Below are 115,343 nucleotides of genomic sequence, written 5' to 3' on the forward strand. Positions count from 1 at the left end.
CCCGGCGACGTGCTCGTGGCGCGGCCGGCACCGCCGTGGCGTGGGGACCGTGGGCCGGTGGCGGCATGGCGGAAGGCGGCGAGGCGCGGGAGCACCTGGCCCGACGCGGCCTGCCCGCGCTCGACCCGGACCTGGCGGTGACCGCCCTTCAGGCCGCGCTCGACCGGGACGACAGCGCGGTGGTCGTCGCCGACGTCGACTGGGAGCGGTTCGCCGCCGCGTTCACCGCGCTGCGCCCCAGCCCGCTGCTCGACGAACTCCCCGAGGCCCGGCCCGCCCAGGCCACCCCCGGCGAGGGCCCGTCCCCGCTCGCCCGCCGGCTCGCCACGCTCACCCCCGCCGAACGCGCCGGCCACCTGCTCGACCTGGTCCGGACCCAGGCCGCGGCGGTGCTCGGCCATCCGGCCGCCGACGCGGTGGCCGCGGACCGGGCGTTCCAGCAGCAGGGCTTCGACTCGCTCACCGCCGTCGAGCTGCGGAACCGGCTCACCGCCGAGACCGGCCTGACGCTGCCGAGCACGCTCGTCTTCGACCAGCCGACCCCGGCCGCCCTGGCCGCGTACCTGGCCGCCACGCTGACCGGGGAGCCGGCGGACACCGAGACGCCCGGCGCCACCGTCGCGGTCGACGGTGACCCGATCGTCGTCGTCGGCATGGCGTGCCGCCTCCCCGGCGGCGTGACCGGCCCGGACGAACTGTGGGAGCTGCTCGCCGCCGGACGGGACGGCATCGCCGACTTCCCGCTCGACCGGGGCTGGGACCGGTTCCTCGCCGGCCGCCTCTCCGACACCTCGTTCCCCCGGCAGGGCGGGTTCGTCTACGACGCGGCGGCGTTCGACGCCGACTTCTTCGGCATCTCCCCCCGCGAGGCCCTCGCGATGGACCCCCAGCAGCGGCTGCTGCTGGAGACGTCGTGGGAGGCGGTCGAGTCGGCCGGCATCGACCCGGCCCGGCTGCGCGGGGAACGCGTCGGCGTCTTCGCCGGCGCCAGCTTCCAGGGGTACGCCTCGACCGCGATGGGCCGCGACCAGGACGTCGGCGGGCACCTGCTCACCGGCACCGCCACCAGCGTGCTGTCCGGCCGGGTGGCGTACGCGCTCGGCCTCGAAGGCCCGGCGGTGACCGTGGACTCGGCCTGCTCGTCGTCGCTTGTCGCGCTGCACCTGGCCGCCCAGTCGCTGCGCAGCGGGGAGTGCACGCTGGCGCTGGCCGGCGGCGTGACCGTGATGGCCTCGCCGGCCACCTTCGTCGAGTTCTCCCGGCAGGGCGGGCTCGCCGCTGACGGGCGGTGCCGGTCGTTCGCCGAGGGCGCCGACGGCACCGGCTGGGGTGAGGGCGTCGGCGTGCTGCTGGTGCAACGACTCTCCGACGCCCAGCGCGACGGCCGGCGGATCCTCGCCGTGTTGCGTGGCTCGGCGGTCAACTCCGACGGCGCCTCGAACGGGCTCACCGCGCCGAACGGGCCCGCCCAGCAGCGCGTCATCCGGGCCGCGCTCGCCTCGGCGCGCCTCACCACCGCCGACGTGGACGTGGTGGAGGCGCACGGCACCGGCACCACGTTGGGTGACCCGATCGAGGCGCAGGCGTTGCTGGCCACGTACGGGCAGGACCGCACCGAACCGCTGCTGTTGGGCTCGATCAAGTCCAACATCGGGCACATCCAGGCGGCGGCCGGCGCGGCAAGCGTCATCAAGGCGGTCCTCGCCCTGCGGCACGGCGTGGTGCCGGCCACGCTGCACGTCGACCGACCGTCGTCGAAGGTGGACTGGTCGGCCGGTGCGGTGGACCTCGTCACGTCGGCGCGTCCCTGGCCGGCGGTGGACCGGCCGCGCCGCGCGGCGGTGTCCTCGTTCGGCATCTCCGGCACCAACGCCCACGTGATCCTTGAGGAGCCACCGTCGGTCGAGGCCGAGCAGGCTCGTGCCGCCGTCGCGGTGCCGGTCGTGCCGTGGCTGGTGTCGGGCCGGTCGGCGGAGGCCCTGGCGGGCCAGGCGGTTCGATTGCGCGACCACCTGCGGCGGCACCCCGAGGTGTCGCCGGTCGAGGTCGGCTTCTCGTTGGCGACCGCACGGGCCGGGTTGACGCACCGGGCGGCGGTGGTCGGTGCGGACCGGGACGCGCTGCTGGCCGGCCTGTCGGCCGTCGCGGAGGATGCGTCCGCGCCCGGCGTGGCGACCGGCGAGGCGTCGTCCGGGCGTCGGGCGGTGTTGTTCACCGGTCAGGGTGCGCAGCGGGCCGGTATGGGTCGGGAGTTGTACGGGGCGTTTCCGGTGTTCGCGGATGCGTTCGATCGGGTGTGTGCCGGGTTCGAGGGTCGCCTGGATCGGCCGGTGCGGGAGATTGTGTTCGACGGCGGTGAGCTGTTGCACCAGACGGTCTACACGCAGGCCGGGTTGTTCGCGGTGGAGGTGGCGTTGTGGGAGCTGCTGTCGTCGTGGGGGGTGGCCGCCGACTACGTGGCGGGGCATTCGATCGGTGAGGTGACGGCCGCTCATGTGGCGGGTGTGTTGTCGTTGGCGGATGCGTGTGTGTTGGTGGCGGCGCGTGGGTCGTTGATGCAGGGATTGCCGGCCGGTGGCGGGATGTTGGCGGTGGGCGCGTCGGAGTCCCAGATCCGGAAGCTGCTGGCGTCCGGCGGCGGCGGTGCGGAGTCGGGAGTCGGCCTGGGGGCGGTTCCTGGTTTCGGGGTGGATGTGGCGGCGGTGAACGGGCCGTCGTCGGTGGTGCTCTCCGGCGCGGTCGAGGATCTGGACCGGGTCGCGGGGGAGTGCGCCGCCAGGGGTTGGCGGGTGAAGCGGCTCACGGTCAGTCACGCGTTCCATTCGCGGTTGATGGAGCCGATGCTGGACGGGTTCCGGGCCGCGATCAGTGGTGTGGACTGGCAGGCCCCGCGTCTGCCGATCGTGTCGAACCTGACCGGGCGGCTCGCCGACCCCGCCGAGATCGCGGCACCGGACTACTGGGTGCGGCACGTGCGGGAGGCGGTGCGGTTCGCCGACGGGGTGGCCACGTTGCACGAGTTGGGTGTGTCCACGTTCCTGGAGGTGGGCCCGGACGCGACGTTGACGGCGATGGCCGCGGACACCCCGGTCGACCGGCCGGTGCACCACATTCCCGCGTTGCGGCGGGACCAGGACGAGGTCACCGCGCTGACCACGGCGGTGGCTCGGTTGCACGTGACCGGCACATCGGTGGACTGGGCGGCCTGGTTCACCCGCGACGGGCGACGTCCGGCCATCGTCGACCTGCCCACCTACGCCTTCCAGCGCACCCGGTACTGGCTCTCCGAGGAGGACACCCCGCAACCGTCGCCGGGCGGAAGCGGCGAGACGGACGCCGAGTTCTGGGCCGCCGTCGAACAGGCCGACCTCACCGCCCTCGACCCGGAGTTCCGCACCGAGCGGCCGGTCGCCGAACTGCTGCCGGCACTCGCCCGTTGGCGGACCGCCGGCCGCCGACGCGCCACCGCCGACTCGTGGCGCTACCGGGTCGACTGGTCGGGCGTACCCGAGCCGACCGCGACGCTGACCGGGACGTGGCTGCTGCTGATGCCGTACGCCGGCATCGACGACGCGCTGGTCGCGGCCCTGACCGACGGGATGACCTCGGCCGGCGCGAGCGTACGGCCGGTCCGGCTGGACGGGCCGGACGACGACCGGGAACTGCTCGCCAAGGCGCTGCGCGACACCGACCCGGCCGCCGGGATGGTGTCGCTGCTCGCGCTCGGCGGCGCCGGTGCCGGCGCGGCACTGGCCACCGTGCAGGCCGCCACGGAAGCCGGCCTCTCCGGTCCGGTGTGGTGGGTGACGCGGGGTGCGGTGGCGGTGGGTGCCACGGACGGGCCGGTTGATCCGATCGCGGCCGGGACCTGGGGGCTCGGCCGGGTGGCGGGGTTGGAGGAGCCGGGCCGTTGGGGTGGTCTGGTGGATTTGCCGGCTGTGCTGGATGACCGGGCGGTGCGTCGGGTGTGTGGCGTGTTGGCCGGTGGTGGTGAGGATCAGGTGGCGGTGCGGTCGTCGGGAGTCTTCGCCCGGCGGTTGGTGCGGGCTTCTGGTGATGCGGTGCGGCGGGAGTTCCGCCTTTCCGGGACGGTGTTGGTGACCGGTGGTACGGGTGCGTTGGGTGCGCGGGTCGCGCAGTGGGCGGCCGGCAGCGGTGCCGAGCATGTGGTGTTGACGAGCCGGCGTGGGCCGGACGCGCCGGGTGCGGCGGAGTTGGTCGAGCGTCTGGGTGCCGGTGGGGTGCGGGTGACGGTGGTGGCGTGTGACGTGGCCGACCGGGCCGGGCTGGCCGGACTGCTCGACGGGCTGGCCGCCGAACCGGTCCGCGCCGTCGTGCACGCCGCCGGCGCCGCCCAGGCCACCCCGCTCGCCGCGATGACCGGCGCGGAACTCGCCGACGTGCTGCGCGCCAAGGTCGACGGCGCGGCGAACCTGGACGCGCTGCTGCCGGACGTGGACGCGTTCGTGGTGTTCTCCTCCATCGCCGGCGTGTGGGGCTCCGCCGGGCAGGCCGGCTACGCCGCCGCGAACGCGTACCTCGACGGGCTCGTCGCCCGGCGACGTGCCCGCGGCGCGGCCGGCACCGCCGTGGCCTGGGGACCGTGGGCCGGCGCCGGCATGGCCCAGGGCGAACAGCGGGACCAGCTCGCCCGACGCGGCCTGCCCGCGCTCGACCCGGACCTCGCGGTGACCGCCCTCCAGGGCGCGCTCGACCGGGACGACACCGCCGTGGTCGTCGCCGACGTCGACTGGGAGCGGTTCGCCGCCTCGTTCACCGCCCGCCGGCCCAGCCCGCTGCTCACCGGCATTCCGGAGGCCACCGCCGACCGCGCCGGCACCCCGGCGACCGACGCGGACGCCCCGGCGGCGCTGCGCGACCGCCTCGCCGCCGCCGGCCCGACCGAACGGGACCGGATCCTGCTCGACCTGGTACGCGCCGAAGCCGCCACCGTGCTCGGACACCGCACCCCGGCCACGGTCCGGGCCGGACGCGGTTTCCTGGACCTCGGCTTCGACTCGCTCACCGCGGTCGAGCTGCGCAACCGGCTCACCGCCGCAACCGGCCTGGCGCTGCCCACCACGCTGGTCTTCGACCACCCCACCCCGGCCGCGCTCGCCGAGCACCTGGGCCGGGAACTGCGGCCCGGGGCGGACGGCGTCACCGCCGAGATCGACCGCCTGGCACGGCTGCTCGACGCGGTGCCGGACGAGCGGCGTGACGCGCAGGTCACCCAGCGGCTGGAGGAGCTGCTGTCCCGCTGGCGGGGTGACGCCGCGCCGCCGGCCGCCGCCCCGGTCGCCGACGACCTGGCCGACGCCGGTGAGGACGACATCTTCGCCATCATCCAGCGAGAGTTCGGCAAGTCGTGACCGGTGCCGGAGCTAGGGGTGCGGACAGGGCTAGGGGTGGCCGGCTGCTCGCCATCAGCGACCTGCACGTCGGGTACGCCGAGAACCGTGAGCTGGTCGAGCGGCTGCGCCCCGACGGCGACGACGACTGGCTGATCGTCGCCGGGGACGTCGGCGAGTACCTGCACGACGTCGAATGGGCGCTCGGCCTGCTCGCCCGGCGCTTCGCCCGGGTGGTGTGGGCGCCCGGCAACCACGAGCTGTGGACGCCCCGCGACGACCCGGTGCAGTTGCGCGGCGAGGCCCGCTACCGGCACCTGGTGGCGCTGTGCCGGCGGCTCGGCGTGCTCACGCCCGAGGATCCCTACCCGGTGTGGGACGCCGACGGCGACCCGGTGCTGGTGGTGCCGCTGTTCGTCGGGTACGACCACTCGTGGCGGCCACCGGGCACCTACAACCGGGCCCAGGCGCTGGCGTTGGCGTACGAGACCGGGGTGGTGTGCACGGACGAGATCCTGCTGCACCCGGACCCGTACCCGAGCCGGGACGCGTGGTGCCGGGCCCGGGTCATCCGCACCGAACGGCGGCTGGACGCCGAGCGCAACGGCCTGCCCACCGTGCTGGTCAACCACTACCCGCTGGTCCGCGAGCCGACCCGGATCCTGCGCCACCCCGAGTTCGCCCAGTGGTGCGGCACCGACCTCACCGCCGACTGGCACCTGCACTACGACGCCCGCGTCGCCGTCTACGGGCACCTGCACATTCCGCGCAGCACCCGCTACGACGGCGTCCGCTTCGAGGAGGTGTCCGTCGGCTATCCCCGCGAGTGGCGTCGCCGCGCCACCCCGGCGGGCCGGCCCCGGGCCATCCTCCCGGCGCTCGCCGGGCAGCTCCGCTGACGGTCCGTCGGCCCGGCTCGGACACCTGCCGGGGACGGTGAATGAGGGGTCCGTAGGGGTTGGGTCGCAGGTCAGCGCTCAGTAGCGTCCACTCACGGTGACGGGCCGGGTGCCGGCGTACCCCCGTGTGCCGCACCGGCGGCTACCTCGGTGTTCGACGGAATCGATCGGCAGCAACTGCGGGCGGGTGGATCATGGCGGACGAAGAGAAGCTTCTCGAACACCTCAAGTGGGTGACCACCGAGCTCCGTCAGGCGCACCGGCGCCTGCGGGAGCTGGAGGAGCCCGAGCCGATCGCCGTGGTGGCCATGGCCTGCCGGTTCCCCGGCGGCGTGAGCTCCCCGGAGCAGCTCTGGGACCTGGTCGCCGCCGGCACCGACGCGACCGGGCCGTTCCCCACCGACCGCGGCTGGGACCTGGCGGGCCTGTACGACCCGGACCCGGACCACCAGGGCACCTCGTACAGCGACCGGGGCGGTTTCCTCACCGAGGCCGGGCACTTCGACCCCACCCCGTTCGGCATCAGCCCGCGCGAGGCGCTCGCCATGGACCCGCAGCAGCGACTGCTGCTGGAGACCACCTGGGAGGTGTTCGAACGGGCCGGCATCGACGCCGGCACGCTGCGCGGCAGCCGCACCGGCGTGTTCGTGGGCACCGCCGGGCAGGACTACGCGTCCGTGCTGCGCCGGCTGCCCGCCGGCGTCGAGGGGTACGTGCTGACCGGCACCGCCGCCAGCGTCATCTCCGGCCGCCTCGCCTACACGTTCGGCCTGGAAGGGCCGGCCGTCACCATCGACACCGCCTGCTCGTCGTCGCTCGTCGCGCTGCACCTGGCCGCGCAGGCGCTGCGCGACGGCGAGTGCACCCTGGCCGTTGCCGGTGGGGCCAGCGTGATGGCCACCCCGGGCGGCTTCGTCGAGTTCTCCCGCCAGCGCGGCCTGGCCGCCGACGGCCGGTGCAAGGCGTTCTCCGCCGCCGCCGACGGCACCGGCTGGGCCGAGGGCGCCGGCCTGGTGCTCGTCGAACGGCTCAGCGACGCCCGCCGGCTCGGTCACCCGGTGCTGGCCGTGATCCGCGGCAGCGCGGTCAACTCCGACGGCGCCAGCAGCGGGCTCACCGCCCCCAACGGCCCCGCCCAGCAACGCGTCATCCGGGAGGCCCTGGACAACGCCGGGCTCACCCCGGCCGACGTCGACGTGGTCGAGGCGCACGGCACCGGCACCACGCTCGGCGACCCGATCGAGGCGCAGGCGCTGCTCGCCACGTACGGCCGGGACCGGCCCGCCGACCGGCCGCTGCGGCTCGGCTCGCTGAAGTCGAACCTCGGCCACACCCAGGCCGCCGCCGGCGTCGCCGGCGTGATGAAGATGGTGCTGGCGCTGCGCCACGGCCTGCTCCCCGCCACGCTGCACGCCGACGAGCCCACCCCGCACGTCGACTGGTCGGCCGGCGCGGTCGCGCTGCTCACCGAGCCCCGACCCTGGCCGGCCGACCCGGACCGGGTCCGCCGGGCCGCCGTCTCCTCGTTCGGCATGAGCGGCACCAACGCCCACCTGGTCATCGAGGAGGCCCCGGCGGTCGAGCCGGCACCCGAGCCGACCGCCACCGTGGACCGGCCGGTCGTGCCGGTGCTGCTCTCCGCCGCCGACCCGGCCGCGCTCGCCGCGCAGGCCGGCCGCTGGGCGTCCCGGCTGGACGCCGACCCCGCGCCCCGGCCGGTGGACGTCGCGTACGCGTCGGTCACCACCCGGACCACGCTGGACCGGCGGGCCGTGCTCGCCGCCGCCGACCCGGACGGCCTGCGGGCCGCGCTGCGGGCACTGGCCGCCGGTGAACCGGCCGGCGCGTTGGTCACCGGCGAGGCGACCGACCGCGGCCCCACCGCGGTGCTCTTCTCCGGGCAGGGCGCGCAACGCGCCGGCATGGGCCGCGAGCTGTACGCGCAGTTCCCGGTGTTCGCCGCCGCGCTGGACGCGGTGTGCGCGCACCTGGACCGGGCGTTGCCCCGGCCGCTGAAAGAGGTGCTGTTCGCCGCCGAGGGCACGCCCGAGGCGACGCTGCTGGACGAGACCGCGTTCACCCAGGCCGGTCTGTTCGCGGTCGAGGTGGCGCTGTTCCGCCTCGTCGAGTCGTTCGGCGTCACCCCGGACCTGCTGGCCGGCCACTCGATCGGCGAGGTCACCGCCGCATACCTGGCCGGGGTGCTGTCGCTGAGGGACGCCTGCCTGCTGGTGGCGGCCCGGGGCGCGCTGATGCAGGCGCTGCCCGCCGGCGGCGGCATGCTCGCCGTCGCCGCCACCGAGGAACAGGTCCGCGCCGACCTGGCCGGACACGCCGACCGGGTCGGGATCGCCGCGGTCAACGGCCCGTCGTCGGTGGTGGTCTCCGGCGCGGTCGACGCGCTTGACGAGCTGGCCGCGCGCTGGACCGGGCAGGGCGTCCGGGTGCGGCGGCTCGCCGTGTCGCACGCGTTCCACAGCCCGCTGATGACGCCGATGCTGGACCGCTTCCGCGCGGTGCTGGCGCGGCTGGACTTCGCCGCCCCGACCGTGCCGGTGGTGTCCAACCTGACCGGTGCGCTCGCCGAGGGCGACGACCTGTGCACCCCCGACTACTGGGTGCGGCACGTCCGCGAGGCGGTCCGCTACGCCGACGGCGTGGCCGCGCTGCGCGCCGCCGGCGCGGACACCTTCCTGGAGATCGGCCCGCGCAGCGTGCTCACCGCGCTGACCGCCGAGGCGCTGCCCGACGCGGACGGCGTACTCGCCGTCGCCGCCCAGCGACGCGACCGGCCGGAGACCGAGGCGCTGCTCGCGGCGCTCGCCGAACTGCACGTGCACGGCGTGCCCGTCGACTGGACGCCCTGGTTCGCCGACACCGGCGCCCGCCCGGCCGACCTGCCCACGTACGCGTTCCAACGGGAGCGGTTCTGGCCGGACGCGCCGGCCTGGCAGGCCGGGGACGTGTCCGGGGCCGGGCTCGGCGTGGCCGGGCACCCGCTGCTCGGCGCCGCCGTCCGGCTCGCCGGCGACGACGAGGTGGTGCTCACCGGGCGGCTGTCCGTGTCCACCCACCCGTGGCTGGCCGACCACGTGGTCGCCGGCGCGGTGGTCGTGCCCGGCACCGCGCTGCTGGAGCTGGTGGTGCGTGCCGGCGACGAGGCCGACGCCGGCCGGATCCGCGAGCTGACCGTGGCCACCCCGCTCACCCTGCCGGCCGCCGGCGCGGTCCGGGTGCAGGTGCGGGTCGGCGCCGCCGACGACACCGGCGGTCGACCGGTGACCGTGCACGCCCAGCCCGACGACGACCCGGACGCCGAGTGGGTGCGGCACGCCGAGGGACTGCTGGAACCGGCCGCCGCCGGGGAACCCACGGTCGGCGCGTGGCCGCCCGCCGGGGCGTCCGAGGTGGACGTCACCGACTGGTACGACGCGTTCGCCGCGCACGGCCTGGCGTACGGGCCGGTGTTCCGGGGCGTCCGTCGGGTCTTCTCCGGCCCGGACGAGGCGTACGCCGAGGTGACGCTCCCCGACGGGGCCGACCCGACCGGCTTCGGCGTGCACCCGGCGCTGCTCGACGCGGCGCTGCACCCGATCGGCCTGCTCGACGCCGGCTCCGGCGACGGTCCCCGGGTCCCGTTCGCGTTCGAGGGCGTGCAGGTGCATGCCGCCGGCGCCCGGGTGCTGCGGGTGCGGCTGACCCGCGCCGGCTCGTCGGTGCGGCTGGTCGCGGTGGACGCCACCGGCGCGCCGGTGGTCTCGGTGGACGCGCTCACCCTGCGGGAGCTGGGCGGGTCCGCGCCGGCCACCGCCGCCGACCGGTCCCTGTACGCGCTGACCTGGCCGGTCGAGCCGGTCACCGCGCCGGCCACCGCGCCGGTATGGGCGGCGCTGCGGACGACCGACGGGGACACGGCCGGCCCTGCCGGGTCCGGCTCGTCCGCGTCCGACAACGGTGACGTGGCGGAGTATCCGGACGTGGCGGCGCTCGTCGCCGCCGTGACGGCCGGTGGCCCGGCCCCGGAGGCGGTGCTGCTGCGACTGCCCGCCGGCCCGGCCGACAGTCGGCCCACCGATGACTGGCCCGCCGCCGGCCCGACCGGCGACGCGGGCACGACGGCAGCCGCGGCCGGTGCCGGCACCGGCCTGCCGGACGGGGTCCGGTCCGTGACCACCGCCGTGCTGGCGACGCTCCAGGACTGGCTGGCCGCGGACACGCTCGCCGACTCGCGCCTGGTGGTGCTCACCCGGGGCGCGGTCGCGGCCACCGACGACGACCGGATCACCGACCTGGCCGGCGCGGCGGTGTGGGGGCTGCTGCGCTCGGCGCAGTCGGAACACCCGGGCCGCATCGTGCTGGCAGACCTGGACCGGGAGCCGGACGCCGAGGCGCTGTCGGCGCTGGCCGGAGTGGTCGCCGACCCGACGGCGACCGGCGGTCAGGTGGCGCTGCGCGGTGACGCGGTGCGCGTACCCCGGTTGGCGCGCCCGGCCGACGACGAGCTGAACCCGCCGGACGGCCGGTGGCATCTCGCGGCGGTCGCGCCCGGCACGCTGGACGGCGTCGCGCCGGTGTCGGCGTCGATCGCCGAGCCGGGCCCCGGCCAGGTCCGCATCGCGGTGCGGGCCACCGGCGTGAACTTCCGCGACGTGCTCATCGCGCTCGGCATGTACCCGGATCCGGCCGCCCGGATGGGCAGCGAGGGCGCCGGCGTGGTCCTGGCCGTCGGCCCGGACGTCACCGACCTGACCCCCGGCGACCGGGTGCTGGGCATGTTCGAGCCCGGCTTCGGGCCGGAGGCGCTCGCCGCCCGCGAGCGGGTGGCCCGCATCCCGGCCGGCTGGACGTTCACCGAGGCGGCGTCCGTGCCGCTGGTGTTCCTGACCGCCTGGTACGCGCTGCGGGACCTGGCGGACCTGCGGTCCGGCGAGTCGGTGCTGATCCACTCCGGTGCCGGCGGCGTGGGCATGGCGGCGATCCAGATCGCCCACCACCTCGGCGCGACGGTGTACGCGACGGCCAGCCCGGCCAAGTGGGACACGGTGCGGGGACTGGGTGTCGCCCCGGAGCGGATCGCCTCGTCGCGGACCACCGACTTCGAGGGCGCGTTCGCCGCCGCGAGCGACGGCGCCGGTGTCGACGTGGTGCTGGACGCGTTGGCCGGTGAGTTCGTGGATGCGTCGTTGCGGTTGCTGCCGCGCGGCGGCCGGTTCGTGGAGATGGGCAAGACGGACCTGCGGGATCCGGCGGTGGTGGCGCGGGAACATCCGGGCGTCGGCTACCGGTCGTTCGACCTCAACGACGCGGGCGGGGCGCGGATCGGGGAGATGCTTGCCGAGCTGCTGGCGCTGTTCGAGCGCGGTGTGCTGTCGCCGCTGCCGGTGCGGGCCTGGGACGTGCGGCAGGCGCGGACCGCGTTGCGGCACCTGAGTCAGGCCCGGCACGTCGGCAAGGTGGTGCTCACCGTGCCGGCGCCGGTCGACCCGGACCGGGTCACGCTGGTGACCGGCGCGTCCGGCACCCTCGCGGGGATCGTCGCCCGGCACCTCGTCGCTTCCGGCCAGTCACGCAATCTGCTGCTGGCCGCCCGTCGCGCGCCGGCCGACGACCCGGCCTACGCGGCGCTCGTCGACGAGTTGACCGAGGCCGGTGCGACCGTCCGGGCCGTCGCGGTGGACCTCGGCGACCCGGCGCAGGTGACCGCGCTGCTGGCCGGTGTGGACCTGACCGCCGTCCACCACTGCGCGGGTCTGGTCGCCGACGCGACGATCGCGTCGCTGGACGCCGACGCCGTCGACCGGGTGCTGCGGCCCAAGGTGGACGCCGCCTGGGCGCTGCACCGGGCCACCGCCGGTCACGACCTGGCGGAGTTCGTGCTGTTCTCCTCGTTCGCGGCGACGCTCGGCTCACCCGGGCAGGGCAACTACTCCGCCGCGAACGCGTTCCTCGACGCGCTCGCCGCCCACCGCCACGCGACCGGACTGCCCGCCACCAGCATTGGCTGGGGCATGTGGGCCACCAGCAGCGCCATGACCGCCCACCTCGACCGGGACGACGCGCGTCGGCTGCGCCGCCTCGGCATGACCCCGCTCACCGCCACCGAGGGCGCCGCCCTGCTCGACGCCGCCACCCGCCGCGCCCGGCCCGTCGTCGCGGCGGCCCGGCTGCGGCTCACCGGCGACGCCGACCGCTACCCGGCGATCCTGCGCGGGCTGGCCCGCACCGGCACCCGCCGCGCCGCCGCGCAGGCCACCGGCGGCGGCGAGAGCGGCTGGGCCGAGCGGCTCGCCGGCCTGGCCCCGGACGAGGCGACCGCGTTGCTCGTCGAGTTGGTCCGGGCGCAGGCCGCGGCGGTGCTCGGGCACGCGTCCGCGCAGGCGGTGCCCGGCACGCGGGCGTTCAAGGACCTCGGGTTCGACTCGCTGACCTCGGTGGAGCTGCGTAACCGGCTCGCGTCGGCCACCGGGCTGCGGCTGCCCGCCACGCTGGTCTTCGACCACCCCACCCCGGAACGCGTCGCCGGCCTGCTGCGTGGGCAGCTCGCCGCCGCCGCGCCCGCCGCGCCGGCCACCCGTGCCGCCGGGCCCGCCCGCGCCGACGAACCGCTCGCCATCATCGGCATGGCCTGCCGCTACCCGGGCGGCATCGCCACCCCCGAGCAGCTCTGGGACCTGGTCGCCGCCGGCGGGGACGCGATCGGCGGGTTCCCCGCCGACCGGGGCTGGGACCTCGACGCGCTCTACGACCCGGACGCCGACCGGGCCGGCACGTCCACCACCCGGCACGGCGGGTTCCTCGCCGACGCCGGCGACTTCGACCCGGCGTTCTTCGGCATCAGCCCGCGTGAGGCCCTGGCCATGGACCCGCAGCAGCGGCTGCTGCTGGAAACCGCGTGGGAGGCGTTCGAGTCCGCCGGCCTCGACCCGGCCACCCGCGCCGGCACCGCCACCGGCGTCTTCGTCGGCGCCGCCTCCTCCGGGTACGCCGCCGACGGTGCCGAAGGGCTCGAAGGCCACCTGCTCACCGGCACCGCCGGCAGCGTCGCCTCCGGCCGGCTCGCCTACACGTTCGGCCTGGAAGGGCCGGCCGTCACCGTCGACACCGCCTGCTCGTCGTCGCTTGTCGCCCTGCACCTGGCCGCGCAGGCGCTGCGCTCCGGCGAGTGCGACCTGGCGCTCGCCGGCGGTGTGGCGCTGATGGCCACGCCCGGCATGTTCTCCGAGTTCTCCCGGCAGGGCGGCCTGGCCCCGGACGGCCGGTGCAAGGCGTTCGCCGCCGGCGCGGACGGCACCGGCTGGGGCGAGGGCGTCGGCATCCTGCTGGTGCAGCGCCTCGCCGACGCGCGCCGCGACGGACGCCACGTCCTCGCCGTGGTACGCGGCACCGCCGTCAACTCCGACGGCGCGTCCAACGGCCTGACCGCGCCGAACGGCCCGTCGCAGCAACGCGTCATCCGCGCCGCGCTGGCCAACGCCCGGCTGTCCCCGGCCGACGTGGACGTGGTCGAGGCGCACGGCACCGGCACCACGCTCGGCGACCCGATCGAGGCGCAGGCGCTGCTCGCCACGTACGGGCAGGAGCGGGAGACGCCGCTGCTGCTCGGGTCGATCAAGTCGAACATCGGCCACACCCAGGCCGCCGCCGGCGTCGCCGGCATCATCAAGATGGTCCTCGCCATGCGGCACGGCGTGGTGCCGCCGACGCTGCACGTGGACGCGCCCTCGTCGCACATCGACTGGACCGCCGGCGCGGTCACCCTGGTCACGGACGCCGCGCCCTGGCCGGCCGTCGACCGGCCCCGCCGCGCCGCCGTCTCCTCGTTCGGCATCTCCGGCACCAACGCGCACGCCGTCATCGAGGCGGCCCCCGCCGCGCCGCCGGCCGGCCCCGCGCCCGCCGCCGGCCCCGGCCTGGTCGCCGCCGACGCCGTGCCGCTGCTGCTGTCCGCGCGCAGCGCCCGCGCGCTGCCCGCCCAGGCCGCCCGGCTGCGCGACCACCTCGACGCCCACCCCGACCTGGACCTCGCCGACGTCGGCTGGTCCCTGGCCACCGGCCGCGCCCACCACCCGTACCGGCAGGTCACCGTCGCCGCCGGCCGGGACGACGCGCTCGCCGCGCTCACCGCCGCCGCGCCGCCGACCGCCCCCGCAGACGGTCCGCCGAAGGTCGTCTTCGTCTTCCCCGGGCAGGGCTCCCAGTGGCCCGGCATGGCACTCGACCTGCTCGACAGCTCCCCGGCCTTCCGGGACCGGATGCGCGAGTGCGCCGCCGAGCTGGCCGGGCTCGTCGACTGGACGCCCGAGGACGTGCTGCGCGGCGCACCCGACGCCCCGCCGCTGGACCGGGTCGACGTGGTCCAGCCGCTGCTGTTCGCCGTGATGGTGTCCCTCGCGGAGGTGTGGCGCTCCTGCGGCGTACGCCCCGACGCGGTGATCGGCCACTCGCAAGGCGAGATCGCCGCCGCCTGCGTGGCCGGCGCGCTCACCCTGCCCGACGCGATGCGGCTCGTGGTGGCCCGCAGCCGGGCGCTGCTCGCCCTCTCCGGCCGCGGCGGCATGGTCTCCGTGCCGCTCTCCGCCGCCGACACCGCCGACCTCGTCGCGCCCTGGGGCGACCGGCTCGGCGTCGCCGCGCTCAACGGCGCTACCGTCACCGTCGTCTCCGGCGACGCCGACGCCGTCGACGAGCTGCTCGCCGTCGCCGCCGACCGTGACCTGCGGGCCCGGCGGATCGCCGTCGACTACGCCTCGCACTGCGCGCACGTCGACGCGGTCCGCGACGACCTGGCCGCCGCGCTCGGCACGCTCACGCCGCGCCCGAGCCGGGTGGTGTTCCACTCCACCGTCACCGGTGAGCCGATCGACACCACCGAACTGGACGCCGACTACTGGTTCCGCAACCTGCGCGAACCGGTCCGCCTCGCGCCGGTCGTGGACGCGCTGATCGACACCGGACACCGGGCGTTCGTCGAGATCAGCCCGCACCCGGTGCTCAAGGTCGTGGTGCAGGACGCGCTCGACCGGACGCCCGCCGGGACGCCCGGCGTCGTCGTCGGCTCGCTGCGCCGCGACGAGCACGGCCCCCGCCAGCTCCTCACCGCGCTCGGCGGCCTGCACACCGCCGGCGTACCGGTCGACTGGGCGGCCGTCTTCGCCGGCTCCGGAGCCACCCGGGTCGACCTGCCCCCGTACGCGTTCCAGCGGGAACGGTTCTGGCCCGAACCGGGCGCGACGCACGGCGGCGACGTCACCGGCGCCGGCCTCGGCGCCGCCGGGCACCCGCTGCTCGGCGCCGCGGTCCGGCTGGCCGACGCGGACGAGGTGGTGCTGACCGGACGGCTCTCGCTCGCGGCGCAGCCGTGGCTGGCCGACCACGCGGTCGCCGGCACCGTGCTGCTGCCCGGCACCGCGCTCGTCGAGCTGGCGGTCCGGGCCGGCGACGAGGTCGGCGCCGCCCGGGTCCGTGAACTGACGCTCGTCGCCCCGCTTGCCCTGCCGGACACCGGCGGCGTCCGGGTGCAGGTACGCGTCGGCGCGCCCGACGACGCCGGCACCCGCCCGGTGACCGTGCACGCCCAACCCGACGGGACCACCGACGACGGGTGGACCCGGCACGCCGAGGGTGTGCTGGAGCCGGCCACCGGCGACGAGTCGACGCTCGACGCCTGGCCCCCCGCCGGTGCCGCCGAGGTGGACCTCACCGGCTGGTACGACACGCTCGCCGGGCACGGCCTGGCGTACGGGCCGGCGTTCCGGGGCCTGCGCCGGGCCTGGACCGTCGACGGCACGGTCTGCGCCGAGGTCGCCCTGCCGGACGGGCCGGCCGACCGCGCCGGCCGGTTCGAGGTGCACCCGGCGCTGCTCGACGCCGCGCTGCACGCGATCGGCCTGCTGCCCGGCGGGGACGCGACGCCCGGACCGCGGGTGCCGTTCACGTTCGGTGGCGTGCAGGTGCACGCGGCCGGCGCGGCGGTGCTGCGGGTGCGGCTGTCCCGTGCCGGCGACGCGGTGCGGCTGGTCGCCGCCGACGAGACCGGCGCGCCGGTGGTGTCGGTGGACGAGCTGCTCCTCAAGGAGCTGGGCGCGTCCGTCGTACCGGCCGCCGCCGACCGGTCCGTCCTCGAGGTGACCTGGACGGCGCGGGACGTCACGCCGGCGGACCGGCCGACGGCCTGGGCGACGCTGGCCGGCGTTGGCGGCGCGGAGTACCCCGACATGGACGCGCTGGTGGCCGCCGTCGCGGCCGGCGCGACGGCCCCCGAGGCGGTGCTGCTGCCGGTCGGGGGCGGTCAGGAGACCGTCGACGGCGCGGCCGGCGACGGCCGGACCGGCACGGCCGGTGGGAACCTGCCGGACCGGGTGCGGTCGGTGACGCTGGCGGTGCTGGCGGCGGTGCGGAGCTGGCTGGCCGCCGACGACCTGGCCGACTCGCGACTGGTGGTGACCACCCGGGGCGCGGTGGCGGCGCGGGACGGCGACCGGATCGCCGACCTGGCCGGCGCGGCGGCGTGGGGGCTGCTGCGGTCCGCGCAGTCCGAGCACCCGGGCCGGATCGTGCTGGCCGACCTGGACCGGACGCCCGACGCCGACGTGCTGGCGCTGCTCGCCGCCGCGCCGGCCGGCGGGCAGGTCGCGCTGCGCGACGGCGACGTGCTCGTCCCGCGCGTGGTGCGCCCGGCCGGCGACCGGCTCGTCCCGTCGACCGAACGCTGGCACGTGGCGGCCGTCGAGCCCGGCACCATCGACGGTGTCGCCCTGCGGCCGACCGACACGCCGCCGCTCGTGGCCGGTGAGGTGCGGGTGGCGGTGCGGGCGGCCGGGGTGAACTTCCGGGACGTGTTGATCGCGTTGGGGATGTATCCGGACTCGTCGGCGGTGATGGGTAGCGAGGGTGCGGGCGTGGTCCTGGAGGTTGGTCCGGGGGTGTCCGGGTTGGCCGTGGGTGATCGGGTGTTCGGGTTGTTCGAGCCGGGTTTCGGTCCGGTGGTGGTGGCGCGGCGGGATCGGATCGCGCGGGTGCCGGTGGGGTGGTCGTTCGTCGAGGCGGCGTCGGTGCCGGTGGTGTTCCTGACGGCGTGGTATGCGTTGCGGGACCTGGCGAACCTGCGTTCCGGTGAGTCGGTGCTGATCCACTCCGGGACCGGTGGGGTCGGCATGGCCGCGATCCAGATCGCCCGGCATCTCGGTGCGACGGTCTACGCCACTGCCAGCCCTCCGAAGTGGGGCACGTTGCGGGGCCTGGGGGTGGCGGCCGAGCGGATCGCGTCGTCGCGGACCACGGAGTTCGAGGCCGCGTTCCTGACCGCCAGTGGTGGTGCCGGTGTGGACGTGGTGTTGGACGCCCTCGCGGGTGAGTTCGTGGACGCGTCGTTGCGGTTGCTGCCGCGCGGCGGCCGGTTCGTCGAGATGGGCAAGACCGACCTCCGCGACCCGGACCAGGTCGCCGCCCAGCACCCCGGCGTCACGTACCGGGCGTTCGAACTCAACGGGGCCGGCGGCGAACGCCTCGGCCAGATGCTCACCGAACTGCTCGACCTGTTCGAGACGGGCGCGCTGACACCGCTGCCCACCCGGACCTGGGACGTCCGGCAGGCCCGCACCGCGCTGCGGCACCTCAGCCAGGCCCGGCACGTCGGCAAGGTCGTGCTCACCGTGCCCGCGCCCGCCGAACCGGACCGCGTCACGCTCGTCACCGGCGCGTCCGGCACCCTCGCCGGCCTGGTCGCCCGCCACCTCGTCGCCACCGGCCAGACCCGCAACCTGCTCCTCGCAGCCCGCCGGTCCCCGGCCGACGACCCGGCGTACGCGGCGCTCGTCGACGCGCTGACCGACGCCGGGGCCACGGTCCGCGCCGTCCCGGTCGACCTGACCGAACCCGGCCGGGCCGCCGAGCTGGTGGCCGGCGTGGACCTGACCGCCGTGTACCACTGCGCCGGCGCCATCGCCGACGCCACCGTCACCTCCCTGGACGCCGACGCCGTCGACCGGGTGCTGCGGCCCAAGGTGGACGCCGCCTGGGCGCTGCACGAGGCCACCGCCGGCCGGGACCTGACCGCGTTCGTGCTGTTCTCGTCGGTCGCCGCCACGCTCGGCTCGCCCGGGCAGGGCAACTACGCCGCCGCGAACGCGTTCCTCGACGCGCTCGCCGCCCACCGCCGGGCGAACGGACTGCCGGCGGCCAGCCTCGCCTGGGGACTCTGGGCCACCACCAGCACCATGACCGCCCACCTCGACGACGGCGAGCACCGGCGCGCCATCCGCGCCGGCAGCGCGCCGCTCACCGACGCCGAAGGGCTCGCGCTGCTCGACGCCGCCCAGCGGCACGGCGGCGCGCACACCGTGCTCATGAACGTGCCGACCAGCCCCGACCCGGCCCGCGTGCCGGAGCTGCTGCGCGAGCTGATCCGGCCGGCCCGGCGGCGGGCCGCCGCGCGTACCGGAGGAGAGCTGTCGCTGGCCGACCGGCTCGCGGCGCTCCACCCCACCGCCCGGCACAACCAGCTCCTCGACCTGGTCGCCGGCAGCGTCGCCGCGGTGCTCGGCCACCGGTCCGCCGACGGCGTCGACCCGCAACGCCCGTTCAAGGAACTCGGCTTCGACTCGCTGACCTCGGTGGAGCTGCGTAACCGGCTCGCCGCCGCCACCGGGCTGCGACTGCCCGCCACCGTGGCGTTCGACCATCCCACCCCGGTCGTGCTCGCCGCGCACCTCGACCGGGAGATCGGCGGCCGGGCCGCGCCGGCCGCCGCGCCGGCCGGCACCGCGACCACCGCCGTCGACGAGCCGATCGCCGTCGTCGGCATGGCCTGCCGTTTCCCCGGCGACGTCCGCAGCCCCGAGGACCTGTGGAACCTGGTCACCGCCGGCGCGGACGTGATCGCGCCGTTCCCCACCGACCGGGGCTGGGACCTGGCCGGCCTGCTGAACGACGGCGACGACCGGCCCGCGCCCCGGCACGGTGGCTTCCTCTACGACGCCGCCGACTTCGACGCCGCGTTCTTCGGCATCAACCCGCGCGAGGCGCTCGCCATGGACCCACAGCAGCGGCTGCTGCTGGAGACGTCGTGGGAGGCGCTGGAACGTGCCGGCGTCGACCCGTCCACCGTGCGCGGCAGCAGCACCGGCGTCTACGTCGGCCTGATCTACCACGACTACGCCGGCACCGCCGTCGGCGCCGACGACGAACTCGACGGGTACGTGGGCAACGGCAGCGCCGGCAGCGTCGCCTCCGGCCGCATCTCCTACCTGCTCGGCCTGGAAGGCCCGGCGGTCACCGTCGACACCGCCTGCTCGTCGTCGCTTGTCGCGCTGCACCTGGCCGCCCAGGCGCTGCGTCAACAGGAGTGCGGCCTGGCCCTGGCCGGCGGCGTCACGGTCATGTCCAGCCCCGGCATGCTCGCCGAGTTCTCCCGCCAGCGCGGCCTGTCCCCGGACGGGCGGTGCAAGGCGTTCGGCGCCGACGCCGACGGCACCGGCTTCGCCGAGGGCGTCGGCATGCTGCTGCTGGAACGCCTCTCCGACGCCCGCCGCAACAACCGCCGGATCCTCGCCGTGCTGCGCGGCAGCGCGGTCAACCAGGACGGCGCCAGCAGCGGCCTCACCGCCCCCAACGGCCCCTCCCAGCAGCGGGTCATCCGGCAGGCGCTCGCCAACGCGCGGCTGTCCCCGGCCGACGTGGACGTGGTCGAGGCGCACGGCACCGGCACCGCGCTCGGTGACCCGATCGAGGCGCAGGCGCTGCTCGCCACGTACGGGCAGGACCGGTCCACGCCGCTGCTGCTCGGCTCCGTCAAGTCGAACATCGGCCACACCCAGGCCGCCGCCGGCGTCGCCGGCATCATCAAGATGGTCCTCGCCATGCGGCACGGCGTGGTGCCGCCGACGCTGCACGCCGACGAGCCGTCCCCGCACGTCGACTGGACCGCCGGCGCGGTCACGCTCGCCACCGAGGCGACGCCCTGGCCGGCCGTCGACCGGCCCCGCCGCGCCGCCGTCTCCTCGTTCGGCATCTCCGGCACCAACGTGCACGCCATCCTGGAACAGGCCCCCGAACCGGCAGCCGCCCCCACCACGCCCCCGACCGTCACCGGCGACCTCGGCACCCCGTGCGTGCTCTCCGCCCGCACCCCGGACGCGCTGCGCGCCCAGGCCGACCGGCTGGCCGCCTGGATCGAGGCGAACCCGGCGGTGCCGCTGACCGACCTCGCACACGCGCTCGCCACCGGACGGTCCGCGTTCGAACACCGGGCCGTGCTGCTGCCCCGCGACCGGTCCGGCCTGCTCGCCGGCCTGGCCGCCGTCGCCGCCGACGAACCGTCGTCCACAGTGGTACGCGGCACCGCCGGCACCGGCCGGCTCGCCGTCCTCTTCTCCGGTCAGGGCGCCCAACGCCCCGGCATGGGCCGCGAGGCGTACCGGGCGTTCCCGGTCTTCGCCGCCGCGCTGGACGAGGTGTGCCGGCACCTCGACCCGTTGCTGCCGCAGCCGCTGCGCCCGGTGCTCTTCGCGCCCGAAGGGGCTCCGGAAGCGGCGCTGCTGGACCGCACCGAGTTCACCCAGCCGGCGCTGTTCGCCGTCGAGGTGGCGCTGTTCCGCCTGGTCGAGTCGTTCGGCATCACCCCCGACGTGGTCGGCGGGCACTCCGTCGGCGAGATCACCGCCGCGTACGTGGCCGGGGTGCTCTCCCTGCCCGACGCCGCCACGCTTGTCGCCGCGCGCGGCCGGCTCATGCAGGCGCTGCCCGACGGCGGCGGCATGCTCGCCGTCGCCGCGCCCGAGGACGAGGTGACCGCCGCGCTCGCCGGGTACGCCGACCGGGTCGGTGTCGCCGCCGTCAACGGCCCGTCGGCCGTGGTCGTCTCCGGCGCCCTCGACGCCCTCGACGAACTGGAACGCGCCTGGCGGGAGCGCGGGCTGCGGACCCGCCGGCTGCGCGTCAGCCACGCGTTCCACAGCCCGCTGATGACGCCGATGCTGGACGAGTTCCGGGCCGTCGTCGACGGGCTCACCCTCGACCCGCCGCGCCTGCCGGTGCTGTCGAACCTGACCGGCGGCGTCGCCGAGCCGGACGCGCTGCGCGATCCCGACTACTGGGTGCGGCACGTCCGCGACGCGGTCCGCTTCGCCGACGGCATCGCCGACCTGCGGCAGCGCCACGTCGGCACGTACCTGGAGGTCGGGCCGGACGGGGTGCTCGCCGGCATGATCCGCGACTGCCTCGGCGACGACGCGACGCCGGTGGTGGTGGTGCCGACGCTGCGCGCCGGGCGTACCGAAGGGCCCGCGCTGCTCACCGCGCTCGCCGAGGCGTACGCCGGTGGCGTGCCGGTGGACTGGACGCCGCTGACCGGCGGCGGGGCGCCGCTCGACCTGCCCACGTACCCGTTCCAGCGGCGGCGCTTCTGGCCCGACGCCACCGGCTGGCGGGCCGGTGACCTGACCGGCGCCGGGCTGGCCGCGCCCGGCCACCCGCTGCTCGGCGCCGCGGTGCGGCTGGCCGGCGCGGACGAGACGGTGCTGACCGGCCGGCTCGCGGTGTCCGCGCAGCCCTGGCTGGCCGAGCACGTCGTGGCCGGCGCGGTGCTGCTGCCCGGCACCGCGCTGGTGGAGCTGGTGGTGCGCGCCGGCGACGAGGTCGGCGCGCCCCGGGTACGCGACCTCACCGTCACCGCGCCGCTGGTGCTGCCCGCCACCGGCGGTGTCCGGGTGCAGGTGCGCGTCGGCGCCGCCGACGACACCGGCGGCCGGGACGCCGCCGTGTACGCCCAGCCGGACGACGACCCGGACGCGGAGTGGACCCGGCACGCCGAGGCGGTGCTGGAGCCGGCCGCCGCCGCCGAACCCGGCCTCGCCGCCTGGCCGCCGTCGGGCGTCACCGAGACGGACCTGACCGGCTGGTACGAGACGCTCGTCGGCCACGGCCTGACCTACGGGCCGACGTTCCAGGGCCTGCGCCGGGCCTGGACCGGCCGCGACGAGGTGTACGCCGAGGTGGCGCTCCCGGACACCACGGTGGCCGGGTTCGCGGTGCACCCGGCGCTGCTGGACGCCGCGCTGCACCCGATCGGCCTGCTGCCGGGCGGGACCGGGACGACCGGGCCGCGCGTGCCGTTCGCGTTCGAGGGCGTCCAGGTGCACGCCGCCGGCGCCCGGCTGCTGCGGGTCCGGCTGACCCGCGCCGGTGCCGGGGTACGCCTGGTGGCGGCCGACGAGACCGGCGCGCCGGTGGTGTCGGTCGACTCGCTGGTGCTGCGCGAACTGGCCGGCGCCCCGGCCCCCGGCGCGGGCTCCCGCTCGCTGTACGCGGTGACCTGGCCCGTCGAGGAGATCCGGCCGGCCGAGGCGGACCTGACCTGGGCCGCGCTCGCCCCGGCCCGGCCGGCCGACGCCAGCACGTCCCCGGACCGGCCGGCCCGGGGCCGGAAGGCGGCCGGGCGCGGCGCGGCGCGGAAGAACGGCCGGATCGCTGCCGGCTCCCCGGACACCGGCTGGTTCGACGCGATCGAGGCGCCGGCGGAGTTCCCGGACGTCGCGGCGCTCGCGGCGGCCGTGGCGGCCGGCACGCCCGCCCCGGAGGCGATCCTGCTGCCGGTCGGCCTCGCGCCTGGCGCGGTCGGGGCCGGGATCGGCGCGGCGGACGCCAGGGACGCGGTGACCGGCGGCACGGCGCTCGCGTCGGCCGGAGGGCCCGGCGTCGACGGTGACCTGCCGGGCCGGGCGCGGTCGCTGACGGCGGCGGTGCTGGCGGCCGTGCAGGCGTGGCTGGCCGCGGACGTGCTCGCGGACTCGCGGCTGGTGGCGGTGACCCGGAACGCGGTGACCACCGGCGACGACCGGGCCGTCGACCCGGCCGCCGCGGCGGTGTGGGGACTGCTGCGCTCGGCGCAGTCCGAACACCCGGACCGGATCGTGCTCGTGGACGCCGACGCCGCCCTCGACCGCCACGCGCTCGGCGTGCTGGCCGCCGTGGTGGCGGACCCCGCCGCCGTGGGCGGTCAGCTCGCGTTGCGCGGCGACCGGGTGCGCGTACCCCGGTTGACGCGGCCGGTGGGTGCGGAGTTGGCGCCGCCGGCGGCGGGTGGCTGGCACGTCGCCGCCGCCCGGCCCGGCACGCTCGACGGCGTCGAGATCGTGCCGGCCACGCCGGCCCCGCTCGCGGCCGGTGAGGTGCGGGTGGCGGTGCGGGCGGCCGGGGTGAACTTCCGGGACGTGTTGATCGCGTTGGGGATGTATCCGGACTCGTCGGCGGTGATGGGTAGCGAGGGTGCGGGCGTGGTCCTGGAGGTTGGTCCGGGGGTGTCCGGGTTGGCCGTGGGTGATCGGGTGTTCGGGTTGTTCGAGCCGGGTTTCGGTCCGGTGGTGGTGGCGCGGCGGGATCGGATCGCGCGGGTGCCGGTGGGGTGGTCGTTTGTCGAGGCGGCGTCGGTGCCGGTGGTGTTCCTGACGGCGTGGTATGCGTTGCGGGACCTGGCCGGGCTGCGTTCGGGTGAGTCGGTGTTGATCCACTCCGGTGCTGGTGGGGTGGGGATGGCGGCGATCCAGATCGCCCGGCATCTCGGTGCGACGGTGTACGCGACGGCGAGTCCCGGTAAGTGGGGCACGTTGCGAGGTCTCGGGGTGGCGGACGAGCGGATCGCGTCGTCGCGGACCACGGAGTTCGAGGCCGCGTTCCTGACCGCCAGTGGTGGTGCCGGGGTGGACGTGGTGTTGGACGCCCTCGCGGGTGAGTTCGTGGACGCGTCGTTGCGGTTGCTGCCGCGCGGCGGCCGGTTCGTCGAGATGGGCAAGACCGACCTCCGCGACCCGGCGGTGGTGGCGCGGGAACATCCGGGCGTCGCGTACCGGTCGTTCGACCTGAACGAGGCCGGCGGCGAGCGCATCGGCCAGATGTTGGGCGAGCTGCTCGCGCTCTTCACCAGCGGCGCGTTGCGGCCCCTGCCGGTCCGGACCTGGGACGTGCGGCAGGCGCGGACCGCGCTGCGGCACCTGAGTCAGGCCCGGCACGTCGGCAAGGTGGTGCTCACCGTGCCGGCGCCGGTCGACCCGGACCGGGTCACGCTGGTGACCGGCGCGTCCGGCGCCCTCGCGGGGATCGTCGCCCGGCACCTCGTCGCCAGTGGCCGGTCCCGGAACCTGCTCCTCGCGGCCCGCCGCGCGCCGGCCGACGACCCGACCTACGCTGCCCTTGTCGACGAGCTGGAGACGGCCGGCGCGACCGTCCGGGTCGCCACCGTCGACGTGGCGGACGACACTCAGGTCACCGCGCTGCTGGCCGGTGTGGACCTGACCGCCGTCCACCACTGCGCCGGCGTCATCGCCGACGCCACGATCGCGTCGCTGGACGCCGACGCCGTCGACCGGGTGCTGCGGCCCAAGGTGGACGCCGCCTGGGCGCTGCACCGGGCCACCGCCGGTCACGACCTGGCGGAGTTCGTGCTGTTCTCGTCCATCGCGGCGACGCTCGGCTCACCCGGGCAGGGCAACTACTCCGCCGCGAACGCGTTCCTCGACGCGCTCGCCACCCACCGCCACGCGACCGGACTGCCCGCCACCAGCATCGGCTGGGGCGCGTGGGCCACCGGCGGCATGGCCGGGCGGCTCGACGCCGGCGACCGGCAGCGACTCGGCCGGATCGGCATGACCGGGCTCAGCGCCGCCGAGGGGGCGAGCCTGCTCGCCGCCGCCGCCGCGCAACCGCTGCCCGCCGTGGTCGCCGCCCGGCTGCGCATCACCGGCGACCGGACGCAGCTCCCGCCGCTGCTGCGGCTGCTGGCCCCCACCGGCGTACGCCGACAGGCCCGCACCGTGGATACGCACACCACCGGCTGGGCCGAGCGGCTCGCCGGCCTGGCCCCGGACGAGGCGACCGCGTCACTCGTCGAGTTGGTCCGGGCGCAGGCCGCGGCGGTGCTCGGGCACGCGTCCGCGCAGGCGGTGCCCGGCACGCGGGCGTTCAAGGACCTCGGGTTCGACTCGCTGACCTCGGTGGAGCTGCGCAACCGGCTCGCGTCGGCCACCGGGCTGCGGCTGCCCGCCACGCTGGTCTTCGACCACCCCACCCCGGAACGCCTCGCCGAACACCTGCACGAACGACTCGGCCACCGGCCGGCCGCCGTCGCCGCCGCGACCCGGGCCACCGCCGCCGAGGACGACGACCCCATCGCCATCATCGGCATGGCGTGCCGGCTCCCCGGCGGCGTCACCAACCCGGACCAACTGTGGGACCTGGTCTCCACCGGCGGCGACGGGATCGCCGAGTTCCCCGCCGACCGGGGCTGGGACCTCGACGCGCTCTACGACCCGGACGCCGACCGCGCCGGCACGTCCACCACCCGGTACGGCGGGTTCCTCGCCGACGCGGCCGACTTCGACCCGGCGTTCTTCGGCATCAGCCCCCGCGAGGCCCTCGCCATGGACCCGCAGCAGCGGCTGCTGCTGGAAACCTCGTGGGAGGCGTTCGAATCCGCCGGCCTCGACCCGCACGACCGCACCACGACCACCGGCGTCTTCGCCGGACTGATCCACCACGACTACGCCGGCCGGCTCGACGCCTCCGCGGAACTGGAGGGCTACCTCGTCAACGGCACCGCCGGCAGCGTCGCCTCCGGCCGCGTCGCGTACGTCTTCGGGCTGGAAGGGCCGGCCGTCACGGTGGACACCGCGTGTTCGTCGTCGCTTGTCGCGCTGCACCTGGCCGCCCAGGCGCTGCGGGCCGGGGAATGCGACCTGGCCCTCGCGGGCGGCGTGACCGTGATGGCCACGCCCAGCGCGTTCGTCGGCTTCTCCCGCCAGCGTGGACTGGCCCCCGACGGGCGGTGCAAGTCGTTCGCCGCCGGCGCCGACGGCACGAGTTGGGGCGAGGGCGTCGGCATGCTGCTCGTCGAGCGGCTCAGCGACGCCCGCCGTCGCGGCCACCGGGTCCTCGCGGTGGTGCGGGGCACGGCCGTGAACCAGGACGGCGCGTCGAACGGCCTGACCGCGCCGAACGGTCCGTCGCAGCAGCGGGTGATCCGGCAGGCCCTCGCCAACGCGCGGCTGGGCACCGCCGACGTGGACGCGGTCGAGGCGCACGGCACCGGCACCACGCTCGGCGATCCGATCGAGGCGCAGGCGGTGTTGGCGACGTACGGGCAGGAGCGGGAGACGCCGCTGCTGCTCGGGTCGGTGAAGTCGAACATCGGCCACACCCAGGCCGCCGCCGGCGTCGCCGGGATCATCAAGATGGTCCTCGCCATGCGGCACGGGATCATGCCGCCGACGCTGCACGTGGACGAGCCGTCGCCGCACATCGACTGGACGGCCGGGGCGGTGACGCTGGCGACGGCGCCGACGCCGTGGCCGGCGGTGGACCGGCCGCGTCGGGCGGCGGTGTCGTCGTTCGGGATCTCCGGCACCAACGCCCACGTCATCCTGGAACAACCACCTGCCGGCGAACCGGCCGGTCCGACGGCCGACGGTGACGTGACCGGAGCCGGCGACGCCCGGCCCGAAGGCGCGGACCGGACCGGCGAGGCGCTTCCTGGCCGGACCGGCGACGTGACCGCGGGCGGGTCGGTGCCGGTGCTGCTGTCGGCGCGTACCGACGCGGCGCTCGCCGCGCAGGCCGACCGTTGGGCGCGCTGGCTCGCCGCCGACGAGACGCTCCGCCCGGTCGACGTCGGATGGTCGGCGCTCACCACCCGGCCGACGCTGGAGCAGCGGGCCGTACTCGGCGTCACCGACCGGGACGAGCTGCTGGCCGCGCTGCGCGCGCTGGCCGGTGGCACGTCCTCCGGCGCGGTGACCACCGGCCCGGCCGGCCCGCGTGGGCGACTGGCGGTGCTGTTCTCCGGGCAGGGCGCGCAGCGTGCCGGCATGGGTCGGGAGTTGTCCGAGGCGTTCGGAGTGTTCGCGTCCGCGTTGGACGAGGTCTGTACGCGGCTCGACCCGTTGCTGCCGCAGCCGCTGAAGCCGGTGTTGTTCGGCGACGCCGATCTGTTGGATCAGACGCGGTTCACGCAGGCGGGCCTGTTCGCGGTCGAGGTGGCGTTGTTCCGCCTGGTCGAGTCGTTCGGGGTGACGCCGGACTTCGTGGGTGGGCACTCGATCGGTGAGGTGACCGCGGCCCACGTGGCGGGTGTTCTGTCGCTGGCCGACGCGTGTGCCCTGGTCGCCGCGCGGGGTCGCCTGATGCAGGCGCTGCCGGCCGGTGGCGGGATGTTGGCGGTCGCGGCGCCGGAGGCCGAGGTGGCCGCGTCGGTCGCGGACCGCGCGGAGTTGGGGATCGCGGCGGTGAACGGGCCGTCGTCGACCGTGGTGTCCGGTCCGGTCGACGCGCTGGACGAGATCGAGCGCGTTTGGCGGGACCGAGGAACCCGGGTCCGCCGGTTGGCGGTGTCGCACGCGTTCCACAGTCCGTTGATGGAGCCGATGCTTGCCGAGTTCCGCTCGGTGCTGGACGGGTTGACGTTTGCCGCGCCGCTGCTGCCGGTCGTGTCCAACGTGACCGGCGCGCTCGCGGGAGATGAGATCGCCACTGCCGACTACTGGGTGCGGCACGTGCGGGAGGCGGTGCGTTACGCCGACGGGGTCGCCGCGTTGCGTGATGCCGGGGTGGACACGTTCCTGGAGGTCGGTCCGCAGAGTGTGCTCACCGCGCTGACCGCCGAGATCCTGCCGGACGAGGAGACCGTGGTCGCGGTGGCGGTGCAGCGCCGGGACCGGGACGAGACCGGGGCGTTGCTGGCCGGCCTGGCGGAGCTGCACGTGCACGGCGTGCGCGTCGACTGGGCGCCGTGGTTCGCCGGCGCCGGCGCGACCCGCGTCGACCTGCCCACCTACGCGTTCCAGCACGAGCGGTTCTGGCCGGACACGCCGACCCGGACCGACGCCTCCGACGCCGAGTTCTGGGCCGCCGTGGAGAGCGGCGACCTCACCGCGCTCGCCGGTCACCTCGCCGACGACGCCCTCGACACGCTCGCCCCGGCGCTGCCCGCGCTCACCACGTGGCGGCGGGCCCGCACCCGGCGTACCCCGGCCGACCGGTGGTCGTACCAGGTCATCTGGAAGCGGCTCGACCTCGACGAGCGGCCCGCCACCGGCGGCGCCTGGCTGGTCGTCGCCCCGGCCGGCGAACCCGCCACCGCCGACCTCGCCGCCGCGCTGGCCGGCGCGGAGCTGCGCCCGGTCACCGTCGACCCGACCAGCACCACCCGGGCCGACCTCGCCGCCGCGCTCGGCAAGGCGCTCGCGGACGGGCCGGTCGACGGCGTGGTCTCGCTGCTCGGCCTGCACGACGCGCCGCACCCGGACCATCTGGCGCTGCCCGCCGGCACCGCCGCCACGCTGCTGCTGATCCAGGCGCTGCACGACACCGGCGACACGCCGCCGCTGTGGTGCCTCACCCGGGACGCGGTCGCCACCGACGGCGGCGACCCGGTGCACGGCGTCGCCCAGGGCGGCCTGTGGGGCCTGGCCCGGGTCGCCGGGCTGGAGCTGCCCCGGCTGCGCGTCAACCTGCTCGACCTGCCCGCCGGCGACACCGACCCGGCCCGGCTCGCCGCCGCGCTCACCAGCGACGGCGACGAGGACCAGTTCGCGCTGCGCGGCGGCGGCCTCTACGCGCGCCGCCTGGTCCGCGCCACCCCGGCCGCGCCGGCCGCCGCCGACCGGTGGCAGCCCACCGGCACGGTGCTGGTCACCGGCGGCACCGGCGCGCTCGGCGCGCACGTCGCCCGCTGGGCGGCCGGCGCCGGCGCGGACCACCTGGTGCTCACCAGCCGACGCGGCGACGCCGCCCCCGGCGCGGCCGAGCTGCGCGACGAGCTGACCGCAACCGGCGTACGCGTCACGATCGCCGCCTGCGACGTGGCCGACCGGGACGCGGTCGCCGCGCTGCTGACCCGCCTCGACGCCGACCCGGCGCCGCTGACCGCCGTGGTGCACGCCGCCGGGCTCAACGACGTGGCGCCGCTGCTCGACACCGACCCGGACCGGCTGGCCGGGGTGCTGACCGGCAAGACCGCCGGCGCGGTGCACCTCGACGAGCTGCTCGGCGACCGGCCGCTCGACGCGTTCGTGCTGTTCGCGTCCATCGCCGGGGTGTGGGGCAGCGGCGGGCAGGCCGGTTACGCGGCCGGCAACGCCCACCTCGACGCGCTGGCCGCCCGGCGGCACGCCCGCGGCCTCGCCGCCACCTCGGTGGCCTGGGGACCGTGGGCCGACGGCGGCATGGCCACCGACGACGCGCAGCGGGAACTGGCCCGACGCGGACTGCGGGCGATGGCCCCGGCCGACGCGGTGCACGCCATGCGCGTCGCGGTCGGGCGCGGCGACGCCACCCTCACCGTGGTCGACGTGGACTGGGCGACGTTCGCCCCCGCGTACGCGTCGAGCCGTCCCCGGCCGTTCCTGGCCGACCTGCCGGAGGCCCGGCAGGCGATCCGCGCCGCCGCGGAGGTCCCCGCCGACGGTGGCGCTGCGCTGCGCGACCAGCTCCGCGACCTGTCCGTCGAGGACCGGGACCGGCGTCTCGTCGAACTGGTCCGCGCCGAGGCGGCGGCCGTGCTCGGCCACGGCGGCCCGGAGCGGGTCAAGCCCCGGCGGGCGTTCAAGGACCTCGGCTTCGACTCGCTGACCGCGGTCGAGCTGCGTAACCGGCTCAACCGGGCCACCGGCCTGTCACTGCCCACCACGCTGGTCTTCGACCACCCCGACCCGGCCGCGCTCGCCGACCACCTGCGCGCCACGCTGCTGCCCGACGCGTCGACCACGCCGACGGCGGACCCGGCCGAGACCGCGGTACGCGAGGCGCTGGCCACCGTCCCGCTCGCCCGCATCCGCGAGGCCGGGCTGCTGGAGCTGTTGCTCGGCCTCGCCGACGGCGAGGGCCCCGCGCCCGAGCCGGACGGCGCGGAGGTCGACCTCGACGACCTCGACACCGACACCCTGATCCGGCTGGCCCTCGACGGCTCCGAGTCCTGACGCCCACGTACGGAGTAGATGATGTCCACGTCCGCAGACAAGGTCGTCGAGGCGCTTCGGGCCTCCCTCAAGGAGACCGGCCGGCTCAAGCAGCTCAACCAGCAGCTCACCGCCGCCGCCCGGGAGCCGATCGCGATCGTCGCGATGTCCTGCCGCTACCCGGGCGGGGTGTCCACCCCGGAGCAGTTGTGGGAGCTGGTGGACGCCGGCGGCGACGCGATCGCCGGCTTCCCCACCGACCGGGGCTGGGACCTGGCCAACCTCTACGACCCGTCCGCCGACCGGGTCGGCCGCTCCACCACCCAGCAGGGCGGCTTCCTCTACGACGCGGCCGGCTTCGACGCCGAGTTCTTCGGCATCAGCCCGCGTGAGGCGCTCGCCATGGACCCCCAGCAGCGGCTGCTGCTGGAAACCTCGTGGGAGGCGTTCGAGACCGCCGGCATCGCCCCCTCGTCGGTACGCGGGCAGAAGGTCGGCGTGTTCGTCGGCACCGCCGCCAACGGCTACGGCGTCGCCGCCGACGGCGGCGCGACCGACGCCGACGAGGGCTACCTGCTCACCGGCACCGTCACCAGCGTCGTCTCCGGGCGGATCGCGTACGCGCTGGGCCTGGAAGGGCCCGCCGTCACCGTGGACACCGCCTGCTCGTCGTCGCTTGTCGCGCTGCACCTGGCCGCGCAGGCGCTGCGGGCCGGCGAGTTCGACCTGGCGCTCGCCGGCGGCGTGACGGTGATGGCGAGCCCCAGCGCGTTCGTCGGCTTCTCCCGCCAGCGGGGTCTCGCCTCCGACGGGCGGTGCAAGTCGTTCGCCGCCGCCGCCGACGGCACCGGCTGGGCCGAGGGCGTCGGCCTGCTGCTCGTCGAACGGCTCGCCGACGCCCGCCGCAACGGCCACCCGGTGCTGGCGGTGCTGCGCGGCAGCGCCGTCAACCAGGACGGCGCGTCCAACGGGCTCACCGCCCCCAACGGCCCCTCCCAGCAGCGGGTCATCCGGCAGGCGCTCAGCAACGCCCGGCTGGACACCGGCGACGTGGACGCGGTCGAGGCGCACGGCACCGGCACCACGCTCGGCGACCCGATCGAGGCGCAGGCGCTGCTGGCCACGTACGGGCAGGACCGCGACGGCCGGGACCCGCTCTGGCTGGGCTCGATCAAGTCGAACCTGGGCCACAGCCAGTCCGCCGCCGGCGTCGCCGGCGTGATCAAGATGGTGCAGGCCATCCGGCACGGCCGGCTGCCCGCCACGCTGCACGTCGACACGCCGTCGCCGCACATCGACTGGTCCGCCGGCGCGGTGGAGCTGCTCACCGAGGCCCGGAGCTGGCCGGCGGTGGACCGGCCGCGCCGCGCCGCGATCTCCTCGTTCGGCATCAGCGGCACCAACGCCCACGTCATCCTGGAACAGGTCGACCCGACGCCCGCGCCGGCGCCCGACACCGACCGGCCGCCCCTGGTCGCCGGCGCCGCCACCGTGTGGCCGCTCTCCGCCCGGTCCGCCGACGCGCTGCGCGAGCAGGCCGCCCGACTGGCCCGCCACGTCCGCGCGCACGCCGACCTCGACCCGGCGCGGCTGGCCTGGTCGCTGGTCACCACCCGGTCGGTGTTCGAGCACCGGGCCGCCGTGGTGGCCGCCGACCCCGAGCAGCTCCTCGCCGGCCTGGACGCGGTCGCCGCCGGCACCCCCGCCGCCACGGTCGTCACCGGCCAGGCCGGCGAGCCGGGGGAGGGACCGGTCTGGGTGTTCCCCGGCCAGGGCGCGCAGCACGCCGCCATGGCCGCCGAGCTGATCGGCGCCGCGCCGGTCTTCGACGAGGCGCTCGCCGAGTGCCAGGCCGAACTGGACCGCTGGCTCGACGTCGACGTGGTCGCCGTGCTCACCGGCGGCGACGACTCGTGGCTGACCCGCTCCGAGATCGCCCAGCCGGCGCTGTTCGCGGTCGGCGTGGCGCTGGCCCGGCTGTGGCGGCACGCCGGGATGAGCCCGCGCGCCGTGATCGGCCACTCCCAGGGCGAGATCGTCGCCGCCCACGTGGCCGGCGCGCTCACCCTCGCCGACGCGGCCCGGGTGCTGGCGCTGCGCCTGCGGGCGCTGGCCGACGTCGCCGGCACCGGCACCATGGCCGCCGTCGACCTGCCCGCCGCCGAACTCGCCGCCCGCCTGCCCGAGGGCGTCACCGTCTCGGTGGTCAACGGCCCCGCCACCACCGCCGTCGCCGGACCGCCGCAGGCCGTCGCCGACCTGATCGCCACGCTTGTCGCCGACGGCGTACGGGCCCGGCCGGTGGCCGTCGACTACGCCTCGCACTCGCCGGCCGTGGCGCCGGTCGCCGACCGGCTCCGTACCGAACTGGCCGGCCTGACGCCGCGCCCCGGCGACGTGCCGATCATCTCCACGGTCACCGGCGACCGGCTCGACGGCACCCGCTTCGACGCCGACCACTGGGCCGACAACCTGCGCCTGCCGGTGCTGTTCGACACCGCCGTGCGGACCGCGATCGACGCCGGGCACACCGACTTCGTCGAGGTGTCCCCGCATCCGGTGCTCACCATGTCGGTCGCGGCCATCCTGGACGACACCGGCACCACCGGCCGCGCGCTGTCCACGCTGCGTCGCGGCGACGACGCCCGGCTGCGGCTGCTGACCAGCATCGCCCACGCCCACGCGCACGGCCTGCCGGTGGACCTGGCCCGGGTCCTCGCTCCCGCGCCGGTGCTCACCGGCCTGCCCACGTACGCGTTCCAGCGGCGGCGCTACTGGCCGGAGCGGATGGCGGCGACCGCCGCCGGTCCGGTCGGCCCGGACGTCGTCGACGTGGAGTTCTGGTCGGCCGTGGAACGCGCCGACGTCGCCGCGCTCACCGCCGGCGACGCCGACCCGGAGGTGCTCGCCCCGGCGCTGCCGCTGCTGTCGTCCTGGCGTCGCGCCCGGCTCCAGCGGGCCGTGCTGGACGGCTGGTCGTACCGGGTGGTGTGGCAGCCGGCCACCGCCGTCGCCACCCCGGCCGCCGCCGACCTGCTGGTGGTGTCGCCGGCCGGCGACGACCGGGCGGACACCTGGCTGGCCGCGCTCGCCGCCGCGCTGCCCGACGGGTCGACGCTGCGTACGCTGCCCGTCGACCCGGTCCACGCCACCCGCGCCGAGCTGGCCGCGTCGCTCACCGACGAACCGACCGCGATCGTGTCGCTGCTCGGGCTCGCCGACGCCGACCACCCGGGCCACCCCGGCATCTCCACCGGCCTGGTCGCCACCACCCGGCTGGTGCAGGCCGCCCAGGACGCCGACCGCACCGCCCCACTGTGGTGCGTCACCCAGGGCGGCGTGGGCACCGGCCCGGCCGAGCCGGTCACCAGCGCCGCCCAGGCCGCGCTCTGGGGCCTGGCCCGGGTGATCGGCCTGGAACACCCCCGGCAGTGGGGCGGCGTGCTCGACCTGCCCGCCGCGCCCGACGCCGCGACCTGGGCCGAGGTGGCCCGCGTCCTCACCGGCGGCGGTGACGAGGACCAGTACGCGGTCCGCCCGTACGGCACGTTCGTCCGCCGGCTGGCCCGCACCACCGCCCGCACCGCCGGGCAGCTCGCCGACTGGCAGCCGCGCGGCACCGTGCTGATCACCGGCGGCACCGGCGCGATCGGCGCCCAGGCCGCCCGCTGGCTGGCCGCCAACGGCGCCGAGCACCTGGTGCTCACCAGCCGCCGGGGGCTCGACGCCGCCGGGGCCCGCGAGCTGGCCGACGAGCTGACCGCCGACGGGGTACGGGTCAGCGTGGTCGCCTGCGACCTGGCCGACCGGGAGCAGGTCGCCGCGCTGGTCACCGGCCTGGACGACGTCGCGCCGCTGACCGCCGTGCTGCACGCCGCCGGCATCACCCGGCTCACCGCGCTCGTCGACACCGACCTGGACGTGTTCGACCACGTGATGGCCGGCAAGGTCGCCGGCGCCGCGTACCTCGACGAGCTGCTCGGCGACCGGCCGCTCGACGCGTTCGTGCTGTTCGCGTCCATCTCCGGCGTGTGGGGCAGCGGCGGCCAGGGCGCGTACGCGGCGGCGAACGCCTACCTGGACGCGCTCGCCGAGCAGCGCCGCGCCCGGGGACTGACCGCCACCTCGATCTCCTGGGGCGCCTGGGCCGAGGGCGGCATGGCCACCACCGAGGAGGCGCAGCGGCTGCTCAGCCGGCGCGGCCTCAACCCGATGCAGCCGGCAGCCGCGCTGCTGGCCCTGCGCCGGGCCGTCGAGCACGGCGAGACCACGCTGGTCGTGGCCGACGTCGACTGGGCCCAGTTCGCGCCCGCGTACGCGTCCGCCCGGCCCCGGCCGCTGCTCGCCGACATCCCGGAGGCCCGGGACGCGCTGACCGAGCGGCCCGCCACCGCCGACGTCGACGACCGGGCCGGCGGACTGCGCCGGCAACTGCTCGACCTGCCCCGCGCCGACCGGGAACGCCGCCTCACCGACCTGGTCCGTGACCACGCCGCCGCGGTGCTCGGCCACGCCGGCAGCGACGCGGTACGCCCCCGGCGCGCGTTCCGCGACCTCGGCTTCGACTCGCTGACCGCGGTGGAGCTGCGTAACCAGCTCACCGCCGCCACCGGCCTGTCGCTGCCCACCACCGTCATCTTCGACTACCCCAGCCCGGCCGTGCTGGCCGGTCAGCTCGCCACGCTGCTGCGGCTGCCCGAAGCCGGCGACGCCCCCGCCGACGCCCCCGCCGGCCCGGCGACCGCCGACGAGCCGATCGCGATCGTCGGCATGAGCTGCCGCTACCCGGGCGGCGTCGCCGACCCGGACGGGCTGTGGGAGCTGGTCGCCGAGGGTCGCGACGGCATCACCGAGTTCCGCACCGACCGGGACTGGGACCTCGACCGGCTCTACGCCGACGACCCGGACGCCCCGGGCCGCTCGTTCACCCGCCACGGCGGGTTCATCGACCGGGCCACCGAGTTCGACCCGGACTTCTTCGGCATCAGCCCGCGCGAGGCGCTCGCCATGGACCCGCAGCAGCGGCTGCTGCTGGAAGCCACCTGGGCGGCGTTCGAGCAGGCGGCGCTCAACCCGGACACGCTGCACGGCACCGCCACCGGCGTGTTCGTCGGCGCGTCCCCGTCCGGCTACGGCGCCGGCGACGAGACCCGCGACCTGGACGGCTACCGGCTCACCGGTGGCGCGCACAGCGTCATCTCCGGCCGGGTCGCCTACACGTTCGGCCTCGAAGGCCCGGCGGTCACCGTGGACACCGCCTGCTCGTCGTCGCTCGTCGCGCTGCACCTGGCCGTGCAGTCGCTGCGCCAGGGCGAATGCGACCTGGCCCTGGCCGGCGGCGTGAACGTGCTGGTGACCCCCGGCGCGTTCGTCGAGTTCACCCGCCAGGGCGGGCTGGCCGCCGACGGCCGCTGCCGGTCGTTCGCCGCCGCCGCCGACGGCACCGGCTGGTCCGAGGGCGTGGGCGTGCTGGTGGTGGAGCGGCTCTCCGACGCCCGCCGCAACGGCCACCGGGTGCTCGCCGTGGTCCGGGGCTCCGCCGTCAACCAGGACGGCGCTTCGAACGGCCTCACCGCCCCGAACGGGCCGTCCCAGCAGCGCGTCATCCGGGCCGCGCTCACCGCCGCCGGGCTGACCACCGCCGACGTGGACGCCGTCGAGGCGCACGGCACCGCCACCACGCTCGGCGACCCGATCGAGGCGCAGGCGCTGCTGGCCACGTACGGGCAGGAGCGGGCCGGCGAGCCGCTGTGGCTGGGCTCGATCAAGTCGAACATCGGGCACAGCCAGGCCGCGGCCGGCGTCGCCGGGGTGATCAAGATGGTGCAGGCGTTGCGCCACGGCGTGCTGCCCCGCACGCTGCACGTGGACGCGCCGACCCCGCACGTCGACTGGTCGGCCGGCGCGGTCGAGCTGCTCACCGAGGCCCGGCCGTGGCCGGCGGTGGACCGGCCCCGCCGGGCCGCGGTCTCCTCGTTCGGCGTCAGCGGCACCAACGCCCACGTCATCATCGAGCAACCGCCGGCCGTCGAGCCCGAGGTGACCGAACGGCCCGCGCCGCCGCCGCTGGTGCCGGTGCTGGTGTCGGCGCGCGGCGACGGCGGGCTGGCCCGGCAGGCCGCCCGCTGGGCCGACGCGTTCGCCGCGCCGGACCGCCCCGACCTGGCCGACGTGGGCCGCACGTCGCTGACCGCGCGGACCGCGCTGGAGCACCGGGCGGTGCTGGTCGCCGCCGACCACGACGAGCTGACCGCCGGGCTGCGCGCGCTCGCCGCCGGCACGGCGGCCGACAACCTGGTCACCGGCCGCGCCACCGACCGGGGCCCGGTCGCGGTGCTGTTCTCCGGGCAGGGCGCGCAGCGTGCCGGCATGGGTCGGGAGTTGTCCGAGGCGTTCCCGGTCTTCGCCGCCGCGTTGGACGAGGTGTGCGCGGCACTCGATCCGCTGCTGCCGCAGCCGCTGAAGCCGGTGCTGTTCGGCGACGGTGATCTGCTGGACCAGACCCAGTTCACCCAGGCCGGGCTGTTCGCGGTCGAGGTGGCGTTGTTCCGGCTCGTCGAGTCGTTCGGGGTCACCCCGGACTTCGTGGGCGGGCACTCGATCGGTGAGGTGACCGCCGCGTACGTGGCGGGTGTGTTGTCGCTGCCGGACGCGTGCGCGCTGGTGGCGGCGCGGGGTCGGCTGATGCAGGCGCTGCCGGCCGGCGGCGGGATGCTGGCGGTCGCGGCGCCGGAGGCCGAGGTGGCCGCGTCGATCGAGGCGCACCCCGCGCTGGGGATCGCCGCGGTGAACGGGCCGTCGGCAACGGTGGTGTCCGGTGACCTCGGCGCGCTGGACGAGCTGGAACACGCCTGGCGGGAACGGGGTGTGCGGGTCCGCCGGTTGACGGTGTCGCACGCGTTCCACAGCCCACTCATGGAGCCGATGCTCGCCGAGTTCCGCACGGTCCTCGACGGGTTGACGTTCGCCGCGCCGCTGCTTCCGGTCGTGTCGAACCTGACCGGCGCGTTGGCCGACCCGACCGAGATCACCACCGCCGACTACTGGGTGCGGCACGTGCGGGAGGCGGTCCGGTTCGCCGACGGCGTGAGCGCGCTGCGCGCCGCCGGGGTGGACACCTTCCTGGAGATCGGCCCGCGCGGCGTCCTCACCGCGCTGATCCGCGACACCGCCGACGACCCGACCGGGCTGGCCGTCGCCACCCAGCGCGCCGACCGGCCCGAGCCCCGCGCGCTGCTCACCGCGCTGGCGGAACTCTTCGCCGGCGGCGCGCACGTCGACTGGACCCCGCTGTTCGCCGGTGGCCCGGCCACCGCCGCCGACCTGCCCACCTACGCGTTCGGCGGCGACCGCTACTGGCTGCGCCCGGCCGGGCCCGCCGCCGACGTCACCGGCGCCGGCCTCGGCGCCGCCGGCCACCCGCTGCTCACCGCCGCCGTCCGGCTGGCCGGCGAGGACGCCGCCGTGCTCACCGGCCGGCTGTCCCTGTCGACCCAGCCGTGGCTCGCCGACCACGAGGTCGCCGGCGCGGTCCTCGTCCCCGGCACCGCGCTCGTCGAACTCGTGCTGCGCGCCGGCGAGGAGTTCGGCCCCTGCCGGGTCCGGGAGCTGACCGTCGCCGCGCCGCTGGTGCTCCCCGCCCGGGGCGGGGTGCGGGTGCAGGTCCGGGTCGGCCCCCGCGACCACGCCGGCTGGCGCACCGTCGCGGTGCACTCGCAGCCCGACGACGACCCCGACGGCGACTGGATCCGGCACGCCGAGGGCCTGCTCACCGCCGCCGCCCCCACCGACGGGGCCGGGCTCGGCGCGTGGCCCCCGCCGCACGCGGTCGAGACCGACCTCACCGGCTGGTACGACGCGCTCGCCGGCCACGGCATGACCTACGGGCCGGTGTTCCAGGGCCTGCGGCGGGCCTGGACGACCGACGACGACACCGTCTACGCCGAGGTGACGCTGCCGTCCGCCGGCCCCGACCAGGTCGGCGGCTTCGGCGTGCACCCCGCGCTGCTCGACGCCGCGCTGCACCCCACCGCGCTGCTGCCCGGCGACGGCACCACCGGCCCGAAGGCGCCGTTCGCGTTCACCGGCGTCCAGGTGCACGCCGTCGGCGCCCAGACGCTGCGGGTCCGGCTCACCCGGGCCGGCACGGCGGTGCGGCTGCTCGCCGTCGACCCCACCGACCGGCCCGTCGTCACCGTCGACGCGCTGGTGCTGCGCGAGCTGACCGGCGTCACGCCGCCAGCCGCCACCCGCGCCGCCCGGTCGCTGTTCCGGGTCGCCTGGGCGGCCGAGGCGCTCACCCCGGCCACCCCGCCCGCCACGGCGGTGCTCGGCGCGCCGCTGCCCGCCCTGCCCGACGCCGCCGCCCACCCGGACGTGGCCGCGCTGGTCGCCGCCGGCGGCGTACCCCCGCTGGTGGTGCTGCCGGTGCCGCCGGCCGGGCCGACGCCGGACGCGGTCCGCGCCGCCACCACCGGCGTGCTCGCCGCGCTGCGCGCCTGGCTGACCGCCGACGCGACCGCCGACGCGCGGCTCGTCGTGACCACCCGCGACGCGATGCCGGCCACGCCCGACGACAGCGCCGCCGACCTGGCCGGCGCCGCCGTCTGGGGCCTGGTCCGCTCCGCCCAGTCCGAGCACCCCGGCCGGATCGTCCTGGCCGACCTGGACCGCGACCTCGACGCCGGCGTGCTGGCGCTGCTCGCGGCCGCCGCCGGTGACCCGGCCGCGGCGCAGCTCGCGGTCCGCGGCGACACCACCCACACCCCCCGACTGGTACGCGCCGACGCCCCACCCGCGACCACCCCGGCCACCTACGACGGCACCGTCCTGGTCACCGGCGGCACCGGCGCGCTCGGCGCGCTGCTCGCCCGGCACCTGGTCAGCGACCGGGGCGTCGACTCGCTGGCCCTGGTCAGCCGGCGCGGACCCGACGCCGACGGCGCGGCCGACCTGGTCGACGAGCTGACCGCGCTGGGCGCCCACGTCCGGGTGCTGGCCTGCGACCTCACCGACCGCGACGCGGTCGACCGGCTGGTCGCCGACCTCACCGGCGCGGGCCGGCTCGCCGGGGTGGTGCACACCGCCGGCGTGCTCGACGACGCCGTGATCACCGGCACCGACCCCGACCGGCTGGCCCGGGTGCTCGCTCCCAAGGTGGACGCCGCCTGGCACCTGCACGAGGCCACCGCCGACCTCGACCTCGACCTGTTCGTCACCTACTCGTCGATCGCCGGCGTGCTCGGTTCCCCCGGCCAGGGCGCGTACGCCGCCGCGAACGCCTACCTCGACGCGCTCGCGGTCCACCGCCGTGCCCAGGGCCGGGCCGGGCACGCGCTGGCCTGGGGCATGTGGGACACCGACGGGATGGCCGCCGGCCTCGACGGCGCCGACCGTTCCCGGGTGGCCCGTGCCGGGCTCGGCGTGATCACCGAGGCGGTCGGCGTCGCGCTCTTCGACACCGCCGTCGCGTCCGACACCGCCGCGCTCGTGCCGGCCGTGCTGGACCTGCCGGCGCTGCGCGCCGCCGCAGGCGTACCCCCGATGTTGCGTGCCCTGGCCGGCGCGCCCGCCCGGCGGCAGGCCGGCGCGGCGGCCGACGGCTGGGCCGACCGGCTCGCCCGACTCACCGACGACGAGGCCCGCGCCGAGGTGGGCCTGCTGGTCCGGGGTCTGGTCGCGCAGGTGCTCGGCCACGGCGGCGCGGACGCGGTGCCGGCCGACCGGGCGTTCCAGGAACTGGGCTTCGACTCGCTGACCGCGGTGGACCTGCGCAACCGGGTCAACGCCGCCACCGGGCTGCGGCTGGCGTCCACGCTGGTGTTCGACTACCCGACCCCGGCCGCGCTCGCCGCGCACGTGCACGAGCAGCTCACCGGCGCCACCGCCGTGACCCGCGCCGACGCGGCGGCGGTCACCGGCGTGGACGAGCCGATCGCGATCGTCGGCATGGCCTGCCGCTATCCGGGCGGCATCGACAGCCCCGAGGCGCTGTGGGAGCTGCTGGCCGCCGACGGCGACGGCATCGGCGCGTTCCCCACCGACCGGGGCTGGGACCTGGACACGCTGTTCCACGACGATCCCGACCACCCGGGCACCTCGTACGCCCGGGAGGGCGGCTTCCTCGCCGGCGCGGCCGACTTCGACCCGGGCTTCTTCGGCATCAGCCCGCGTGAGGCGCTCGCCATGGACCCGCAGCAGCGGCTGCTGCTGGAGGCGTCCTGGGAGACGTTCGAGTCCGCCGGGGTCGACCCGGCCCGGCTGCGTGGCTCCCGCACCGGCGTGTTCGCCGGCCTGATGTACCACGACTACGCCGCCGGGTTGGGGGAGCTGCCGGAGGGCGTGGAGGGCTACCTCGGCACCGGCAACTCCGGCAGCGTCGTCTCCGGGCGGGTCGCCTACACGTTCGGGCTGGAGGGCCCGGCGGTCACCGTGGACACCGCCTGCTCGTCGTCGCTGGTCGCGCTGCACCTGGCGGTGCAGGCGCTGCGCTCCGGCGAGTGCGACCTGGCCCTGGCCGGCGGCGTGACGGTGATGGCCAACCCGGGCACGTTCATCGAGTTCTCCCGGCAGCGCGGTCTCGCCGCCGACGGCCGCTGCAAGTCGTTCGCCGCGGCGGCGGACGGCACCGGCTGGTCCGAGGGCGTCGGCGTGCTGCTGGTGCAGCGTCTGGCCGACGCCCGCCGCGACGGGCGGCGCATCCTCGCCGTGGTGGCCGGCACCGCCGTGAACCAGGACGGCGCGTCCAACGGCCTGACCGCGCCGAACGGCCCGTCGCAGCAACGCGTCATCCGGCAGGCCCTCGCGAACGCGCGGCTGACCACCGCCGACGTGGACGCGGTCGAGGCGCACGGCACCGGCACCACGCTCGGCGACCCGATCGAGGCGCAGGCGCTGCTCGCCACCTACGGGCAGGACCGGGCCGGCGAGCCGCTCTGGCTGGGCTCGGTCAAGTCGAACCTGGGCCACACCCAGGCCGCGGCCGGCGCGGCCGGCATCATCAAGATGATCATGTCGATGCGGCACGGCGTGCTGCCCCGCACGCTGCACGTGGACGCGCCCTCCCCGCACATCGACTGGGACGCCGGCAACGTCTCCCTGCTCACCGAGGCCCGGCCCTGGCCGCGGTCGCACCGGCCCCGCCGCGCCGCGGTCTCCTCATTCGGGGTGAGCGGCACCAACGCGCACGTCATCATCGAGGCGCCGCCCGCCGAGCCGGCCCCCGTCGCCGCCGAGCCGCCGCGCGGACCCGCGCCGGTGCTGCTCTCCGCCCGTGACCCGGAGGCGCTCGCCGCGCAGGCCGACCGCTGGGCCCGCCGGCTGGCCGCCGACACCGCCGTCCGGCCGGTCGACGTCGGCTGGTCGTCGGTCACCGGCCGGGCCGCCCTGGACCACCGCGCCGTCGTCGTCGCCACCGACCGCGACGAGCTGCTCGCCGGGCTGCACGCGCTCGCCACCGGCACGCCCGCCGGCACCGTGCACACCGGCACGGCGACCACCCGGGGCCGGCTCGCGGTCCTCTTCTCCGGGCAGGGCGCGCAGCGCGCCGGCATGGGCCGGGAGCTGTCCGACGCGTTCGGTGTGTTCGCCGCCGCGCTGGACGAGGTGTGCGCGCAGCTCGACCCGCTGCTGCCGCAGCCGCTGAAGCCGGTGCTGTTCGACGCCGGGGATCTGCTGGACCAGACCCAGTTCACCCAGGCCGGGCTGTTCGCGGTCGAGGTGGCGTTGTTCCGGCTCGTCGAGTCGTTCGGCGTCACCCCGGACTTCGTCGGTGGCCACTCGATCGGCGAGGTCACCGCCGCGTACGTGGCCGGCGTGCTGTCGCTGCCGGACGCGTGCGCGCTTGTCGCCGCGCGGGGCCGGCTCATGCAGGCGCTGCCTGCCGGCGGCGGGATGCTGGCCGTCGCCGCGCCGGAGCGGGACGTCCTGGCGTCCCTCGACGGCACCCCCGAGCTGGGCGTCGCCGCCGTCAACGGGCCGTCGTCGGTGGTGGTGTCCGGGCCGCTCGACGCGCTGGACGAGGTCGAGCGTGGTTGGCGGGAGCGGGGCGTCCGTACCCACCGGCTGACGGTGTCGCACGCGTTCCACAGTCCGCTGATGGAACCGATGCTCGCCGAGTTCCGGGCCGTGCTCGACCGGTTGAGCTTCTCCGCGCCGCTGCTGCCGGTGGTGTCCAACCTGACCGGCGCGCTCGCCGACCCGGCCGACCTGACCCGCGCCGACTACTGGGTGCGGCACGTCCGCGAGGCGGTCCGCTACGCCGACGGGATCACCGCGCTGCGCGACGCCGGCGCGGACACGTTCCTGGAGATCGGCCCGCAGAGCGTGCTCACGGCGCTGACCGGCGACATCCTGCCCGACGCGCTCGCGGTCGCCGGCCAACGACGGGACCGCGACGAGACCGCCGCCCTGCTGGCCGCGCTGGCCGACCTGCACGTGCACGGCGTCCCGGTGTCCTTCCCGCAGTGGTTCGCCGGCACCGGCGCGACCCGCGTCGACCTGCCCACGTACGCGTTCCGGCACCAGCGCTACTGGCTGCCCACCGGCCGCCCCCGCGGCGGCGACGTCAGCGGCGCCGGGCTCGGCGACGCCGCCCACCCGCTGCTCGGCGCCGCCGTCACCGTGGCCGGCGCGGACCTGGTGGTGCTGACCGGCCGGCTGTCGCCGGCCACCCACCCGTGGCTCGCCGACCACGTGGTGGACGGCGCCGTCCTGGTGCCCGGCACCGCGCTCACCGAACTGGCCGTCCGAGCCGGCGACGAGGCCGGCACCCCCCGGGTACGCGACCTCACGCTCACCGCGCCGCTGGTGCTGCCGGCGACCGGCGGCGTGCGGGTGCAGGTGAGCGTCGGCGCCCCCGACACCACCGGCGGCCGACCGGTCGCCATCCACTCCCAGCCCGACGGCGACGTCGAGTGGACCGCGCACGCCGACGGCGTGCTGGAACCCGCGTCCACCGTCGAACCCACCGTCGACGCCTGGCCGCCCGCCGGGCTGACCGAGGTGGACCTCACCGACTGGTACCCGGCGCTGGCCGGACACGGCCTCACCTACGGGCCGGTGTTCCAGGGCCTGCGCCGGCTCTGGACCGGCGACGGCGAGGCGTACGCCGAGGTCTCGCTCGGCGACGACGCGGCCGGTGAGGCGTCCCGGTTCGGCGTCCACCCGGCGCTGCTGGACGCCGCGCTGCACCCGGTCGGGCTGCTGCTCGCCGGCGACGGCCCGCGCGTGCCGTTCACCGTCGAGGGCCTCCAGGTGCACGCCACCGGAGCCCGCGCCCTGCGGGTGCGGCTCACCCGCACCGGCGCCACCGTCCGCCTGGTCGCCGTGGACACCGCCGGCGCGCCCGTGGTGTCGATCGACACGCTGGCGCTGCGGGAGCTGACCGGCCCGGTCGTGCCGAACGTCGCGGCCCGGTCCCTGTACGCGCTCCACTGGCAGCCCGAGGACGTCGCGCCGGCCGACGCGCCGTCCGGCTGGGCCGTGCTCAGCGCCGGTGCCGACCCGGCCGGGTCCGACATCGGGTTGCCGGCATACCCGAACGTCGCCGCGGCGGTCGAGGCGGACTCGCCGCCCTCGGCCCTGGTCCTGCCGCTGGCCGCCGCTGACCTGCCGACTCCGGACGCGGTGCGCGCGGTCACCACCGACGTGCTCGGCACCGTACGGTCCTGGCTGGCCGCCGACGCGCTCGCCGGCACCCCGCTCGTGGTCCTCACCCGGGGCGCGGTCTCCGTCGGCGACGACGACCCGGTGACCGATCTGGCCGGTGCCGCCGTGTGGGGTCTGCTGCGCTCCGCGCAGTCCGAACACCCCGGCCGGCTCGTGCTGGCCGACCTCGACGCCGACCCGGACGGCCGGACGCTCGCCGTGCTCGCGCACGCGGTCACCGACCCGACCGGCGGTCAACTCGCGGTACGGGACGGCCGGGTGTTCGTGCCCCGCCTGGTCCGCGCCGCCTCGACGCCGAGCGTTCCGGCCCTGGCCGACCCGGCGTCGGACGGTGGCGAGCGGGTGGTGCGGGACGGCACGGTGCTGGTGACCGGTGGCACCGGAGCGTTGGGCGCGTTGGTGGCGGAGCGCCTCGTCACCGGGCACGGGGCGCGGTCGCTGGTGCTGGTGTCGCGGCAGGGGCCGGCCGCGCCGGGCGCGGACGCGCTTGTCGAGCGGTTGACCGGGTGGGGCGCGTCGGTGTCGGTGGTGGCGTGTGACGTGACCGATCGGGATCAGGTGATCCGGTTGGTGGCGGGGGTGCCGGGCCGGTTGGCCGGGGTGGTGCACACCGCCGGTGTGTTGGACGACGGGGTGGTGTCGTCGATCAGCGCGGAGCGGCTGGCGGCGGTGTTGGCGCCGAAGGCCACGGCGGCGTGGTGGCTGCACGAGGCGACCCGCGACCGTGAGCTGGACCTGTTCGTGTTGTTCTCGTCCGTTGCCGGGGTGCTCGGCTCGCCGGGGCAGGCGGCCTACGCGGCGGGCAACGCGTTCCTGGACGCGCTGGCGGCGCGACGCCGGCAGGACGGACTGCCCGGAATCAGCCTGGCGTGGGGAATGTGGGACACCGCCGGGATGGCGGCGTCGTTGTCGGAGGGGGAACGGCAGCGGTCGGCGCGGGCCGGGTTGACGCCGATGAGCGTGGAGACCGGTCTGGACCTGTTCGACGCCGCGCTCGCCGAAGGCCGTCCGGTGCTCGTGCCGGCCGTCGTCGACGTACCGGCGCTGCGGTCCGCGCTCGGCGCCGGCCCGGTGCCGGCGGTGCTGCGTACCCTGGTCGGTCCGACCGCCACCCGACGGCAGGCCGGCGCGGGCGGCGACTGGGCCGACCGGCTCGCCGGCCTCGACCCGCAGGACGCCCGCGCCGAGGTGGACCTGCTGGTCCGGGGCCTGGTCGCGCAGGTTCTCGGCCACGCCGGGGCCGGCGCGGTGCCGGCCGACCGGGCGTTCCGGGAACTCGGGTTCGACTCGCTGACCGCGGTGGACCTGCGCAACCGGGTCAACGCGGCCACCGGGCTGCGGCTGCCGTCCACGCTGGTCTTCGACCACCCCAGCCCGGCGGCGCTCGCCGAGCACCTCTACGAGCAGGTCTCCGGCCGGATCAGCGCCCGCCGCGCGGCGGTGCGGGCGGTCGACACCGACGAGCCGATCGCCATCGTCGGCATGGCCTGCCGCTATCCCGGTGGTGTCGACAACCCGGAGCAGCTCTGGCAGCTCCTGTCGTCGGGGCGGGACGGCATCGTCGAGTTCCCCGCCGACCGGGGCTGGGACCTCGACACGCTCTACGACCCGGACCCCGACCACGCCGGCACCTCGTACGCCCGGCACGGCGGCTTCCTCGCCGGCGCCGCCGACTTCGACCCCGACTTCTTCGGCATCTCGCCCCGCGAGGCGGTCGCCATGGACCCGCAGCAGCGGCTGCTGCTGGAGGCGTCCTGGGAGAGCTTCGAGTCCGCCGGGGTGGACCCGGCCGGGTTGCGCGGCTCGCGGACCGGTGTGTTCGCCGGGGTCATGTACCACGACTACGCCTCCCGCCTGGCCGACCTGCCGCCGGACGCCGAGGGCTACGTCGGCACCGGCACCTCCGGCAGCGTGCTGTCCGGCCGGGTCGCGTACACGTTCGGGCTGGAGGGCCCGGCCGTCACCGTGGACACCGCGTGCTCGTCGTCGCTCGTCGCGCTGCACCTGGCCGGACAGGCGCTGCGCTCGGGCGAGTGCGACCTGGCGCTCGCCGGTGGCGTGACGGTGATGGCGACGCCGGGCACGTTCATCGAGTTCTCCCGGCAGCGGGGCCTGTCCCCGGACGGTCGCTGCCGCTCGTTCGCCGCGTCCGCCGACGGCACCGGCTGGTCCGAGGGCGTCGGCGTGTTGCTGGTGCAGCGGCTCTCCGACGCGCGCCGTGCGGGTCGGCGGATTCTGGCGGTGGTGCGGGGTACGGCGGTGAACCAGGACGGCGCGTCGAACGGCCTGACCGCGCCGAACGGGCCGTCGCAGCAGCGGGTGATCCGGCAGGCCCTGGCGAACGCGCGGTTGACCACGTCGGACGTGGACGCGGTGGAGGCGCACGGCACCGGCACCACGTTGGGTGACCCGATCGAGGCGCAGGCGTTGCTGGCCACGTACGGGCAGGACCGGGAGACGCCGCTGCTGCTCGGCTCGGTGAAGTCGAACCTGGGTCACACCCAGGCGGCGGCCGGGGTCGCCGGGATCATCAAGATGGTCCTGGCCATGCGGCACGGGGTGGTGCCGCCGACGCTGCACGTGGACGAGCCGTCGCCGCACGTCGACTGGACGGCCGGGGCGGTGAGCCTGGCGACGGAGACGACGCCGTGGCCGGTGGTGGACCGGCCGCGTCGGGCAGCGGTGTCGTCGTTCGGGATCTCCGGCACCAACGCGCACGTCATCCTGGAGCAGCCCACCGACGTCGTCGAGCCGGCGGGCGTCGGGGCGTCGACCGGTGGGCCGGTGCCGGTGCTGCTGTCGGCGCGTACCGACGCGGCGCTCGCCGCGCAGGCCGGCCGTTGGGCGGCCTGGTTGGCCGGCGACGAGACGCTCCGTCCGGTCGACGTCGGATGGTCGTCCGCCACCACCCGTACCCCGCTGGAGCAGCGCGCCGTGCTCGCCGTCACCGACCGGGACGGCCTGCTGGCCGGGCTGCGGGCGTTGGCGGCCGGGGAGTCGTCCGGCGCGGTGGTCGTCGGTGGTCGGGAGCGGCGGGAGCGGCTGGCGGTGCTGTTCTCCGGGCAGGGCGCGCAGCGCGCCGGGATGGGTCGGGAGTTGTCCGAGGCGTTCCCGGTGTTCGCGTCCGCGTTGGACGAGGTGTGCGCGCAGCTCGATCCGTTGCTGCCGCAGCCGCTGAAGCCGGTGCTGTTCGGTGACGCCGATCTGTTGGATCAGACGCGGTTCACGCAGGCGGGTCTGTTCGCGGTCGAGGTGGCGTTGTTCCGCCTGGTGGAGTCGTTCGGGGTGATCCCGGACTTCGTGGGTGGGCACTCGGTCGGTGAGGTGACCGCCGCGTACGTGGCGGGTGTGTTGTCGCTGCCGGACGCGTGTGCGCTGGTGGCGGCGCGGGGTCGGCTGATGCAGGCGTTGCCGGCCGGCGGTGGGATGTTGGCGGTCGCGGCGCCGGAGGCCGAGGTGGCCGCGTCGATCGGGGCGCACCCCGCGCTGGGGATCGCCGCGGTGAACGGGCCGTCGGCAACAGTGGTGTCCGGTGACCTCGGCGCGCTGGACGAGCTGGAACACGCCTGGCGGGAACGGGGTGTGCGGGTCCGCCGGTTGACGGTGTCGCACGCGTTCCACAGCCCGCTGATGGAGCCGATGCTGGCCGAGTTCCGCACGGTCCTCGACGGGTTGACGTTCGCCGCGCCGCTGCTGCCGGTGGTGTCCAACGTGACCGGCGCGCTGGCGGCGGGCGACGACCTGCGCACGCCCGACTACTGGGTGCGGCACGTGCGGGAGGCGGTGCGGTTCGCCGACGGCGTGACCGCGCTGCGGGCGGCCGGGGTGGACACGTTCCTGGAGATCGGCCCGCAGAGCGTGCTCACCGCGATGACCGCCGAGATCCTGCCCGACGACGAGACCGTGGTCGCGACCGCGGTGCAGCGTCGGGACCGGGACGAGGCGGACGCGTTGCTGGCCGGGCTGGCCGAGTTGCACGTGCACGGCGTCCGCGTCGACTGGACGCCCTGGTTCGCCGGCACCGGCGCGACCCGCGTCGACCTGCCCACCTACGCGTTCGCGCACCGGCGCTACTGGCCGACGATCGGCCGCCGCCGGGGCGACGTGTCCGGGGCCGGGCTGAGCGACGCCGCGCACCCGCTGCTCGGCGCCACCGTCGACCTGGCCGGCGACGGCGAGGTGGTCCTCACCGGCCAGCTCTCCCTCGCCACCCACCCCTGGCTGGCCGACCACGCGGTGGCCGGCACCACGCTGCTGCCCGGCGCGGCGCTCGTCGAGCTCGCCGTCCGGGCCGGCGACGAGGCCGGCGTGCCCCGGCTCCGCGAACTCACCGTCGCCACGCCGCTGGTCCTGCCGGACACCGGCCGCCTGCGCATCCAGGTACGCGTCGACGGCGTCGGCACCCGCCGCGCCGTCACCGTCCACTCCCGCCCCGACGACGACCCCGAGGCGGGCTGGACCCGGCACGCCGACGGCATCCTCGAACCGCCCACCGCCGACGAACCGGCCGTCGGGGCCTGGCCGCCGGTCGACGCGACCGAGGTCGACCTGACCGGCTGGTACGACACGCTCGCCGCGCACGGCCTGGCGTACGGGCCGGCGTTCCGGGGCCTGCGTCGCGCCTGGACCAGCGACGGCGAGGCGTACGCCGAGATCGCCCTGCCGGACGACATGACCGGCGACGCGGCCCGGTTCGGGCTCCACCCCGCGCTGCTGGACGCCGCCCTGCACCCGATCGGGCTGCTGCCGGACGGCGGGACCGGCGGCCCCCGGGTGCCGTTCGCGTTCGAGGGCGTCCAGGTGCACGCCACCGGCGCCACCCTGCTGCGGGTCCGACTGTCCCGCACCGGAGACGCGGTCCGGCTGGTCGCCGCCGACGAGAGCGGCGCACCTGTCGTGTCGGTGGACTCCCTGGTCCTGCGCGAGATGACCGGCCTGCCCACGTCCGGCACGGCGGCCCGGTCCCTGTACGAGGTGCGCTGGCAGTCCGCGGAGACGCCCACCGGACAGGCGGACGGCTGGGCGGTGCTCGGCGCGTCCGTCGACGGGCTGCCGTCGTTCCCGGACGTGTCGGCCGTGGTCGACGCGGGGGAGGGTGTGTCGCGCACACTGGTGCTGCCGGTGGTCGTGCGGTCCGGGTTGGACGTGCCCGACGCGGTGCGGGTGATCACCTCGGACGTGCTGGCGGTGGTGCAGGCGTGGCTGGCGGCCGAGTCTCTGGCCGAGTCGCGGTTGGTGGTGACGACCCGGGGTGCGGTGGCGGCGGCGGACGCGGATCGGGTGACCGATCTGGCGGGCGCGGCGGTGTGGGGATTGTTGCGGTCGGCGCAGTCGGAGCATCCGGAGCGGATCGTGTTGGCCGATCTGGATCGGGACGTCGATGCCGGGGTGGTGTCGGTGCTGGCCGGGGTGGTGGCGGACCTGCCGGGCACGGGCGGCCAGGTGGCGGTGCGCGGCGACGTCGTGTTGACGCCGCGCCTGGTCCGCGCCGCGCCCGCCACCTCGGGTGCCGGGTCAGCACCGGCGGCCGGTGGCCGGGCCGCCACCGACGAAGCGTCGGTGCCGGACCACGTCGGGCGCAAGATCGGTGCCGGCACGGTGCTGGTCACCGGTGGCACCGGCGCGTTGGGCGCGTTGGTGGCGGAGCGCCTGGTCACCGGGCACGGGGTGCGGTCGCTGGTGTTGGTGTCGCGGCAGGGTCCGGCTGCGCCGGGTGCGGACGCGCTTGTCGAGCGGTTGTCGGGCCTGGGTGCGTCGGTGTCGGTGGTGGCGTGTGACGTGACCGATCGGGATCAGGTGTTCCGGTTGGTGTCGGGTGTGCCGGGCCGGTTGGCCGGGGTGGTGCACACCGCGGGGGTGTTGGACGACGGGGTGGTGTCGTCGATCAGCGGGGAGCGGTTGGCGAACGTGCTGGCGCCGAAGGCCACGGCGGCGTGGTGGCTGCACGAGGCCACCCGGCATCTCGACCTGGACCTGTTCGTGTTGTTCTCGTCCGTCGCCGGGGTGCTCGGCTCGCCGGGTCAGGCCGCCTACGCGGCGGGCAACGCGTTCCTGGACGGGTTGGCGGTGTGGCGTCGGCACGAGGGTCTGCCGTCGGTGTCGTTGGCGTGGGGAATGTGGGACACCGCCGGGATGGCGGCGTCGTTGTCGGAGGGGGAACGGCAGCGGTCGGCGCGGGCCGGGTTGACGCCGATGAGCGTGGAGACCGGTCTGGGCCTGTTCGACGCCGCGCTCGCCACCGGTCGACCGCAACTCGTGCCCACCGTGATCGACGTGCCGGCGCTGCGCGCGGCGATCGCCGGCGCACCCGTACCCGCGATGCTGGCCACGCTCGTCGGCCGCCCCGCCGGCCGGCGCCTCGCCGGCACCGGTGGCTGGGCCGACCGGCTCGCCCGACTCACCGACGACGAGGCCCGCGCCGAGGTGGACCTGCTGGTCCGGGGCCTGGTCGCGCAGGTGCTCGGCCACGCCGGGGCCGGCGCGGTGCCGTCCGACCGGGCGTTCCAGGAACTCGGGTTCGACTCGCTGACCGCGGTGGACCTGCGCAACCGGGTCAACGCGGCCACCGGGCTGCGGTTGCCGTCCACGCTGGTCTTCGACTACCCGACGCCGGCCGCGCTCGCCGGACAGGTGTGGTCCGAGCTGGCCGGAAGCCGGCCGGACCCGGCAACCGCGCGGGCCGCCGTCCCGACCGGCCTGGACGAGCCGGTGGCGATCGTCGGCATGGCGTGCCGCTATCCCGGCGGGGTGGAGAACCCGGAGCAGCTCTGGGAGTTGCTGGCCGCCGGCGGCGACGGCATCTCCGAGTTCCCCGCTGATCGCGGCTGGGACCTCGGGTCGCTGTTCGACAGCGACCCGGACCGCAGCGGCACGTCGTACGCGACGCAGGGCGGCTTCCTCTACGACGCCGCCGACTTCGACCCCGGCTTCTTCGGCATCAGCCCGCGTGAGGCCCTCGCCATGGACCCGCAGCAGCGGCTGCTGCTGGAGACGTCGTGGGAGGCGTTCGAGTCGGCCGGGGTGGACCCGGCGGCGTTGCGCGGCTCGCGGACCGGCGTGTTCGCCGGGGTCATGTACCACGACTACGCCACGCGGCTGGTGGCACTGCCGGCCGAGGTCGAGGGCTACGTGGGCGTCGGCACGTCGGGCAGCGTGCTGTCCGGTCGGGTGGCGTACTCGTTCGGGCTGGAGGGTCCGGCGGTGACCGTGGACACCGCGTGTTCGTCTTCGCTGGTGGCGTTGCACCTGGCGGTGCAGGCGCTGCGGTCCGGGGAGTGTGACCTGGCCCTGGCCGGCGGCGTGACGGTGATGGCGACGCCGGGCACGTTCATCGAGTTCTCCCGGCAGCGTGGTCTGTCCCCGGACGGCCGCTGCAAGTCGTTCGCGGCCGCTGCCGACGGCACCGGCTGGGGCGAAGGTTCCGGCGTGTTGCTGGTGCAGCGGCTCTCCGACGCGCGCCGTGAGGGTCGGCGGATTCTGGCGGTGGTGCGGGGTACGGCGGTGAACCAGGACGGCGCGTCGAACGGGTTGACCGCGCCGAACGGTCCGTCGCAGCAGCGGGTGATCCGGCAGGCTCTGGCGAACGCGCGGTTGACCACGTCGGACGTGGACGCGGTGGAGGCGCACGGCACCGGCACCACGCTCGGGGACCCGATCGAGGCGCAGGCGCTGCTGGCCACGTACGGGCAGGACCGCGACCAGCCGTTGCTGCTCGGCTCGGTGAAGTCGAACATCGGGCACACCCAGGCCGCCGCCGGGGTCGCCGGGATCATCAAGATGGTCCTCGCCATGCGGCACGGCATCGTGCCGCCGACGTTGCACGTGGACGAGCCGTCCCCGCACGTCGACTGGACCGCCGGCGCGATCACCCTCGCCACCGCCCCGACGCCGTGGCCCGACCGGGACCGGCCCCGCCGCGCGGCGGTGTCGTCGTTCGGGATCTCCGGCACCAACGCCCACGTCATCCTGGAACAGCCCACCGACGTCGTCGAGCCGGCGGGCGTCGGGGCGTCGACCGGTGGGCCGGTGCCGGTGCTGCTGTCGGCGCGTACCGACGCGGCGCTCGCCGCGCAGGCCGGCCGTTGGGCGGCCTGGTTGGCCGGCGACGAGACGCTCCGTCCGGTCGACGTCGGATGGTCGTCCGCCACCACCCGTACCCCGCTGGAGCAGCGCGCCGTGCTCGCCGCCGCCGACCGGGACGGCCTGCTGGCCGGGCTGCGGGCGTTGGCGGCCGGTGAGCCGTCCGGCGCGGTGGTCGTCGGTGGTCGGGAGCGGCGGGAGCGGCTGGCGGTGCTGTTCTCCGGGCAGGGCGCGCAGCGCGCCGGCATGGGCCGGGAGTTGTCCGAGGCGTTCGGTGTGTTCGCCGCCGCGTTGGACGAGGTCTGTACGCAGCTTGATCCGTTGCTGCCGCAGCCGCTGAAGCCGGTGCTGTTCGGCGACGCCGATCTGTTGGACCAGACCCAGTTCACCCAGGCCGGGCTGTTCGCGGTCGAGGTGGCGTTGTTCCGCCTGATCGAGTCGTTCGGGGTCACCCCGGACTTCGTGGGTGGGCACTCGATCGGTGAGGTGACCGCCGCGTACGTGGCGGGTGTGTTGTCGCTGCCGGACGCGTGCGCGCTGGTCGCGGCGCGGGGTCGGCTGATGCAGGCGCTGCCGGCCGGCGGTGGGATGCTGGCGGTCGCCGCGCCGGAGGCCGAGGTGGCCGCGTCGATCGAGGCGCACACGCAGGTCGGGATCGCGGCGGTCAACGGGCCGACGGCGGTCGTGGTGTCCGGACCGCTCGACGCGCTCGACGCGCTCACGCGCCACTGGCAGGAGCGCGGCGTGCGCACCCGGCGGCTGACCGTCAGCCACGCGTTCCACAGCCCGCTGATGGAACCCATGCTGGCCGAGTTCAGCTCAGTGCTGGACGGGCTGACGTTCGCCGCGCCGCTGCTGCCGATCGTGTCCAACGTGACCGGCGCGCTGGCGGCGGGCGACGACCTGCGCACGCCCGACTACTGGGTGCGGCACGTGCGGGAGGCGGTGCGGTTCGCCGACGGCGTGACCGCGCTGCGCGCCGCCGGAACGGACACGTTCCTGGAGATCGGCCCGCGCAGTGTGCTCACCGCGCTGATCCCCGACCAGGCCGACGGCGTACGGGCGGTCGCCACCCAGCGCCACGACCGCGACGAGCGCCAGGCGCTGCTGGCCGCGCTGGCCGAACTGCACGTGCACGGGGTGCCCGTCGACTGGACGCCCTGGTTCGCCGGCGCCGGCGCGACCCGCGTCGACCTGCCCACGTACGCGTTCCAACGGCAACGGTTCTGGCCCGACACGCCCGCCCGGACCGACGGGCCGGACGCCGAGTTCTGGGCCGCCGTCGAGCACGGCGACCCGGCCGCGCTCGCCGCGCACCTCGGCGACGACACCGCCGCCGACGCGCTCAGCGCCGCGCTGCCGGTCCTGGCCGACTGGCGCCGGGCGCGGACCCGGGGCGCCGGCTCGGCGTACCGGATCGGGTGGGAGCCGGTGCGCCCCGCCGCCGCGTCCGGACTGACCGGCCGGTGGCTGGTCACCACCGTCGGCGGCGGCGCCGACGCGGGCGTCGCGAAGACGCTCGCCGCGGCCGGCGCCCAGGTGGACTCGCTCACCCTCCCCGCCGGCATCGACCGGTCCGAGCTGGGCGAGCGGCTGCGGCGGCTCGGCGACCAGGGCTGGACCGGCGTGCTCTGCGTCCTGCCCCGCCAGGACCGGCCGACCCCCGACGAGCCGGCCGTCCCGGCCGGCACCGCCGCGCTGCTCACGCTCGTCCAGGCGCTCACCGACACCGGCCTGCCCGGCCGGGTGTGGGCGCTCAGCCGGGCCGCGCTGCCCGTGACCTCCGGTGACCGGGGCGGCGACGTCCGCGCCGCAGCCGTGTGGGGCCTCGGCCGGGTCGTGGCGCTGGAACGGCCCGACCGGTGGGGTGGCCTGATCGACCTGCCCGGCCGCGCCGACCGCACCACCCGCGCCGCGCTCGTCGCGGTGCTCGCCGACGGCGACCACGACCAGGTGGCCGTACGCCGCACCGGCGTCCTCGCCCGACGCCTCCTCCCGGCGGCGCCACCGGCCGGCGGCGGCTGGCAGCCGCGCGGCACCGTGCTGGTCACCGGCGGCACCGGCGCGCTCGGCCGGCACGTGGCCCGATGGCTGCTGGCCAACGGCGCCGACGAGGTGGTGCTGGCCTCCCGGCGGGGCCCGGACGCCCCGGGCGCCGCCGACCTGGCCGCCACGCTCGGCGCGGTACGGGTGGTCGCCTGCGACGTCAGCGACCCGGTCGCCGTCACCGACCTGGTCGACGACCTGCCGGCGTTGACCGCCGTCGTGCACACCGCCGGCGTGGCCGGCGACCCCGCCGCCGTGACCGACCTGACCACCGACGCCCTGGCCGGCACGCTGTCCGGCAAGGCGCTCGGCGCGATCCACCTGGACGCCGCCTGCCAGGGCCGCGACCTGGACGCGTTCGTGGTGTTCTCCTCCGTCGCCGGCGTGTGGGGCGGCGGCGGGCAGGCCGGCTACGCCGCCGGCAACGCCCTGCTCGACGCGCTGGTCGCGGCCCGCCGCGCCGCCGGCCGGCCGGCCACCGCGCTCGCCTACGGGCCGTGGGCCGCCGACGGCATGGCCGCCGGCGAGACCGCGGACGGGCTGCGCCGGCGCGGCCTCGACCCGCTGCCGCCCGCCGCCGCCGTCGCCGCGCTGGGCCGCTGGGTCAACGCCCCCGAGCCGGCCCCGGTGATCGCCGGCGTGGACTGGTCCCGGTTCGTGGCCGCGTACACCGCGGCGCGGCCCAGCCACCTGTTCGACCGGGTCGCCCCGGCCGTCGCCGTCGACCGGACGCAGCCGGAAACCGCCGACGGTGGCCTCCGCGCCCGGCTGGCCACGCTGCCCGCCGCCGGGCAGGAGACACTCCTGCTCGACCTGGTACGCGCCGAGGCCGCCGCGGTGCTCGGGCACACCTCCACCGACCAGGTGCCCGCCGGCCGGGCGTTCCGCGAACTCGGCTTCGACTCACTGGCCGCCGTGCAACTGCGCGACCGGCTGGGCCGGGCCACCGGCGCCACGCTGCCCTCGACAGTGGTCTTCGACCACCCGTCGGCGGCCGAGCTGGCGCGCTTCCTGCGTACCGAGATGGTGGCCGGCGCGGACGCCCCGGCCGAGGCCGCCCGGGTGATCCGGCCGGCCGCCGACGAACCCATCGCCATCGTCTCGATGGCCTGCCGCTTCCCCGGCGGGGTGTCCTCCCCGCAGGAACTGTGGCGGCTGCTCGCCGAGGGCGGGGACGCGGTCACGCCGATGCCCACCGACCGGGGCTGGGACCTCGACGGCCTGTTCGACAGCGACCCGGAACGCGTCGGCACCAGCTACACCCGCAGCGGCGGCTTCCTGGCCGACGTGGCCGGCTTCGACGCCGCGTTCTTCGGCATCAACCCGCGCGAGGCGCTCGCCATGGACCCGCAGCAGCGGCTGCTGCTGCACACCACCTGGGAGGCGTTCGAGCACGCCGGCCTGGACCCGCAGCGGGTACGCGGCTCCGCCACCGGCGTGTTCATGGGCACCAACGGGCAGGACTACGCCACGTTGCTGCTCGGCGCCCGGTCCGAGGTGGAGGGCTACCAGGCCACCGGCAACGGCGCGTCCGTGGTCTCCGGCCGGCTGGCGTACGCGTTCGGCCTGCACGGTCCCGCCGTCACCGTCGACACGGCCTGCTCGTCGTCGCTGGTGGCGCTGCACCTGGCCGCGCAGGCGCTGCGCTCCGGCGAGTGCGACATGGCCCTCGCCGGCGGCGTCACCGTGATGTCCACGCCCGGCGCGTTCCTGGAGTTCTCCCGGCAGCGTGGGCTCGCCGAGGACGGCCGGGTCAAGGCGTTCGCCGCCGCCGCGGACGGCACCGGCTGGGGCGAGGGCGTCGGCGTGCTGCTGCTGCAACGCCTGTCCGACGCGGAACGCGACGGCCGGCGGATCCTCGCCGTGGTCCGCGGCAGCGCGGTCAACCAGGACGGCGCGTCCAACGGGCTGACCGCCCCGAACGGGCCGGCCCAGCAGCGCGTCATCCGGGCCGCCCTGGCCAACGCCGGCCTGGCCCCGGCCGACATCGACGCGATCGAGGCGCACGGCACCGGCACCACGCTCGGCGACCCGATCGAGGCGCAGGCGCTCGCCGCCGCGTACGGGCCGGACCGGCCGGCCGACCGGCCGCTCTGGCTCGGCTCGGTCAAGTCGAACCTGGGCCACACCCAGGCCGCCGCCGGCGCGGCCAGCCTGATCAAGATGGTGCTGGCGCTGCGCCACGCGACGCTCCCGGCCACGCTGCACGTCGACGCGCCCACCCCGCACGTGGACTGGGCGTCCGGCCCGCTGGCGCTGCTCACCGAGGCCCGCCCGTGGACGCCCGGTGACGCGCCGCGCCGGGCCGGCGTCTCGTCGTTCGGCATCAGCGGCACCAACGCCCACGTGATCCTCGAGGAGGCGCCGACCACCGGTGCCGCCGACGACCGCCCCGCCACCGGGGCGACGGGGCACACCCCGGACGTGAGCGACACCGGGCAGGGACGGGCGAACACGGACCCGACCGAAGCGCCGCGCGCCGACGTAACGCTGCCGTGGCCGGTCAGCGCCGCGACGGCGGTCGGCCTGCGGGACCAGGCCGACCGGCTGGCCCGGCGGCTCGCCGACCCGGCCGCCGCCGACCCGGCGGAACCGGCCGGTCCGCTGGCTGCTGTCGACCCCGGCGCGGTCGCGTGGGCGCTGGTGGAGGGCCGGGCGCACCTGGCCCACCGGGCCGTCGTGGTCGCCGCCGACCCGGCGACCCGGCTGGCCGCGCTGACCGCGCTCGCCGCCGGCGACACCCACCCGGCGCTCGTCCCGGCCGCGCCCGCACGGACCGGCCGGACCGCGATCCTCTTCTCCGGGCAGGGCGCGCAACGCGCCGGCACGGGCCGCGACCTGTACGACGCGTTCCCGGTGTTCGCCGCCGCGCTGGACGAGGTGTGCGGGCAGCTCGACCCGCTGCTGCCGCAACCGCTCAAGCCGGTGCTGTTCGACGCCGGCGACCTGCTGGACCAGACCCGGTTCACGCAGGCCGGACTGTTCGCGGTCGAGGTGGCGCTGTTCCGCCTCGTCGAGTCGTTCGGGATCGTGCCGGACGCCGTCGGCGGCCACTCGGTCGGCGAGATCGTCGCCGCCCACGTGGCGGGCGTGCTGTCCCTGACCGACGCGTGCACGCTCGTCGCCGCGCGCGGCCGGCTCATGCAGGCGCTGCCGGCCGGCGGCGGGATGCTGGCGGTCGCCGCCCCCGAGGCCGAGGTGGCCGCGTCGGTCGCCGGGCACCCGGAGGTCGGGATCGCGGCGGTCAACGGCCCGTCGTCGGTGGTGGTGTCCGGCCCGACCGACGCGCTGGACGGGATCGAGCGCGCCTGGCGCGAGCGGGGTGCCCGCACCCGCCGGCTCACCGTGAGCCACGCGTTCCACAGCCCGCTGATGGCGCCCATGCTGGCCGAGTTCCGGGCCGTGCTCGACGGGTTGAGCTTCGCCGCGCCGCTGCTGCCGGTGGTGTCCAACCTGACCGGTGCGCTCGCGTCCGGCGACGACCTGCGGACGCCTGACTACTGGGTGCGGCACGTGCGCGAGGCGGTCCGGTACGCCGACGGGATCGCCGCGCTGCGGGACACCGGCGTGGACACGTTCCTGGAACTCGGGCCCGCCGCGGTGCTGACCCCGATGAACGCCGACCTGCTGCCCGACGACACCACCGCGGTCGCCGCGCTGCGTGCCGGCGTACCGGAGGTCACCAGCCTGCTCGCCGCGGTCGCCGCCGGCTACGCGGCCGGGCGGGACCCGCACTGGCCGGCGCTGCTGACCCCGCTCGCCGGCCCCCGCCCCGCCGCCCGGGATCTGCCCGAGCTGCCCCCGTACGCGTTCCAGCCGCAGCGGTACTGGCCCACGCTGACCACCCCGGTCGGCGGCGCGGCGGCGGACGACGGCGAGTTCTGGCGGGCGGTCGGCGACGGCGACCTCGACCGGCTCGGCATCGACACCGGGCAGCCGCTGCGCGACGTGCTGCCACAGCTCGACGCGTGGCGACGCCGACGCCGCCAGGACGGCGTGCTGGCCGGCTGGCGCTACCGGGTCACCTGGCACCGGCGCCCGTTGACCGGCGGCGAGCCGGGCCGCTGGCTGCTGGTCGCGCCGCCACGCGAGACCGCCGACACGGTCGCCGACGCGCTGCGGGCCGGCGGCGCCGACGTACGGCTGCTCACCGTCGACCCGGCCACCGTGGACCGGGACGGCCTCGCCGACGCACTGGCCCGGGCCGAGGCCGACCACCGGCCCACCGCGCTGCTGTCGCTGCTCGCGCTCGACGAGGCCCCGCACCCCGGGCAGGACGCCCTGCCGGCCGGGCTCGCGGCCAACCTGCTGCTGCTCCAGGCGCACGTCGCCCGCGACGGCGGCGCACCGCTGTGGCTCGCCACCGCCGGGGCCGCCGCCACCGACGACGAACCCGCCCCCCGGCCGTGGCAGGCCACCAGCTGGGGTCTCGGCCTGGCCGCCGCGCTGGAACACCCCCGGCACGTCGGCGGGCTCGTCGACCTGCCCGGCACGGTGACCGCCGAGGCCCTCGCCGGGCTGCTGGCGGCGCTGACCAACCGGGAGGGGGAGGACCAGGTCGCGGTGCGCGGGTCCGGTCCGCTCGTCCGCCGGCTGGTCCGGGCCACCGGCCCGGCCGGGGGTACGGGCGGTGGCTGGACGCCGCAGGGCAGCGTCCTGCTCACCGGCGGCGCCGGACCGGTCGCCCGGCACACCACCGCCTGGCTCGACCGGGCCGGCGCGTCGGTGGTGCCGCTGGACGAGACGGCCGGCGGCAAGCTGGCCGACCGGATGGCGCAGCTCGCCGCCGACGGGCGGCCGGTGACCGGGCTGGTGCACGTGCCGGCCGACACCGGCACCGCGCCCCTGGTCGACCTCACCCTGGCCGACCTCGCCGCCGACCTGACCGCCACCGTCGGTGACCTGCCCCGGTACGCCGACGAGGTGGAACAGCGCGCGCTCGGCGCGCTGGTGGTCTGCTCGTCCACCTCCGGCGTGTGGGGCTCCGGCGGGCGCTACGGGCAGGCGGCCGGCGACGCGCTGCTGCACGTCCTCGCCGCCGGTTGGCAGCACGCCGGGCTGCCGGTGACGTCGGTGGCGTTCGGGCCCTGGGCAGACGGCCTCACCGACACCGACCTGGCCCACCTGGGCCGCAGCGGCCTGCCCGGCATGGACCCGGAGCTGGCCGTCGCCGCGCTCCGTCAGGCGGTAGTCGACGGCGACCGGCTGGTCGTCGCCGACGTGCGGTGGGACCGGTTCGTGCCGGCCGTCGCGGCGGTCCGGGACCGGCCGCTCTTCGCCGACCTGCCCGAGGCCGCCGAGGCGCTGCACGGCCTGCACGCCGAGCAGCCCGCGGACGACGCCGCCGCGGCGGCGCTGCGGGACCGGCTCCGCCCGCTCGGCGACGCGGAGCGGGACGCGATCCTGGTCGACCTCGTCGCCGGCCAGGCCGCGGCGGTGCTCGGTCTCCCGGACGTCGCCGACCTCGGCCCCGGCCGGGCGTTCCGCGAGGTCGGATTCGACTCGATGACCGCGGTCGAGCTGCGGAACCGGCTGCGCACCGCGACCGGAGCCACGCTGCCGGGCAGTGTGGTCTTCGACTACCCGACCCCGCTGGCGCTCGCCCGGCACCTGCGGACGCTGCTGGCGCCCGACGGCGCCGCCGCCACCACCGGCCTGCTCGCCGAACTGGAGAAGGTGGACGACCTGTTCACCGCCGGCACGCCGGACCCGCTGACCCGGCAGAAGCTGCTGGTGCAGATGCAGGCGTTCATCGCCCGCTGGGGTGACGAGCGCGCGCCAGCGCCGGAGGCGCCGGTGACCGACACGCTCGACGCGGCCAGCGACGCCGAACTGTTCGATTTCATCCACCGCGAGCTGGGCGGGCCGGGCGGCGAATTCTGAACGAATTCGCGCGCCATTGTGGCGCCCCGCGCACCGCCGGTCGCGAGGGCTTTGCGGGCGCCGCCGCGACCGGTCCGGCCGGGTCGGTCGCGGCGGCGTACCGGCCCAGCCTGCGCACCTCGCGGCGGCGTCCCTGCTAGGGGCGGCCCTAGGGGCGGGCTAGGGGTTGTGACGTGTCTGGCCAGGCAATTACCTTCCTCACCGTAAGTGAGACCTGGTGGGCGCTGGTCAACGCAATTCGTGATCGCGCCGAACGGTATTGGGTCGCCTGTTGTTCCGGCCCGAAAAGGTGGCGCTGATGGCGACTGAGGACACCCTCCGGGAATATCTGAAATGGATGACCGCCGACCTGCACCAGACCCGGCGGAAGCTCGGCGAGCTGGAGGCCGCGAACCGCGAGCCCATCGCCGTCGTCGGCATCGGCTGCCGGTTCCCCGGCGGGGTGCGCTCCCCGGAGGACCTGTGGCGGCTGGTCGACAGCGGCACCGACGCGGTCTCGGCGTTCCCCACCGACCGTGGCTGGGACCTGGAGCGGCTCATCCACCCGGACCCCGACCACCCCGGCACCTCCTACGTCGGTGAGGGCGGCTTCCTGGACTCGGCCACCGAGTTCGACGCCGGCTTCTTCGGCATCTCACCCCGCGAGGCGCTGGGCATGGACCCGCAGCAGCGGCTGCTGCTGGAGACGTCGTGGGAGGCGTTCGAGCACGCCGGCATCGACCCGGCGACGCTGCGCGGCCACCAGGTCGGCGTGTTCGCCAGCACCACCGGTCAGGACTACGCGGCGCTGCTCCAGACGCCCCCGCCCGGCGTCGAGGGGTACGTGCTCACCGGCACCGCCGCCAGCGTCGTCTCCGGCCGCATCTCGTACGTGCTGGGCATCGAGGGACCGGCCGTCTCCGTCGACACCGCGTGTTCGTCGTCGCTCGTCGCGATGCACCTCGCCGGCCAGGCGCTGCGGCAGGGCGAGTGCACGCTCGCGCTCGCCGGCGGCGCCACCGTCATGTCCACCCCGGCCGCGTTCGTCGGGTTCAGCCGCCAGCGCGGGCTGGCCGCCGACGGCCGGGTCAAGGCGTTCGCCGCCGCCGCCGACGGGACCGCCTGGGGCGAGGGCGTCGGCGTGCTGCTGCTGGAGCGGCTCTCCGACGCCCGCCGCAACGGCCACCCCGTCCTCGCCGTGATCCGGGGCAGCGCGGTCAACCAGGACGGCGCGTCCAACGGGCTCACCGCCCCCAACGGCCCCTCCCAGCAGCGGGTGGTGCTCCAGGCGCTGGCCAGCGCCCGGCTCGCCCCGGAGCAGGTCGACGCCGTGGAGGCGCACGGCACCGGCACCAACCTCGGCGACCCGATCGAGGCCACCGCGCTGCTCGCCACGTACGGGCAGGGCCGGCCGGCCGACCGGCCGCTGCGGCTCGGGTCGGTGAAGTCGAACATCGGCCACACCCAGGCCGCCGCCGGCGTCGCCGGTGTGATCAAGATGGTCATGGCGCTGCGGCACGACCGGCTGCCCGCCACGCTGCACGTGGACGCGCCCACCCCGCACGTCGACTGGTCCGCCGGCGCGGTGTCGCTGCTCAGCGAGCCGCTGCCCTGGCCGCCGGGGGAGCAGCCCCGCCGGGCCGGTGTCTCCTCGTTCGGGATGAGCGGCACCAACGCCCACGTGATCGTCGAGGAGGCCCCACCGCCGCCGGAGCCGGCCACCGCCACCCCGGCGACCCCGGACGCCGGCGCCGCCGCCACGTCGGGCGCCGCCACCTCGCCGACTGCCGCCACGCCGCACGCCGCCGTCGCGTCGACGCACGCCGCGTCGGTGGCCGGTCCGGCGCCGGTGGTGGCCGCCGGCCTGGTGCCGGTGCTGCTCTCCGCGCGCGACGCCGCCGGGCTGGCCGCCCAGGCCGCCCGCTGGGCCGACTGGCTCGCCACCGACGACGCCCCCGTCACCGACATCGGCTGGTCGTCGGTCACCACCCGGGGCGCGCTCGACCACCGGGCCGTGGTCCTCGCGCCGGACCGCGACGCGCTGCGCGACTCCCTGCGTGCCCTGGCCGCCGGTGACACCGCGTCCGGCCTGGTCACCGGTGCCGGCCCACGCGGCGGGCAGGTGGCGTTCCTGTTCAGCGGGCAGGGCGCGCAGCGCGCCGGGATGGGCCGGGAACTGGCCGCCGCGTTCCCCGCCTACGCCGACGCGCTCACCGAGGTCTGCCGCGAACTCGACAGGCACCTGCCCCGCCCGCTCGGGCCGATCCTCGCCGCCGAACCCGGCACCGCCGACGCCGCGCTGCTCGACCGGACCGAGTACACCCAGGCCGCGCTCTTCGCCGTCGAGGTGGCGCTGTGCCGGCTGCTGGACTCGTGGGGCGTACTGCCGGACCTGCTCGCCGGCCACTCCATCGGCGAGGTGGTCGCCGCGCACGTGGCCGGCGTGTTCAGCCTCGCCGACGCCGCCACGCTGGTCGCCGCGCGCGGCCGGCTCATGCAGGAGCTGCCGGCCGGCGGCGCGATGCTCTCCGTGGCCGCCGCGCCCGCCGACGTCGAGGCGCTCCTCACCGACGTCGACGGGCCGATCGGCGTCGCCGCCGTCAACGGACCGGCCGCCGTCGTGGTATCCGGCGCCGCCGACGCGATCACCGACGTCGAGCGCCGCGCCGCCACCCAGGGGGTACGCACCAAGCGCCTCACCGTCAGCCACGCGTTCCACAGCCCGCTGATGGAGCCGATGCTCGCCGCGTTCGCCGCCGTGGTCGAACGGCTGGAGCGGCACGCGCCGACGCTGCCGATCGTGTCCAACCTGACCGGCGAGCCTGTCGACCCGGACGAGATCCGCACCCCCGCGTACTGGGTGCGGCACGTCCGGGAGACGGTCCGCTTCGCCGACGGCGTGACCCGGCTGCGCGCGCTCGGCGCCGGCACGTTCCTGGAGGTCGGGCCGAGCGGCGTGCTGACCGCGCTGACCCGGGAGCTGACCGGCCCGGACGCCACCGCCGTGGCGCTGCTGCGCCGGGACCGCCCGGAACCGGAGGCGCTGCTCACCGCGCTCGCCGAACTGCACGTCGCCGGCGTCCCGGTCGGCTGGCGGGAGCTGTTCGCCGGCACCGACCCGCACCGGGTCCGGCTGCCCGGGTACGCGTTCCACCGTCAGCGGTTCTGGCCCGAGCCGCCGGCCGCCGCCCCCGCCGTCGAGGCGAGCGGCGCGGACGCCGAGTTCTGGGCCGCCGTGGAACGCGCCGACATCGACGCGCTGCGCGACCAGCTCGGCGCCGCCGCCGGCGGTGACCCGGTGGAGACGCTGCGCCCCGCGTTGCCGGTGCTCTCCGCCTGGCGTCGCGGCCGGCACGACCGATCCGTGGTGGACGGCTGGTCGTACCAGGTGCGGTGGCAACCGGTAGCGGTCGCCGAGGGTGACCGGCCGACGGGCCGCTGGCTGGTGCTGCTGCCCGCGGACGCCCCTCCCGGCTGGGCCGACGACCTGCCCGCGCTCGTCGACGACGCGACAGTGCTGCGCCTCGGCGCCGACGACCTGGACCGTACGGCGCTCGCCGACCGGCTGCGCGCCGCGCTCGGTGACGCGCCGGTGGCCGGCGTGCTGCACCTGGTCGCCGGCCAGGACCGGCTGCTGCCCGAGCACCCCGGCGTCAGCGTCGCCGCCGCCACCACGCTGGTGCTGCTCCAGGCGCTGACCGACCTCGACCTTCCCGCGCCCGTCTGGTGCCTGACCAGCGGCGCGGTCAAGGCCGGACCCGCCGACCGGCTCACCGACCCGGTGCAGAACCTGGTCTGGGGCCTCGGCCGGGCCGCCGCCGTGGAACAGCCGCACCGGTGGGGCGGCCTGATCGACCTGCCGGCCACGCCCGACGACGCGGTCCGCCGCCGCCTCGCCGCCGTGCTCGCCGGCGGCAGCGGCGAGGACCAGGTCGCGGTCCGCGCCGGCGGCGTCTGGGGCCGGCGGCTCGTCCCCGCCCCCGCGCCGGAGCAGCCGACCGGCGACCGCTGGACCGACGCGACCGTCCTGGTCACCGGCGGCACCGGCGCGCTCGGCGGACACGTCACCCGCTGGCTGCTGGAGCGCGGCGCCCGGCGGGTCGTGCTGGCCGGCCGGCGCGGCGCCGACACCCCCGGCCTGGCCCCGCTGCTCGCCGAGCACGGCGCGGACGGCCGGGTCACCGCCGCCGCCTGCGACATGACCGACCGTACGGCGGTCGCCGCGCTGCTCGACTCGCTGCCCGACCTGACCGCGGTGGTGCACGCCGCCGGCACCGACCAGCTCACCCCGCTGACCGGCACCACGCTCGACGAGTTCGCGCACGTCGTCGCCGGCAAGGTGCTCGGCGCGCTGCACCTCGACGAGTGCCTCGCCGACCGGCCGTTGGCCGCGTTCCTGCTCTTCTCCTCCGTCTCCGGCACCTGGGGCAGCGCCGGCCAGTGCGCGTACGGCGCGGGCAACTCGCTGCTCGACGCGCTCGCGGTGCACCGCCGCGACCGAGGGCTCACCGCCACCGCCGTCGCCTGGACCGCGTGGGGCGGCGCCGACGGCATGGCCGCGAAGAACACCGCCACCGAACAACTGCACCGGATGGGTCTGCCCACCATCGACCCGGCGCGGGCCCTGGTGGCGCTGGACCGGGCGCTGGACCGGCCCACCGCCGGCGTCACGGTCGCCGACGTCGACTGGAGCCGCTTCCACCCGGCGTTCACGCTCACCCGGCCCAGCCCGCTGCTGTCCGACCTGCCGCAGGTCCGCGCGTTGACCGAGGCCGAGGCGGCCCGGGACGCCGCCGCGCCGGCCGGCGTCACCGAGGCGCTGCGCCACCTCGCCGGCCGGCCCGAGGCCGAGCAGGAGCGGGAGCTGCTGCGGCTGGTCGACGAGCAGACCGCCCGGGTCCTCGGCCACGCCACCGCCGACGACCTGCGCGGCCGACCGTTCAAGGACCTCGGCTTCGACTCGCTCACCGCGGTGGACCTGCGGACCCGGCTGAACGAGGCCACCGGCCTGCGCCTGCCGTCCACCCTGGTCTTCGACCACCCCACCCCGGCCGAGTTGGCCCGGCACCTGCGGGTCACCGCGTTCGGCGCGGACGCCGCCGCGCCGGCCGTGCCGACCGTCACCGCCGGCGCGGACGAGCCGATCGCGGTGGTCGGCATGGCCTGCCGTTACCCGGGCGGCGTGGACGGCCCGGAGGAGCTGTGGCGCCTCGTCGCCGACGGCGTCGACGCGATCGGCGGCTTCCCCACCGACCGGGGCTGGGCCGTGCCGGCGCCGGACAGCGGCTACACGCCGGCCGGCGGGTTCCTGCCCGAGGCGACCGGCTTCGACCCGGCGTTCTTCGGCATCTCGCCGCGCGAGGCGCTCGCCATGGACCCGCAGCAGCGGCTCACCCTGGAGGCCGCCTGGGAGGTGCTGGAACGGGCCGGCGTGGACCCGACCGGCCTGTCCGGCAGCCGTACCGGGGTGTTCGTCGGCGCGTCCACCTCCGGCTACGGCACCGGGCTGACCGAGGTGCCGGAGGGCACCGAGGGCTACCTGATGACCGGTGGGGCGCACAGCGTCATCTCCGGGCGGGTCGCGTACACGCTCGGCCTCGAAGGGCCGGCCGTCACCGTGGACACCGCCTGCTCGTCGTCGCTTGTCGCGCTGCACCTGGCCGGGGAGTCGCTGCGCCGGGGCGAGTGCGACCTGGCGCTGGCCGGCGGGGTCGCGGTGATGGCCACGCCGGACACGTTCGCCGAGTTCTCCCGCCAGGGCGGGCTGGCCGGCGACGGGCGGTGCAAGTCGTTCGCCGCCGCCGCCGACGGCACCGGCTGGTCCGAGGGCGTCGGCATGCTGCTTGTGGAACGGCTCTCCGACGCCCGCCGGCACGGCCACCGGGTGCTCGCGCTGGTCCGCGGCTCGGCCGTCAACTCCGACGGCGCGTCGAACGGGCTGACCGCGCCGAACGGCCCGTCGCAGCAGCGGGTGATCCGGGCCGCGTTGGCGGACGCGGGGCTGTCCACGTCGGACGTGGACGTGGTGGAGGCGCACGGCACCGGCACCACGCTGGGTGACCCGATCGAGGCGCAGGCGTTGCTGGCCACGTACGGGCAGGATCGGGAGACGCCGCTGCTGCTCGGCTCGATCAAGTCCAACATGGGCCACGCGCAGGCCGCCGCCGGCGTCGCCGGCGTGATCAAGATGATTCTCGCGATGCGCCACGCGACCGTGCCGGCCACGCTGCACGTGGACGAGCCGTCGCCGCACATCGACTGGTCGGCCGGCGCCGTGGACCTCGTCACGTCGGCGCGTCCCTGGCCGGTCGTGGACCGGCCGCGTCGGGCGGCGGTGTCGTCGTTCGGCATCTCCGGCACCAACGCCCACGTGGTCATCGAGGCGCCCGACGCGCACGTGGTCACCGGGCAACCCGACGCGCCCGCGCCCGCGCTGGTCCGGACCGACGCGGTGCTCTGGCCGCTGTCCGCCCGCTCGACCGCCGCACTGACCAGCCAGGCGGAACGCCTCGCCCGGCACGTCCGCGCACACCCGGACCAGCCGCCCGCGGCGGTGGCCTGGTCCCTCGCGACCACCCGCGCCGCGCTCGACCAGCGCGCCGCGGTCGTGGGCACCGACCGCGACGACCTGCTGGCCGGCCTGGACGCCCTCGCCTCCGGTGCGCCGGCGGCGAATGTCGTGACCGGCACCAGCGTCGAGCACGATCCGGGTCCGGTGTTCGTGTTTCCGGGTCAGGGTGGTCAGTCGGTGCGGATGGCGGCTGGTCTGGTGGGTCGGTGTGCGCCGTTCGATGCGCGTCTTGCGGAGTGTCAGCGGGCGTTCGCGCCGTTGCTGGATGTGGATCTCGTGTCGGTGTTGACCGGTGACGACGACGCCTGGTTGGACCGGGTGGAGATCTTGCAGCCGGTGTTGTTCGCGGTCGGTGTGTGTCTGGCCGAGGTGTGGCGGGCTGCCGGGGTGGAGCCGTCGTTGGTGATCGGTCATTCGCAGGGGGAGATGGCCGCCGCGTGCGTGGCCGGGGTGCTGTCACTCGATGACGCGGCGAAGGCCGTCATTTTGCGGGCCCGGTCGCTGGCCACTCTGGCGGGTTCCGGCGGGATGTTGGCGGTGGATCTGCCTGTGGACGAGGTGCAGGCGCGGATCGAGGGTGTGCCCGGCACGGTGGTGGCGGTGCTCAACGGTCCCGGGCAGGTGGTGGTGTCCGGTCCGCCGGACACCCTGGCGGAGTTGCGTCAGCGGTGGGAGGGCGAGGGGGTGCGGGCGAAGCCGGTGCCGTTCAACTACGCCTCGCACAACCCGGGTGTGGAGCGGGTCCGCGAGCGGATGCTCACCGACCTGGCGGGGCTGGTTCCGCAGCCGGGTCAGGTCCGGATGGTGTCGACGGTGACGGGGGACTGGGCCGACCCCGAGAGCATGGACGGGGGGTACTGGTTCACGAATCTGCGGCAGCCGGTGCGTTTCGAGCAGGCGGTGCGGACCGCGCTCGGGGCCGGGCACCGCACGTTCGTGGAGGTGTCGGCGCATCCGGTGCTCACGATGCCGGTGACGGCGATCCTCGACGACACCGACACGGCGGGGCACACGCTGTCCACGCTGCGCCGCGGTGACGACGACGCGACCCGGCTGCTGACCAGCCTCGCGGTCGCGCACACCCTCGGCCTGCCCGTCGACCTGACCCGCGTCCTCACCCCCGCGACCACCGTCGACCTGCCCACCTACCCGTTCGCGCGGGACCGGTACTGGCTGGCGCGCGGCGGCTCCGGCCCGGTCGGGCTGCCCGCCGCCGGCCTCGACGCGGTCGACCACCCGCTGCTGCACGCCGTGGCCGACCTGCCCGGCGACGAGGGCCTGCTGTTCACCGGCCGGCTCACCCTGGCCACCCACCCCTGGCTGGCCGACCACGCCGTGCTCGGCACCGTCCTGCTCCCCGGCACCGCCCTGGTGGAGCTGGCGTCCTGGAGCGGACGCGCCGTCGACACCGCCCACGTCACCGAACTGGTCCTGGAAGCGCCGCTCGTCGTCCCGCCCACCGGCGGCGTCGACCTGCGGGTCCGCGTCGGCGCCGTCGACGACGACGGCTGCCGGCCGGTCACCGTCCACTCCCACCTCGACGACGACGGCGACACCCCGGGCGCCGGCCGCACCTGGCAGCGGCACGCCACCGGCCTGCTCGCCCCCACCCGCCCGGTCACCGTGGCCGCCGGCGGGGCGTGGCCACCCGCCGACGCCGAGCCGATCCCCCTGGACGCGCTCTACCCGCACCTCACCACGCAGGGCTACGGCTACGGCCCGACGTTCCAGGCGCTGCGCGCCGCCTGGCGCAGCGGCGACGACCTCCTCGCCGAGGTGGCGCTCGACACCGACGCCCCCGCCGACCCGTTCACGCTGCACCCGGCGCTGCTCGACGCCGCGCTGCACACCATCGGCGCCGACGCGCTGCACCGCGCCACCACGACCGCGCCGGCCGGAGACGCCGCGACCACGCCGACCGCGGCCCCCGGGCTGCCGTTCTCCTGGACCGGGCTCGCGATCCAGCCCACCCGGGCCCGGGAACTGCGGGTCCGGCTCACCCCCACCGACGGCGCGGTCGCCGCCACCGTCACCGACACCGGTGGCGTGCCGGTCGCCTCCCTCGACGCGCTCGTGCTGCGCCCGATCAGCGCCGACCAGCTCGACACCGCCCGCCGCGCCGCCGCCCGGTCCCTGCACCGCCTCGACTGGATCAGCCCCGAACCGGGCGACCGCCGCCCGTCCCGCCTCGCCGTGCTCGGCGACGCCGACGAGTGGCCCGGCGTCGAGGCGTACCCGGACCTGGACGGGCTGGTCGCGGCCGTGACCGGCGGCGCGGCCCGGCCCGACGCGGTCGTCGCCACCGTCACCGGGCAGCGCGCCGACGAACCCGACCCGGCCCGTGCCGCGCACCTACTCACCCACGAGACGCTGGCGCTGGCGCAGGACTGGCTCACCCGCGAACCGCTCACCGACATCCCGCTGGTCGTGGTCACCCGCAACGCGGTCCGCGCCGAACCCGGCGACCGCCCCACCGACCTGCCGGCCGCCGCCGCGTGGGGCCTGATCCGCTCCGCGCAGTCCGAGAACCCGGGCCGCTTCGTGCTGCTCGACCTCGACGACGACGCCCGCTCCCCGGTGGCGCTGCCGGCCGCGCTCGGCACCGGCGAACCGCAGCTCGCGCTGCGCGCCGGCCAGATCCGGGTGCCCCGGCTGGTCCGCCTCGGCCCGCCGCCGGAGCGGCCCGAACCGGAGCTGTCCGCCGGCACCGTGCTGGTCACCGGCGCCACCGGCGCGCTCGGCCGCCTCGTCGCCCGCCACCTGGTCACCCGGCACGGCGTGCCGCGCCTGCTGCTGGCCAGCCGTAGCGGCCCGGACGCGCCCGGCGCGGCCGACCTGGTCGCCGAGCTGACCGCGCTCGGCGCCGCCGCGCAGGTCGTCGCCGTCGACGTCAGCGACCGGGACGCGCTCGCCGTGCTGCTCGACGAGATCCCCGCCGACCGGCCGCTGGTCGGCGTGGTGCACGCCGCCGGCGTCCTCGACGACGGCGTGCTGCCCGCGCTCACGCCGGCCCGGTTCGACACCGTCCTCACGCCCAAGGTGGACGCCGCCTGGCACCTGCACGAGCTGACCGAGAAGCTGGACCTCGCCGCGTTCGTGTTGTTCTCCTCCTCCGCCGGCCTGTTCGGCGGGCCCGGCCAGGCCAACCACGCCGCTGCGAACGCCTTCCTCGACGGGCTCGCCCACCACCGCCGGGCGCGCGGCCTCGCCGTCACGTCCATGGCGTGGGGGCCGTGGGCCAACCCGGCCGAGCCCGGCGGGCCGCAGGGCCACGTCGACGAGCAGCGGATGAGCCGGGCCGGCTTCCGGCCGCTCGGCCCGGACGAGGGCATGGCGCTGTTCAGCGAGGGACTGCGCCACGACGAACCGGCGATCGCACCGGTCAGCCTGGACCACGCGGTGCTCGGCCGGCTCGGCCCGGCGCTGCCCCGGCTGTTGCACGGCCTGGTCCGTACCACCGTCGGCGCCGGGCCGGCCACGGCCCCGGCCGGCGACGCGGCGGCGGCGCTGCGCGACACGCTCGCCGCCACCGCCGAGGCGGACCGCGACCGGGTGCTCTCCGACCTGGTCCGCACGCACGCGGCGGCGGTGCTCGGCTACGCCTCGATCCGCGACGTGGACGAGGAGAAGGGCTTCGTCGAGCTGGGCTTCGACTCGCTGACCGCCGTCGAGTTCCGCAACCGGCTCAGCGCCGCCACCGGGCTGCGCCTGCCGTCCACGCTGATCTACGACCGGCCCACCACCGCCGCGATGGTCACGCACCTGCGCGGCGCGCTGCTCGCCGAGCGGAGCACCTCCGCGCTGACCGTGCTCGGCGAGCTGAACAAGCTGGAGACCGCGATGCGCGCCATCGCCGACGACGACACCGACCGCGCCGCCGTCGCCGTCCGGCTGCGCGAACTGCTGTCGCTCTGGACGTACGCCGACGGCGGCGCCGACGACCCCGCCGCGGGTGACGGCAACCTCAGCTCCGCCAGCGCCGAGGAACTGTTCCACCTCCTCGACGACGAACTCGGAACCGCCTGAGATGCCCCGGACCTCTGATCCCGATACGGAGCGCCCCGATGCCCACTGAGGCAGAGTTCCTCGACTACCTCCGCCGCGCCACCACCGACCTGCGCGAGGCGCGGCGGCGCGCCCGCGAGGTGGAGGCCAAGGACCGCGAGCCGATGGCCATCGTGGGCATGGCCTGCCGCTACCCGGGCGGCGTGCACGGCCCGGACGAGCTGTGGCAGCTCGTCGCCGACGGCCGCGACGGGGTGGGCGACTTCCCGACCGACCGGGGCTGGGACCTGGAACGGCTCTTCTCCGTCGACCCGGACAACCCGGGCACGTCGTACACCGACAAGGGTGGCTTCCTCTACGAGGCCACCGAGTTCGACCCGGCGTTCTTCGGCATCTCGCCGCGCGAGGCGCTCGCCATGGACCCGCAGCAGCGGCTGCTGCTGGAGAGCACCTGGGAGGCGTTCGAGTCCGCCGGGCTGGACGCGCACCGGCTGCGCGGCAGCCGGACCGGCGTGTTCGCCGGCGTGATGTACCACGACTACGCGTCCCGGGTGCTGGACCTGCCGGAGGGCGTGGAGGGCTACCTCGGCACCGGCAACTCCGGCAGCGTGGTGTCCGGACGCGTCGCGTACACGTTCGGGCTGGAGGGCCCGGCCGTCACCATCGACACCGCGTGCTCCTCGTCGCTGGTCGCGGTGCACCTCGCCGTGCAGGCGCTGCGCCAGCGCGACTGCGACCTGGCCCTCGCCGGTGGCGTCACCGTGCTCTCCACCCCCGGCGTGTTCGCCGAGTTCTCCCGGCAGCGCGGGCTGGCCGCCGACGGGCGGTGCAAGTCGTTCGCCGCCGCCGCCGACGGCACCGGCTGGGCCGAGGGCGTCGGCATGCTGCTGCTGCAACGCCTCTCCGACGCGCAACGCGACGGCCGCCGCATCCACGGCATCATCCGGGGCAGCGCGGTCAACCAGGACGGCGCCAGCAGCGGCCTCACCACCCCGAACGGCCCCAGCCAGGAACGCGTCATCCGGCAGGCCCTCGCCAACGCGCGGCTGTCCCCGGCCGACGTGGACGTGGTCGAGGCGCACGGCACCGGCACCACGCTCGGTGACCCGATCGAGGCGCAGGCGCTGCTCGCCACGTACGGGCAGGACCGCGACGGGCGCGACCCGCTCTGGCTGGGCTCGGTCAAGTCGAACCTGGGCCACACCCAGGCCGCGGCCGGCGCCGCCGGCATCATCAAGATGGTCCAGGCGATGCGGCACGGCGTGCTGCCCCGCACGCTGCACGTGGACGAGCCGTCCCCGCACATCGACTGGTCGGCCGGCGCGGTCACCCTGCTCACCGAGGCGCGGCCCTGGCCGGAGTCGGACCGGCCACGGCGGGCGGCGGTGTCGTCGTTCGGCATCAGCGGCACCAACGCGCACGTCATCGTGGAGCAGCCGCCGGCCGTCGACGAGCCCGAGCCCACGCCCGGCACGCCGCCGCCGCTGGCGCCGGTGCTGCTCTCCGCCCGCGACCCCGAGGCGCTCGCCGCGCAGGCCCGCCGCTGGGCCGACCACGTGGCCGCCGACGCCCGGCCGGTCGACTGGGCCGCCGCCGCCCGCCGCCGCGCCAACCTGGACGCGCGGGCCGTGGTGCTCGCCGCCGACCGTGACGAGTTGCTCGACGGGTTGCGCGCGCTGGCCGACGGCGAACCCACGCCGACCGTGGTCACCGGCGCCGTCGGGCCGCGCGGCCGGGTCGCGTTCCTCTTCTCCGGGCAGGGCGCGCAACGCGCCGGCATGGGCCGCGACCTGTACGACGCGTTCCCGGTGTTCGCCGCCGCGCTGGACGAGGTCTGCGCGCACCTCGACCCGCTGCTGCCGCAACCGCTCAAGCCGGTGCTGTTCGAAGCCGGTGACCTGCTGGACCAGACCCAGTTCACCCAGGCCGGCCTGTTCGCCGTCGAGGTGGCGCTGCACCGGCTGGCCCGCTCGTTCGGGCTGACCCCGGACTACCTCGTCGGCCACTCGATCGGTGAGCTGGCCGCCGCGCACGTCGCCGGCGTGCTGTCGCTGGCCCACGCCGCCCGGCTGGTCGCCGCGCGCGGCCGGCTCATGCAGGCGCTGCCCGCCGGCGGCGCCATGCTCGCCGTGGCAGCCGGCGAGGCCGACGTGACCGCGTCGCTGGCCGACGTGACCGGACGGGCCGGCATCGCCGCCGTCAACGGGCCCGCCGCGGTGGTGGTCTCCGGTGACGCCGAGGCGATCGACGCGCTCGCCGCGCACTGGGCCGACCGGGGTACGCCCACCCACCGGCTGCGGGTCAGCCACGCGTTCCACAGTGCCCTGATGGAACCGATGCTCGCCGAGTTCGCCTCGGTCGCCGCCGGCCTCGACTACGCCCCGCCCACCGTGCCGATCGTGTCGAACCTGACCGGCCGCATCGCCGAAGCCGACGAGATCACCACCGCCGACTACTGGGTGCGGCACGTCCGCGAGGCGGTGCGCTTCGCCGACGCGGTGGACCGGCTCGCCGAGGCCGGCGTCGGCACGTACGTCGAACTCGGGCCCAGCGGTGTGCTCACCGCGATGGCCGAGGGCGCCCTCGCCGACCCGGCGGCCGTGCTGGTGCCGCTGGTGCGCAAGGACCGCCCCGAACCCCGCGCCGTGCTGGAGGCGCTGGCCCGGCTGCACACCGCCGGCCTGACCGTCGACTGGGACGCCCTGCTCGCCGACGCCGGCGCCCGCCCGGTCGACCTGCCCACGTACGCGTTCCACCACGAGCGGTACTGGCTGGAGCCGGTCGGCCGGCTCGCCGACGTCTCCGGCGCCGGTCTCGGCGCGGCCGGGCATCCACTGCTCGGCGCCGCCGTCTCCGTGGCCGGCGAGGACATGGTGCTGCTCACCGGCCGGCTCTCCGCCGGCACCCACCCCTGGCTGGTCGACCACCAGGTCGGCGACGTGGTGGTGCTGCCCGGCGCGGCGCTTGTCGAGCTGGTGGTCCGGGCCGGTGACGAGGTCGGTGTGTCCCGGCTGCGCGAGCTGGCCATCGCCGCACCGCTTGTGCTGCCCGCCGCCGGTGGCGTCCGGGTGCAGGTGCGGGTCGGCCCGGCCGACGAGGCGGGCGCCCGCGCGGTGACCGTGCACGCCCAGGCCGAGGACGACCCGGAGGCCGGCTGGGTGCGGCACGCCGAGGGCGTGCTCGAACCGGCCGTCGCCGACGAGCCCGGCCTGCCGGCCTGGCCGCCGACCACCGCCACCGAGGTCGACCTGGACGGCTGGTACGACACGCTGGCCGAACGCGGCCTGGCGTACGGGCCGGCGTTCCGGGGCCTGCGCCGCGCCTGGACCGGCGACGGCGAGGTGTACGCCGAGGTCGCGCTCCCCGAGGACGTCACCGGCACCGGCTTCGCGGTGCACCCGGCCCTGCTGGACGCCGCGCTGCACCCGATCGGCCTGCTGCTCGCCGCCGACGGCGGGGGCCCCCGGGTGCCGTTCGCGTTCGAGGGCGTGCAGGTGCACGCCGTCGGCGCCACCGCGCTGCGGGTGCGGCTCTCCCGCGACGGCGCTGCGGTGCGCCTGGTCGCCGCCGACGACGCCGGCGCGCCTGTCGTGTCGGTGGACTCCCTGGTCCTGCGCGAGATGACCGGCCTGACCGCGCCCGGCGCGGCGGCCCGATCCCTGTTCGAGGTGTCCTGGCAGCCGGAGCCGGTGCCGGCCGGCGACGACCTCGCCGGCTGGGCGGTGCTCGGCGCGTCCGTCGACGGGTTGTCGTCGTATCCGGACGTGTCGGCGGTGCTCGACGCGGGGGAGGGGGTGCCGCACACGCTGGTGTTGCCGGTGGTCGGGTGGTCCGACGCGGAGGTGCCTGACGCGGTGCGGGTGGCGGCGTCGGATGTGTTGGCGGTGGTGCAGGCGTGGTTGGCGGCGGAGCCGCTTGCCGAGTCGCGGTTGGTGGTGGTGACCCGGGGTGCGGTGGTGGCGGCGGGCGACGATCGGGTGACCGATCTGGCGGGTGCGGCGGTGTGGGGGTTGGTGCGGTCGGCGCAGTCGGAGCATCCGGAGCGGATCGTGTTGGCCGATCTGGATCGGGGCGTCGACGGCGGGGTGCTGTCGGTGCTGGCCGGTGTGCTGGGTGACCTGCCGGCGACGGGCGGGCAGGTGGCGGTACGCGGCGACGTCGTGTTGACGCCGCGCCTGGTCCGGGCCGCGCTCCCGGCGACGGAGACGGCGTCCGCCCCGGTGGCCGTCGCCGCGACGGCCGGTGACCCCGACCGTGGCCGGGGTGTCGGGGCCGGGACGGTGCTGGTGACCGGCGGCACCGGCTCGCTCGGTGCCCTGGTGGCGGCGCATCTGGTCACCGGGCACGGGGTGCGGTCGCTGGTGTTGGTGTCGCGGCAGGGGCCGGCCGCGCCGGGCGCGGACGCGCTTGTCGGGCGGTTGTCCGGGCTGGGTGCGTCGGTGTCGGTGGTGGCGTGTGACGTGACCGATCGGGATCAGGTCGCGCGTGTGGTGGCGGGTGTGGAGGGTCGGCTCGCCGGGGTGGTGCACACGGCCGGGGTGTTGGACGACGGGGTGGTGTCGTCGATCAGCGCGGAGCGGTTGGCGAACGTGCTCGCGCCGAAGGCCGCGGCGGCGTGGTGGCTGCACGAGGCCACCCGGCATCTCGACCTGGACCTGTTCGTGCTGTTCTCGTCCGTCGCCGGGGTGCTCGGCTCACCCGGCCAGGCCGCGTACGCCGCCGCGAACGGTGTGCTCGACGCGCTCGCCACGCAGCGCCGGCAGGACGGGCTGCCGGCGGTCAGCCTGGCCTGGGGCATGTGGGACACCGACGGCATGGCCGCCGCCCAGTCCGACGTCGACCGGGCCCGCTCCACCCGCGCCGGCCTCGGCACGATGAGCCCCGAGGTCGGCCTGGAACTGTTCGACACCGCGCTCACCGCCGGGCGGGCCACGCTCGTGCCGGCCGTCATCGACGTACCCGCGATGCGGGCCCAGATCGTCGGCGGCCGGGTGCCGTCGCTGCTGCGGGCGCTGCTCGGCCCGGTCACCACCCGCCGCCAGGCCGGCCGGGGCAACTGGGCCGACCGGCTCGCCGGCCTCGACCCGCAGGAGGCCCGCGACCAGATCGACGCGCTGATCCGTGGCCTGGTGGCACAGGTGCTCGGGCACGGCGGCGCGGACGCGGTGCCGACCGACCGGGCGTTCCGGGAACTGGGCTTCGACTCGCTGACCGCGGTGGACCTGCGCAACCGGGTCAACGCGGCCACCGGGCTGCGGTTGCCGTCCACGCTGGTGTTCGACTACCCGACGCCGCAGATCCTGGCCGGCCAGGTGTACGCCGAACTGGCCGGCGCCCGCACCGACACCACCGGCGCCCCGGAGGCGGCCACCACCACCGGCCTGGACGAGCCGGTGGCGATCGTCGGCATGGCGTGCCGCTATCCCGGCGGGGTGGAGAACCCGGAGCAACTCTGGGAGTTGCTGGCCACCGGTGGCGACGGCATCTCCGAGTTCCCCGCCGACCGGGGCTGGGACCTGGAGTCGCTGTTCGACAGCGACCCGGACCACAGCGGCACCTCCTACACCCGACACGGCGGCTTCCTCTACGGCGCGCCCGACTTCGACCCCGGCTTCTTCGGCATCTCGCCGCGTGAGGCCCTGGCCATGGACCCGCAGCAGCGGCTGCTGCTGGAGACGTCGTGGGAGGCGTTCGAGTCCGCCGGCCTCGACCCGGCCGGGCTGCGCGGCTCGCGTACCGGGGTGTTCGCGGGCGTCATGTACCACGACTACGCGTCCCGCCTGATGGAGCTGCCCGCCGAGGTCGAGGGCTACATCGGCACCGGCACCTCGGCCAGCGTGCTCTCCGGCCGCGTCGCCTACTCGTTCGGGCTGGAAGGCCCCGCCGTCACCGTCGACACGGCCTGCTCGTCGTCACTCGTCGCGCTGCACCTGGCGGTGCAGGCGCTGCGGTCCGGGGAGTGCGATCTGGCCCTGGCCGGTGGCGTGACGGTGATGGCGACGCCGGGCACGTTCATCGAGTTCTCCCGCCAGCGTGGTCTGTCCCCGGACGGCCGCTGCAAGTCGTTCGCCGCGTCCGCCGACGGCACCGGCTGGGGCGAGGGCACCGGCGTGCTGCTGGTGCAGCGACTCGCCGACGCGCAACGCGAGGGCCGCCGCGTCCTGGCCGTCGTGCGGGGCAGCGCGGTCAACCAGGACGGCGCGTCGAACGGGCTGACCGCGCCGAACGGTCCGTCGCAGCAGCGGGTGATCCGGCAGGCCCTGGCGAATGCGCGGTTGACCACGTCGGATGTGGACGCGGTCGAGGCGCACGGCACCGGCACCACGCTCGGTGACCCGATCGAGGCGCAGGCGCTGCTCGCCACGTACGGGCAGGACCGCGAGACGCCGCTGCTGCTCGGCTCGGTGAAGTCGAACATCGGCCACACCCAGGCCGCGGCCGGGGTCGCCGGGATCATCAAGATGGTCCTGGCGATGCGCCACGGCATCGTCCCGCCGACGCTGCACGTGGACGAGCCGTCGCCGCACGTCGACTGGACCGCCGGCGCGATCACCCTCGCCACCGCCCCCACGCCGTGGCCCGACCGGGACCGGCCCCGCCGCGCGGCGGTGTCGTCGTTCGGCATCTCCGGCACCAACGCCCACGTCATCCTGGAACACGCCCCCGCGCCCGCCGCCCCGGCCGAGTTCCGGCCCGGCGCCGCCGTCGACGCCGGCGTGATCCCGCTCGTGCTCTCCGCCGCCGACCGGGCCGCGCTGCCCGACCAGGCGGTCCGGCTGCGCGCCCACCTCGCCGCGTACCCCGAGTTCGCGCCCGCCGAGGTGGCCCACGCGCTGACCAGCAGCCGGGCGGCCTTCCCGCACCGCGCCGTCGTGCTCGGCCGGGACGCCGACGAACTGACCCGCGGCCTCACCGCGCTGGCCGACGGCGAGACCGTGCCCACCGTGGTCACCGGCACCGCGCTGCGCAACCCGGCGCCCGTCTTCGTCTTCTCCGGCCACGGCGGCCACTGGCCCGGCATGGCCGTCGACCTGCTGGACACCTCGCCCGTCTTCGCCGCGTCCATCGCCGAGTGCGAAGCCGTCCTCACGCCCTGGGTCGACTGGTCGCTGACCGACGTGCTGCGCGGCGCCGACGGCGCACCGCCGCTTGTCGCCTCCGGCGTCGTCCAGCCCGCGCTCTGGGCCGTCATGGTCTCACTGGCCCGGCTCTGGCGCTCCCTCGGCGTCCGGCCCGGCGCCGTCGTCGGGCACTCCCAGGGCGAGATCGCCGCCGCCTGCGTGGCCGGCGCGCTCTCCCTCGAGGACGCCGCCCGGATCGTGGCGCTGCGCAGCCAGGTGCTCGCCGACATCGCCGGCCGGGGCGGCATGGCCTCCGTCGGCCTGCCCGCCGAGCGGGTCGAACGGATGCTCGACCGCTGGCCGGGCCGGCTCTGCCTGGCGGTGGTCAACGGACCCGGCTCGGTGGTGGTCGCCGGCGACCCGGACGCGCTCGCCGAGCTGGTCGCCGCCTGCGCCGCCGACGACGTGCGGGTCCGCCCGCTCGACGTCGACTACGCCTCCCACTCGCCGCACGTCGAACCGGTCGCCGACCGGCTCCTGGCCAGCCTGGCCGGGATCACCGCCCGACCGGCCGAGGTGCCGTTCTACTCCGCGCTCACCGGCCAGCCCACCGACACCACCACGCTCGACGCCGACTACTGGTACCGCAACCTGCGCCAGACGGTGAACTTCGAGCAGGCCGTGCGGACCCTGCTGGCCGACGGGCACCAGGTGTTCCTGGAGGTCGGCCCGCACCCGGTGCTCAGCTTCGGCATGCAGGAGACCATCGACGACGCCGAACACGACGCCGCCGTGGTGAACACGCTGCGCCGCGACGCCGGCGGCTGGCCGCGCGTGCTCACCGCGCTCGCCGAGCTGCACACCCACGGGGTCGGCGTGGACTGGGCCGCGGTCTGCGGCGTCAGCGCCGCCGCGCCCGTGCCGCTGCCCACGTACGCGTTCCACCGGCAGCGCTACTGGCCCGAGTCGCCGGTCCGCACCGGCCCGGTCGCGACCGTCGAGGACCAGGCCGACCGGCAGTTCTGGGACGCCGTCGAACGCGCCGACGCGGACGCGCTCGCCGCCACCCTCGACGTCGACGGCGGCGCCGCCCGGGCGCTCGGCGAGGCGCTGCCGCTGCTCACCGAGTGGCGGCAACGCCGCCGCGACGAGTCCACCGTGGACGCCTGGCGGTACCGGGTGCGTTGGACGCCGCTCACCGCCGCGACATCCGCCCGGCTCACCGGCACCTGGCTGCTCGTCGCCCCCGCCGCGTACGCCGGTGACCCGCTCGTCGGTCAGGTCGTCGCCGCCCTCGGCGAGGCCGGCGCCGGCGTCGTGCCGGTCACCGTCGACGACCCGGACCGGGCGGCCCTCGCCGGGCAGCTCGCCGGGCTCGACACCGACGCGCTCACCGGCGTGCTGTCCCTGCTCGCGCTGGACGAGACCGGCCACCCGGACCGCCCGGTCGTGCCCGCCGGGCTCGCCGGCACGCTCGCGCTCGTGCAGGCACTCGGCGACGTCGGCTGCGCCGCGCCGCTGTGGTGCGCCACCCGCGGCGCGGTCACCACCGGCCGCGCCGACCCGCTCGACCACCCCGCGCAGGCCCTGGTCTGGGGCCTCGGCCGGGTCGCCGCGCTGGAACACCCGGACCGCTGGGGCGGCCTGGTCGACCTGCCGGCCGTCCTGGACCGCCGTGCCCGGGGCCGGCTCGCCGCCGTGCTGGCCGGCGTCGGACACGAGGACCAGCTCGCGGTCCGTCCCTCCGGGCTGTTCGGCCGCCGGCTCGCCCGCGCCGGCGGCGACACCCCGCCCGGGACCACCGGCTGGCGGCCCGCCGGCACGGTCCTGGTCACCGGCGGGCTCGGCTCGCTCGGCGCGCACGTGGCCCGCTGGCTGGCCACCGACGGCGCGGACCATCTCGTGCTCACCGGCCGGCAGGGCCCGGCCACCCCCGGCGCCGCCGAGCTGGAGGCGGAGCTGACCGCGCTCGGCGCCCGCGTCACGGTGGCCGCCTGCGACGTCGCCGACCCCGACTCGCTGCGCGACCTGGTCGACCGGCTCGCCGGGCAGGACGTCCGCGTCGACGCGGTCTTCCACGCCGCCGGCGTCGCCCACGCCGGCCCGCTCGACGGCACCGACCTGGCCGCGCTCGCCGACGGCCTGCACGCCAAGGTGGCCGGCGCGGTCAACCTCGACCGGACGTTCGGCGACGACGTCGCCGCGTTCGTGCTCTTCTCCTCCGGCGCGGGCGTCTGGGGCGGCGGCCTCCAGGGCGGCTACGCCGCCGGCAACGCGTTCCTCGACGCGCTCGCCGAGGACCGCCGCCGACGCGGCCGGCCCGCCACGGCCGTCGCCTGGGGCGCCTGGGACGGCGGCGGCATGATGGACACCGAGGGCGCCGCCGACCAGATGTTCCGCTCCGGCGTCCGGCCGATGCGCCCCGACCTGGCCGTCGCCGTGCTCGCCCGGGCGCTCGCCACCGACGAGGTCACGCTCGCCGTCGCGGACATCGCCTGGGACCGGTTCCACCAGACGTACGCGCTGGCCCGCCCACGCCCGCTGATCGAGGACCTGCCCGAGGTGGCCCGCCTGCTCGCCGCCACCCGCGGCGACGACGAGCCGGCCGAGGCGTCCCCGCTGCGCGGCCGGCTCGCCGGCCTGGCCGAACCGGACCGCCGTCGCGCCCTGCTGGAACTGGTGCGGAGCAACGCCGCCGCCGTGCTCGGCCACGCCTCCGCCGAGGCGGTCGGCGCGGACCGGCCGTTCCGCGACATCGGCTTCGACTCGCTCAGCGCGGTCGAGATGCGCAACCGGATCGCCGAGGCGGTCGGGCTGCGGCTGCCCGCCACGCTGGTCTTCGACCGGCCCACCCCGGCGCTGCTCGCCGGCTGGCTCGCCGACCGGATCCTCGGCGTCACCGACGCGGCGCCCACGCCCACCCGGGCCGTCGCCGCACTCGACGAACCGATCGCCGTGGTGGCGATGAGCTGCCGCTACCCGGGCGGCGTGGACAGCCCCGAGGAGTTCTGGCGGCTGGTCGCCGAGGGCCGCGACGCGATCGGCCCGTTCCCCGCCGACCGGGGCTGGGACCTCGACGCCATCTACGACCCCGACCCGGACACGCCCGGCACCTCGTACGCCCGGGAGGGCGGCTTCGTCACCGACGTCGGCGGCTTCGACGCCGGCCTGTTCGGCATCTCGCCCCGCGAGGCGCTGGTGATGGACCCGCAGCAGCGGCTGCTGCTGGAAACCGGCTGGGAGCTGTTCGAACGCGCCGGCCTGGCCCCGGCCGACATGCGGGAGAGCAGCACCGGCGTGTTCGTCGGCACCAACGGGCAGGACTACGCCACGCTGCTGATGGCCGCCCGCGCCGACACCGAGGGCTACCAGGCCACCGGCAACGCCGCCGCCGTGGTCTCCGGCCGGCTGTCCTACACGTTCGGGTTGCAGGGCCCCGCCGTCACCGTGGACACCGCCTGCTCGTCGTCGCTCGTCGCGCTGCACCTCGCGGTGCAGGCGCTGCGCGCCGGCGAGTGCGACCTCGCGATGGCCGGCGGCGTCACCGTGATGGCCACCCCCGGGCCGTTCCTGGAGTTCGCCCGGCAACGCGGCCTCGCCGCCGACGGCCGGTGCAAGTCGTTCGCCGGCTCGGCCGACGGCACCGGCTGGGGCGAGGGGGCCGGCCTGGTGCTGCTGCAACGGCTCTCCGACGCCCGCCGCGACGGCCGCCGGGTGCTGGCCGTGGTGCGCGGCTCCGCCGTCAACCAGGACGGCGCGAGCAACGGCCTGACCGCCCCCAACGGCCCCGCCCAGCAGCGGGTCATCCGGCAGGCCCTGGCGAACGCCGGGCTCACCCCGGCCGACGTGGACGCGGTCGACGGACACGGCACCGGCACCCGCCTCGGCGACCCGATCGAGGCGCAGGCGCTGCTCGCCACGTACGGGCAGGACCGCCCCGCCGACCGTCCACTGCTGCTCGGCTCCGTCAAGTCGAACATCGGCCACACCCAGGCCGCCGCCGGCGTCTCCGGCGTGATCAAGATGGTGCTGGCGCTCCAGCACGGCCAGCTCCCGCCCACGCTGCACGTGGACGAGCCCACCCCGCACGTCGACTGGTCCGACGGCGGCGTGGCGCTGCTCACCGAGGCCCGGCCCTGGCCGGAGACGGACCGGCCGCGCCGCGCGGCGGTGTCCGCGTTCGGCGTCAGCGGCACCAACGCCCACGTCGTCCTGGAAGCGGCCCCGCCCGCCGACGACACCCCGGCCGAGTCGGACCACGCCGCGCCCCGGCCGGTGCTGCCGCTGCTGCCCTGGCCGATCTCCGCCGCCGACGACGAGAGCCTGCGCGCGCAGGCCGCCCGGCTGGCCGCGACGGACCTCGACGACGAGGCCGCCGCGGTGGCGTGGACGCTCGTCACCGCCCGTTCCCACCTGCGGCACCGCGCGGTGCTGCTGGCCGCCGACCCGGACACCCGGTCGGCCGCGCTGCGCGCGCTGGCGGCGGGGGAGAGCCACCCCGCCGTGCGGCGGGACGTGGCCACCCCCGGCACGCTCGCCATGCTCTTCTCCGGTCAGGGCGCCCAGCACGCCGGCATGGGCCGCGAGCTGTACCAGGCGCTGCCCGCGTTCGCCGAGACGCTCGACGAGGTCTGCCAGTACCTCGACGCGTACCTGCCCCGCCCGCTGAAGAGCGTGCTGTTCGCGCCCGACGGCAGCGCCGAGGCCGCGCTGCTCGACCAGACCGCGTTCACCCAGGCCGGGCTGTTCGCCGTCGAGGTGGCGCTGCACCGGCAGCTCGCCGACTGGGGCGTCCGCCCCGACCTGGTGGCCGGGCACTCCGTCGGCGAGATCACCGCCGCGCACGTCGCCGGCGTGCTGTCGCTGCCGGACGCCTGCACGCTCGTCGGCCAGCGCGGCCGGCTCATGCAGGCGCTGCCGGCCGGCGGCGGGATGCTCGCCGTCGCCGCCGGGGAGGCCGAGGTGACCGACGCGCTCGCCGGGCACGCGGACCGGGCCGCCGTCGCCGCCGTGAACGGACCGGCCGCCGTCGTGGTCGCCGGCGCCGACGAGGCGCTGTCCGCGCTCGCCGACCACTTCACCACCCTCGGCGTACGCACCAAGCGGCTCACCGTCAGCCACGCGTTCCACAGCCCGCTGATGGAGCCGATGCTGGCCGAGTTCGCCACCGTCGCCGCCGGCCTGGACTACGCCGCGCCGGTCGTGCCGCTGGTGTCCAACCTGACCGGTCGCGTCGCCGACGCCGACCTGATCCGCACCCCCGACTACTGGGTGCGGCACGTCCGGGAGGCGGTACGCTTCGGCGACACCGTCACCCACCTGCGCGACCTCGGCGTCGGCACGCTGCTGGAGGTGGGCCCGGACACGGTGCTCACCGCGCTCGCCGCCGACCTGCTGCCGGACGGCGGGCCGCTGGTCACCGGCGTGCAACGCCCCGGCCGGGACGAGGTCGCCACGCTGCTCGGCGCGCTGGCCCGGCTGCACTGCCACGGCACGCCGGTGGACTGGGCGGCACTGCTGCCCGACGCCGACCCGGTCGCGCTGCCCACCTATCCGTTCCGCCACCAGCGCTTCTGGCCGGTCGCCGACGGCGAGCTGGTCGGCGTCGCCGCCCCGGCCGCCGCCGACCCCGCCGACGACGCGTTCTGGCAGGTCGTCACCGCCGGCGACGGCGACGCCCTGGCGGCCCGCTTCGGCGTGGACCCGGACCGGCCGCTGCGCGACCAGCTCCCCACGCTCGCCGACTGGCACCAGCGGCGTCGCGCCGACGCGGTCGCCGACGGCTGGCGCTACCGGATCACCTGGCCGCGGCGGCAGCTCACCGCCGGCCCCGCCACCGGGGACTGGCTGCTCGTGACGCCCGCCGACGCGGCGACCGAACCGGCGGAGCGGATCGCCGAGCTGCTCGCCGCGCACGGCGGCACGGTGCGCACGCTCACCGTCGACCCGGCCACCGTGACCCGCGCCGACCTGGCCGGTGACCTGCCGGACGGGCCCGGCCGGATCGTGTCGCTGCTGGCGTTGGACGAGCGCCCGCACCCGGCGTACCCGGGTGTGCCGGCCGGTCTCACCGGCAACCTCGCGCTGGTCCAGGCCGTCACCGACGTCGCGCCGACCGGGCCGCTGTGGCTGCTCACCCGGCAGGCGGTCAGCACCGGCACCGGTGACCCGCTCGCCCGGCCGGAGCAGGCCACCACCTGGGGCCTCGGGCTGGTCACCGCGCTGGAACACCCGGCGCACGCCGGTGGCCTGCTCGACCTGCCGGCCGACCTGGACGCCGCCACCGGGGAGCACCTGCTGCGGGCGCTGACCAACACCGACGGCGAGGACCAGCTCGCGGTCCGCCCGGCCGGCGTGCACCTGCGTCGACTCGTCCGGGCGCCGCGCCCGGCCCGGCCGGACGCCCCGACCTGGACGTCACCGGACACGGTGCTCATCACCGGCGGCACCGGCGCCATCGGCCGGTACGCCGCCGGCTGGCTCGCCCGGCACGGCGCCCGCACGCTGATCCTGGTCAGCCGGCGCGGCCCGGACGCCCCCGGCGTCGCCGAGACGGTGGCCGAGCTGGCCGACCTCGGCGCGCAGGCCCGGGTGCTCGCCTGCGACCTGGCCGACCGCACCGCCGTCGCCGCGCTCGTCGACGGGCTGCGCGCCGACGGCGAGACGGTCCGCGCGGTGGTGCACGCCGCCGGCGTCGGCCGCCTCAACCCGGTGCGCGCGGTCACCACCGACGAACTCGCCGACGTGGTCTCCGGCAAGACCGCCGGCGCGCGCCACCTGGACGAACTGCTCGACCCGGCGGCGCTGGAGCTGGTCGTCTACTTCTCCTCCATCGCCGCCGCGTGGGGTGTCGGCGACCACGGCGCGTACGCCGCCGCCAACGCGTTCCTGGACGCCTGGGCGCAGTCCCGCCCGGCCGGGCCGGCGCGGGTGGTGTCGGTCAACTGGGGACCGTGGGCCGGCGGTGGCATGGTCGACGCCGACCACGCCACCGCGATGAGCCGGCGCGGCGTCACGCTGCTCGACCGGGAACCGGCGATGGCCGCGCTGCGCGCCGCGATCTCCGGCGACGACCCGGTGCTCACCGTCGCCGACGTGGACTGGGCGCGCTTCGCCCCGGTCTTCGCCGCCGCCCGGCCCCGACCGCTGATCGGCGACCTGCCCGAGGTGGCGGCCCCGCCCGCCGGCGCTGACCCGGCCGACACCGGCGGCGCGGAGACGCTCGCGGAGCTGCGCAAGCGCCTCGCCGACCTGACCGCCGCCGAGCAGAACCGGCTGCTGGTCGACCTGATCCGTACCGCCGCCGCCGAGGTGATCGGCCACGACAGCCCGTACGCCCTGGAGGCCGACCGGCCGTTCCGGGACCTCGGGTTCGACTCGCTGACCGCGGTGGAGCTGCGCGGCCGGCTGGCCCGGCTCACCGGCCTCGCGCCGGCCAGCTCGGTGGTGTTCGACTACCCCACCCCGCAGGCCCTCGCCGAGCACCTGCGCGCCCAGCTCGTCGACGAGTCCTCGGAGCGGGAGCTGCCCACCGTGGAGGAACTGGACCGGCTGGAGGAGGCGCTCACCCTGCGGGAGCGCGACGACCTCGGCCGGGTGCGGATCACCATGCGGCTGCACCGGCTGCTGGAACGGCTCGGCGCCGACGAGCCGGCGGAACCGGGCGAGGACGTGGCCGACCGGCTGCGGACGGCCAGCAACCAGGAGCTCTTCGACCTTCTCGACCGCGATCTCGGGTTGTCCTGAGGCACGCGTGGCACACCAGGGAGCGGAATCGACCATGGCGGACACGGCAGTGGGCACCACCGGACCGGCCGGGGACGAGGCACGGCTCCGGGAGTATCTGACCCGGGTCGTCACCGAGCTGCACCAGACCCGCCAGCGGCTGCGCGAGGTCACGGCCGAGGAGTCCGAGCCGGTGGCGGTGGTGGCGATGAGCTGCCGCTACCCCGGCGGGATCAGCTCGCCGGAGGAGCTGTGGCGGTTCGTCGCGGACGGCGGCGACGCCATCGGCGACTTTCCCGCCGACCGGGGCTGGAACCTCGACCTGCTGCACCACCCCGACCCGGAGAACGCCGGCACCTCCTACACGGCGGCCGGCGGGTTCCTGGCCGACGCCGGGCAGTTCGACGCCGCGCTGTTCGGCGTCTCGCCCCGCGAGGCGGTCGCCATGGACCCGCAGCAGCGGCTGCTGCTGGAGGTCACCTGGGAGCTGTTCGAACGCGCCGGCCTGGCCCCGCTGTCGCTGCGCGGCAGCCGCACCGGCGTCTTCGTCGGCACGTCCGGCCAGGACTACGCCGCCGTGCTGCACCGCGCGCCGAACGCCGAGGGGTACGTGCTCACCGGCACCGCCGCCAGCGTGGTCTCCGGCCGGCTCGCCTACACGTTCGGGCTGGAGGGCCCGGCGATCACCGTGGACACCGCCTGCTCCTCCTCGTCGGTCGCGGTGCACCTCGCCTGTCAGGCGTTGCGGGAACGCGAGTGCGGGCTGGCCGTCGCCGGCGGCGCCACCGTGATGGCCACCCCCGGCCCGTTCGTGGAGTTCTCCCGGCAGCGCGGGCTGGCCGCCGACGGGCGGTGCAAGTCGTTCGCCGCCGCCGCCGACGGCACCGGCTGGGCCGAGGGCGTCGGCGTGCTGCTGCTGGAACGGCTCAGCGACGCCCGCCGCAACGGCCACCCGGTGCTGGCCGTCATCCGCAGCTCGGCGGTCAACCAGGACGGCGCGAGCAACGGCCTCACCGCCCCCAACGGCCCGTCCCAGCAGCGCGTCATCCGGGCCGCGCTGGCCGGCGCGAAGCTCACCCCCGACCTGGTCGACGTGGTGGAGGCACACGGTACCGGCACCACGCTGGGCGACCCGATCGAGGCGCAGGCGCTGCTCGCCACGTACGGGCAGGACCGGCCCGCCGACCGGCCGCTGCTGCTCGGCTCGATCAAGTCGAACCTCGGCCACGCGCAGGCCGCCGCCGGCATCGCCGGGATCATCAAGATGATCCACGCCATGCGGCACGGGATCGTCCCGGCCACGCTGCACGTCGACGAACCCACCCCGCACGTCGACTGGACCGCCGGCGCGGTCCGGCTGGTCACCGAGCCGACGCCGTGGCCGGCCGTGGACCGGCCCCGCCGGGCCGCCGTCTCCTCGTTCGGCATGAGCGGCACCAACACCCACATCGTGCTGGAACAACCCGCCGAGGAAACGGCGGCCCCGGCCACGCCGGCCGACCGGACGGGACCGGTGCTGCTCACCGGCCGCACCCGTACCGCGCTGCGCCAGCAGGCCGAACGCTGGTCCCGACGGCTCGCCGCCGAGCCGGGCCTCGCGCCCGCCGACGTGGCCTGGACGTCGGTGGTGTCCCGGTCGCCGCTGGAGCACCGCGCCGTGGTGCTCGCCGCCGACCGGGACGAGCTGACCGCCGCGCTGGACGCGCTCGCCGACGACCGGTCCGCCCCGCCGCTGGTCACCGGCGCCGCCGGCCAGCCCGGCGAGGTCGCGTTCGTCTTCCCGGGCCAGGGCTCGCAGTGGATCGGCATGGCCGCCGAGCTGCTCGACACCGCGCCGGTGTTCGCGGAGAAGCTCACCGCCTGCGCCGAGGCGCTGCGCCCGTACGTCGACTGGTCGCTGCTCGACGTGCTGCGCGGCGCACCGGACGCGCCGTCGCTGGACCGGGTGGACGTGGTGCAGCCGGCGCTGTTCGCGGTCGGCGTGTCCCTGGCCGCGTTGTGGCAGTCCTACGGCGTGCAGCCGTCCGCGGTGATCGGCCACTCGCAGGGCGAGATCGCCGCCGCCCACGTCGCCGGCGGCCTGACCCTGGACGACGCCGCCGCCGTGGTGGCGCTGCGCAGCCGGGTCATCGCGGAGCTGGCCGGCGACGGCGGCATGGTGTCCGTGGCGACCACCGCCGACGAGGCGACCGAGACGATCACCCGCTGGGCCGGGCGGATCTCCCTGGCGGCGGTCAACGGCCCGACCGCGGTGGTGGTCTCCGGCGACTCCGCCGCGCTGGACGAGCTGGTCGCCCACTACGAGGCCCGGGACGTCCGGGTACGTCGGGTGCCGGTGGACTACGCCTCGCACTCCGCGCACGTCGAACCGCTGCGGGAGCAGCTCCTGGCCCGGCTCGCCGACGTCACGCCCCGCAGCGGCACGGTCCGGTTCCGCTCGACCGTCACCGGCGACTGGCTGGACACCGCCGGCCTCGACGCCGACTACTGGTACCGCAACCTGCGCCAGACGGTCCACTTCGACGACGCGGTCCGCCGCCTCGTCGGCACCGGCTACCGCACGTTCGTCGAGGTCAGCGCACACCCGGTGCTCACCATGGCGGTGCAGGACAGCGCCGAGGCCGCCGCCGGCCCGGACGCCGCCACCGTCACCGGCACGCTGCGCCGGGACGAGGGCGGCCTGGACCGGTTCCACCGGTCCGTCGCGGCGCTGCACGTCGCCGGCACGACGGTGGACTGGCAGCCCGCGTTCGCCGGCCGGCCCGGTCGCCTGGTCGACCTGCCCACCTACCCGTTCCAGCGGCAGCACTACTGGGTGCCCGCCGACGAGCCGGCCGTCCCGGCCGCCGGCGCGGCCCTGCTCGACCACCGGTTCTGGGACGCCGTCGACCGCGCCGACCTGGACGCGCTGCGCGACACCCTGGCCGTCGACGACGCCGAGGCCGCCGAGTCGCTGCGGACGCTGCTGCCCGTGCTCGCCGGCTGGCGACGCCGGCAGCAGCAGCACGACCAGCTCGACGGCTGGCGCTACCGGATCGAGTGGCAGGCCGCGCCCGAACCCGCCACCGCCGCGCTCGGCGGCACCTGGCTGCTGGCGGTGCCGACCGGCCTCGACGACGACCCGGCGGTGGCCGCCGTCCGCGACGCGCTCACCGCCGCCGGCGCCGACGTGCGCCCGCTGACCGTGGCACCCGACGCCGACCGGACCGCACTCGCCGCCGCGCTCACCGACGCCGCGCGGGTCGACGCCACGGATGCCGCCGCCACGGATGCCGACGCCACCGACGCCGGCACCGGCCGCGTCGACGTCGGCGGGGTGGTCTCGCTGCTGTCCTGGGCGCCCGCCACCGACCCGGACCCGCTCCTGCCCGGCCTGGCCGCCACGCTCGCGCTCACCCAGGCGCTCGGCGACACCGGCCTGGCCGCGCCGCTGTGGCTGGTGACCCGCAACGCGGTGGCCGCCACCGCGTACGACCGGGGCACCGACCCGGCCCAGGGCGCGGTCTGGGGGCTGGGCCGGGTGGCCGGCGTGGAGGCCCCGCACCGCTGGGGCGGCCTCGTCGACCTGCCCGCCGAACCCGACGCGCGCGCCGCCGGCCGGCTCGCCGCGCTGCTCGCCGCGCCGGCCGGCGAGGACCAGCTCGCCGTGCGCGGCCCCGGCGTCCTGCGCCGCCGCCTGGTCCGCGCGCCGATCGGCGACCGCCCCCCGGTACGCCACTTCACGCCCACCGGAACCGTGCTGGTCACCGGCGGCACCGGCGGGCTCGGCGCGCGCGCCGCCCGTTGGCTCGCCGACGCCGGCGCCGCACACGTGGTGCTGGTCAGCCGGCGCGGCCCGGACGCGCCCGGCGCGGCCGAGCTGGCCGCCGAGCTGCGCGAGCGGGGCGCCCGCGTCACGGTCGCCGCCTGCGACCTCGCCGACCGGGCCGCCGTCGCCGCGCTGCTCGACCGGCTACGCGCCGAGGGTCCGCCGATCCGCGCCGTCCTGCACACCGCCGGCCTGCCGCAGACCACCCCGCTGGACGCCGTCACCGCCGCCGAACTGGCCGAGGTGACCGCCGGCAAGGTGGCCGGCGCGGCCCACCTGCACGACCTGCTCGCCGACGACGAGCTGGACGCGTTCGTCGTCTACTCGTCCATCGCCGCCACCTGGGGCAGCGCCGGGCAGGCCGGGTACGCGGCCGGCAACGCCTACCTGGACACGCTGGCGCAGCGGCGACGCGCCGACGGGCTGGCCGGCACCGCCATCGCCTGGGGTTCGTGGGGCGAGGGCGGCATGCACGTGGCCGACTCCGACCGGGCGCTGCGCCGCCGGGGCGTACCGCCGATGGACGCCGACGTCGCGATGAGCGCGCTGCGGCAGGCCCTCGACCACGACGACGTGACGCTCACGGTCGCCGACGTGGACTGGTCCCGGTTCGCGCCCGCGTACGCGTCCGCCCGGCGCCGGCCGCTGCTGGAGGGCGTACCGGAGGCGAAGGCCGCGCTCGACGGCGGCGCGCCGGCCGACGGCGACGCCGACGACGGACCGGCGGCGACGCTGCGGGCCCGGCTCGCCGGCCTGGACCCGGCCCGCCGCGAGGAGACGCTCGCCGACCTGGTCCGGGAACTCGCCGCCGACGTGCTCGGCCACGCCGACGCCGCCGCGATCCCGGCCACCACCGCGTTCCGGGACCTCGGCTTCGACTCGCTGACCGCGGTGGAGCTGCGCAACCGGCTGGTCACCGCCACCGGCCAGCCGCTGCCCACCACGCTGGTCTTCGACCACCCCACGCCGGTGGCGCTGGCCCGGCTGCTGCGGGACACGCTGCTCGGCGCCGACCCGGCGCCCGCCGGAACCCCGGTCACCACCGTCGCGTCCGGCGAGGAGCCGGTGGCCGTGGTGGCGATGGCCTGCCGCTTCCCCGGCGGCGTCAGCGACCCGGACGCGTTGTGGCGGATCGTCGCCGACGGCGTGGACACGGTCGGCGACTTCCCCACCGACCGGGGCTGGGACCCGGACACGCTCGTCGACCCGGCGTCGGCGTCGGCCGGCACCACCTACACCGACCAGGGCGCGTTCGTGCCCGACGCCGGCCACTTCGACCCGGTGTTCTTCGGCATCTCGCCGCGCGAGGCCGCCGCCATGGACCCGCAGCAGCGGCTGCTGCTGGAGGCGTCCTGGGAGGCGATCGAGCGGGCTGGCGTGGTGCCGGAATCGCTGCGGGGCTCCCGGACCGGCGTGTTCGCCGGCACCAACGGGCAGGACTACCGGGCGCTGGTGCTGGTCGCCCCGGACGAGAGCTTCGGCGGCACCGACAACGCGGCAAGCGTGGTGTCCGGCCGGGTGTCGTACGCGCTGGGCCTGGAAGGACCGGCCGTGTCGGTGGACACCGGCTGCTCGTCGTCGCTCGTCGCGTTCCACCTGGCCGTGCAGGCGCTGCGACGTGGCGAGTGCGACCTCGCGCTCACCGGTGGCGTGACCGTGATGGCGACACCCGGGCTGTTCGTCGAGTTCTCCCGCCAGCGTGGACTGGCCGCCGACGGCCGGGTCAAGGCGTTCGCCGCCGGCGCCGACGGCACCGGCTGGGGCGAGGGCGTCGGCGTGCTGCTGCTGGAAAGGCTCTCCGAGGCCCGCCGCAACGGTCACCCGGTGCTCGCCGTGGTGCGCGGCAGCGCGATCAACCAGGACGGCGCGTCGAACGGGCTGACCGCGCCGAACGGTCCGTCGCAGCAGCGGGTGATCCGGGCTGCGTTGGCGGACGCGGGACTGTCCACGTCGGACGTGGACGTGGTGGAGGCGCACGGCACCGGCACCACGTTGGGTGACCCGATCGAGGCGCAGGCGTTGCTGGCCACGTACGGGCAGGAGCGGGAGACGCCGCTGCTGCTCGGGTCGATCAAGTCGAACATCGGCCACACCCAGGCCGCGGCCGGCGTCGCCGGGATCATCAAGATGGTCCTCGCGATGCGGCACGGGGTGGTGCCGCCGACGCTGCACGTGGACGAGCCGTCGCCGCACATCGACTGGTCGGCCGGCGCGGTGGAGCTGGTCACCGAGGCGCGGGAGTGGCCGGCGGTGGACCGGCCGCGTCGGGCGGCGGTGTCGTCGTTCGGCATCTCCGGCACCAACGCCCACGTCGTCATCGAACAGGCCGACGAGCCCGCCGCGCGGCCGGCGCCCGCCGCCCCGGGCCTGGTGGACGCCGACGTCCGGCTGTGGCCGGTGTCGGCCCGTACCCGGGCCGGCGTCGCCGCGCAGTCCGCCCGGCTCGCCGCCCACCTGCGCGCCGGCGGGCAGCTCGACCCGGCGGCGGTGGCCTGGTCCCTCGCCACCACCCGCTCGACGTTCGAGCACCGCGCCGCAGTGGTCGGCACCACCGGCGACGAACTGCTGACGGCACTGGACGCGCTCGCGTCGGGCACCCCGACCGGAAACGTGGTGTCGGGTTCGGCCGCCGAGCACGGCCCGGGTCCGGTGTTCGTGTTTCCGGGTCAGGGTGGTCAGTCGGTGCGGATGGCGGCTGGTCTGGTGGGTCGGTGTGCGCCGTTCGACGCGCGTCTTGCGGAGTGTCAGCGGGCGTTCGCGCCGTTGCTGGATGTGGATCTCGTGTCGGTGTTGACCGGTGACGACGACGCCTGGCTGGACCGGGTGGAGATCTTGCAGCCGGTGTTGTTCGCGGTCGGTGTGTGTCTGGCGGAGGTGTGGCGGGCTGCGGGGGTGGAGCCGTCGTTGGTGATCGGTCATTCGCAGGGGGAGATGGCCGCGGCGTGCGTGGCCGGGGTGCTGTCGCTCGATGATGCGGCGAGGGCGGTGATTCTGCGGGCGCGGTTGCTGGCCACTCTGGCGGGTTCTGGCGGGATGTTGGCGGTGGATCTGCCCGAGCACGAGGTGCAGGCGCGGATCGAGGGTGTGCCCGGCACGGTGGTGGCGGTGCTCAACGGTCCGGGGCAGGTGGTGGTGTCCGGTCCGCCGGACACCCTGGCAGGGTTGCGTCAGCGGTGGGAGGGCGAGGGGGTGCGGGCGAAGCCGGTGCCGTTCAACTACGCCTCGCACAACCCGGGTGTGGAGCGGGTCCGTGAGCGGATGCTCACCGATCTGGCGGGGCTGGTTCCGCAGCCGGGTCAGGTCCGGATGGTGTCGACGGTGACGGGGGACTGGGCCGACCCCGAGAGCATGGACGGGGGGTACTGGTACACGAATCTGCGGCAGCCGGTGCGTTTCGAGCAGGCGGTGCGGACCGCGCTCGGGGCCGGGCACCGCACGTTCGTGGAGGTGTCGGCGCATCCGGTGCTCACGATGCCGGTGACGGCGATCCTCGACGACACCGACACGGCGGGGCACACGCTGTCCACGCTGCGCCGCGGTGACGACGATCCGACCCGGCTGCTGACCAGCCTCGCGGTCGCGCACACCCTCGGCCTGCCCGTCGACCTGACCCGCGTCCTCACCCCCACGACCACCGTCGACCTGCCCACGTACGCGTTCGACCGGAAGCGGTACTGGCTCACCACCACCGCCCGACCCGCCCACGACGTCGCCTCCGCCGGCCTCCAGGACGCCGGGCACCCGCTGCTCAGCGCCGCGCTGCCGGTCGCCGACGACCGGACCGTGGTGCTCACCGGGCGGCTGTCCACGCGTACCCACCCGTGGCTCGCCGACCACGTCGTCGGCCGGACCGTCGTCGTCCCCGGCACCGCGCTCGCCGACATGGTGATCCGGGCCGGCGACGAGGTGGACGCCGGTCAGGTCGGTGACCTCACGCTGATCAGCCCGCTCGTGCTGCCCGCCACCGGCGCCGTCCAGGTGCAGGTACGCGTCGGCGCGCCCGGCGACGCCGGCGAACGGGCCGTCACGCTGCACTCCCGGCCCGCCGACGACGGCGACGCCGACTGGACCCGGCACGCCGAGGGTCTGCTGCTGCCGCAGCTTGCCGAACCGGAACCCGGGCCGGGGGAGTGGCCGCCGGCCGGCGCCGTCGAGGTCGACGCGGACCTGGACGCCTGGTACGCCCGCACCGCCGAGGCCGGCCTCACCTACGGGCCCGCGTTCCGCTGCCTGCACCGCGTCTGGCGCCACGGCGACGAGGTGTACGCCGAGGTGGCGCTGCCCGAGGCGCAGGCCGCCGACGCGTCCCGGTTCGGCCTGCACCCGGCGCTGTTCGACGCGGCCCTGCACGCCACCGGCCCCACCGCGCTGCTCGGCACGCCCGCCGAGGCCGGCAGCGGCTGGCTGCCGTTCACGCTCCGCGCGGTCACGCTGCACGCCCACGGCGCCACCCGGCTGCGGGTGACGATCCGCTCGCTCGGCCCGGACACGGTCGCCGTCGCGCTCGCCGACCCGGCCGGCCGACCGGTCGCCACCGTCGAGTCGCTGACGTTCCGCCCGGTCGCCGCCGGCCAGGACGACGGCACCGCCGCGCTGCGCCGTACCGCCGTGTTCCACCTGGACTGGACGCCGCTGCCGGCCACCGACACCCCGGCCCCGAACCGCTGGGCGCTGCTCACCGGCGACCGCACCGACCCGGCCGGCGCCGGCCTCGCCGACCCGCCCGGCGGCGACCCCGCCGGGCTGGCCGCCACGCTGGCCGGAGCCGGGCACCGGGTGACCGTCCACCCCGACCTGGACGCGCTGCTCGCCGCCGTGGACGGCGACGACGACGTACCGGAGATCGTGGTCGACCTGCGCGGCGGCCCCGGCCCGGACCCGGAGCGGGTGGACGCGGACGCCCACCGCGCCGCCCGCGACACGCTCGCGCTGGTGCACCGGTGGCTGACCGAACCCCGCCTGGAGGCCGCCCGCCTGGTGCTCGCCACCCGGGGCGCGGTCGCCGCCGCGCCCGGCGAGGCCCCCCGCGACCCGGCCCGCGCCGCGGTGTGGGGGCTGGTCCGCTCCGCCCAGTCCGAACACCCCGGCCGGTTCACGCTGCTCGACCTGGACGACGCCGCCGCCACGCTCGACGCGGTGCCCGCCGCGCTCGCGTCCGGCGAACCGCAGCTCGCGCTCCGCGACGGCGCCGCGTGGACGCCCCGACTGGTCCGGGCCCGGGACACCGGCGTGCTGACGCCACCCGGCGACCGGCAGCCGTGGCGGCTCGACGTCACCGAGAAGGGCACGCTGGAGAACCTGGCGCTGCTGCCGGTGCCGGTCGAGGCCGGCGCGGTGCCGGCCGGGCACGTCGCGGTCGAGATGCGCGCCTCCGGCCTCAACTTCCGGGACGTGGTGCTGGCGCTCGGCATGGTCCCCGGCCAGGAGGTGCTCGGCAGCGAGGGCGCCGGCGTGGTCCGCGAGGTCGGCCCCGGCGTCACCGACCTGAAACCCGGCGACCGGGTGATGGGCATCTTCGCCGGCTCGTTCGCCACCGTCGCGGTCACCGACCACCGCATGGTCACCCGCATCCCGGACGGCTGGTCGTACGCGGAGGCGGCCGGCGTGCCGGTGGTCTTCCTGACCGCCTGGTACGGGCTGGTCGAGCTGGGCCGGCTCACCGCCGGCGAGTCGGTGCTGGTGCACGCCGCCACCGGTGGCGTCGGCATGGCCGCCGTGCAGATCGCCCGGCACCTCGGCGCCGAGGTCTACGGCACGGCCAGCCCCGGCAAGTGGCCGGTGCTGCGCGCCACCGGCCTCGACGACGCGCACATCGCCTCCTCCCGCTCCCTGGACTTCGTCGACGAGTTCCGGGCCCGCCGCGCCGGGCGGGGCGTCGACGTGGTGCTCAACTCGCTCGCCGGCGCGTACGTGGACGCGTCGCTGCGGATGCTCGACAGCGGCGGCCGGTTCGTCGAGATGGGCAAGACCGACCCGCGTGATCCGGCGCGGGTCGCCGCCGACCACCCCGGCGTCAGCTACCAGGGTTTCGACCTGATGGCGGCCGGCCCGGCCACGGTCGGGCGGATGCTGGCGGAGCTGATGGCGCTGTTCGCCGCCGGCACGCTGCGCCCGCTGCCGCGCCGCACCTGGGACGTCCGGCGCGCGCCCGAGGCGTTCCGCTTCCTCAGCCAGGCCCGGCACGTCGGCAAGCTCACGCTGACCATCCCGCCGACGCCCCGGCTCGACGGCACCGTCCTGGTCTCCGGCGCCACCGGCACGCTCGGCGCGCTGCTCTGCCGGCACCTGGTCGCCGCGCACGGCGCCCGGCACCTGCTGCTGGTCAGCCGGCGCGGCCCGGACGCCGAGGGCGCCGACGAGCTGCTCGCCGACCTCAAGGCCGGCGGCGCGGAGGCGCAGCTCGTCGCCGCCGACCTGGCCGACCCGGAGGCGGTCGCCGACGTGCTGTCCCTGGTGGACAAGCGGCACCCGCTGCGCGCCGTGGTGCACACCGCCGGCGTCGTCGACGACGCCACCGTCGAGAAGCTCACCCCGGAGCGGCTCGCTGCGGTGCTGCGCCCCAAGGTCGACGCGGCCTGGAACCTGCACCGCGCCACCCGCGACCACGAGCTGACCGCGTTCGTGCTCTATTCCGCCGCCGCCGGCCTGATGGGCGGGCCCGGCCAGGGCAACTACGCGGCCGGCAACGCGTTCCTCGACGCCCTCGCCGAACACCGGCGCGCGTCCGGCCTGCCGGCGGTCTCCCTGGTCTGGGGCTTGTGGGCCACCGCCAGCGGGATCACCGGCCACCTCGGCGCGGTCGACCGGCGGCGGCTGGAACGCAGCGGCCTGGTGGCGCTCACCGACCACGAGGCGCTGGCCCTGTTCGACGCCACCTGGCGTTCCGAACGACCCACGCTGATGCCCGCGAAGATCAGCACGCAGGGCACCGGCGGCCCGGTCCATCCGCTGCTCACCGCGCTGGTCCGCGCCGGCACGCGCCGCGGCACGGTCACCGAGGCGGCCGGCGGCCCGGCGTACGCGGAGACGCTGCGCGGCCTGTCCGGCGAGAAACGCGAACGGGCGCTGCGCGACCTGGTGCTGGCGCACGTCGCCGTGGTGCTCGGCGTCGGCGACCCGGCCGGGGTGGAGCCGGACCGCGCGTTCCGGGAACTCGGTTTCGACTCGCTCACCGCGGTCGAGCTGCGCAACCGGCTCGGCGCGGCCACCGGGCTGCGACTGCCGGCCACGCTGGTCTTCGACAACCCCACGCCGGCCGCGCTCGCCGCCCACCTCGCCACGCGGATCGCCGTGCCCGACGGCGCGACCGACGCCTCCGGCGGCGTCGGCCGGGACCTCGACCGGCTCGAGGCGGCGCTGGCCGGGCTCGACCCGGACGACGAGGCGTTCCGCGGCATCACCGAGCGGCTGCACAGTCTGCTGGACCGGCTGACCGCGCGGGAGACGACCGCCGACGACGGCGACCTGGAGTCGGCCACCACCGAGAACATCTTCGACCTGATCGACCGCGAGCTGGAGACGTCTTGACCGCCGGCCGCGACGACATCGGTACGCCGAGTGAGGGTAGGACCACGGTGAACAGCGAGGACGAGAAGTACGTCGAGTACCTGAAGCGTACGACCTCGGAGCTGCGGCGCACCCGGCGGCGGCTGCGGGCGTTGGAGGCCCGCGACACCGAGCCGGTCGCGGTGGTGGCGATGACCTGCCGCTACCCGGGCGGCGTCGGCTCGCCCGAGCAGCTCTGGGAGCTGGTCCGCGACGGCCGCGACGGGATCGGCCCGTTCCCCGCCGATCGGGGCTGGGACCTCGACCGGCTGTTCCACAGCGACCCGGACCACCCGGGCACCAGCTACGTGCGGGAGGGCGGCTTCGTCTACGACGCCGGGGACTTCGACGCCGACCTGTTCGGCATCAGCCCCCGCGAGGCGGTCGCCATGGACCCGCAGCAGCGGCTGCTGCTGGAGGCGAGCTGGGAGGCGTTCGAACGCGCCGGGCTGCCGCTGCCGGCCGTGCGGGGCAGCCGCACCGGCGTGTTCGTCGGCGCCGCCGCGCACGGCTACGACGCGATCCTCGCCCAGGCCGGGCAGGACGCCGAGGGCCACTCGCTCACCGGCAACTCGACGAGCATCGTCTCCGGCCGGATCGCGTACACGCTCGGCCTGGAAGGGCCGGCGGTCACCATCGACACCGCCTGCTCCTCGTCGTCGGTGGCGATCCACCTGGCCGTGCAGGCGCTGCGTAACGGCGACTGCGAACTGGCGCTGGCCGGCGGCGTCACCGTGATGCCCACCCCGGCGGTGTTCGTCGGCTTCAGCCGCCAGCGCGGCCTGGCCGCCGACGGCCGGTGCAAGCCGTTCGCCGCCGCCGCCGACGGCACCGGCTGGTCCGAGGGCGTCGGCATGCTGCTGCTGGCCCGCCTCTCCGACGCGCAGAAGCACGGCTACCCGGTGCTCGCGGTGATCCGGGGCAGCGCGGTCAACCAGGACGGCGCGTCCAACGGGCTGAGCGCCCCGCACGGCCCGTCCCAGGTGCGGGTGATCCGGCAGGCGCTGGCCAACGCCCGGCTCACCCCCGAGCAGGTCGACGTGGTGGAGGCGCACGGCACCGGCACCACGCTCGGCGACCCGATCGAGGCGCAGGCGCTGCTCGCCACGTACGGGCAGGAGCGGGAGACGCCGCTGCTGCTCGGCTCCGTGAAGTCGAACCTGGGCCACACCCAGGCCGCCGCCGGGGTGGCCGGCGTGATCAAGATGGTGCTGGCCGTCCGGCACGGCGTCGTCCCGCCCACGCTGCACGTCGACGCGCCCTCCCCGCACATCGACTGGACCGCCGGCGCGGTCACGCTCGCCACCGAGGCGACGCCGTGGCCGGCCACCGACCGGCCGCGCCGCGCCGCGGTGTCCTCGTTCGGCGTGTCCGGCACCAACGCGCACACCATCATCGAGCAGGCGCCCGAGCCGGAACCGGCCGAGGACGAACCGGCCCCGGCCCCGACCGCCCGGCCGGTGGTGCCGGTGCTGCTCTCCGCCCGGTCCGCCGACGCGCTCGCCGCCCAGGCCGGCCGCTGGGCGGCCTGGCTCGCCGCCGCACCCGACACGCGCCCGCTCGACGTCGCGTACGCCTCGGTGGTGTCCCGGTCCGTGCTCGACCACCGGGCCGTGGTCGCCGCCGCCGGCCCGGACGACCTGCTCGCCGCGCTGCGCGCGCTCGCCGCCGGTGAGCCGGCCGGCACCGTGCACACCGGAACCGGCACGCCCCGCGGCCAGCTCGCGGTGCTCTTCTCCGGGCAGGGCGCGCAGCGCGCCGGCATGGGCCGCGAGCTGTACGCGCAGTTCCCGGTGTTCGCCGCCGCGCTCGACGAGGTGTGCGCCTACCTGGACCGGGCGCTGCCCCGGCCGCTGAAGGAGGTGCTGTTCGACGACGGCGACCTGCTGGACCAGACCCAGTTCACCCAGGCCGGCCTGTTCGCGGTCGAGGTGGCGCTGTTCCGCCTCGTCGAGTCGTTCGGACTGACGCCCGACCTGGTCGGCGGCCACTCCATCGGCGAGGTCACCGCCGCGCACGTGGCCGGCGTGCTGACGCTGGAGCACGCCGCCGCGCTGGTCGCCGCGCGGGGCCGGCTCATGCAGGCGCTGCCGGCCGGCGGCGCGATGCTCGCCGTGGCCGCGCCCGAGGCCGACGTCCGCGCCACGCTGACCGACCCGGACGAGCCGGTCGACGTCGCCGCCGTCAACGGCCCGGCCGCCGTGGTGCTGTCCGGCACGGCGGACGCCGTGGACCGGCTGGAGCAGCTCTGGCGGGACCGGGGCGTCCGCACCCGCCGGCTGACCGTCAGCCACGCGTTCCACAGCCCGCTGATGGAGCCGGTGCTGGCGCGTTTCCGGGCGGTGCTGGAGCGGTTGACGTTCGCCGCGCCGACGCTGCCGGTGGTGTCCAACGTGACAGGCGAGCTGGCCGACCCGGACGAGATCCGCACCGCCGACTACTGGGTGCGGCACGTCCGGGAGGCGGTCCGCCACGCCGACGGCGTGCACGCGCTGCGCGCCGCCGGCGCCGACACGTTCCTGGAACTCGGCCCCCGCGCCGTGCTCACCCCGCTGACCGCCGACATCCTGCCCGGCGAGCCGGTCCGTGCCGTCGCCGCGCAACGCGGCGACCGCCCCGAGGTCGAGGCGCTGCTGGCCGCGCTTGCCGAGCTGCACGTGCACGGCCACCCGGTCACCTGGGCCGGCTGGTTCGCCGGCACCGGCGCCCGCCGGGTCGACCTGCCCACGTACGCGTTCCAGCGCGAGCGCTACTGGGCCGGTGACGGCGTGTCCCGCCCGGTGGTCGGCCTGGACGGCGGTGTCGGCGCGGACGGCGACTTCTGGGCCGCCGTGGAACGCGGCGACCTGCCGGCCGTGGCGTCCGAACTGGCCGTCCAGGACGACCCGGACGCGGTGGCCGCGCTCGGCCCGGCCGTGCCGGTGCTGTCGTCGTGGCGGCGCGCCCGGCAGCGCGACGCGGTGCTCGACGGCTGGTCGTACCGGGTCGAGTGGGAGGCGGTCCGTCCCGCGCCCGCCCCGACGCTGACCGGCCGCTGGCTGGTCGTCGCCGTCGACGATCCGGCGCCCTGGGCCGCCCCGCTCGCGGTGGCCGGCGCCGACGTCGACGTGCTCGCCGTGCCCGCCGACACCGACCGTGGTGACCTGGCCGACCTGCTGCGCGGCCACGACGAGGCGGGCTGGCGGGGCGTGCTCTGCGTGCTGCCCGGCCCGGACGCGCCGCGACCCGACGCGCCCGCCGTGCCGGCCGGGACCGCGCTGCTGCTCACGCTGGTGCAGGCGCTCGCCGACACCGGCCGGGCCGGCCGGCTCTGGTGCGTCACCCGGGGCGCGGTCTCGGTGGGCGGCGGCGAACCGCTCGTCGACCCGTACGCGGCGGCTGCCTGGGGCCTCGGCCGGACGGTCGCGCTGGAACAACCCGACCGCTGGGGCGGGCTCGTCGACCTGCCCGCCGACGCCACGCCCGAGCGGGTCGACGCCGACGCGCTGCGCGCGGTGCTCGCCGACGGCGGCCACGACGAGGTGGCCGTCCGGCCGCACGGCACGTTCGGCCGCCGGCTCGTCCCCGCCGCCGTTCCCGCCGGCCCCGGCTGGCGGCCGACCGGCACGGTGCTGGTCACCGGCGGCACCGGCGCGCTCGGCCGGCAGGTCACCCGCTGGCTGCTCGCCGCCGGCGCGACCGAGGTGGTGCTCGCGTCCCGGCGCGGCCCCGACGCGCCCGGCGCCGCCGACCTGGCCGCCGAGCTGCCCGGCGCCCGGGTGGTGCGCTGCGACGTCACCGACCCCGCCGCCGTCACCGCGCTGGTCGCCGACCTGCCGGCGCTGACCGCCGTGGTGCACACCGCCGGCGTCGTCGACGACGGCATCCTCGACGGCCTCGACCTGACCCGCCTGGCTGCCGTGCTGGACGGCAAGGTCCGCGCCGCCCGGGTGCTGCACGACGCCACCGCCGACCGCCGGCTCGACGCGTTCGTGATGTTCTCCTCGCTGGCCGGCGTGATCGGCAGCGCCGGGCAGGGCAACTACGCGGCGGCCAACGCCTTCCTGGACGCGTTCGCCGCCTGGCGCCGCGACCGGGGGCTGCCGGCCACCGCGATCGCCTGGGGCGCCTGGTCCGCCGACGGCATGGCTGCCGCCAGCGCCGAGCTGACCGCGCGGCTGACCCGGGGCGGCGTCAACCCGCTGCCGGCCGAGCCGGCCGCCGCCGCGCTGGGCCGGATCGTCGGCGCCGCCGCGCCGGCCGTCACCGTCGCCGACGTCGACTGGGGACGCCTCGCCGCCGTACGCGGCCGGCCCGCGCCGCTGCTCGCCGGCCTGCCCGGCGTGCCCACCGGACCCGCCGTGGTCGCCCCGGCGGTGGTGGTCGGCCGGTCCCTGCCGCAGCTCACCGAACTGGTCCGCACCCAGGCCGCGCTGGTGCTCGGCCACCCGGCCGGCCGGCCGCTGCCCGACCGCACGTTCCGCGACCTGGGCTTCGACTCGCTCACCGCGGTCGAGCTGCGCAACCGGCTCGCCGCCGAGACCGGCATGACGCTGCCCGCCACGCTGGTCTTCGACCACCCCACGGTCGCCGAACTCGCCGCGCACCTGCACGGCCAGGCCGACGACCACACCGGCGGCGCGGTCGTCGCCGCCGACGTCGACAGGCACCGCGAACCCGTCGCCATCGTGGCGATGAGCTGCCGCTTCCCCGGCGGTGTGGCCAGCCCCGAGCAGCTCTGGGACCTGGTCGCCGGCGGCACCGACGCGCTGTCGCCGATGCCCGAGGAACGCGGCTGGAACGTCGCCGAGCTGTACCACCCCGACCCCGAGCACCTCGGCACCAGCTACGTGCGGGAGGGCGGCTTCGTCGACTCCGCCGGCGAGTTCGACCCGGCGTTCTTCGGCATCAGCCCCCGTGAGGCGCTGGCCATGGACCCGCAGCAGCGGCTGCTGCTGGAGGCGAGCTGGGAGGCGTTCGAACGGGCCCGGCTCGACCCGGCCGCGCTGCGCGGCAGCCGCACCGGCGTCTACGTCGGCACCAACGGGCAGGACTACGGCTCGCTGCTGCTGGCCTCCGGGGACGGCGACGAGAACTACCTCGCCACCGGCGTCTCCGCCAGCGTCATCTCCGGCCGGCTCGCGTACACCTTCGGGTTGCACGGCCCGGCCGTCACGGTCGACACCGCCTGCTCGGCGTCGCTTGTCGCGCTGCACCTCGCCGCGCAGGCGTTGCAGGCGGGGGAGTGCGACCTCGCGCTCGCCGGCGGCGCCACGGTGATGGCCACGCCCGGCATCTTCGTCGGTTTCTCCCGGCAGCGCGGCCTGGCCGCCGACGGCCGCTGCAAGCCGTTCGCCGGCGCCGCCGACGGCACCGGCTGGGGTGAGGGCGTCGGCCTGCTGGTGCTCCAGCGGCTCTCCGACGCCCGCCGCGACGGCAACCCGGTCCTGGCCGTGGTACGCGGCAGCGCGGTCAACTCCGACGGCGCGTCCAACGGGCTCACCGCCCCCAACGGGCCGGCCCAGCAGCGGGTCATCCGGCAGGCCCTGGCGAACGCCGGGCTCGCCCCCGACCAGGTCGACGCCGTCGAGGCGCACGGCACCGGCACCACGCTCGGCGACCCGATCGAGGCGCAGGCGCTGATCGCCACGTACGGGCAGGCCCGCGACGCCGACCGGCCGCTCTGGCTCGGCTCGGTCAAGTCGAACCTGGGTCACACCCAGGCCGCCGCCGGCGTGGCCGGCGTGATCAAGATGGTGCTGGCGCTGCGGCACGGCGTGCTGCCGCCCACCCTGCACGTGGACGAGCCCACCCCGCACGTCGACTGGTCCGCCGGCACGGTCGCGCTGCTCACCGAGGCCCGCCCCTGGCCGGCCGGCGACCGGCCCCGCCGGGCCGGCGTCTCCTCGTTCGGCATCAGCGGCACCAACGTGCACACCATCCTGGAGCAGGCGCCGCCGGAGGAGACCGCGCCGGACGACGACGCCGCGCCGGCCGGGGAGCTGCCCTGGGCGCTGTCCGGGCGGAGCGCCGCCGCGCTCGCCGCCCGCGCCCGCGACCTGCGGGCGCACCTCGACGCCGTGCCGGACGCGGCGCTGCCCGACCTGGCCTGGTCGCTGGCCACCACCCGCAGCGCCCACGAGCACCGCGCGGTGGTGCTCGCCGCCGACCGCGACGGCCTGACCGCCGCGCTGGGCGCGCTCGCCGACGGCCGTCCCGCGCCGGACACCGTCACCCGCGCCCCCGGTACGCCGGGCGACGTGGTCTTCGTCTTCCCCGGCCAGGGTTCGCAGTGGACCGGCATGGCCGCCGAGCTGCTCGACACCGCCCCGGTGTTCGCCGAGACGTTCGCCGCCTGCGCGGCGGCGCTGCGCCCGCACGTCGACTGGTCACTGACCGACGTGGTGCGCGGCGTGCCCGGCGCGCCGTCGCTGGAGCGGGTGGACGTGGTGCAGCCGGCGCTGTTCGCGGTCGGCGTGTCCCTCGCCGCGCTGTGGCGCTCCTACGCCGTCCACCCGTCGGCCGTGGTCGGCCACTCCCAGGGCGAGATCGCCGCCGCGTACGTCGCCGGTGGGCTCAGCCTGGACGACGCCGCCGCCGTGGTGGCGCTGCGCAGCCGGATCATCGCCGGCATCGCCGGTGACGGCGGCATGGTCTCGGTCGCCACCACCGCCGACGAGGTCACCGCCACGATCAGCCGCTGGGACGGCCGGGTCTCGCTCGCCGCGATCAACGGCCCGACCGCCGTGGTGGTCTCCGGCGACTCCGCCGCGCTCGACGAACTGGTCGCCCACTACCAGGGGCGGGACGTGCGGGTACGCCGGGTGCCGGTGGACTACGCGTCGCACTCCGCGCACGTCGAACCGCTACGCGAGCGGCTGCGTGAGCTGCTCGCCGGCCTGCGCCCGCGCACCGGGGAGATCCGGTTCCGGTCCACCGTGACCGGCGAGTGGACCGACACCGCCGGCCTGGACGCCGACTACTGGTACCGCAACCTGCGGCAGACGGTCGGCTTCGACGCCGCCGTCCGCGACCTCGCCGCCACCGGCCACCAGACGTTCGTGGAGGTCAGCGCGCACCCGGTGCTCACCATGGCGATGCAGGAGAGCGTCGAGTCGGCCGCCGCCGACCCGGCCGCGGTCACCGTGACCGGCACGCTGCGCCGAGACGAGGGCGGCCTGGCCCGCTTCCACCGCGCGGTCGCCGAGGTGTACGCCGGTGGCGCCGCCGTCGACTGGCGGCCCGCGTTCGCCGGCCGGTCCACCCGCCGGCTCGACCTGCCCACGTACCCGTTCCAGCGGCAGCTCTACTGGCCGCGCCCGGCCGCCGCCGCGACCGCCGGGACCACGGCCGGCACGGTCGAGGTGGACGAGGTCGACGCCCGGTTCTGGGCGGCCGTCGAGGCCGAGGACCCGGCCGCGGTCGGCGCCGAGCTGGCCGACGTCGCCGAGGTGTCCGAGGACGCCCTCACCGCGCTGCTGCCCGCGCTCGCCGCCTGGCGTCGTCGCCACCGCGACCAGGCCACCATCGACTCGTGGCGCTACCGCGACAGTTGGCTTCCGGTCGCCCCCGACGGCTCGGCCGCGCCGACCCTCACCGGCGCCTGGTGGCTGGTCACCGCCGCCGGGGCCGACGCGGATGCCCCCGCCGACGCCGCGGTCGGCTTCGTGGCGGACGCGTTGCGTCGGCACGGCGCCACCGTCGTCGAGATCGCGCTGACCGGTGCGCCCGACCGGAACGCGCTCACCGACCGGCTGCGCGACACGCACCGGGACACGCCGCCCGCCGGCGTGGTCTCGCTCCTGGCGCTCGACGAGACGCCGCTGCCCGGCCACCCGCACGTGCCGGCCGGGTTCGCCGGCACCGTCACGCTCACCCAGGCACTCGGCGACGCCGGCGTCCGCGCGCCGCTGTGGACGCTCACCCGGGGCGCGGTCACCACCGGCCCCGGCGACCCGCTGACCCACCCGACGCAGCAGCTCGCCTGGGGCTTCGGCCGGATCGCCGCGCTGGAACACCCGGACCGCTGGGGCGGCCTGGTCGACCTGCCCGACACCCCGGACGACCGCACCGCCGTCCAGCTCGCCCGCGTCCTCGCCGGCGCCGACGGGGAGGACCAGGTCGCGCTGCGCCCCACCGGCGCGTACGGGCGGCGGCTGCGGCGTGCCCCGCTCGGCGACATCCCCGCCCCGCGCGACTGGCGACCCACCGGCACCGCGCTGGTCACCGGCGGCACCGGCGCGCTCGGCGGGCACGTGGCCCGCTGGCTCGCCGCCAACGGCGTCGACCACCTGGTGCTGCTGAGCCGACGCGGCCGGTCCGGCGACGGCGTCGCCGAGCTGGAGGCCGAGCTGACCGCCTCGGACGCCCGGGTCACGGTCGCGGCCTGCGACGCCGCCGACCGGGACGCGCTCGCCGCCGTGCTGGCCGACGTGCCCGCCGAACATCCCCTCCGCATCGTCGTGCACACCGCCGCCGTGCTCGACGACGCGGTGATCGGCGCCCTCACCCTCGACCAGCTCGACCACGCGCTCGCCGCCAAGGTCACCGCCGCGGTCAACCTGCACGAGCTGACCCGCGACCTCGACCTCGACGCGTTCGTGCTGTTCTCCGCGATGGCCGGCACCGTGGGCAGCTCCGGCGTCGGCAACTACGCCCCCGGCAACGCCTACCTCAACGCGCTCGCCGAACACCGCCGCGACCTCGGCCTGCCGGCCACCTCGATCGCCTGGGGCGCCTGGGGCGGCGGCGGCATGGCCGACGGCGAGTTCGGCCGGATGCTGCACCGGCACGGCGCGCCCGAGATGCCGCCCCGGCTCGCGATCGCCGCGCTGCACCAGGCGCTCGCCCACGACGAGACGTTCCTGACCATCTCCAACATCGCCTGGGACCGGTTCCGGGTCGCGCTCACCGCCACCCGCCCGGCCCCGCTGATCGCCGAGATCCCCGAGGTGCGGCGGCTCGCCGCCGAACGGGAACCGGAGGAGACCACCGAGGTCGAGCCGGTCGGCGCGTTCGCCCGGATGGCGTCCGCGCAGCGCCGGCAGGCGCTGCTCGACCTGGTCCGCGACCAGGCGGCCACGGTCCTGAAGTACGACGGCGGCCAGGCCGTCGACCCGCACCACGCGTTCCGGGACCTCGGCTTCGACTCGGTCACCGCGGTCGAGCTGCGCAACCGGCTCGGCACCGCCACCGGGCTGCGGCTGCCGGTCACGCTGGTCTTCGACTACCCGACCGCCACCGTGCTGGCCCGCCACCTCGACGAGGAGCTGGGCGGCGGCGCCGAGACCGAGGCGGTCGCCGGCCCCGCGCCGCTGGCCGACGACGAGCCGATCGCGGTGGTCGCCATGTCCTGCCGGTTCCCGGGCGGGGTGACCGACCCGGAGCGGTTCTGGCAGTTGCTGCACGCCGGCCGGGACGCGGTGTCGGACCTGCCCGGCGACCGGGGCTGGGACGTCGACCGGCTCTACGACCCCGACCCCTACTCCGCCGGCACCTCCTACGTCCGCACCGGCGCGTTCCTCTACGACGTGGCCGACTTCGACGCCGGGTTCTTCGGCATCTCACCGCGTGAGGCCGTGGCCATGGACCCGCAGCAGCGCCTGCTGCTGGAGACGTCGTGGGAGGCCATCGAGCGGGCAGGGGTTGACCCGGGTGGCTTGCGGGGTTCACGAACAGGGGTGTTCGTCGGCACGAACGGACAGGACTATGGGGCCCTGTTGATGGTGTCCGCGGACGAGGTCGAAGGGTTCGCGAGCACCGGGAACGCGGCGAGCGTGGTCTCGGGGCGGGTGGCGTACGTGTTGGGGTTGGAAGGACCTGCGGTCTCGGTGGACACGGCGTGTTCGTCGTCGCTGGTCGCGCTGCACCTGGCGGCGGCCGCACTGCAACGCGGCGAGTGCGACCTGGCGCTCGCCGGTGGCGTGACCGTCATGTCGACCCCGGGGCTGTTCGTCGAGTTCTCCCGCCAGCGCGGCCTCGCCGCCGACGGGCGGTGCAAGGCGTTCGCCGCCGCCGCCGACGGAACCGGATGGGGGGAGGGCGTGGGGATGCTCCTGGTTGAACGGCTCTCCGACGCCCGCCGCAACGGGCATCCGGTGCTCGCCGTGCTGCGCGGCAGCGCGGTCAACCAGGACGGCGCGTCCAACGGGCTGACCGCCCCGAACGGCCCGTCGCAGCAGCGGGTGATCCGGGCGGCGCTGGCCGCGGCGCGGCTGTCCCCGGCCGACGTGGACGTGGTGGAGGCGCACGGCACCGGCACCACGCTGGGTGACCCGATCGAGGCGCAGGCGCTCATCGCCACGTACGGGCAGGGCCGCGCCGACGTCGAACCGCTGCTGCTCGGCTCGGTGAAGTCGAACATCGGCCACACCCAGGCCGCCGCCGGCGTCGCCGGCGTGATCAAGATGATCCTGGCCATGCGGGCCGGCGTGGTCCCGATGACGCTGCACGTGGACGCGCCCTCGCCGCACATCGACTGGTCGGCCGGCGCGGTGGAGCTGGTCACCGAGAACCGGCCCTGGCCGGGCAGCGGGTCCGGCCGTCGGGCGGCGGTGTCCTCGTTCGGCATCTCCGGCACCAACGCGCACGTCATCCTCGAACTGCCCGACGAGGCGTCCACCGAGCCGGACGCCGTCCGGCCCGGCCTGCTCGACGCCGCCGTCACCGCCTGGCCGGTGTCGGCGCGGACCCGCGACGGGCTCGCCCGGCAGGCCCAGCGGCTGTCCCGGCACCTGCGCTCCGACCCGGCCGACCCCGCCGTGGTGGCCTGGTCGTTGGCCACCACCCGGTCGGCGTTCGACCAGCGGGCCGTGGTGCTCGGCTCCTCGGCCGAGGAGTTGCTGTCCGGTCTGGACGCGCTCGCGTCCGGCGCGCCCGCCGGCAACCTGGTGGCCGGCGCGGTCGCCGGGCACGGTGCCGGTCCGGTGTTCGTGTTCCCGGGTCAGGGTGCGCAGTCGGCGCGGATGGCTTCCGGTCTGGTGGGCCGGTGCGTGCCGTTCGACGCGGCGCTGGGCGAGTGTCAGGTGGCGCTCTCTCCTTACCTCGATGTCGATCTGGTGTCGGTGTTGACCGGTGACGACGAGTCGTGGTTGGGCCGGGTCGAGGTGGTGCAGCCGGTGCTGTGGGCGGTGGGTGTCGCCCTGGCCGCGGTGTGGCGGCACGTGGGGGTCGTGCCGCAGGCGGTGGTCGGTCACTCGCAGGGCGAGATCGGCGCGGCCTGTGTGGCCGGGATCCTGTCCCTGGACGATGCGGCGAAGACGGTGGCGTTGCGGTCGCGGGCGTTGTCCGCGCTGCGGGGCACCGGGACGATGGCGTCGGTCGACCTGTCCGCCGACGAGGTGACCGCCCGGCTGGGTGGCTTCGCCGGTGTCGGGGTGGCGGCGGTGAACGGCCCGGCGACCGTGGTGGTGTCCGGTCCGCCGCAGGCGGTCGCGGACCTGGTTGAGTCGTGTCAGGCCGACGGTGTTCGGGCCCGGTTGATCCCGGTGGACTACGCGTCGCACTCCGCGGCGGTGGAGGAGGTCGCGCAGCGGCTTCGCACGGAGCTGGCCGGTGTGACGCCGCAGGCCGGTCACACGCGTCTGGTGTCGACGTTGACCGGGGAGTGGGTGGACCCGGCGACGATGACGGCGGACTACTGGTACGACAACCTGCGGCAGACCGTGCGGTTCGACACCGCGGTGCGCACGGCGGTCGGGGCGGGTCACACGACGTTCGTGGAGATCTCGCCGCATCCGGTGTTGACCATGCCGGTGACCGCGATCCTGGACGACCTCGGCGCCGCCGGGCACACGCTGTCCACGCTGCGGCGGGGTGAGGACGACCCGACCCGGCTGCTGACCAACCTGGCCACCGCGCACAGCGTCGGCCTGCCCGTCGACCTGACCACGGTCCTCGCCGGCACGGACACCGTCGCGCTGCCCACCTACGCGTTCGACCGGGCCCGCTACTGGCCACGCGCCAGCCTCGACGCGCCCGCCGCCGGGGAGAGCCCGACCGGCGTCGACGCCGCCTTCTGGGCCGCCGTCGACAACGAGGACCTCGCGGCGCTCGCCGATCTCACCGCCGCCGACGCCGCCGAATCCCTCGACCGGCTCGGCGCGGCCCTGCCGCTGCTCGCCGACTGGCGCCGCCGGCAACGCGACCGGTCCACGCTCGACGACCTGCGCTACCGCGCCGTCTGGCAGCCGTACGGCGGAATTCCGGTCGGCTTCCTCACCGGCGTCTGGTGGGTCGTCGCCGACGAGGCCGGCGCCGCCGAGGCGGAGACGGCGGTGGCCGAACTGACCCGGCGCGGCGCGGACGCCCGGCTGGTGCTGCTGCCCGCCGACGACACCGACCGCGCCGCCGTCGCCGCCCGGCTCACCGCCGCAGGCCCCGACCCGGCCGACCGGGTGCTCTCCCTGCTCGCGCTCGCCGACGGCCCGGTCGACGCCACCGAGCCGGTGCCGCCGTTCCTGGCCCGCTCGCTGGCGCTGATCCAGGCGCTCGGGGACCTCGACGTGGCCGCGCCGCTGTGGTGCGTCACCCGGGGCGCCGCCGGCACCACCCGCGACGGTGGCGCCGGCCGGCCCGAACAGGCCCTGCTCTGGGGCCTCGGCCGGGTCGTCGCGCTGGAACACCCGGAACGCTGGGGTGGCCTGGTCGACGTGCCGGCCACGCTCGACGACCACGGCTGGGACCTGCTCTGCGCCGCGCTCACCGGCCCCGACGGGGAGGACCAGCTCGCCGTCGACGGCGTCACGCTGCTGGTCCGCCGGCTCGTCCGGGCGCCCGGCGGCGGCACCGACCCGGAACTCGACCACGCCGGCACCACGCTGGTCACCGGCGGCACCGGCGCGCTCGGCGGGCAGGTGGCCCGCTGGCTCGCCGACCGGGGCGCGACGCACCTGATGCTGGTCAGCCGACGCGGCGCCGACGCGCCCGGCGCCGCCGACCTGGTCCGCGACCTCACCGACCGGGGCGCCCGGGTCACGGTCGCCGCCTGCGACGTGGCCGACCGGGCCGCGCTCGCCAAGCTCCTCGACGAGGTGCCCGCCGACGCGCCGCTGACCGGCGTCGTGCACACCGCCGGCATCCTCGACGACGGGGTCCTCGACGGTCTCACCGCCGACCGGATCGCCGACGTGCTGCGGCCCAAGGTGCTCGGCGCGCTGCACCTGCACGAGCTGACCGCCGATCGGGACCTGCGCGCCTTCGTGCTCTTCTCCGCGCTGCCCGGCCAGCTCGGCGCCGCCGGGCAGGGCAGCTACGCCGCCGCGAACGCCTACCTCGACGCGTTGGCCGAGCAGCGGCACCGGCGGGGCCTGCCGGCCACCTCCGTCGCCTGGGGACCCTGGGCCACCGGCGGCATGGCCGACGCCGACCCCGCCGTGGCCGAACGCCGGCGGCGCAGCGGTGTCGCCCGGCTCGACAGTGACCTCGCGCTCACCGCGCTCGCCGGCTGCCTCGCCCGCCGCGAACCGGTCACCGTGGTCGCCGGCATCGACTGGGCCCGGTACGTGCCCGGCTTCACCGCGGTGCGGCCCAGCCCGCTGCTCACCGGCATCCCGGAGGCGCTCCGCGCCACCGCCGAGCGCGCCGACGACGCCGGCCCCTCCGCCGAGTCGCTCGCCGCCCTGCTCGCCGGGCAGAGCGAGGCGGAACGCCGCAAGACGCTGCTCGACCTCGTCCGGGGCCAGGCGGCGGCGGTGCTCGGGCACGCCTCGGACACCGCCGTCGAACCCGACCGGGCGTTCCGGGACCTCGGCTTCGACTCGCTGACCGCGGTGGAGCTGCGCAACCGGCTCACCGCCGCCACCGGCGTCCGGCTGCCCGCCACGGTGGTGTTCGACTACCCGACCGCCGCGCTGCTCGCCGACTACGTCCGCGCCGCCGTCGTGGACGGGGGAGTGGCCGCCGCCGCGCCGGTCTTCGGCGAACTGGAGCGGCTGGAGGCGGCGCTGTCCGGCGCCGCCCCCGACCGCGGCGCGCGGCTGCGGATCACCGAACGGCTCCGGACGCTGCTGGCCTCACTCAACGAGGTGGACGCCCCGGCGGACGGCGACGGCGTCGCCGACAAGCTCCAGGACGCCACCCCGGACGAGGTCTTCGACTTCATCGACCGCGAGCTGGGGGTGTCCTGACGTGACCACTGCCGGCTCGGGGCAACACAGGGAATGGGCGGACCATGGCTGACGAGGCGAAGCTTCTCGACTACCTCAAGCGGGTCACCGCCGACCTGCACCAGGTGCGGCAGCGGCTGCGCGAGGTGGAGGCCGGCGAGCAGGAGCCGGTCGCGATCGTCGGCATGAGCTGCCGCTTCCCCGGCGGCATCCGCACCCCGGAGCAGCTGTGGGACGTGGTGGCGTCCGGCCGGGACGTGATGACCGAGTTCCCCACCGACCGGGGCTGGGACCTCGACGCGCTGCACGCCGGCGACCCCGAGGACGCCGGCACCTCGTACGCGCGCCACGGCGGCTTCGTCACCGACCTGGCCGACTTCGACAGCGGCTTCTTCGCCATCTCGCCGCGCGAGGCGCTCGCCATGGACCCGCAGCAGCGGTGGCTGCTGGAGACCACCTGGGAGGTCTTCGAGCGGGCCGGCATCGACCCGCACACGCTGCGCGGCAGCCGCACCGGCGTGTTCGCCGGCAGCACCGGCCAGGACTACGGCACCGTGCTGATGACCGCCGCCGCGCAGGGCCTGGAAGGGCACCTGATGACCGGCAACGCCGGCAGCGTCGTGTCCGGCCGGATCGCCTACACGTTCGGCCTGGAAGGGCCCGCGGTCACCGTCGACACCGCCTGCTCGTCGTCGCTGGTGGCGATGCACCTGGCCGGGCAGGCGCTGCGGCAGCGGGAGTGCACGCTCGCCGTCGTCGCCGGCGTCACCGCCATGTGTACGCCGGGCGCGTTCGTGGAGTTCTCCCGCCAGCGCGGGCTGGCCGCCGACGGCCGGTGCAAGGCGTTCGCCGCCGCCGCCGACGGCACCGGCTGGTCCGAGGGCGTCGGTGTGCTGCTGCTGGAACGCGTCTCCGACGCCCGCCGCAACGGCCACCCGATCCTCGCCGTGCTGCGCGGCAGCGCGGTCAACCAGGACGGCGCGTCGAACGGGCTCAGCGCCCCGAACGGCCCGTCGCAGCAGCGGGTGATCCAGCAGGCCCTGGCCAACGCCGGGCTCGCCGCCGGCGGCGTGGACGTGGTGGAGGCGCACGGCACCGGCACCCGGCTCGGTGACCCGATCGAGGCGCAGGCGCTGCTGGCCACGTACGGGCAGGACCGGGGCGACGCCGCGCCGCTGCTGCTCGGCTCCGTCAAGTCGAACCTGGGGCACACGCAGGCGGCGGCCGGTGTCGCCGGGGTGATCAAGATGGTGCAGGCGATGCGGCACGGGCTCGTCCCGCCCACGCTGCACGTGGACGCGCCGACGCCGCAGGTCGACTGGGACACCGGCGCGGTCGAGCTGGTCACCGAGGCCACCCCGTGGCCGGCGGTGGACCGGCCCCGCCGCTCGGCGATCTCCTCGTTCGGCGTGTCCGGCACCAACGCGCACACCATCCTCGAACAGGCGCCGCCGGACGAGCCCGCCCCGGCCGACGACGCGCCGACACGCACCCGCCCGGTCGTACCGGTGCTGGTGTCCGCCCGCGACGACGCCGCGCTCGCCGACCAGGCCGGCCGCTGGGCCGCGCGGCTGGCCGCCGACCCGACGTCGACCGCGCTCGACGTGGCGTTCTCCTCGGCGACCGCCCGTGCGGCGCTGGACCGGCGGGCCGTGCTGGCCGCCACCGACCGCGACGACCTGCTCGCCGGCCTGCGGGCGCTCGCGGCCGGAACGCCGACGGCCACCACGGCGACCGGCGCGGCCACCGACCGGCAGGGCCTGGCGGTGCTGTTCTCCGGGCAGGGCGCGCAGCGTGCCGGCATGGGTCGGGAGCTGTCCGAGGCGTTCCCGGTGTTCGCGTCCGCGTTGGACGAGGTCTGCGCGGCACTCGATCCGTTGCTGCCGCAGCCGTTGAAGCCGGTGCTGTTCGGCGACGGTGATCTGCTGGACCAGACCCAGTTCACCCAGGCCGGGCTGTTCGCGGTCGAGGTGGCCCTGTTCCGGCTCGTCGAGTCGTTCGGGGTCACCCCGGACTTCGTGGGTGGGCACTCGATCGGTGAGGTCACCGCCGCGTACGTGGCGGGTGTGTTGTCGCTGCCGGACGCGTGCGCGCTGGTCGCGGCGCGGGGCCGGCTGATGCAGGCGCTGCCGGCCGGTGGCGGGATGCTCGCGGTCGCCGCGCCGGAGGCCGAGGTGGCCGCGTCGATCGGGGCACACGCCGCGCTGGGGATCGCGGCGGTGAACGGGCCGTCGTCGACGGTGGTGTCCGGTCCGGTCGACGCGCTGGACGAGATCGAGCGCGTCTGGCGGGACCGGGGTGTGCGGGTTCGTCGGTTGACGGTGTCGCACGCGTTCCACAGCCCGCTGATGGAGCCGATGCTCGCCGAGTTCCGCACCGTGCTGGACGGGTTGACGTTCGCCGCGCCGCTGCTGCCGGTCGTGTCCAACGTGACCGGCGCGCTCGCTGAGTCCGACGAGATCACCAGCGTCGACTACTGGGTGCGGCACGTGCGGGAGGCGGTGCGTTACGCCGACGGGATCGCCGCGCTGCGGGCGGCCGGGGCGGACACGTTCCTGGAGGTCGGCCCGCAGAGCGTGCTCACCGCGCTGACCGCCGAGATCCTGCCCGACGACGACACCGTCGTCGCAACCTCGGTGCAGCGCCGCGACCGGGACGAGACCGGGGCGTTGCTGGCCGGGCTGGCGGAGCTGCACGTGCACGGCGTGCGCGTCGACTGGACGCCGTGGTTCGCCGGCACCGGCGCGACCCGCGTCGACCTGCCCACCTACGCGTTCCAGCGCCAGCGGTACTGGCCGGAGGCCGGCGGCGGCTGGACCGGCGACGTCACCGCGGTCGGCCTGCGCCCCGCCCGGCACCCGTTGCTCGGCGCCGCCGTCGGCGTCGCCCACGCCGAGGGCTTCCTGTTCACCGGCCGGCTGTCCCGGCGTACCCACCCGTGGATCGCCGACCACGTCGTCTTCGACACCGTGCTGCTGCCCGGCACCGGCTTCGTCGAGCTGGCCCTCCAGGCCGGCGCGCACGTCGGCGCCGACCACGTCCGCGAACTGACCCTCGAAGCGCCGCTGATCCTGCCCGAGACCGGCGGCGTCGACATCCAGCTCTGGATCGGCCCCGCCGACGAGACCGGCTGCCGGTCCGTGTCGCTGCACTCCGCGCCCGACCACGACCGGCCCGGCGACGAGCCGACCGACCGTGACACCGCCGACGGCGACCCGCGCACCTGGACCCGCAACGCCAGCGGCGTCCTCGCCGACCGGCCGGCGCAACCCGGCGTACCCGGCTGGTCCGACCTGGCCGCCTGGCCGCCGCCGGACGCCACCGAGGTGCCCACCGACCAGCTCTATCCGCACCTGGCCGCCCAGGGCTACGACTACGGCCCGTCGTTCATCGCGCTGCGCACCGCCTGGCGGCGCGGCGACGACCTCTTCGCCGACCTGGCGCTGCCCGAGACACCGGCCGCCGAGGCCGGCGGCTACGGCGTGCACCCGGCGCTGCTCGACGCCGCGCTGCACACACTCGGCCTCACCAGCGCCGCCGGTGCGTCGACCGGCCCCGGCCTGCCCCCCGGCCACGGCCGGCTGCCGTTCTCCTGGAACGACATCGCGTTGCACGCCGCCGGCGCCGCCGCCGCCCGGGTCCGGGTCCGGCACACCGGCCCGGACAGCGTCTCGCTGCTCCTCGCCGGCGTCGACGGCGCCCCGATCGCCTCGGTCGGCTCGCTCGTCCTACGGCCGGTCACCGCCGACCAGCTCCGCACCGCCGGCGGCGGCGGACCCGAGTCGCTGTACCGAATCGACTGGACCCCGCTGCCGCTGCCCACCGGACCGGCCGCCGGCACGTGGGCGGTGCTCGACACCGACCCCGCGCTCGCCGACGCGGTGGCCGCCACCGGGACGGCCGTCACCGCGTACCCCGATCTCGCGGCCCTGACCGGCGCGCTCGACGACGGCGCCGACGCGCCCGGCGTGCTTGTCGCGTCGTTCCTCGACCCGCGCGGCGAGCGCGACGTGCCCCGCCGGGTCGCCGAGGTGACCCACCGGGCGCTCGACGTGCTCCAGCGGTTCCTCGCCGACGACCGCTACGAGGCCACCCGGCTGGTCGTGCTCACCCGCGGCGCGGTCGCCACCGAGCCGGACGCCGACCTCACCGACCTGGCCGGCGCCGCCGTCATCGGCCTGGTGCGCTCCGCCCAGTCGGAGAACCCGGGCCGGTTCGTGCTGGTCGACGTGGACGACCCGGCGACCGCCGCCGCCGCGCTGGTGGCGGCGCTGGACACCGACGAACCGCAGCTCGCCATCCGCGCCGGTGTCGCGGCCGGCGCCCGGCTCGCCCGGGTGCCCGCGCCCGCCGAGCCGGCCGACCCGGCGTTCGACGCCGACGGCACCGTGCTGATCACCGGCGCCACCGGCACGCTCGGCCAGCTCATGAGCCGGCACCTGGTGACCCGGCACGGCGTGCGGCACCTGGTGCTCACCAGCCGGCGCGGCCGGGACGCCGCCGGCATCCCGGAACTCTGCGACGAACTGACCGCGCTCGGCGCCACCGTCACGGTCGCCGCCTGCGACGTCGCCGACCGCGACGCGGTCGCCGCGCTGCTCGCCGACCTCCCCGCCGACCACCCGCTCACCGCCGTGGTCCACGCCGCCGGGGTACGCGACGACGGCGTCATCTCCTCGCTCACCCCCGACCGGGTCGAC

Annotated in this window: 9 protein-coding genes (2 of these 9 only partly in view); all 9 read left to right on the top strand. The window is 76.7% G+C overall.

What is annotated here, in order from left to right; all coding sequences use genetic code 11:
* On the top strand, positions 1-5,372 hold the 3' end of the coding sequence (locus tag TPA0908_RS22475) for a type I polyketide synthase (RefSeq protein ID WP_281940959.1). The gene continues 8,527 nt to the left of window position 1, outside the view; the window shows 5,372 of its 13,899 coding nt (coding positions 8,528-13,899); its start codon lies beyond the left edge, outside the window; the stop codon is at positions 5,370-5,372.
* On the top strand, positions 5,369-6,250 hold the full coding sequence (locus tag TPA0908_RS22480; protein WP_281940961.1) for a metallophosphoesterase family protein: 882 nt from the start codon (positions 5,369-5,371) through the stop codon (positions 6,248-6,250). The genes TPA0908_RS22475 and TPA0908_RS22480 overlap by 4 nt, the downstream gene beginning before the upstream one ends.
* A 194-nt stretch (positions 6,251-6,444) precedes the next feature.
* Positions 6,445-30,210 (top strand): type I polyketide synthase, encoded by a 23,766-nt coding sequence (locus TPA0908_RS22485; protein ID WP_281940963.1) that lies wholly within the window; start codon positions 6,445-6,447, stop codon positions 30,208-30,210.
* A gap of 21 nt (positions 30,211-30,231) precedes the next feature.
* Complete coding sequence (locus TPA0908_RS22490) at positions 30,232-59,865, top strand: type I polyketide synthase (RefSeq protein ID WP_281940965.1); 29,634 nt, start codon at positions 30,232-30,234, stop codon at positions 59,863-59,865.
* A gap of 298 nt (positions 59,866-60,163) precedes the next feature.
* Positions 60,164-70,441 (top strand): type I polyketide synthase, encoded by a 10,278-nt coding sequence (locus TPA0908_RS22495; protein WP_281940967.1) that lies wholly within the window; start codon positions 60,164-60,166, stop codon positions 70,439-70,441.
* 23 nt (positions 70,442-70,464) lie between these two features.
* Entirely contained in the window at positions 70,465-85,227 is a 14,763-nt protein-coding gene (locus tag TPA0908_RS22500) for a type I polyketide synthase (protein WP_458575197.1), read from the top strand.
* Between the two features lie 49 nt (positions 85,228-85,276).
* Complete coding sequence (locus TPA0908_RS22505) at positions 85,277-96,541, top strand: type I polyketide synthase (RefSeq protein WP_374709256.1); 11,265 nt, start codon at positions 85,277-85,279, stop codon at positions 96,539-96,541.
* A gap of 17 nt (positions 96,542-96,558) precedes the next feature.
* Complete coding sequence (locus TPA0908_RS22510) at positions 96,559-110,664, top strand: type I polyketide synthase (protein WP_374709257.1); 14,106 nt, start codon at positions 96,559-96,561, stop codon at positions 110,662-110,664.
* 44 nt (positions 110,665-110,708) lie between these two features.
* Positions 110,709-115,343, top strand: partial view of a type I polyketide synthase gene (locus tag TPA0908_RS22515; protein ID WP_281940976.1) — the start only. It continues 6,351 nt past the right edge of the window; the window shows 4,635 of its 10,986 coding nt (coding positions 1-4,635); it begins with the start codon at positions 110,709-110,711; the stop codon falls past the right edge of the window.

The organism is Micromonospora sp. AKA38 (genome assembly GCF_027925725.1).
In the GTDB taxonomy this organism is placed as follows: Bacteria; Actinomycetota; Actinomycetes; order Mycobacteriales; family Micromonosporaceae; genus Micromonospora.

Coding starts and splice junctions, on each gene's coding strand:
- TPA0908_RS22485 (WP_281940963.1), top strand. CDS start 6,445: ATGGCGGACGAAGAGAAGCTTCTCGAACACCTCAAGTGGGTGACCACC.
- TPA0908_RS22490 (WP_281940965.1), top strand. CDS start 30,232: ATGTCCACGTCCGCAGACAAGGTCGTCGAGGCGCTTCGGGCCTCCCTC.
- TPA0908_RS22495 (WP_281940967.1), top strand. CDS start 60,164: ATGGCGACTGAGGACACCCTCCGGGAATATCTGAAATGGATGACCGCC.